We start from the raw sequence: 115,343 nt of genomic DNA, 5'->3' as shown, positions 1-115,343 counted from the left end.
CATTGCGGAAATATTGTGGTTAATTCTCATTGTTTTCTTCCTCCCTGAAGGTAAGTTAATTCCACATCCTTGTGGAAAATTGTTGCTTGATAATAAGGTCGGCCGCCCCAATTATCAGCTATACTATATTTATCGCAATATGTAGACTGATAGTTTAGAGGCTTATATAGCATATTTTTTCCGATTTCTCCTAAGAATCTTACATTATCTCTATTTCTCTTTATAATTCCTCATCATTTCGCTGTTTTTCGAAATTTATTAATACTTTCAAATTATTGATATTAATTTGGTTGCCAATTGCTTCCTTATTCTCCAATAATATAGTTTCGAACAGTTCTTTACGGAGGATACCCACATTTTTGGGAGCCTTAATTCCGAGTTTTACTGCATCTCCCTCTACCCCTAGTACGGTTACCTCTATCTCGTCCCCAAGCATAATGGACTCCCCATTTTTCCTGCTTAATACTAGCATGATATCCCCCCTTATGCGCTACCAATTAAAGAGTGCTTTGTTTCATACTCTGTATTAATCAGAACGACCTGTTTAGCCTGTCTATTTGAAAGATTGATAATAAGAGGAGCCAGTAAGTTTACCGTAGCCGTCTTCAATGTCTCCTTTATAGTTAAAATGGTATAGATAGCAACCTCTTCGGTTTTCTCAATTCTAAGCTGTTCTAGTACATCCTGAGGAATTTCCAACTCATATTCAGGATAAAATACAAACGGATTTGTTATTACAAACGACAATTCGCTAGTATCCACACTCTGCAAATAATAGATAGAGACAGATTCATCAACCTGAAGAATTACATATTGACGATACTCTTTAAAGCCTGGGATCCCTTCGTTGAATGTGATAATATCTTGCTCCTGAACCTCGACTTCTCCGAGATATTTGGTTTCTAGTTTCATCGTAGAGTGTCATCCTCTCTAAATGGATTTGGAATGCAAAAATGGCTATAGAAATGCTCTATAGCCATTATAGCTTATTTATAAATATTTATTTGAGGCGGTGTAATCTCCAATTCAGGATACTGAAGCATATATATGCTCAATTTTCCCGGATGATAAATGAACTCAGGCTTGTTAGCAATGGTTTCAGTGCTGACCTCACCAGGTATGTAATTCATCACAGGCTTGTGCACGGTATATTGAAAATCAACGTTATTAAAGGAAACATCACCAAAGACATTCATATTGTAGTCTTCGAAATAAGTTTCAAAGCCCATATCGGCGATCACATTATTCTTGTGGTGAATAGCAGCCATCCGATTGCCCTTCTCTACAATATGGGCGATACCTTGCAAGGCTAGTTGTTTATTATTGCTATAAATTCGATTATTAAAAATTTCTACAACACCGCCAGTCAGGGCTTCCCAAGCTTTGGACTGGTCAATCTCCAACTCTCCTCGAGGGGACTCTATCTCCACTTCGGAAGGCTGAATATTGAAGTCTTGGACTGCCCTAGGCTGCTTCATTTCCACAAAAGCCCGCTCGGACTCCATTCCAATACGCCCGAACTGCTGTTTCATTTGAATAATAGGCAGCTGCACCTAATCAACCCCTAGCGCAGGAAATCTACTAGAGTTGGCATAATGATTTTAGCTCCGGTGGAAAGGGAAGCTTGATAGACGCTTTCATTCATCTTTTGCTTCATAATCGTTTCCGCCATGTCTGCATCTTCGACCTTGGACTTTAGGTTTTCTAGATTCCCCCCTAAATCCTCCAAGCGGCTACTTAAAAAATCTAGCCTATTTACCTTCGCGCCGACCTCTGAACGAACATTGAGCATCTTCTCAAGGCGCTGGTCCAAGGATGGGATCAAACCGGTTAGACCGGCGCGGTTGGCTGTGCCTAGATAAGTGATCATATTATCGGCAATAGTAAAAATATTATCGGCCGCATTGGCCCCGCCAAATACATCATTACCGGTAATGTTTACCGGAATGCTAATGCCTAACCCCAAATCATAGGATATCTCAGCAGAGTCTGTAGTAACCACTGCCGGATTAGCCGCTGAATAAGGCTCGATGTCCGTCAACTGGCCGTTGAACACATAGTTATCTCTTAATTTACTGTTACCTATACTTACCAGTTGGCCCCGGAGTTCGGAAACTTCGCTTCGAATAGCATCCAAGGCTGACTGAGGATTCGTACCGTTGGCAGCTTGCGTTAATAATTCCTTAAGCCTATGAAATATATCCGTAGTCTGGTCCGTCATCGCATCAGTAAAATCAAGCCATGACTTGGTATGATCCAGGTTGTTCTTATACTCTTCGTTAGCGTTTATATTGCTGCGGTAGCGAAGAGAATACAGAACGCCTACCGGATCGTCTGATGGCTTGTTGATCACTCGTCCAGTTGACAGCTGTTGTTGATAAAGTTCTGTTTTGCGCATATTATGATTTAGATTTCTTGTCAGCTGTGAGCTGATCATGTTTTGCGTAATTCGGATTGACACGTTATCTCACCTCAATAATGTTATCTGCCTACGACTCCCATACCGTTAATTACCTTGTCCAGCATTTCATCGAAAGTAGTCATCACGCGGGCAGCAGCGCTGTAAGCATGTTGAAACTTGACCATGTTGGACATCTCTTCATCCAGAGATACGCCGCTTACAGATTGTTTGCGGGAATCTACCTGTTCTAGAATAGCTGTCTGGTTATCTACCTGACGGTTAGCCTCTTTCGTTTCTACACCCAGCTTACCGACTACAGAGCGGAAGAAATCATCAACAGTCCCCTGAACAGGAGCCCCCCCTCCGCTGTTGAACGTAAACTTCGTATCTTTGAGTTTCGTCATAATAAGGGCAATCGTGTTATTACCGTTAACTACTGTTTCACCGCCCGGACCCGTTACGGTTCGCATAGAGGCCACTATTTTCTCTGGATTCGATATAAGGTAAGCGTTCAACCCGATATTTGCGGCAGCGCCGTTTCCACCTTTAGTAAACGTAAAGAAATCGCTGCCAGGTTCCAACGGATTGGTGGAAGCGTACCCCAACTTATGCAGTCCGTTAATGCCCTCTACTATGACCGTTGTATCGGCAGTCAGTGTCCTTCCGGCTCCGGTATAAACCGTACCGTTAATCACTGTACCTTCCGGCACAACGGAACCTGCAGGAAGCGTTACCTCAATCTTTCCATTAGCGATCGTATCCGCTAGTGAGTTTAACTCTTGGATGTAGGCATTTACAATCCGGTCTCTGGATACAATCATTCCGGTTACTTCACCGCTGTTAAGGTCGCCGGCCACATAAGCTTCTTCGAGCGATTCCTGCGTTACTTGTTGGGAAGTGTCTCGATCCACCAGCGTGGTACCGCCCATTTCAATCAGATAACCGTCCGGTACCACTTCTCGGGAGCGAATATTCACAATCTTGGATAATTCATCCGTAAGGTTGTCCCGTTGGTCTCTTAGATCGTTAGCATCGTCTCCCAATGCCTCAACTTTACGTATTTGAAGATTAAGGTTGGCAATAGATGAGGTAATTGAATTAACTTGATCCGCTTTAATTTGAATATTGTCGGACAAATCATTCTGCAGATCGGAAAGCTGCTTATGCGTTGCATTAAAAGCATCGGCTAATGCAATCGCATTTTCTTTCACAATGACTCTTCCGGATTTGCTTTCCGGGTTCTTGCTCAGGTCGGACCAGGACTTCCAGAAGTTATCCATGAGGGTCCGAATACCGCTGTCCGTTGGTTCATTCATGATCGCTTCCAGTTTCTGAAGCGTATCGCTTTGAATACCCCACTCCCCTAACGATTTGTTCTCATTTCGGAACTGGTCGTCCAAAAAGCTTTCGCGTACTCTACGGATGTAGCTCACTTCCACACCCGTTCCAATTTGACCGGGAGCAGTCGAGTGCTGCATGCCTGGCGCCTCAATGGGTCTGCTGTTCACAAGGTTGGCAATTTGCCGTGAATATCCTGCGGTGTTCGCGTTAGCTATGTTATGCCCGGTTGTACTCAATGACGCTTGATGAGCAAACAAGCTCCTCTTACTGGTCTCGAGTAAATGGAATGTTGATCTCATGACACCCTCCTGATGGTCTATTCAACGGCAGCGTTATGCCTTATGGTCAAAATAGCTGTATCTGCCGCCTTCAATCGTCGTTTGATTTGGTTTCGTATAGGTCATTTGGTCAACCGGGGCGCCGGTTAACAAGTCGATGGATAGCTCAATAAAATCCAGGGACTGCTTGATCAGGTGCTGGTTAGATTCATTGACTTCCTTAAGGTTGCCGATAGTTTCGCTTAATTCGGCATGCAGTCGATGTAAGCGTTCCTTCTCCTCCAAATTAAACACAACCCGAGTCAATTCCATCATCGTAATAGAGGCCGGCAGGCGCAACTTCTTCTCCTGCAGATAGCCGCCGACAGCGTCGAGCCGCTGCTTCTCCAACTCCGCTGACCGCTTCATCAGCCTATTCTCGGCGCTCATCACTTTCGTTAATCCGTCCACGTCATTATGCACAATGAGTTGTCTCTTCTGTCCGCCCAGTTCCAGCATCTCCATGTAGAGAGCATTCAAGGCTTCCATCGCTTCGGTTATTCCCTGCATGGACATACCAGTTCACCTGTCTATTCTTAATTATTTGAGAAACGGAAGGATCCGCTCAGCCAATTTCCCTGCATCTACACGGTAAGTTCCAGCGGAAACGCTTTGTTTCAGCTCCTGCAGCTTAGCCTCTCTTGCCGCATCGTTGCCTTGTGTCTGCTGTGTCAGCAATTCTTTGGCCTCTGCCGAGATTTGTATCTCGTCCTTCTTCTGTTTCTTGTTCATCTGTTCCGGACGCTGCTCGTTGTTACGTCTATAGTTGTTAATTGCGCCTAAACGCTGAGTTTCATTAATTTTCATACGGGTTCACCTCTCTAAAATAAAAATAACCGATAATCATTACTAGTATTATCGGTTCTGTATGTATAAAATTTTATACCCCAAAGGACTATCTTCAATCTCCTAATTATGGATTAATGGTCCCGTTTGTAGGTGAAGCCAGCCTTTTGGTTTAAAATATTGCGACTTTCGGTGGATGGAGCAGCCGAATTAAGCTCCTTTGCCAGCTTTTTGCGGCAGTTTTCACAGATGGTGCCGACTTGAATATTATCCCCGCACATTTCGCACGGAAAAGCTAAATTAGGTGCAAGCACAACAGATATCCGGCCTTCACGGATGAACTTTATAATCTGGCCAGTTGATACCTCGGTAGCATCACTAAGCTCCTGCAGGGTGCATTTGCGGTATTCGCGCAGGTATTTCAGACATTTCTCATACATCAACTCAACTTCTTTGTAACAATTATTACAGACTTCTCTAATGTTTCGAGTATAAATTTTACCGCATTTCGGGCAATTGGCTACATTCAAACTCATTGCAAATCCTCCGTTCAGACAAGCTTACCACTTGATTGTACTTTATCATCGGCATTATTTCACTGATTTTTTAGCAAAAAAAAGCCCGCCCTGGCTGGACAGGCGGCGGACTGTTATGGTGCAAATGCGGGACTGCTCTATGATTTTATTGATTTTGCATAAGAAGATACAACTCTTCTTCAGTTTTGGACAGCTTCTCCCGTTGAAAATCCAGACGGTCGTTGACAGTCTTTATCGCTTCAAGAAGCCTATTGTCAGATTCCATATTTTCTATGTGGTAAGCCATCAAATTTAGTATCCAATCCATGAATATCATGCTTCATTTCAGTCAGTTTAGAGTCCATCTGCTGGACGTAAAAGTTCATCTGATTTAAACTAAACTCCATTTGATCGAACCTATTGTCCCATTTTGTCCAGTCTAGTATCCATCTGGTCTAGTCTAGAGTCCATTTTGTCTAGTCTATTGGTCATTTGGCCAAATTTGGAGTTCATATCCGAAATCGCTACCTTGCCCAAGACAACCCGTACACTTCCGCAGCAGTGCTCTCCTTCAGAACTTTGGCGCATTGATTTAGAGTACTTCCAGTCGTATATACATCATCGATAATTGCGATCTTCAAGCCCGGCCTAGCCACAAAACCCGGTTCCGGCTCAAAATGAAATACCCCTTCCATCGTCTGCAGGCGCTCTTTACGGGTTTTGAAGCTTTGTTTCTCCGTGTGACGCGGGCGGGACAGCAGGGAAACCACCGGGATGCCAAGAGATGAACCGATGCCTCTAGCCAGCTGCTCGGCCTGGTTAAAGCCGCGCTCCGCTAACCGGACCGAGCTTAAGGGGGTGTAGGTCAAAACTTCTGCTTTTAGGTTGGATTTGATGTACAATTCACAAAGCATGCCGATAAAAAGCATTTGTAACCGCTCCTGGCCGCGATACTTATATAAAGCAAGCAAGTCTTTCATAGCAGGATCATATACGACACAGCTCCGGTTCATGACAAAATGCTGGTCTGTCCGCCGGCCGCAGTCATAGCATTTTTCGTAGCGGCCGCAAACGTCGCATAAAACTTCCCGTATCCATGGGATGATTTCCCGGCAAGCAGGGCATAGCTGGAGCTTGTCTAATGCGGCCGACCGGTTGCGGCAGAAGGCGCATTCTGAGGAGGCGGGGGATAAAAGGCCGTGCAAGCCGGTTACACTGGATCGGTACCATGAACGCAACTTGCTGATGCTTTCCGAACTAAACATGGGATCCCTCCAGTAAATAGCCCTTGCGGGCGGCAATGCGGTTCATGCTGCGGATTTGGCGGATGGCGCCCGACTGGGCGGCATTCATGTCGGAGGCCGCGTAATACACGCGGCCGGCGGGATCGTCCTTGGAGCGGCCGGCCCGGCCCGACATTTGGACCAGGGCTGCTTCGTCGAACAGCTCGGAATCGGCATCGAGGATGAACACGTCGGTTTTGGGAACGGTGACACCCCGTTCCAAAATCGTCGTGGTGACCAAGATGCGGATATCGCCGCTGCGGAAGCGCTGGACTTTGACAGCGCGTTCGCTGTCTTTGGATGAGGTGCCTTCGGCCACGAAGCCGGAGAATTGGCCGCGGAGCAAGGCGAGCGTGCCGTCGATGTGCCGGATTTTTGGCACGAAGACGAACAGCTGCGCTCCGCGGGAGAGGGATTGCTCCAGCGCCGCGGTCAGGCGGGCGGGGAGCCGTTGTTTGGAGAGGAGCGCGCGCAGAGGCCGCGCAACAATCCGCTTCGGTACGGGAAGCGGATGCCGGTGGTAGCGCACCGGCACTTTCACGTGCGGCAGCCGGCCGCGCCGCACGAGCTGCTGGAGGTGAGGCGGGGGTGTCGCCGAGAGGAAGATGAATTTCCCTTCCACCTTGCAGACCCGGCGCGCAGCATACTCAAGCATAGGATTATTATGAAAAGGAAAAGCATCCAATTCATCAACTATAACCACATCGAATGCCTCATGGAACCGAAGCAGCTGGTGCGTCGTGGCCAGTACCACATCGCCCTCCTCCCAGCGCTCCTCGCTGCCTCCGTAAAGCGTTACGACCTTTCGGTCGGTGAACGCCTTCGCTAGCCGCGGCTGCAGCTCCAACACCACGTCGCGGCGCGGCGTGGCGACGCACACCTTGCCTCCGGCGGCCAGCGCGTGATCGATCAGCGGGAAGATCATCTCGGTCTTGCCTGCGCCGGTGACGGCCCAGATCAAGAACGCCTCCTTCCCGCTACCGCGCCGCGCCAAAAACCTCACCCCCGCGGCCGACGCCTCCGTCTGCGCGGGGCTCAACCCCCACCGCCCCAGCCGCGCTTCGCCCGCGGCCCCGGCGAACCCCCCGGGCACCGCAGCACGCGCGCGGTGCCCCGCGCCCTGCAGCAGCGGCGTGCACAGCTTTGCTCGGCCCATGGTGAGGCAGGCCTCGCAGTACACGCAGCCGCTGCCGCAGGCTGCACACGGCGCGCCGTACAGCTGCGCGCCTCCAGACCCGCACCGGCTGCACGCGAGCACGCGCTGCGCCGGCAGCCACCCCCGGCGGCGTTCCACGACGCTCACGCCGCCCCCAAACTCCAGCTCGCCCAGCAAATAGGCGAGCTGCGCCAACCCGCGCCACCGGCCTTCAACACTCAGGCCGCGCGAAGCCCACAGCTGCAGCGCCTCTTCCGGCAGCAGCGACCGCCCCCTCAGAAGGCGGCCCATCTCCGCCGCCTCCGCCCTGTCCCTTACCACTATCCCCTCAGCAGGCAATGGGGGAAAATCGACCGCATAGTGTCTACGTTTATTTGCATCAGTCCGAGTTTTCCCCTGCCTGGTTACCAACGCATTAAAGTCCGCAGCACAAGACTCCACCGATTTCCGCCAAGATTCGATTTCTCGGTACCTCTCCTGCCGCCTATCCATCTCCTCCATAACAAACAATGCCTCACCATAAGGCATCTCCTCCCTGACAGCCGCCAACTCCCGCTCCATGACCCCCTTCTCCCGCCAATATCTCATATCAACCTCTGCAGCCATTGTAAGCTTCGTATGCCAGGCACCCTGCAGTTGAACACCATAAAGTTTGACTCTCACTCCGAATTCCCCCTCCGAAAAAACTCCCGAACTCGTGTACAACTCAGGAATAAGCCGCTTCTACTCAGAAACACAACAAAAAACACACCAAACCCATGTCTCCATGAGCCGGTGTGCTTCACTCGGCGATCGCTATTCTACTTAAACTACTTTTAATGCTGCCTCAAAACTCAATACACCAAAGGCAGCTTTCCGACATCTCCAGCTTTGTTCAACTCCACGACGATCCGTTCCTGCAGCGGGTCCGGCTGGTCCATCCAGTTCTGGGAATCGGCTGTACTAACCGTCACAGCACCGTTCTTGGCCGCAGCCAGCCTCTCTGCAATGGGAATCGTGTCATCTGTGGAACCCTCGTCTGCTATCGTAACCTTGATTTCTTCCCCCTTCAAAAAGGAGAATAGAAACAAAGAGCCCATATACCATTCGATTAGCTGTTGATTATTATGCGTTACAATAATGTAGTGCCTTTCCTTGGCAGCCCGCCGCTTCCAAAAGCGGTGGAAACCGTGTACCAAAACGGCACAAAAGCCATAAATACCGATGATCCAGAGTAAGCCCAGAATCATGGAGGCCACCTCCCTTTCCAACATCATATGCTGAAAGGGTTTTCAAGGTTCCTGCATAACTCCAAACTCCACTAGAGCAGTCAATGTAAGCTTATGTTACGCTTGTTAAGAAGATTTTCTCTTTCTTAAGGGAGCTAGCCTACAACGTAACCCAGCCATTCTTAATCGAGTTGATAACCGCTTGGGTACGATCATCCACTTCCATCTTCTGCAAAATGCTGCTCACATGGTTCTTAACTGTTTTCTCACTTATGTACAAGTATTCGCCGATCATCTTGTTGCTCTTGCCTTCGGCCATGAGACGAAGCACTTCCGCTTCCCTGCGGGTCAGCGGGCTGTTGTCGTTCGGCACGTATTTCACGCCCACGCCGTCATCCTTCAGCTGAGCTTCACTGCCGGAAACTACACCTTTTTGATCCAAATAGGTCATTCTGCGAAGCTGATTGATCAGCTTTCCTGTGACCTTCGGATGAATATAGGCATGCCCCATAGCAACGGAACGAATCGCGTTTATCAGCGCCTCCGCTTCCATATCTTTCAGAAGGTAGCCTGTCGCCCCTTTGCGAAGCGTTTCGAACACATAGCTTTCATCATCATGAATGGATAGGATAATCACTTTGATATCAGGAAAAATCTCACGGAGACGCTCAGTTGCAGCCACCCCGTTCTCTACCGGCATGTTAATATCCATGAGGACCACGTCAGGTTTGTTATGGTTGCAGAATTCAATGACTTGAATCCCGTCGCCGCACTCTCCGATAACCTCCAGATCGTCCTCCATATTCAGGATCCGTTTCAATCCTTCCCGGAAAAGCTGATGGTCGTCTGCAATTACAATTTTGACTTTATCATCCGTGTTAGTAGTTCTATAGTCCATCCCTTTACTCCTTTCGATTATCACCGCTGATCGGTATGAGCATGGTAATTTTGGTTCCTGAACCGGGTTCAGAGAAAATCTCCATTCTTCCTTCTAAAAGTTCAACACGCTCCCGCATACCGATTAACCCGTAATGGGTTCCTGCAGCCGTCGGCAGTTCCAGCTTCTCCGCCTTAAATCCGACACCATTGTCCTGAATCGAGATTTTCACCATATGTAACTGAAACGTAATTTCCAAAGAGATAAAAGACGCATTAGCGTGTTTCAACGCATTGGTAAAGGCTTCTTGAACCAATCTGTAGATAGCCACTTCCATAGCGGAGGGCAGTCTTGCTTCCTTGCCGATCATTTCAAAACGGGTACGGATTTTGGTCTTTTCCTCATAATCCTGTACATATTTGCGCAGCGTCGGAATTAAACCAAGGTCATCCAGCGCCATAGGCCGCAGGTTAAAAATAATTTTGCGGATCTCCTCCAGCCCGGTACGCACTTGGGATTTCAAGTCTCCTAATTCGACACGAACCATATCGAATTCCTGCTTACCGATCATCCGTTCTGCAATTTCCGTCCTAAGCACTATGTTGGCCATCGACTGGGCAGGTCCGTCATGAATCTCACGGGCGATACGTTTCCGTTCTTCTTCCTGCGCAAGTATGATTTTAAGCCCTAGAAGCTGTCTATTTTTGGCAGATTCCAAAATACGGGTAACCTGATTGAGGTCCCCGGACAAGTACTCCAGCACTACATTCATTTGGGATCCCAGCACTTCCGCACGTTCAATCGATCTCTCCAAGTTACGGATTCGGAGCTTCAGCTCGTCGCGCCGATTTTTCAACTGTGCTTCTTTCTCCCGCTGAATGGTCAGCTCCAGCTGCATTTTGGTCGCAAGCTCGTAGGCTACTTTGATGTCATTCTCCGTGAAACGCTGAAAGTCGCGGCTTACTTCCGTAAGCCGCACTCTCGCTTTTCTATAGTCAACTTCCAATTGATCTACTTTAAGAATCGTCTGGGTAGTCTGCTCGAGGATCTCTACGAGTTCTTTCTCCAAATTCCCGAATTCCTGCCTTGCCGCGTCGCAGATTTCAAAAATCTGATATTTGCTGCTTTCCATCACTTCAATGGCATTCTTGATGACTTTGTCGATTGCGTTCACCTGAAGATCCACGGCATTTACCCCCATCTACTTTAACCTACTGCCTATCATACCATATTTATTCGATTGTAATGGATTGTGTCTTCGGTTCCCATAGCACTTTCATCCCAAGTTTTTCGGATACTAGACGCAGCGGAATCATGGTCCGGCCTCCGATGGCCTGAGTCGAAGCGGTGCCGGTTCCCCGTACGCCGTTCAGAACATAGCTTTTGTCGTTAAACCACAGTTCCATCAATCGTTCGTTTCTCAAAATGGATACCTGTTTCGTAGCCGGATCATAGGTAGTTCTGCCTCCCAGTGCGTCCGTTACGAATTTAATAGGAATATAGGTTACGCCGCCGATTGCTTTAGGAGCAACGTCCATGGTCATAGCCGTGCCGTTCACGTCTACCTTTTTGCTGCCTAATTTCAATTTCATTGTAGTTGCAGACGGCGCCGTGCCCTTGCTGTCGTATTGGAAACGGATATTATCCATGGAAATGCTGCCGGTGGAAGCCCGCTCGTCCTGGCCCTGCTCTATGTTAGCGATGTATAGCTTTTTCAATTTGATAGGATAGCTCATATTGTAAGATGCGAGGTCCGCCGTGATCGTTTTCCAGCCAGTCCAGTTTACGGTTTTCGCCAAATCAACGCGGTGAATAGTTCCTTTGGCATCTGTAAATTCCGCACGGAGCAGGTTCAGGCTGCTATCGCCCATTACATCCAGTTTGACAGCCTTCGGCTGGCCTTCCACTCCATATCCCGCTGTTCCGCCTAAAATTGCATATGCTGCTTTGGTGCCCGTGCCCAGCGTGTAGTCGTAAGTAAGCTGCAGTGTGTTGGTAGCATTATCTGCGGAAACGCCCGGCACAACGGCCGCCGTGCCTGTTGTTTCAGGATGCGCCCCGGTAAAGCTAACTTCCACATTGCCCGACTCAAAATCATTCCACAGCTTCTCCTCAGCCGATTTGAACGACACTAATGTGCTGTAACCGTCGTATCGCGCAATAGCGTAGCCCGGAGTGTTCTCTTTCACTTGATCCACGTACAGCGTTCCGTCCTGCACTCTGCCTTCGAATCCGACCAGCTCCCATTTTACAGACTCGGCAGGTATCGTACGGGTGTTTCCTTCTGTCGTAGTCAGGCTGACCGGCAGCTGGTAGGATGCTCCCGCCACAAGAACAGGATTGGCAATATTCGCCTTAAGCTGGCTGATCTGATTGCGTCCGATCACATTCACTTCCAGGGTTTCTTTGGCGTTCCCGGAGGTTACTGTCAGAGTAGCTTTTCCCGGCTTGACGGCCACGAAGGTGTTTCCCGCAAAAGAGCCTACCGGAGACGATGCGGACCACTGTGCCGGCATGCTGCTAACGTCAACCGGATTGTAGTACTGGTCATAAGCTTTTAATTTATACTCGGCTTTCTCATTCAGAACCAGATTCTTCTCGCCCTGTACTGCAATGCCTTTCACTGCGCCCTGCGGAGCTGTGGTAAATACGCCCAGACCGTTTACTACTCTGCGTTGAGAGTCGTTCTCCGGCTTATTAGCAAGCACTGTATTGAATTCGCCCAAAGGACGGGATACCAGAGTCGTAGATCCGCCTCCATCCAGATTCATTGCTTTCCAAACGCCGATGGATACCATAAACTTTTGCAGCTCTCCAAGACTCATGCCCTGGCTTTCGCCTTTCAAATCCGCTGTTACGATATACACATAACGCCCGTCTTGGGAATAGCCTACTGCTGTCCTGGAACGGTACCCTCCCAAACTGGAAACATCTCTGGAGAACTGGGAGGGCTTGCCCGAATCTACCAAAATGGTATGCCCGCCGATCATTGTTTTTACGCCGGTCATATCAACCGGGTTGTTGGTGTCGGCATTCTGAATGCTATAAACGGAGCTTACTTTTTGGCCTACCTGCAGATGTTCTTTTATATAAGCCGCACCCGTCCCGCTTGCACGCAAAATATATCCGTTCTCCGGAGGGGTCATCTGCAGCACTTTATCTGCGATTTGCGTTACGATCTCGTTCTCTACCAGCACTTCCACAGGTTTGGTTCCGCCGTCGTTCGCACGGTTTATGCTTGCCCATTCGCTGGTATACATATGGATTGCATTAGCGTGGCTATGTACTTTCGGATTTCCATAGTAATAGGGAGCTTTGTTCACCCCGGATAGTTTGAACGTAGTGCCGTCCTGTGCAAAAATTTTGCCCTGAAAAGCGAACATATCAATGACAGGGCGGTTTCCTTTAGTGATTGCTAAAGCATACATCCCTTCAAGGTTGGTTGGAGAGGACAGGATTTCACCGGATGTTACCTGAGGCCCAATCGGTGCGCCCGGCCCTGAAACATTATAGTAATCGCCGTTTACGGCCGCAACAGCCCCTGTTTCTTTAGCCATATTGGATACGGTCGTGTTCTTCGTAAACTGCTGCCCCGTTCCGGACATGACGTCCAGCTTCACATACGGGTTGCTCAAATCAACTTGAATTACTTTAGGATAAGAGTAAGCCGCTTTTCCGCTGCGGATGGACTTGAACTTATACTGCTTCATCGTTGCCCCGGAGGTTATGGGCTCTTGGGATACAAGGGCCGTGGAAGTCGCTTCCGTAGAAGTCGCTGCGGCCGCTACCCTGCTGTCAAGGACGTTAAATACGGTAGAAATGGGTTGTGCTAACAATAATGCCGATAAAGTAACAACTGCCGTTCTCTTAACTATTGATATAGAAGTTTTGCTGTTTTCAGAATGCATTCTTTTCTCTCTCCCTGCTGCTAATCTAGTATACCCTTCGTATAATAGACTCATTTTGTGCGGAAAAGTTACGTATTCTGATAGAATTCTCATTCTGTTCACGGTTTCATGTCGACTTTTGTCGGTTAAAGGTGATGCGTCTCCATACCTTAAACAACTTTATGTAAAGAGGATATAACGCAAAAAAGCCCCCGTGTAAGGGGGCTTTCGACATTCATTACATTAAGCCAGAGCGTCTTGCTTTAATTTGTCGGACTTGTCAACGCGCTCCCAAGGAAGGTCGATGTCTGTACGTCCGAAATGGCCGTATGCCGCAGTTTGGGCATAGATTGGGCGGCGAAGGTCAAGCATCTTGATGATGCCTGCAGGACGAAGGTCAAAGTTGTTGCGGATCACTTCAACCAGTTTCTCTTCGCTCACTTTGCCTGTTCCGTAAGTATCAACGGAGATCGAAACCGGTTGAGCTACGCCGATAGCATAAGCTAACTGGATTTCGCATTTGTCAGCCAGGCCGGCAGCTACGATGTTCTTAGCTACGTAACGGGCTGCGTATGCTGCGGAACGGTCTACTTTTGTAGGATCCTTACCGGAGAATGCGCCGCCGCCGTGACGAGCGTAACCGCCGTACGTATCAACGATGATCTTACGTCCTGTTAAGCCTGCATCGCCTTGAGGTCCGCCAATAACGAAACGGCCTGTCGGGTTGATGAAGTATTTGGTTTCGCTGTCCAACAGGTTATCTGATACAACCGGTTTGATAACGTGTTCTTTGATGTCGCGTTGGATTTGCTCCAAAGTCGCTTCTTCCGCATGCTGTGTGGAGATAACGATCGTATCTACACGAACAGGCTTATTTCCGTCATATTCAACGGTTACTTGCGTTTTGCCGTCCGGACGAAGGTATTCCAAAGTTCCGTTCTTACGAACTTCAGACAGTCTTCTGGACAGCTTGTGCGCCAGGGAGATTGGAAGCGGCATAAGTTCTTCAGTCTCGTTAGTTGCAAAACCGAACATCAAGCCCTGGTCTCCAGCGCCGATCGCTTCGGATTCCTTCTCGATGTCTTTGCCTTCGCGCTCTTCCAAGGCAGCATTAACGCCCTGGGCGATATCTGCCGATTGCTCGTTCAAGGAAGTCAGTACTGCCATTGTATTAGAATCAAAACCATATTTCGCGCGAGTATAACCGATGTCCTTAACTGTGTTGCGGACAATCGATGGGATGTCCACATATTCCGATTTCGTGCTGATTTCGCCGATAACCAGAACCAGACCCGTTGCTACGGAAACCTCACAGGCTACCCGTGCATGCGGATCATTCGCCAGGAATGCATCCAATACCGCATCCGAAATTTGGTCACAAATTTTATCCGGATGTCCTTCTGTTACGGATTCAGAAGTAAATAAACGTCGACCGCTTTGTAATGCCACAACTATCGACCTCCTATAGATATATTATGTAGAATTACATACGACCCTACACAAAAAAATGAACCTTTCCCGTGTGGAAAAGGTTGTTAACAGCCTTCGTCTAAATATTGTAATCATTTTGTCGAGGATTGTCAATATTTTTACAGGGATTCCAACCCATTTACAGCGTCCCCAAAATCGTGCTTTCCGCTTTACGAATCAATCGTCTGGTGATCTCTCCCCCCACAGCTCCAGTGTCCCTGGAGGCGATATACCCCCAGTAATCTTCCTTCACTGAGTTAGTGGATGGGATTCCCCCAAGTTCAGTTGCAAACTCTACATCTGCAGCCGTCAATGCTTGCTTTCCAACCGGAAGACCCATCTCAGCTGCAATTTCGTATTTCATTAGATCCAGAGCTTTGTGACTTTCCGGAACAATCTTGCGGCGGCTCGTTGAACCTTTAGCCATGGGTAATCAGCTCCTTTAGGTAGTGTACCTATAGCATGCTCGCCCGCGCCCCCGCAAAATCGTATAAAAAGCTGCTAATCCGGTTAAAATATGGTCGAGCCTCTACTTATCAGCCATCTTGATTGTATAATCACCGCGCACCAGAACCACTAAACTCACCTTCGTTTTGGCATCTGCCGTGATCCCGCGTTTCGCTCTCGGAGCTACGATGTAATGATTGCCCGCAAGCACAGTACCGCCGGCAATATCCTTCCCACCGGTGAGGTCGGATAGGCCTCCGCCATCTTCAGTGTAGGCTATCCCTTTCCCGGCGCGGATCACAAACTCTGTCCCCTCAGCCCCTACAATGGTTTCTCCCGGTTTCACGGTCACGAGACCCATGGCTGCCGATCCGGCCCCTGTTGAAGGCTTATCAGGCACTGTAGGCTTCGTCCCGTCCAGCTTAGCGATTTCTTTCTTAACGAGCTCGGCCACCTGCTGATCCACGTAGCTCTTCGTTACGATCGGATCGTTGGAGGATCCGGGTTGGGTGGTTCCGTCGGCGTTGGAAACGTATTGATATCCTGTCAAAAGAAAAGCAACTGCAGCGGTGCTAATGAAAAGTTTTTGCGCTGGTTTGATCATGTTGTCTCCTTAGTAGTTGATTTGATAGAAATTAAAGGTTTGAGTGCCAATCTTCTTCTTATAACCGTTAAACTCATCATATATGTTGACATTAATGATTCTGTTTTGAATGTCAAGCAGTCGGCTGTCTTCAAAATCTAGTGCCTTTTGCACAGAATTCCCAGTAATCAGGCTCTTATCGCTTTCAGCCTTATCCAAATCCAGCGACTGGCTGAATTTATTCTTCCCGTCGTCAATTTCTAACGTGATTTTATGAGAATCTGTAACTTGTTCAAAATCAGTAGTTTTGTTCAGGTCATACTCAAAGTTTAATCTGATTTTGTCCTTATCCATAATGACCGGAAGCACATTTCTTATATTTAGTGTATATGGTTTCAAATTTAATTTTGATAAATCTTGTTTTACGGACGTATCTTCACTAGGTAGCTTGAGAGTGAATCCATTCATGATGCCATCAGGCGTTCCATCTTGTGGAGTAAATGCTGTGTCTGTTATGGCTTCTCCCAAAACTACGCTCAGATGATTCACTTTGTAATTCTTATTCACTTCACCCCAAAGACCAAGCAGTACTTCTCCGTTTGGATTCACTTTAGTTGTTACTTTTGCTAGATTAGCTGTGTAATACAGATTCTCTGATGTTTTGAAATATCCTGTCAACTTAGGCAAATCAGCATTTCGAAGCTCGGAATTCTTCATAATCAATTCTACGTATACTAGATTCTTAGTTGCACCCTCGTAAGTGTGGACATCCCCAACTTTGATTTGAGATCTGCGCCCGATGCTTTCTATTTTCTTTATACTGTCAGTAGAAATCTCAGGAAGAGCAATGGAGTCTATCGGTTTAATTAATTCTACCAGCGGGGATGTCTTACCATCAACTTCTTCCTCCAAGTGTAGTGATACGTTTTTGAAATATGCCGTATAAGGTATCTTTGTTGAAAAGACAATCCGTGCTGTCTCACCACTGGATATGTTCACATTAGGATTGACTTGAATAATTTTAGTTTGTGCTGCATCCAGTTTTATTCCGTCAATCTCAATAGACCCTTTTGCTGGCAGCTGCGGCAAACTCGATGACCCAAGATTTGTTACATCAAGACTCACGTTAAGCTGATCTTTTTCTCCCCATGGTAGTCGTTCTACATTACCTATGCTGAGCTGATAAGTACCTTTTGCACTGTTATAGAGATATTGATTATTGGAACTAGGAAGTCCGTTCATGGACGGTACTTTAAAAACAGCAAGGGGAGTCGCAGATGCAGGCTTTCCTTCCACTAATGGAGCCCTTAGTTGTAAATCTAAGTTACTCATATTTACCGTATTAGGAACAAGTGCTGATAAAGTCAGTGTTTTAGACGCTTGGGGTGCGATCGTAATCGTATTTAACTCTTCGGATGAGGTTAACGGATAGGTTAGCCCATTTTGATTCAAAAGCATAAATTGATATGCGGGCAGTGTTACAGGCGTTTTACCTACATTTTTCAAAGAGAAGTTAAGAACATAATTGTTGTTGGTATCCTTAGGATATTTCCGTACAGTCTTGATAGTTGCTTCAAAACTGCTTTTATTAATTGTAATCACTCTAGTTGCACCTGCAGGTACTTTTGTGATTACATTCGTTGTGTAGGCCAGCTGGTTATAGGCAAGAGGAAGCTCTAGCTTTGATTCCGGTTCTATATAGGAAATCAGCATTTTGGATCCAATTAGGTTGACGTTTTTATCAATGGAAGTGGTCAGTTCTAGTGTAACTTTTGAACGTCCCTTAAGCTTCGTCGCATCGGCAGGCACATCTAGTGGAAATAAAGTTCCACTGACTGTTGTAAGGTAGAGCTTAATGTTGGCTAGTTCCAGCTCCTTATTACTCGTGTTATCTAAATCGTAAGATACAGTTACGGCTTTCTGCTCATCATTTTTTTCAATCACAGCTTTTCGGATAAAAGTGTTTAAAGAAACTCCGGGAGCGGCAACGGAGCGCTTCATGTAGATAGGCGTGGTATTGTTATAAGTTTTTGGAAAAGATACTGTGCCTAAACTACGCTCGTAACCAGGAGCGCTAAAGTCCCACTTGATAAACTTCACAACCAAGTCAGAAATATTCAGACTAGCATCTACTTTAGCGTAAAAGGTGTATTCCTGCTTGGTTTTTGGATTGATTTCATTGTTGTTTTTCGGGGCCGTTACCGTCTTCGTTACATACTTCGTACCGGTTTTGGTTTGAAGACGCAGCCAATAATCCATGAAATCTATAGGCTTCTGCTCTCCGTTGTAGAAGGATACTTTAAAATAGACCAGCTTTCCTTCTTCGGTAGGCATCATGTTAATTTCTTTCAGCTGGATAAAGCTATTTTTGGATAAGTAAATATAATTGGACTGGGGAAGCTGAAATTGTGCTCCATATTTAGCCGTAGATAATGCAGGCGTGGCCGCAAGGGCAGGAACAGACAGTGCTGTTAAACTTACCAGCTGGCAGGTAAGTAAGGCTAGTTTCCATTTCTTCATATATAGCCGTTCCTTTCATCGGATGATCGTAAATTCTTACTCTATTTGACGCAATTGGCTTGGAAAAAGTTTCGTTTCGAGGGAATCTGAAGAATTTCTATTAATATCATGATAAAAAAAAGAGCCCGGGTCTAGGACCAGGCTCTTTTCGTTATGACTGATAATTAAGCAGTTACGATTACTTTGATTACCAGAGTTTTACCGTTGGATGTAACGGCTGTTACTGTGAAGCTGTTACCAGCTTCTACAGCAGTGATGTCTTTGCCATCAGTTACGTTGGAGATAACTGTTGTGTAAACATCACCTGTAATTTCTACACCATACTGGTCTACTGCCTTGATGAAGGAAGTAGCAAGTGCTTTTACTTCAGCTTCAGAGTTTACTGCAGCTTTAGAAGCAGAAATTGTGTTAGCGTCGATTTTCTTAACGCCGCCTTCTTCTACAACTTCAATAGTTGCAAAAGTTGGTGCTTCTTTGGAGATTTGAACTGTTTTAGTTACTGGCTGTTGGTTGTTAGCTTTCACTACAACTACTAGGCTAGCATCAACAGTAGTGTTAGATCCAAAGTTTACAGCATCTTGATCTGCGTGTACTTTGTTTCCAGTAACAGTTACACCGTAAGTTGCACTTGTAACAGTGAACTCAGAAGTTGGAACTGCAACTTTAACGCCGCCAGCAGTTACACCATTCACTTTTACTTCTTTATCGTACTTAGTTACTGCGTTATCTTTAACTGCATAAACTTTAGCAACGTCTGCTACTTCATAAGAAGTAATTTGAGACTTCTCAACTACATTAGAGGTAATTGTGAAAGAGCTGTCCTTCACTTCAGTTGCGCCGTTCATAAGAGTAAGTGTAAGATCTACACTACCTTTTTTAACACCAGCAACTGTGTAACCAGATGCATAGTTACCAGTGATGGAAACTTGATCGTCGGAATCAGCTTTAGTTACTTTAACTGTATATCCAGCTGCATTTTCGTCAATTTCACGACCGTATTGGTCTTGAACAACGATGGAGTCTTTATTCAATGTGAAAGATCCACCAACCAGAAGGTTAGTAACGATATCCTTAGTAGCGGATACTACTACTGGCTTTTTAGCTTCCTTTACATCGATTACAACGTTAGCAAATTTACCGTTAGCAGTGATCGCTGTTACAGTTACTTTACCAGCAGATGTTACACCTTTCAGAACTAGCTTAGCTTTGTTGTTCACATAGTCCTGAACGAAGCCGATGGACGATCCTGTGCCAGCAGTAGAGGAAAGGTTAACACCTTTGCCAGCGCTGCCAGTGTTCAGCTTATCAGCGTTTGTGATTTCTTTTCCGTCTAGGTCAAGAACTGTAGCAGGGATTGTGATGTCTTCACCAGCAACAGCAAGCTCAGGAGCTGTCAGGGTGATAGCATCTGCTTTCACGCCTTCTTTAACAGTAACATCGAACTTAGCGATATCGCCAGTTGCTTTGGAGATGATTTGAACAGTCACTTTACCGCCTTTAGAAATACCTGTCAGGGCAATTGCAGCATATTCAACACCATCAACTTTTTGAGTTGTGAAAGTTGGAGTTGTGTCACTTGCGGAAAGACCAGCAAGAGTCAGTACGGAGTAGTCGGACAAAGAAACGATCAGATCGTCTTTAATGTCTGCTGCTGCTACTTTGTTTCCGTATTGATCTTTAACATCAAGCAGCAATTTGAAATCGGAAGCTGTGCTGTCGGAGCTCAATACCGCAGCAGCGTCGCTGTTGTATAGGGACTTCACTTCAACATCTGCAGTAACAGCTTTAGCGGATACCGTCAGAACTTCGGATTTGAATGCGCCTGTAGCTGCATCAAGAAGGCTTACGTTGATTTTGTCGCCAACTTTCAACTCGCCAGTAGCATCAATTGTAACTTTACCGTTGGATGCAGTTGCACCGTACACGCTAGAAGTAACAGTCAATGTAGTGCTGTTCAGCTCTTCGCCGTACTGGTTAGTTACTTTATAAGTTGCATAGGCTTTAGTGTTGTCAGTTGCATCAAGAACAGCGTTAGTAGTGTTGAACGCGATAGCTGTTACTTTCTCGTCTTCAACAGATACAGTGCTAGTCAGGTCAGTCTTAGCAACGCCGGAGACTGTTACAACATAGTCACCTTTAGTAAGTTTGTTAGTAAGTTCCAGTGTAGCGGACAGTTTGTCGTCAGCAACAGTTGTCTTAGCAACGCTTACGGAGTTAGCGCCTTTCTTAACAGCGAATTTCACAGCAGCTGGATCAACAGCTTTGGAGAAAGTCACTTTCAGTTTCTTAGCGCCAGCAGCTTCAAACTTGGAGATTTTAGCTACTTGGGAAGCGTTCCATGCTGCGTAAGTAGCATCGATGATTAGGCTGCGAAGTGCAAGACCTTTAGGGTTAGCAGAAGCATCGATCAGACCAGCTTTAACTGCTGCTGCCACGTACTCTTTCGCCCAAGGGGAAGCGTTTGTGTCAGGGGAAGCTGGGTGTTCGATTTTAAGAGCTACAACTAGTACACGAGCTACTTGCTCAACTGTTACTTTACCAGCTGGAGCGAAAGTTGTTGCGGAAGTACCAGCCATCAAACCAGCTTTGTTAGCTGCATTGATGTAAGAAACAGCCCAACCGGATTTCACATCTTTAAAAGAAGAAGCTCCGGACACTGGCTCAAGACCAGTCAGGGATACTAGGATTTTCGCCAGTTCAGCGCGAGTAAGGGAATTATTAAGACCTGGGTTTCCAGCAGCGTCAATACCGCTAAGAATACCTTTTTCTTTCAGTGCATTAAATTTGTCAGTAGTAGTAAGTTCGGCACCGGAGACAACGCTAGCGAACATGGAGAACGCCATTGCTGTGGATAGTGCTACGGATACAATTTTCTTCATAACCTTTTTTTCTCCTCCTCTATATACATGCAAGTTTAAATCTGATTCTTTAATTTGAAAGCTCGTATTACTCATAGGTGATTGCACCCCCTTTCCAGAGTTAGAGCATGAATTAATATAAATAATGTCTGCGACTTATGTATGCCACAGAAACTAGTAAACAGGTAAAAAATACTAGTAGACACTGTGAAACTACCTTAAACATTATACAACGGCAGCGCAAGAGCGTAAAGAAATATTTTGAGAAATATATCCAACTTGATTCGCTGATTAGGTGTATGTTTAAGTTTCACATATATAAACGCAGGGTTTCAAGAAAAGTTGCGTCTACTCCAAAAAAAATTTCAGGTTTCTGCAAACATTGCCGAAACTTGTCTTTCATTTGTCTTCTTCTTTATGTATTTCCGTCCTGCAATGCTAATTATATCCTCGCCTGCCATTGCCGTCATGCTGTAAGTTTTACCATATGATGTGCGATTTTCCTCTTATTAATAAACGAAAAAACCGCCACCTAATCAGGTGACGGCTGCGCAGGTTATTTCAATTTCATTGCTAATTGAATAACAGTTGTTCTTGCTTCTGCGTTTCTGTGAAGATTTGCGTACATATTTTCAAAATGGCTTACGTTATCTTTATAAGTCTGCTCTTGCTTAATGGCTTCATGGGACCAATTAATAAGATTAGTCTCAGCCTCTGTAAGCTTCTCAAATGCTTGATGGAACCCTGTCTCTACAACCAGCTTTTCCATTTCAGGCTGTTGGATCTCACGGATGACCGTAATCGTCTGGATTTTCTTCTCCAGCACTTTACTAATCTCCTCAAACGCATTTTTCGCGTTCAAATATTCCTGCTGGGCTGTAGAATAGATCTTCTTCATTATAATCACCTTTGTGTGTATATTTAGTAATTGGTTAAGTATGTATCTATTGTATATTAAAAAGCTTACAAGCACAAAATTAAAATCTACCAGTGGTAGGACGAGCTATCTTAAAAAAGAAACCGCACAGCATCCGCTGTGCGGTTCTTAATGATGTTTTAAGGCGTGTACGGTAAGAAGATACCGAGTTCATTGAGCTTGCTTACTGGGAAATGCAGGAGCACTTCCGAGAAGAGTTTCGGATCCTCCATAAGCTCGTATAGAGTATATGTCTTGCCCAGAGCCTTACTCTCTTTAGGTAGGTAGTCGTTCTTTAAAGGATTGTTACCTTGGACTGATAACTTAATATTTCTTTCTTCAAGTATTTGTCCATACTTGTCATAAGCCTGAATTCTAATTTCATTAATGCCATCTGCTTCTAAACCAGAATATCCAGCAGTAAATACATTGTTAACCTTAGATGTCAAAATTCTTGGTCCACGGTTTGAGTTAATTATAATTTTATCAACATCTGAATCAGCAGTAATATCAATGTTTGTAAGGTTATTGCCTTGAGTTGACGGAACTAGTCCCTGCACGTAATGAAGTGTTTCAATATTTTTAATATAACTTTTTGGAACCACTACTCCAACTCGCCTTGGCGGTTCAATGGATAAAATAGTGTTATTGATATTTTGAACAGTTGCGGTGGCAGGGTTAATTAATGTTTCCTTAAAGTCACGGAAAGTCGAAAAACGGATAGAAATTGGATCGTTTGTTAACGGATATTTATTTGACATAGCTTTTGATTCAGGTGTAAAACCTGTCTCGTTATCGTAAGAGTAACTGGCAATAACTACAGCATCAAATCCCGTAGTAGCAGTTTCAATCGCATCATAAAGCGGTTTGGCATGTGCCGTCTCTAGAGCTGCTGCTGTAGTTGTTGTTGTATCCATCGTGACGTTTCTAAGCGTGTTTGTAGCTAGATTTGCTAACTTCTCTGCTTCAGTTGCTGCATTAAGTGTTATGGTTTTATCCTTCATGAAATATGGATAAATAGCATTAAAAGCATATCGGCGTACTTGTTCAGCATATGCAATTACATCTGATTTATATTGCGCTGTACTTTTAGAAGCTGTAACTTTTACTGCTGCAGAGCTTGGTGTTATTGGCTTTTTGTTAAAGTAGCGCAAAGTATTGGAATCTGCATCTGTAATGTTGTTGCTTATGTTTACTGTATACAAATGATTGGCCTTAAGAGGATTATTCGTATCCATGGTTACTATTAACGTATTTGACGCTTTAGGGTCTTGTTTAGTTACTGTATTAGGATTATGAGGTGTAGCGTTTGAACTTAATTCATTACCTGATATTACCACAGTATTTTCTGGAATATTAGGTTTTACTCCATTCTGAAACTCTAAGACGAGTGTTTTACGATAACCTACTCCTAGGGCACTAACATTATTGGGCAATCCTGTGTTAGTTACTTTAGGGTCGAACCGAAATGTTTGATTGCCAGGTTGAAAACTAAAAACACTTGGTGTTGGTTTACGCTCAACAGTAAAAGTCCATGTAATGGCATCATTGTTATCAAAAGACGTATCCGCAGGCGCTTTATGTACAACGCTGCCTTGAGGGATAATCACCTGATATGTTTCACCTGGCTTTAACCTGTTTTTATTAAATGGATCATCAACTGCCTTTGTCGAGTCAAAAGGATTAACTTTAATAGCAAGCGTGTTACCTTGAATATGTAACTCAGGATCAGCTACTCCATCATCATTAACGTCCGTTCCCGATAATGTTGCATGCACGGGAGTATTGGTCGAGAGTTCAATAACCTGAATTTTTGCCTGTTGCCCCTCTCTACCACCCGGTTGGTCTGCTTTTGAGATTGAAATGGAAGTGGGACTATGGGTGCCTACAATTCTCCCAGGGTTACTGTTAAAACTTAAGCGTACAAACTCTAACTGCGAAGGTACCCCTGTTGCATTATTTTCTGGATACTGACTAGATTCTAATGGAAGCGGTTTGTAAGCACTCGCCGTTGGAGCCCCCAAAAAGGCCGCTGCCGCGAAAGTGATCAGAAAAGCGGAGCCTATGGCCGCTTTTTTGATGGACTGGATTGTTTTTGCTGATATCATCTCTTCTTCTCCCCCTTAATTCCCATTAGTCGTCTGGGTGACGATGTAGTCTTTCTGGTCGATCACTTTGCCGGAGATGTCCATGGCTTTGATGGTGACTTTGTCGCCGAGTTTCAGGCCGGCTGTGGCGATGCTGAAGGTGTTGTTGCCTTCGTAATGCATTTGATTGTTGTTCGCTGTAATGGTGGTTACTTTCTCGTTGCTTCGCACGACGATGGTCGAAAACAGCGAGCTGAAGCTGATTTTTACGTCTCCGAGAGCCGGACCGCCGATATTGATTGGCTGACCGCCATTATTGCCTCCGTTGTTACCGCCGTTGTTGCCTCCATTGTTGCCTGTGCCGTTGTTTCCGTTAATTACAAAGATGGTCAGTACGGGTCTGTAAGTGGAATTGCTCAAAGTACCCTGAACTTTTTGTGTGCCTAACTCGCTGGTGCTGACGGAAGGCCATGTCACGGCCACTTTGCTTACTTTCCCGTTGACTGTAGCATCCACGTAAGAAGGCAAGTACGACGTGATCGAAGTGTTCTGCATGACAGTGATCGGATTTAACGGCCGGTAGGAGACGCCATTGCTGATAATGGATCCTCCGGATCCGGAACCGCCGCCTGCCGAGCCTCCGCCTTTGTACTCGTCCAATACACGCTTTAAAATCGCTGCGACCTGAGCACGCGTGACGGCTTCCGTTGGACGGAACGTCTTATCGGGCATGCCGCTCATCAGGCCGGATTTCACCATAGCGCTGACTGCGGATTTACGCCAAGGCTGGATCTGGGCGTTGTCTTTGTAACTCAGCTTCACGGAAGCATTGTTCTCCAAAGGCAGATCTAATGCTTTGGCCAGCATACTCGCTACTTCCTGCCGGGTGATGGCGATAGTCGGAAGCATTTTGCCCCCGTCCTGATACTCGCCTTGGATATATCCCGCGCCTACTGCCGCTGCTACTTCACTGTAATACCAGCTCTTAGTGCTTACATCCGAAAACATAGGAGTCTTGCGGACATTGTAGCCCATCACTTTATTCAGCATTGTAAAGAATTCCACCCGGCTGATCGCCTGATTTGGCCTAAACGTACCGTCTGCGAAGCCCGACACAACCCCTTGCTGTGCGAGCGCGTTAATCGCCGATTCCGCCCAATTCCCTTTTGTGTCTTTGAATGATGCTGCCGAAGCAGCCTGTGCCAGTGTCAAGCCCAGCAGTAATGTACATGCGGAGATCTTCGCTGCCCTGCTTACTTTCCATTCCCTCAAAATCCTCAACTCCAGTCTCATTAATAAAGCACGATGTTATCTGCATAATCCACTTTCAAGTCTTTCTCTATAAATTCCAGGAACCGCGACAGCATCATCGCTGCATCAGCCCGTGTCATTTCTTTATTTGGCTTAAATGTGCCGTCAGACGTTCCAACAACCAGCCCAACTTCGTTCGCGGCATAGACCGCATCTTTTGCCCAATATGGAATGGAAGCATTATCTGCAAAAGAGGTGCTGTAAGACGTCATGGGAGCCTTAGTTTCAAAACCCAGCGCCCGAATTAAAATCGTAACCGCCTGTGCCCGGGTCAACACTCCACTCGGCTCAAAAATGCTCGGCCTTACGCCGGAAACGACCCCCTTCGCCTCTGCACTTTGCATATATTTTAGATTCGGGTCGGTTGAACGGATATCCCTGAACGGATTTACAACCGGTGCCTTCGTCTTGGATGCAGTTTTCGGGTCGGTTACCCGGTTATCTGCGGCTCTCATGACAGCTACAGTAAAGTCGTATCGGCTGATAGGAATGTTGGGAGCGAAAATCTCTGTTTTTTCCTCAAAAATATCCAGTGAATACAACTTCTCAATGGCTTCCTGCGCCCAATGCCCCTCGGTATCTCTGAACTTAGGAACAATGAGGCGTTCTATCTTCGGAACCTTACTCTGCTTCAGCGCCCGTTCTCCAATATTCCGGTCAACGGATGAAGCATTAACGACACCGTCTTTCAGGACAGGCAGATTATACTCATACCTGGAAACCATCTCTCCGTCCGTCACTCTCATATATCCGCCGTTAAAACTTGTATAGTTGGCCATGTTATCCTGGTAAGTCAGTTTCTTGGCCGTACTGTCCGAAGTAGTTGACTTTACACTGCCTGTCCAGCTTTTGGCCGTAATATCCTGTTGGATCACTTGCGTCTCCGTGTTCCCCCAGAAATTTTTGAAGCCTATGTCGCCCCCGCTGAACGTAACGGTCAATTCTTCCTCATCGGAACGTCCGCGGTTCACGATATATGTTTTTTTGCCGACGATGTTTCCCGAGTAAAAATCACTGACAGGCCGGTTATCCACCACATCCGATTTGGAGAACTGGTAGTCGGCCAGGGAGAACTTTTTGCCGAGAATCTCGATATCCTCTTTATAACCTTTGGCAACTCCTGTCGTTGTGGTCGTCTGCCCTTTATCCGGCCTAACGGTTTCCGTAGTAACGAATGAAAGCTTGCGGCTCAATTTGCCTTTCTTGGCAGGATCAACGGAGGTTAAAGTAAAGTTATAGGATACGGTAGTGATCCCTTTGGCTGTTTTCTCCGTGCGGGTCATTTTGCCTGAAAAAACAACCGGTTCGCCCGTTAGAAACACCATTTCATCATATTTATATTCGTTATTCACACCGCCGGAGAAATCCGGAGGTGCCGCAAACGCCCCTGCAGGAACAGCTAAACTAAGAAGCAAGATGACGATGCATACATATCTGATTCGATGGAACAATGGATTCCCCCCTTCCGAGTGCATGTACGTTACGTGATGAGTACGAAGATGGCCGTTCCGCCGTCCCTGATAACGTAGATATTGCTGTTAGGCTGGATCTCCGAAGCGGCAATTTTGCGTCCGTCTTTCATGATGATGGCCTTGCTGACGTCTAAAGAGTTAAAAGAGGAGGTCATCACCTGCCAATTGCGTTTCGTCAGGCTCCATTCCTTCACTTCTTTCAACGACAACAGGGTGCCGTTACGCGAAACCACTTTCGCTGTTGTTGTTTTATGGTTCAGGAAGTTATCAGGCGTCTGTTTTACGTTAATGGCCACAACCCTGTCGTCGCGGACATACATATATCCGTACCAGTCTTTCCTGCCGGACCAGGTCGATGACGCGTCGTCTACAGCGTAATTTTGGCGGTCAAATTCTTCGGACGGCACAGTCTTGTTTGCTGTCAGATCATAAATACTTGTATCGAGATCGTAGAATAACTCTTTGGATGCCCCGTACTGGTACTGCCATTGATGCATTTCCTGAGTGGCAAAATCCTTAATGAACAAACGCCCGTCCACCAGCGTATCCAACGTCCCCCAATAGATCTGATCGCGTACCCGCTGAGGCTGTTCGAGCCCTTCATTGTAAATATTGATTATGTTCGCAAGCGGCGCATACCCTTGATTGGCATCGGCGGCTGAAACATAGGCAAAGCCTGAATCCGTCAATCCATACTGGTCGACCAGCCTTCCATTGCGGATCAGAATGGAACCCGGATGAACGGTGAAGCTTCCGCTTCCCACAAGCTCGAACAGATCCGTATTAAAATTCGCCTGCGATACCTGCTCCGCATAAGACCTTTCAAAGCTCTGCTGGATCAGGACCCGGGCAGCCTGTTCGTTTCCGGCCTTCACAACGGTTGCAAGGTATACTTGTTTATTCGTAAATTGATTCATATCATTCCAGGCCGTCTTGTTCGGTCCATAGTAGGCCGGCTGATTCACGTCTACCGGCAGTTTCAATAAACTTTTGAAAGGCTTCCAAACGTTATCAGTCAATATTTCAACATTCTTTAGCGTGATCGTGTAAAACATGGTGTCATAAGATTGTAATTGCCCTCTGTACAGCTCCTTCATTTCTATAGAACTGTTCTGGATTTCAAGCAGGGCCAGCTGATTGGATTTCGCTTTGTCCATAAACAGCTTCACCCGGTCTCCAGGATAAAGCGAAGTTAGATCCGTGCGTTTGCCTTCTTTCAAAATGGAAGTGGACGGATAAACGGTGAAATCCTCCATCAGACCGAATACCCTTTCAACCCATACACGATTACCCTCGATATCCCGTACAATCCCTGTGCGGTATTTAGCCAGGTCCGGAATGACTGCGGTCTCCTGCCTTGTAATTCCCTGAATCTGTACAGTGGCTCCATTCTTCTTAGAGACGGTAACTTGAGCCTGCATACCGGGACGGTACACCGCGAATTTCACAGCAACCCCGTTCACAAGCAGCTTAGTGTTGGGCGTAATCCGGAACGTCTGTTTCTTGGAAGCAGAAAGCTGGAGCGTCACTCGCAGGTTTTTGGCATCAACTGAGCTGATTTTCCCTTTATAAACAAGTGTCGAGCCTGCCGCGGCAAAACCGGCAGCAGTATGTAACACCATACTAAGCAGCAGCAAAATGAGAATCGGGAGCGTTCTCTTCATAACATTCCTCCAAGCCATGAGCACACGGATGTAATGGGTAAAAAACGGTTAGTCCTATTTGTTATATCGTCCTGAGGTGTCCAAATGTTTAGGGTTGCTTCCCGAAAAAAGGAAATGCGGCAAAACAACAAAAAAGCCCTTTCCCGAAGGAAAGAGCTTTGGACTATACGTTAAGATAATAGATGAATTATTTCGTACGCGTTTCGGTCTCCGCCTTCATACGAAGCCGCTGCAAAGCGGAGATCAGCGGACGGCGGGTCCGGTCAACAATACCGATGACCTCCGCACCCAGTTGAAGCACGATAATCGTAACTGCGATGACAAGCACCGTAATCCAGTTCGCTACTTGAGATACTTGAGACAGAACAACAGCTGTCGCCCCGAAGAACGCCGCCACCCCGTAGATCACAAGAACGGTTTTGCGGTGGCTGAAGCCGAGCTGCTGCAGGCAGTGATGAAGATGTCCCTTATCAGGCGCAAAAATCGGCTTATTGTTCACCCAGCGTCGAACAATGGCGAAGAACGTATCCGATAGAGGCACCCCGATAATAAACAGCGGGATAATGAACGAAACGAGCGTTGCCTGTTTGAAACCCATGATGGAGAGGGTTGCAAGGCTGAAGCCCAAGAACAGCGATCCCGAATCCCCCATGAAAATCTTGGCAGGGTGGAAGTTGAAGAACAGGAAGCCGATAATGCTGCCTAACAACATGCAGCTGAGCAGTATAACCGTACCGCCGTTCGTCATGAACAGCGCCAGGACCAAAATGGTCGCCGTAGCAATACCGGACACTCCGGCTGCCAGGCCGTCCAGGCCGTCGATCAGGTTAATGGCGTTCGTCACGCCGACAACCCAGAAGATCGTAAGCGGAATGGAGATCCAGTCCTGAATCGGCATCATCGGATCGCCGAACGGTACGTTGTAGAAGTTCACTTTAATTCCGAATCCGAATACAAGCACACATGCCGCAGCAATCTGACCTAGCAGCTTGACCTTGGCGGATAATTCAAATCTATCGTCCAACGCGCCGATGATCACGATGATCGTGCCTCCGGCCAGCAATCCGTGGATTAAATTCATATTTCGGTTGTCCAGATGTAACCATGGAGACAGCAGCAGATAAGTACCGGCAAATGCGGCAAAAATCGCTAATCCTCCAAGACGCGGCATAATGCGCGTATGTACCTTCCGGTGATTCGGCCGGTCGACTGCATTGACTTTAATGGCGAATGTCTTTACTAAGGGCGTTAAGATGAAAGCCAAAGCTAATGCGGCAGCAAAACCAAGCAGGTATAGATAACTCATGGTTTCCCCCAATTGTCCATTTTTATTACCGTCCCAAATTATACTCCCATTAACAAAGAAGTTCCACCTTAATTTTCATTAGATTTTCATAATTTTTCGTCGTATTCGAAAGGAAAGTCAAGGTTTTTGCACATTTTCTTTCTCTCGCATCACTTTCACGGCAAATTTCGGCAAAGCCAGCATCCTTCGGTACCGGGAAGGCTCCTTTAGCAGCCTGTAAAACCATTCCAGCCTTAGCTTCTGAAAAATTTTAGGGGCGCGTTTCGTTTTGCCGGAAATGACATCGAAGCTTCCGCCGACCCCCATCATCAACGGCACATTCAGCTGTTGCTTATAGCGGTCGATCCAAGGCTCCTGTGTATCGGCGCCCCGGGCGACAAAGAGCAGATCCGGCCCGGCTTCGCGGATTTCCCGGATGACTTCCTGATCCTCGGCCGGCCCGAAAAATCCGTCGCGGAATCCGACGAATTGAACGCCGGGATATTGGGCTCGCAGACGGTTATGAGCTTCCTCAATGACCTCCGGCGAGGACCCGAGCATATACACTTTCCAGCCAAACCGTCCTCCCGCCCTCAGAAGCTCATGGAGCAATTCAAAGCCGGTAACCCGTTCGGCTACAGGATTGCCGACATACCCCGCTGCCCAAACTACCCCCGCTCCATCCGGCACAATCAATTCCGCGCGCTTCATCATGGATAGATAGTCCGGATTGTTCACCGCGGTCATTACCATGATCGGATTAGCTGTAATGACTTGCGTAGCCTGCCGGTTGTTCACAGCCGAGGTCAGATATTCTACGGTTTCCTTCATATTCATTTTGGAAAAAGGGACGCCGAAAATTGATACTTTCTCAAATCCAGTGTTCACTGTTACCATCCTTTAACCCGTTTTGCGTAAAAACTAACAATCTCCTGCGCAGGCCGCACCGCCTGCGCTTTCAGTTCTTCGATCACGCTCTCTTTGGAGCGGATCCAGGCCTCCCGGCCGTCGAGCAGCGAGACGGCCTCTGCCCCGAAGGCATGCGTATCAAGCTGCTCCGTCGTAGCCGCGGACTTCATCCCGAGACGGTTCATGAAATGATCGATTTTCGGATCATAGCTGATCCCCATCACCGGCACAGATTGTCCCGCGGCATAGATGAGCGAGTGCAGCCGCATGCCGATCAAGAGCGAGCAGGCGCTGACCTCGGCCAGCATCGCCTGCGGGTCTTCGCTGCCGCCGTAGAGGCTCGTCTCGAGGTCCGAGCCGGCGGCAGCGGTGCGCAGCCGTTCCATCACATACACCGAAGCTTCTTCGTCCGAAGGCAGATGGAACGGGAGAAAATGAAACCGCACCGCCCGCTCCGCGGCAATGCGGGCAAGCCCTTGAACAAGGCGGTCGAGATCCGACCGGTCCTTGTTCCAGAACCGCACCGACACGCCCACCACGGGCCGGTCGGTGCCCGCGCCTGCGGCGGCGTCCCGCGGGAGCGCCTCCGGCAGCGGCATCGCTATCACCGGATCGGGGACGACCCCGATCCGGTCCGGTGCCACGCCGATGCGGCGCAGCAGATCGCGGGACTCCACATCGCGGACGGAAATGTAATCGCATTTCCGGAAGACGCCGCGGATCAGCGGGTAGAACACCCGCCGATGCACAGGACCGATGCCTTGGGAGTAGATGAAGGTCGGCTTCCCGGCCCACTGGGCAAGTTTAATCACGCCCAAGTAATAAGGAATCGACTTCAATCCCGTAGCATCCTGCAGCAGGCTGCCTCCGCCGCTGATCAAGCCGTCGCTCTCGCGGATCGCTTGTCTCACTTCTGACAGCTTCATGCGGTGTACAGCTTTTACGCCATACAATTTCTCCGTCAGCGGCGGATTAATAGACAGCACGACAGGCTCAATCCTCACCCCTTGCCGCTGGCCCTCCGCTTCCAATGCGAGAAGAATCGATTTCAAAACCGCTTCATCCCCGCTGTTATGAAATCCGTAATACCCGGAGATAACTATTTTCTTACTAATGGAGCCCAAAGCTTCCAACCCCTTACAAGGATTTCCCACACAGCTACATATATTACGCTCAGCACGATGCCAAGCCCTATGCCAAGCAAATCGCGGACCAGCGAGATCTTAATCGGCGAATGCAGATGCGCGAACGTGTCGACCATAGACAGCTGTCCGATCACGGCAAAAATCAGCAGATACAGCGCACTTTTATACTTGGTGCCTTTAAGAGCAATATAAACCGCAGTAATGAAAATCGGATGGGCCAGCAAAAACTCTTTTGTCCGCGGCCGGACACCAAACGTATTTTCCAATATCGAACGGAACATGAGCTCGATGGAAGATGCGGAGCCTTCATTCCCTGTACGGGAAAGATAGTATAGACCCGCTGCCCCTAGTATGCCGGCTGCAACCACCATCAGAACGGTGATATTCCTGGAAAGCAGGTTTCTGATTGTGCTGATCACCCCGCCGCTGGTATACAGAAGCACATAAATGCCTACCAGCCCGATCGGTGCCGCATGCAGAAGGCTTACACCCCGGAATTGATCCAGTACCAGCATATATTTCGGTGCGTTCAGCAGCGCGACCATGAACGGTACGGCCACTAAGGAGATGAGACTTGTCCGCAAAAACAGCACAACCGCTTTGCTCCATCTTGCCCCTGCCGCCCCTTGTTCATTCCATTTCTGGATAGTGCGGATTGCGAGGATGACAGCTAACGTAGGCGCGCTGATGGCTGCTCCTAACGCAAGCATTTTGCTGAGAAGATCTGCAGATAGAACCACTAACCCGGCTGCACCTATCGTACCAAGCACAAAAGCCGGAATTGCTAACACCGGGATAAACTGTCCGATCAGCAGCGCTATGAGCGCCACACCGCCTACGACGGCGATCAGCTTAGCGATTTTCTGCCAGCCGGAATGTACATAGTCGAACGGTTCCGCCGTACCGATCGTGTATCCTGCCGCCTCGATTCTGGCCAGGGCCCCGTTTTCTCCCTCCAAGCTTTGAATCAGGTTCTCAAACGGATCTTTAATGACGCCCTTCTCGTAGTTTCTTTGAGCCGAAGCGTTATAATAGAGCATCCGGATGCTGCGGTCTTTTACCGCAAGCTGTTGCCGGTCGGACAATGCCGCCGGAGTCTTCCATGCATCCTTGTCCGATAAAGAATTCAACCGGACCGTGTCATAATCAATCAGGTAAGCAAGTTTGCTGAAGCCTTCGATCGGTTTTTTCAGCAATTCGATGGCTGCTATACCGATCCCGTTCTGTTTCAACGATTCGGCAAGATAACTCATCGTACGTTTGTCGGGTTCGTTGTTAAACCCTGTGACGGAAGAGCCGTCAAACACAATCCATCTTGTACCTTGGGATTTATAAATACCGATAATGCGGTCGATGTCTTCTCGAGTAAGAGTGCTGCGGCGGTCCGATATCCGGGCTACCACTTGAAAGCCCGCTGCTTTAATAGTTTGAAGCGCCTGCGGGTCCGGGTCTAACGCCTGCATCGTCGCTTCTTCGAAAGGAACTTCGATTACCAATCCGGCCTGGCCCTTGTACGTCCAATCCTTTGTTCCTACATTCAATCTCTGAAAAGCGCCTTCAATCAGAGGACGGTACGTATCTGCCGCCTGCTTGTCCGCAAAGAGCACATAAGTATAATTTTTATCCGCCGGCAGCGGTGTCCCGGTCAGTGCCGCATAATCCACAGAACTGAACAGCTGGATATGCCGGGTATTTCTCAGCTCCGATAAACTGCTGTCATAGACAGCCATGGAAGTAAATCCGGCGCCTTTAAGCTGCTCCAGTTTCTCCTTCACAAACTGCTGCGGATTAGGCTTTACAGCAGCAATATCCGTAATGTCCCGGTAGTCGAACACAAGCTCCACTTTCTTGGAGGAACGCTCTGTTTCTACCCTTTGATATGCGATCGGCAGGGAAGCCGCCAACCCTAAAATTACAATGATCCAAAGCACTTTCCCTATCTTTCCGTTCCAGCCAAGTAACGTACGAAGCACTGCGATTCCACTCCCGTCAAAAATTGTGAAACCTCTCCGGGCATCTGAACCGATGTCCGGAGAGGCTGGATCTTTCAACTATAATAGTGATGCTTATCCCCTGAACGGATTAACTGTCTACCCGCGACATCACAGCTTCGGTAAGCTGGCGAAGCGAAACCTCCGCCTGTTCGCCGGAATCCCCTTTGACTGCGAAGTACACTTTGATCTTCGGCTCCGTGCCGGATGGACGAAGACAGAACCAGGAACCGTCCGTTAATTTGAATTTCAGCACGTTTTCCTTAGGCAGCCCTTCCAGACCAAGCGCATAGTCCAGTACTTCCGCAACCTTGATTCCCGCAATGTCGGCAGGCGGGTTATTCCGCCAGTCGGACATGATCGACTGAATTTTCTCCACGCCGTCTTTCCCTTTCAGCGTACGGCTCTCCAGGCTCTCCAGGAAGTAGCCGAACTGCTGATACAATTCCTGCAGCACGTCATACAGCGTCTTGCCGTGCGCCTTATAATAAGCCGCCGCCTCGCAAATCAGCATAGATGCGATAATAGCATCCTTGTCTCTTGCATACGTTCCGGCCAAATATCCGTAGCTTTCCTCGTAGCCGAACAAGAACTGATATTCTTTCGTTGCTTCGAATTCAGTCATTTTCTCGCCGATGTACTTGAAGCCGGTCAGCGTATTCAGGACAGCTGCACCGTAATGGCGTGCAATGGTGGCTCCCATTTCGCTTGTAACGATCGTCTTGATTACCGCGCCGTTGGAAGGCAATTCACCGCGTTCCTTCATACTGCTCAGCAAGTAATGGACCATAATGGCACCGGACTGATTGCCGGATAATACAAAATATCGGCCGTTCGGATCTTTAACAACGGCGCCCATGCGGTCAGCATCCGGGTCCGTTCCGATAATAATATCGGCATCCACCTTCTCTGCCAGCTCAATCGCAAGCGTGAACGCTTCGCGCTCCTCCGGATTCGGAGATTTCACGGTAGAGAACATAGAGTCCGGCTGTTCCTGCTCGGCAACGATATGAACGTTAGTAAAGCCGATTTCCTTCAACGCAGCCCGTACCGGCTTGTTTCCGGTGCCGTGCAGCGGAGAAAATACGATTTGGAACTCTTTATTCATCCGGTCCTGAATCAGCTGCTTGTTACGGCTTAGAGCGGTAATCGTACGGATGTATTTCTCGTCCATCTCCTCGCCGATCCAAACCAGCAGCCCGCGGCTTTCCGCTTCTTCGCGGCTCAGCTTCACAATGCTGCCCAGCGAGTCCACACCCTTGATACGGGAGATGACCTGCTCCGCAAATTCAGGCACGAGCTGGCATCCATCCTCGCCGTAGACTTTGTATCCGTTATATTCCGGAGGGTTATGGCTTGCCGTTACGACAATCCCGGCGGATGCCTTCAATTCCCGTACTGCAAAAGACAATTCCGGCGTAGGACGCAGCGACTCGAAAACATAGGTTTTCACGCCGTTGCCTGCCAGCACAAGCGCAGCTTCCAGCGAGAATTCAGGAGAAAAGTTCCTGGAATCATATGCAATAACTGCGGATGCCCCTTCCGGATGGCGCTGTGTCAAATACTCGGCAAACCCTTGGGTAGCACGTCCGACAGTATAAATGTTCATGCGGTTCGTCCCCGCTCCGACTACACCGCGCAAACCGCCTGTGCCGAATTCGAGGTCTCTATAGAAACGGTCTTCAATTTCTTTCTCTTGCCCTTCAATGGAGCGGAGTTCCTGTTTGGTCGTGTCGTCGATCAGTTCGTCCAGAAGCCATTCTTTATAGATATCTGCAGCTTTTCGAATCAGTTGAGTCATGTAGGTCCCTCTCTTCCATTGGTTGAAATGCTTTTCTCTCTTTAAGCCTTGCTTTATGCCTTGTTCGGATCTACCAGCGCAAACATCAGCTCTCCTTCGGCAACCACCTCGTCGCCGACTTTCGCGACGGCTTGGCCTTTGCCTACAGGTCCTTTCAGACGAGTCATGTTCACTTCCAGAATCAAGGTGTCTCCCGGAGTGACTTGGCCGCGGAAACGGAACCCGTCGATACCCGCGAACATCCCCAGTTTGCCGCGGTTCGAATCGAGTTTCAACATTGCCACTGCGCCGACCTGCGCCAATGCTTCGACGATCAGGACCCCAGGCATTACCGGGTAACCCGGGAAATGCCCTTCGAAAAAGGGTTCGTTCATCGTTACATTTTTCAGGCCGACTGCGCGTTTGCCTTCCTCAACTTCCAGAATACGGTCAATCAGCAAAAAAGGATAGCGGTGCGGGATAATTTCTTGAATCTGTTTAATATCTAACATCTATGTATTACTCCTCTCGAGCGCCGCTTTCCTGCGGTTCGCGTCTTTCCATGCATAAATTTCCACTCTGATAACAACACTATACTTGTCCCTTATGGCCTGCAGCAGTAAGGGTTCACATAAGAGAGTATCTTCATGGGGTTCCCTTGTGAAGATGCTCTTTTTCTGCCTGTATGGAAGGACTGTTTAGTGAAAGCACTTTGATGATGTAGTTGGCTGAAGACAGGAACGAGAATCCGATGACCACCCATAAAAAATGAAGCGAGTAAGGGATCCCTGCAGCCAGCATGGCAATTGCGCAATAGAACAGAACCGTCGTAAGCTTCCCCATAACGTTGGCCGGGACGGTTTGTTTTCCGCGGAAATAGAACAGGGCCGAGCCTGCAATCATTCCTAAATCACGCACAAGAATGGCCATTGCCGCTTCCAGGCTAATGATATCAATATATAATAGCGACAAAAAGACAACCAGCATCATCGATTTATCCGCGAGCGGATCCAGAACACTGCCCAATTTGGTAACAAGTCCCCGGGACCTGGCCAGATGACCGTCCAATATATCCGTTACTATCGCCAGAATTACCGCTATAAAAGCATACACATAGTTTTCGTAAGAGAAGCAAGTTACATAGACGGGGATCATGCCAAACCGGCATAGGGTCAACAGATTCGGCAAATTCATTCCAGACCCTCCCCACTTTCTGTAACATTCCCATTTATTATACATCGACATTCAGTCAAAATAAAACTCCCCTTAGGGAGTCAGTTTAAAAATATGGGATAAGCGGAATTATTCATTCGAAAAAACCAAATCAAACACATGCACCCAGGTGCTCCACTGCAGCGCTTCGGACAGCGGCTGTCCGCCAAGATACACATAACCTGCAATCAGGCCCGCGATAACTGCGAGCACACATAGCACGGGCACAAGCAGAATTCGCGAAGTGCGAAGCAGAATACGGAGCCATCGGGGTCTGCCGGCTGGTCTTGATTCTTGTAGGTTGGACATGAGCTCGATTCCTCTCGTTTCTACAAAATAAGATTACGCGCGCAAATTGTTCGCCAATCCGGCCATGACATCGCTGGAGGCCAACGCCCGGGAATTCAGCTGAAAAGCCCGCTGCACTGTCATCAGCTCGGTCATCTCGTCAGCCAGGTCCACATTGGACTGCTCCAGGAAACCTTGATAAATCTTCGGTTGATTTGCGTCAGGGTTCAGCCTGTTAAACGCTATTGCGCTCATGGCATTAGCCGGAGCCCCTTCTTTCAGCTGATACGTATTGTCCCCAGTCAGTTCGAGCATTTCAGGCTGCTGCGGCTTTACCATTAACAGTCTTCCCGCAGCGACAGGCCGTGCATACGGATTCGTCAGATCCCGCGTAGTAATATTACCATAGGCATCTACTGTAAAGGCGTGATCCTTAGGGATTTTGACCGGCTGCGGATTATTCGGGTTACCGCCATTAGGAATGCCCATTACCAGATACCCGTCCTGCGTTGTTAAATAATTAGACGCAGAATCCCCCAAGCTCGATAGCTGGAAGTTCCCGCCGCGGGTAAACGCCGTTTTAACAGAGGTTTGGCCTCCGGCTCCTGTATTCGCCACGGATAGTTGGAATAAAGCATCGCCCTGCACTGCCAGATCCAACGGATTCCCGGATTCTTTCAAGGCCCCGGAAGTAAAGTTCGTCTGCACATTAGCCAGATACGTGCCGTACCCGTTCTTATATCCAAGCGGACTCAGCCGTCCGGCTTGCTTAAAGGAAGGCTCCTGCTGTGTAACGTTAGTCAGGACATCCTGAAAAGAAGCCTCCTGTTTCTTATAACCTACTGTATTCACATTGGCGATATTATTTGCTAAAATATCAAGCTTCTGCTGCAGGCCGTACATGGAAACGCCTGCTGTTATCATTGAACGGTTCATAAGATCCTCCCGGTCCGCTATGCGTTAGACGCGGCCGATATCGTTGACGGCGCGATCCATGCTTTTGTCGTAGTACTGAATCATCTTCTGGTTAGCTTCGTAAGCCCGTTGAGCTGTCATTAAATCCACCATGGCCGCCGCTGCATCGACATTCGAGCGCTCAATAAATCCTTGGCGCACCGCGACATTATCTCCCGGCGCCACATCCGCCGCCGCTGCCTCGCCGGAAAGCCGGAAATTGCCGTTTCCTTCGCGCACCAGGTCGTACGGGTTCTGAATCTTGGAGATTTTCAGCCCTGAGATCGTCGGATCCAGCTCTCCCGTCTGCGCATCGGCAAATTGTCCTTGCTCCGTTACCCGGTAGTCAGACAAAGGACCACTCAGCGTTATTGGCTGATTGTCAGTTCCCAGCACAAGAGCGCCGTCTGTAGTGAGCAGTTGTCCGGCCGCCCCCACTACAAACTTGCCGTTCCGCGTAAAGCGCTCTTCCCCGTTGGCATCCCGAACGGTAAAATAGGCCTGCGGCTGGTACGTTACCGTTCCATCCGGACTTACATATTTCCCGGAGGCGTCAAACGTCATGCCTGGGACCCGAATATCCGAGGACAGCGCAAAATCTCCTGCATTCTTCGTCTCCTGAAGATCGCCCTGAAGGTGCACAGTTACCGGCTCTTCCGCCAGGACGCCGCTGTTCATCCGGCCAATCTGCTTCGAACCCGGCTTCTGGTCTTCGCCTATTAAGGCGATCAGCATCTCGGGAAACGCCCGGTTCACTGCCTGCTCTTCCTTATATCCGGGGGTATTGATGTTTGCTATATTATTCGTCACCGTATCGTGTTTCCGCTGCTGGGCGATCATGCCCGCAGCCGCGGTGTATAGGCCTCTTAGCACAGGAATTCCTCCTTAAGCACAGCCAAGACCGGGTTTCCCCGATCTTCTGAGCATCTACCTATCATATCGGCTTGTCCGGCTGTAAAGTTTACCCTAATTTACGCTTGCTGATCTTGTCCAGATGTTCCAACATGAGGCCCGTCCCCTTGACCACACAGTGCATCGGATCCTCTGCAATGAGCACCGGAACACGCAGCTCGTCCGACATCAATTGTTCCAGCCCGTGCAGCAGCGCCCCTCCTCCTGTAATAATGACGCCGCGGTCGATAATATCCGCAGACAGTTCCGGAGGCGTCCGCTCCAGCACCGATTTCGCTGCCGTTACAATCATGGATATCGGATCCGTTAATGCCTCGCGGATTTCTTCCGACCGGATGGTAATCGTCAACGGCAGTCCCGTGACCATATCCCTTCCGCGTATATCCATCTCCCCCTGCTTGTCCCCGTATACCGATCCGATACGTATTTTAATTTCCTCAGACGTCCGTTCGCCAATGAGCAATTTATATTTATGCTTAATGTATCTCATGATAGCCGAGTCGAACTTGTCCCCAGCAACTTTAATGGAAGAGGAGGTAACGACGTCGCCCATGGACAGCACGGCTACATCCGTCGTTCCTCCGCCAATATCAACAACCATGTTTCCGCTAGGCTGGAAAATGTCCATGCCGGCGCCGATCGCCGCGGCTTTCGGCTCTTCCTCCATGAACACTTCCCTTGCCCCGCTGCGTTCGGCAGCTTCGCGTATCGCTTTCTGTTCGACCGACGTAATATCCGTCGGCGCGCAGATCAGAATGCGCGGATGGCTGTACCAACGTTTGCCTCCGACCCGGTTAATGAAATGCTTAAGCATCATCTCCGTAATTTCAAAATCCGCAATAACCCCGTCCCTAAGCGGACGGATGGCCACAATGTTACCCGGCGTCCGGCCTACCATCCGGCGCGCTTCGTCGCCCACGGCGAGCACCCGCTTGGAGTCGCTCTCAATGGCGACGACGGAAGGTTCGTCAAGCACGACACCTTTGCCTTTTACATGAATCAATACGTTTGCCGTTCCTAAATCAATACCGATGTCTTTGCTGAACATCCCGCTCAAAATCCTCCTCGGGCTTGCCCTGAAACGGCCCCTTGCCGCCAGGAATGCCCCAATTGCTGGTCATCACCCGTCACCCGGCTGTCACGCCGGCGTAAGTAGAATGAATAATGAATTATCAATTCGCTGCCGAATCCGAAAATCCTTTAATATTCATCGAACTTTTTGGAGCAATCAGGCAAAAGGGGGAAGGCATGAGCAATGGACTTTACGTTCTGGCAAATACAGCTTCCTTCTTCTTGGGGGTGGTTTTCTTATACTTAATTTTTGTCGCTTCGCCGCCGCGCAGATGACGTATGGATTTATGGTATTCCAGGATCGTCTTCACCTGATTGGCCAAATCGGGATTAATCTCCGGCAGCCTCTCGGTCAGGTCTTTATGAACCGTGCTTTTGGAAACCCCAAATTCCTTCGCGATCGTCCGAACCGTGTTCTTCGTTTCCACTATACAACGACCTATCTTGATCGTCCGTTCCTTGATGTAATCGTGCACGCCCCTCGCCTCCCCAACTCGAGATAGTTTGGTACATTATATGAGGGGTGTGTATGTTTATTCTTTGTTTCCAAGCGTGACAAGCCTTTTTGGCTGTAATTATTTTTCGGACAAGCGGAAGGGACTGTTGGGAAAAAGAAAACAGGAGGGCCGGAGCCCCCCTGTCCTAAGCGGTTTTTTCAGAAAAAACTGTTGTTCTTGTTGTTCTTATTGATCTTCTTTTTCGGTTTTGGCTTCCAGCAGCGATTCCGGATTTACGGGCTTGTCGTTATCACGTACTTCGAAGTGAACGTGAACGCCCAGATCCTTCTCCAGCTCGTTGCGGCCGGCTTTGGCGATGACATCGCCTTTTTTCACTTCCTGATCCTGCTTCACAGCTACATCAGACAAGCTTTGGTACACGGTTTTCAAACCGGCTGCATTCGTGACTTCCACCAGGTTCCCGAGAAGAGGATGCTTCAGTTCCACACGGGTTACTTTTCCTGTCATAGCTGCCAGCACGTCAAACTTCTGATCATCTTTCGCCGCATAGTCGATACCCATATGATAGGAATAGGTGTTGTCATACTCTACTACCATGGCCTGTTTTTCCTCGTTGCTAGCTTCCGGGTTATAGAACTCTCTGGAAACTTCCAGCGCCGTAGGATCTGCTACAGGGTAGCCAAGCGGCTCCGCTACTGCGTTAACTGGTACTGCTCCGCCATCTTCCGTTCCTGTTCCCGTTTCCGTTTGCGTGCCCGTTGTTGTGAGTCCCATATCTTTCAGAGGTTTATTGTCAGCCCCCTGATAGACCCACATTAACGTTAAGATAATTGCTGCTGCTGCCATGTACGCCGCCGGGAATACCCATTTCTTGCCGAGAAGCTTTTTCCATCCTGAACCCTTTACTGCCGCTCCTTCTACAGTTTTAGGAGCTTGGTCTTGCAATTTGTCTTGGTTTTTATCATTATTCATTTTCTATCACCTCATCAACCATTGTTGCCACGCAAGTCTCTTTTATACGTGAGGTCGATAGAAAATTTCATATTCTCATAGAGCCGGCTTTTGCGAGGAAACAAACTTCGATCCATCCTCCAGCTTTACTCCACTATAATAGTATTTGAGAATCTGGGAGGCTTTCATGCCTTTCTCCGCCATGCCGTTTGCTCCCCACTGGCTCATCCCGACGCCGTGCCCGTACCCGTAAGTAGTGATCTCGATGCGGCTGCCTTTCAGCTTCCATGTGAATTGGGACGAGTTCAGCCCGAGCCGCTCCCGCATTTCTTTGCCGGTTAACAGTTGGTCTCCTACCCGAATCGCGCCGATGCGGCGACCTTCCGTCCGTTCTGTTACTCTGATAAAAGAAGCCCTGCTGCTGGCTGCCGATACGGCGCCGGCTCCAAGTTCCCTGAGAAAATCTCCATACGGCATGGAGACCGTTTCTTTGTACCGCGGCGAAATTGGAACGTCCCAAGGGCTGGGCACACTGCGAAGATAAGGAACATAAGAGCCCCAGTAGTCTTCCGAATTTTCGGTATATCCATTGCTGGTGGAGAAAAATAGGGCGTTAATCAGCTTCCCCTCATAAGTCAGCACAAGCCCGCGCGTTTCTTCCACGGCTTTGCCGATCTTAATCAGATTCGCCTCAGCCGCCGCACCCCAGTCTTTTCTTAACTGCTCGTCTGTTTTGTAAGCCTGATGTGCCACCGTATCGGTCACCAGCGCACCTTTTACGGGAACGCCTTCCGTTTCTCCGGCAACAAATCTATGCAAAATGTAGGTTCTTGCCGCGATCGCTTGCGCTTTCAGCGCTTCGGGCTCAAAGTAGGCGGGCATTTCAGCCGCCACTACTCCTTTCAAATACGTTTCCAAGGGCAGGGAAATTACTTTCTTCTGCTTCGAGATATACAGCGTTATGTCCGGATTCCATCGCTTTTCTATGCTTTGATCTGAGGGACGTATGACGGCGGATCCGTTTTTTGCATCTAATGAAGACGGGTGATGCCTTACTAAGAGTCCCGGCAAAAGCACGATGACCGTCATGCTGGCCGCCAGCCAAACCGATGCAAGAATTAGCAGCTTGTACTTCTGATACGTGTACCCCGGTCTCTGGGCAAATCTCTTCATAGGTTGTCCTCCGTGGCGCAGTAGCGCGTTCCTAGTTCTCTCTTTTCTCGTACTTCATTTTTATGATAGAGATAGAGCGGTTAGAACTTGGGGAATGGGACACCAAATAACAATGGGAGGATTCGTTACAATTTCCATAAGGCTCATTTTTGCGAGTTTAGCGAGGGTAGGATTCGTTGGTGGCTTTTACTTTATTAGGGAGAGAACTGCACATAAAAAAGACCGGATCCAAAGGACCGGTCTCGTTGATTATACTATGAAAATTTGCGGCAACTTTACGCCAGAGAGCTCTGTACGGAAGCAAATAACGGAGCAGCCTCTTCGATTTCTTCCTGCACCGGCTGCGGATCGATTCTTGTTACATCCGCGCCCAAATTACCGAACTTGGAGGCTATATCCACATAACCGCGGTCGATGTGATGAGTTCCCGTTACCTCGGTTTCCCCGTCCGCTACCAAACCGGCCAGGATCAATGCAGCGCCTGCACGAAGGTCAGTTGCAGCCACCTTGGCTCCGACCAGCTTCGTTCCTCCGCTGACAATCGCCGTTCTGCCGTCGACCTTCACCTGTCCGCGCATGTTCTCAAATTCAGGCACATGCATGTAGCGGTTCTCAAACACAGTTTCGGTCATAATGCTGGTGCCTTCGGAAACCATGAGCAGAGCCATCATCTGGGATTGCATATCCGTAGGGAATCCCGGGTAAGGCAGTGTCTTCACATCCACTGCACGCAATGGACGTTCTGCGACTACGCGAATACCGTTTTCATCCGGAAGGACCGTTACACCCATCTCTTCCATCTTCGAAATGACAGGTGTCAGATGATCCGCGATAGCGCCTTCTACATACACGTCACCGCCGGTAATGGCACCCGCGATCATGTACGTTCCTGCTTCAATGCGGTCAGGGATAACGGTGTGTTTCACGCCGCGGAGTTTCTCCACGCCTTCAATACGGATGACTCCGGTACCCGCACCGCGCACTACCGCGCCCATAGCGTTCAGGTAGTTAGCCAAATCAACGATTTCCGGCTCTTTCGCTGCATTTTCAATGGTTGTAGTCCCTTGCGCAAGTGTGGCAGCCATCATGATATTTTGCGTAGCGCCTACGCTTGCAACGTCTAAGTAAATCTTAGCGCCTTTCAAGCGTCCGTCCACTTTCGCTTCAATGTATCCTTGACCTAATCCGATTTCCGCTCCCAGCGCTTCAAAACCTTTCAAATGCTGGTCGATCGGCCTGGTGCCGATTGCGCAGCCGCCTGGAAGAGCAATTCTCGCATGGCCCAGGCGGGTAAGCAAAGGTCCCATGACCAGGAAAGAAGCTCTCATTTTGCGGACTAGCTCGTAAGGGGTTTCGGTTTTTGTTACTTTCTCCGCATTAACGCGAATCGTTTCGTTCGAATATTGTACAGCTATTCCTAATGTCTCCAATAAGCGGTTAATCGTAAGGACATCGTCTAATGGGGGAGCGTCGTGTATTACGCTCTCGCCTTCTTCTCCCAAGATAGAGGCAGCGATGATCGGAAGAACGGAGTTTTTAGCTCCACTTACTTTGACGGTTCCGGTCAAACGTTTTCCGCCGCGGACGATAATTTTGCTCATGCTCTGGTTCCCTCCGCGCATATTTCTCATGAATATGTCTAATTTTGTTGAATTTCCTCGTTATTGCCACTCTTCAGTCTATCATTGCTGCATATAGGGTACAAGCGTTATTTTATGGATAAATGGTGAATAAAGAGCACTTATACCGTTCGTAACCTGCTATAGTTTTGGGGGGGGCGTTGGTATTCATTGTTAGCATTAACTTCAGTACTTATTCCATAATTTGTCGTCATAAAGCGATATATTTCATCATTCTTGCCCATAGGATATAGTCAAAAATAAACTTCGCCGTCTGATAGCCGATCACTACGGATAAAAATACATGAAGCATCTTTCCTTGCAAGCTTCTAGGTTCCTTCATGAACAGGTCAAACCTGAATTTCTGGAGGCACCACCATGCCAGAACCACACAAACCAAAACAACTGTTAACTGGATTACACCCGTCATTCCCACAGAGGCGAACAACGTTCCTTCATTCGATTCCACAACCTACAGCTCCTACGCCAGAAATGAGTGGCTTTTGTGAATTATGAGATCATCCGTATCGAAGTTTTCCGAAGCGGCCGACCGCCTATAGTATCATTCGGCCGATGAGAAGCCTGTTTTCGAAACCGGTACTCACTTTACTTATGTGGTAAATATATACCAGCCGTCTAAACCGTGCAAATGGGCGCGGGCGCATGCGGGCTTATATCACCATAATATCTCACAATAGGCTCATTGGTGCGAAGGTTCATGATAGTTCTTTAGGGGGACAGGCAGCTCATGGAATAGGTCTCGACCATGTTAAATTAAACCTGTTTAACCCTTCTGAATCATGCTGCAAACTTTGTCGTAGATGAATGTGCCTATTGAGTTATTTCCCAGGGAATAGGTCGAAACATGTCAGTGCGTTTCTTATGTACAGCTGCCGCATAGATACCTTCCGACTCCGGTCAAACAGTCAACAGAATCAGCAGCCCTTCCCTCCATCCGTTATGCCGACATGAATTGGAGCTATCGAAACAGAGAGCTCTGTTCATCCTATGTCAGATTCGAAGTTTGATGACTAGGCTGGCCAAAACAGGCGTCCATACACCAAAATGGCGAACTTTGTCAAACGGTGTATGATCTACATGTCAAATCATAGAATGGTTTGTGACTATTGGAAAGGAGTCTTTAGACCTATTTAATGCTTTGTTCTTTAAAAATCGTCCTTTTTTCCGGGATTTCAGGACCTAATTTGAATTACCTCAGCCTTGCGGATAGCAATTCACTCCATACCTGTGCCAAACCCGGCGATTGAAAAAGGCGCCGGGCAGCTGCCGCATCTTCTTTTTGGTGAAACAAAATATGGTTGGCCTCGGCCACTGTGCAGGCCGCCGGGTCCGTAGAAACCAGCTCAACCGCTGACTGTCCGGTTACGGTTCCTTCCTCAAGAATCCTCATAAAATATCCGGTCCAGCCGGTCTCTTTAAATCGCAGATGCAGATCCGGCATGTTGTTATAGACGGCAAGCGTTCTGCAGGGAACCCGGCCTTGGGTAACTTGAAGCAATGCCGTCCCCATGCGGAACATGTCCCCGATCCTTACCTTGTCCTCAGTCATCCCTTCAGTCAGCACATTCTCTCCTGCTCCCGGTGTCTGCATCGGATGGCCGTACTCTGCCTCCCAGCTCGCATAGTGCTCCAGAGAGTAAAGGCATACTACCCTGTCCGGTCCGCCGTGATGTTTCGTGTTAGCTACGTCGTCGCCTTGGATCCCTTGTTTGGTGATCCGCAGGGAATTTGCGGACGATTTATGGATGGCAGTCCGGAGCTTTTCTTCCGTTGCTGTTTCAAGCAGCCGGGGTTCCCCGGCAAAAAGAGAAATAATTTTCATGAACCGCACACACCTTGTATGAAAAATGGAAACCCCCTTCCAGACTTATAGACCGGCAGAGGGTTATGCTTTATGACACAGCTTGATAGAGCAGATCGTACGAAAGGCTGAAGACCGAATGTATAGCTCTGGTTACCGGTCCGGGCAGGATACCGAGCGCAACGGAAGCTGCCGCACAGAGCCAGATTGTAATCCGGAGGGGCAGCGCCATGGTGAGGCTGCTTTCTATTCCCTGCCTCATAAACATCTGGCGGACGACCGAAAAGTAGTAATAATAAGATATTACACTAGTTACCAACATTACGGTACCCAGCCAATAGACCTGTGATTCCATAGTACCCAGCAAGATGTACAGCTTCCCGATAAATCCCCCTGTAAGCGGGATTCCCGCTAATGACAGCACTAAAAGAACCGCTGCCACGGCTGTGGACGGGGACCTGTAATAGAGACCCGCAAAGCCGCTTACTTCCTCATGGCCTGCGGATCGGCTCACGGCAAGGAAGACGGCAAACGCTCCTATGTTCATAAACGCATAGGCGATAAGATAATAAATCATTTCGGAAAAGATGTCGAAATGTACCGCTGTGAATTGCAGGCTGAGCGGGACCAGCAGATAGCCGCTGTTCGCAATACCCGAGAAGGCCAACATCCGCTTCACATTCCGCTGGCGGAGGGCCATCGTATTGCCGACGATCATCGCCGCTGCCGAAAGCACGCTCACTGCAAGGAATATGTCGTTGTGAATCGGTACGGCCTCATCTCCCAGACCGTAGAAAATATTATAGACGAGTCGGAACAGCAGGGCGAAACCCGCGCCCTTCGATACGACGGAGAGGAAACCGGCCACCGGGACGGGCGCTGCCTGGTACACATCCGCTGCCCAGCTGTGGAACGGTGCGGCCGCGATTTTAAAGCCGATGCCTGTCAGCATCAGAAAGAAACTGACATAGATCAGAGCCGTAAAGCTCCCGCCGCTGGATAGCAATGACTCCCGCATCAGCGCAATATCCGTAGTGCCTGTGATGCCATATAAGAAAGACATGCCGTAAAGAACAAATGCTGACGAAATTCCGCCAAGTACTACGTACTTAAAGGCACCTTCCGTCGAATGGCTGTCGTTCTTTCTCATCCCGACCAGAATAAAGGAAGAGATGCTCAACAACTCAAGCCCGACAAACAAAGTGATCAGTTCTCCCGAGGAAGCCAGCACCATGGCGCCAAGAACCGCCGGCAGATAAAGATAATAGAGTTCTCCCTGATTGGGAACCTCTTCTTTCTTGAGTGAGCCTAAACTCATAAAAATAAGCAGCGCTGCGGATCCAAGAAAAATCAGTTTAAACAAATTGGCATAATCATCGATACGGTAGGCATTGTGTATAAACGCTGCAGCTTGATCGGAACCGAGTTGCTGTGCTGTGAAGAACGCCGCCAGGGCTAACGCGCCGATGGAAAGCGCCCCGATCACCGACCTGCCGCGCGGAGAAGGCAGCAGCAGATCGACAACTATAAGAAGAAGAAAAGCTGCCGCAAGGGTCAATTCCGGAAGCAGGTATTGCCAGTTCGCCAAATCCGTGAATGATAGATTCTGTAATGGTTGCATCTGGTCCACCGGCTAACCCCCTATCTTTGCCGCTGCCGTCTGCAGCAGCTGACCGATACTGTGCTGCATCGGCTCTGTAAGTAATGACGGATAAATGCCAAGCAGCAAAATAAACGCCGTGAGTACCGCCATGGGCACGGCTTCGATCCAGCGTGCGTCCCGCATGACTGCAGCCTGATCATGCTTCTGAGGACCGAAGGTAATACCCAGAACACCCCGCAGCATATACACGGCAGCCAGGATCAACCCGGCGGCACCTACAGCTGTCAGTGCCGGCATGGAGTCAAACAAGCCCAGGAAAGACAGAAACTCACCGACAAACCCGGATAAACCCGGCAGCCCCAAGGACGCCAATCCCGCAATAAGAAGAATGCCGGACATGAAGGGCAGTTGTTTGGCCAGTCCTCCGAGCCGGTCTAATTCCGTAGTCTGCGTACGCTCATAAATACTGCCTACCAGCAGGAAGAGCAAAGCGGAAATCAGCCCGTGGGAAATCATTTGATACATAGCGCCTTGCAGCCCTTCCGTATTCAAAGCGGCTATGCCGAGAAGTACGATCCCCATGTGGCTGATGCTGGAGTAGGCCAGAAGCAATTTAAATTCTTTTTGGATGAGGGCTAGAACGGCTCCGTACAGGATATTGATTACGCCCAGCACAGCGATCACTGCAGCCCATTCTTTGGCTTCATGCGGAAAGAAGCCAAGGGCGAATCGAATCAATCCGTAAGCGCCTAGTTTCAAGAGAATGCCAGAATGAATCATGACAATCGAAGGCGGCGCTTCCGAGTGAACTTTCAGCATCCACGTATGGAACGGAAACACGGGAAGCTTTATGCCAAAGGCAACCAGCAGCAGTGCGAAGATTACCGTTCTCATTCCTTCGGTTAGAAAGAACGGAACTGTCCCTCCGGCCTGGATACCGGGATTTTGATTGACGGCGGCTTGCGGGTCGCTCAAATTGTGGAGAATCGTCGCCATATCGCCAGAATAGACAATGTCGGCCGCTGTACCGGAAGCCTGATGGACGGTAAAACCGGCACTGGTAATCAGCAGTACAAAAGCCAGCAGCATGAAAGCCGAACCTGCACCGTTGTAAATCAGAAATTGGATCGATGCCTTCTCCCGGTTGGCATATCCCCAAATTCCGATCAGGAAGAACATCGGGATCAGGGTTGCCTCGAAAAACAGGAAGAATAACACCAGATCCCTGGCCATAAAAGCGCCCAGCATTCCTGTTTCCAGAATCAGAAAAAAGATATAGAAGCTTTTCCATCTCTTCTTCACGTGAACGGATGCCAACGCAGCCATAAAAGCTACAAGTGACGTCAGCAGCACCAGTGGGAGGGAGAAACCGTCCACAGCCATGGAGTAATTGAACTCATATAAATAAGAAGAATATGAACTTAAAAGTTCCGATTCCTGATTAAGCGCAATCGTTAGAAAGCGGTGTGTTTCCTCGAATTGCATCCCTTCGGTGAAGGCATTGAATTGAACATAAAGCCAGCCGGATAAGAGTAAAGGCAGTGCGGTCGTTACAATCGCGGCGATACGGATCCACCCGCCACGGCGGGAAGGCAGACAGGCCACGACCAGCATTCCGAGCAGCGGCAGAAAGGCGATTAGGGATAAAACCGGCCATGAATGCATGTTACCAAAACCTCCTTCCGGCAATGACGATTACGAAAACGACAAAACCCAGCAGCGTAAGCAGACCATAGGTTTGGATCTGGCCGTTTTGTGCCCGGACTCCGGCTTTTCCGACAACGGTGAATCCTGCAGCCGTGAAACGTACGAGCCCCCCGATTACCCAGTCATCTACGATCTGCAGCACATGCCCTGCTGTACGGAGCGGCCTTACGATCAGCCTGTCGTACATTTCATCAATGTAGTACTTATGGGCAAGCAGCCGAACGAGCCCCGGCCAGCGCCGGGAGACGAAATCCCGGGGGATCCTCTTCTGCGCATAGATCAGATAGCCCAGAACTATTCCTGAAGCACCGGCCAATACGGATAACAGCATGACTATGTAATTCACATGTTCTTCAGGCTCCCCGTCGGTAAGCCAGGTACCGAACCAGCTGTTAAACGGCGTATAGATCAGACCTGCTAACACAGCCGGTACGGCAAGCAGAACCAGCGGCACCGTAATCGAAGGGGGTGATTCCTCCGCTGCTTCGGATTCCTTGCCCGCAGGTTCTCCTGCGAATACCAGGAAAAACAACCGGGCCATATAAAAGGCGGTGAAGAAGGCGGTAATCAAGCCCACTCCAAATAGCAGCTTATTCTGATCATAAGCCGCAGACAAGATGGCATCCTTGGACCAGAACCCGGAGAACGGCGGAATCCCGGAAAGGGCCAGTGCTCCTATCGCGAATGTCCAAGCCGTTATTTTCATCCTTCGGCCCAATCCGCCCATCTCATCGATATGCTGCTTATGCACGGCATGAATGACGCTGCCCGCTCCCAGAAACAACAGCGCTTTGAAGAACGCATGTGTTGTCAGGTGGAACATGCCCGCCGTGACAGAACCCAGTCCCAGGGCCATCATCATGTAACCCAGCTGGCTGACTGTAGAATAGGCCAGGATCCGCTTAATATCGTTCTGCGCCATACCGATCGTGGCAGCGAAAATCGCGGTAAAGCCTCCCACCGCAGCGACAAAGGCCAAAGCATCAGGCGAGGCCTGGAAAATATCATATGTACGGGCAACCAGATAGACTCCCGCCGCAACCATCGTCGCCGCATGAATCAGCGCCGAGATTGGGGTAGGCCCTTCCATTGCATCCGGGAGCCAGGTATGCAGAGGGAATTGTCCCGATTTCCCTATCGCTCCGACAAAAATCAAAACGGCGATCCACGTCAGCAGCCCGCTGCTTAATTCCTGATTCATCACTGCATTTTGAATCGATGTAAAATCAAGTGCATGGCCCGGCATGTTCCAATACAGCAGCAACAAAGCCAGGAAAAGCCCCACATCCCCGATCCGGGTAACAATGAAGGCCTTCTTGGCCGCTGCTTTCGCTTCCGGCTTGGTGTACCAAAAGCCGACCAGCAGAAAGGAACAAACGCCGACCAGTTCCCAAAAGAGATACAACTGGAGGAGATTTTGCGAAAGCACCAGACCGAGCATCGAGAAAGTGAACAGGCATACATAGGAGAAAAAAACATGAATCCGTTCGTCTCCGTGCATATAAGCAGTAGAATACACTTGTACCAGCAGGCTGACGAAGGTAACGATCACGAGCATCAGCGCATTCAGGTTAGTTACCTCGAAACCTATCGTTAAGCTGCTGTCGGCCAGTTGGATCCATCCATAAGACCAGGAATAACCGCCGTCCTGGCCTCCCAGACGTTCGATAAACACCAGCACCGCCCCCAGGAATGAAAAGAGGGCAGACAGAACGCCGATCCATCCTCCCCCATCTCTCCACTGTTTTCCAGCGGCCGTAAGCAGCAGGAAGGAGAGCAGCGGGAACAGCGGGATTAGCCAGGCATATTGCGAGTAAGACATAGGGCATCGCCTCCTAAATTTACAGAACGCCAACCTGCAGCAGCATTGAACCTAAGCCGCACTTACACCCGGCTAGTGTTTCATCTCGTCCATTTGTGTGACGTCCACTGTGGCTTTCCCGCGGTATAACGCAATAAGAATCGCTATTCCCACAGCGGCTTCCGCAGCCGCAACAGCCATAGTGAACAACGCAAAAATCTGTCCGGTTAAAGCCGGTGCAGCACCGTATTTAGAAAAAGCGACTAAGTTCAGATTTACCGCATTCAGCATCAGTTCCACCGAAAGGAGCACGACGACTGCATTTTTCTTCGATAAAGCCCCGTACAATCCGACACAGAATAGAATAGCGGCCAGCATCAGATAGGAAGATAACATCGCGTTCACCCTATTCCTCCTCCCTCTTGGCCAAGACGATCGCCCCAATAAATGCTGCCGTTAACAGCACGGAAACCAGCTCGAAGGGAAATACATGAGTCTGATACAGGAGCTTTCCGATCTCCAGTGTGTTGTGGGACCCGGCTTGCAGCCCTTCCCCTTCAGGGAAAACGGAACTTCGGATGGCGAAAAATAAAATGCCGAACAATCCCGCGCTTCCCAGGAACAAAAGCCATTGATGCAAGGGACGGCGGGGCTGCTCTTCCTCCTGGTTATGGCGTGTCATCATGATTCCGAAAATCATAAGAATCGTCACCGCGCCTGCATAGATCAGCACCTGAACCAATGCGATAAATTCAGCTTGAAGAAGGATATACAGACCGGCCAGGCTTAAAAAGGCAAACGCTAGCGCGACTACAGTGTGGACGACTTTACTCAATGAAATCATCAATACCGCTCCTGTAATCGCACATACGGCAAAGATCATAAAAATGAGGAATTCCCCTGTAATCATGGCGTTTTCGCCCCGCTTTTCGGGAGCGCTGAGTTGTTCTCTTGCCGGATATGAGTTGTATTGCCGCTGAGCCACTCCATATTTTTGAACAGATCGTCCCTGCTGTAGGCACTCAACTCGAAGTTATTCGTCATCACAATCGCTTCGGTCGGACAAACCTCGGTACATAAATCGCACAGAATGCAGATTTCGAAGTTAATGTCATAGGTGTCGATGACTTTTCCCTTTTTGGCTGGATCGGGGTTCGGTTTCCCTGTTAACGTGATACACTCCGTCGGGCAAATCCTTGCGCATTGATTGCAGACAATACATTTCTCCGGGTCAAAATACTGAATCCCCCGAAACCGGTCCGGCATTTTCAGCGGTACGTCAGGATAGTTGTAGGTCACCTTTTTCTGGGTCATCGCTTTGAGCGTAACGCCCATGCCTTTCATCATGCCCTTCATGTTGCAATCCCCCGTCCTCTTATTTCATGAACAATTCCATATATAATGCCGTCACAAAAATATTCAGCAGTGACAAAGGCAGCAGCGCTTTCCAGCCCAGGCTCATCAGCTGATCCACACGGATCCGCGGGAACGTAGCACGCAGCCAGAACAGGAAGAAAACAATAAACAGAAATTTCAACAGGAACCAGACGAGTCCCGGAATGAAGTCCAGGAAAGCCAGCGGAGCATGCCATCCCCCAAGGAACAGCAGCGTGGTGAGCGCTGCAATGGCGAACACATATACATACTCAGCGAGCATGAAAAATGCGAACCGGAAACCGCTGTATTCTACATGATAGCCTGCAACCAGCTCCGATTCCGCCTCCGGCAGGTCGAATGGGGTCCGGTTCAGCTCGGAGACTGCCGCAATGACAAAGACTACGAAGCCAAGGATCTGAGGCAGTACGTTCCACTCCCAGAAATTCGAACCTTGCTGCTGTACTACTGTCATCAAATTCATACTGCCGCTAAGCATGATCACACCTGTAACGGATATAACAAGAGGAACTTCGTAGCTGATCATCTGCGCCGCGGATCTCATGCCGCCAAGCAGGGAGTACTTGTTGTTGGAAGCCCATCCTCCCAGCACGATCCCTATGGTGGAGATCCCCGTCAAAGCGACATAGTAGAGAATCCCTGCATCCAGATTGGCAAAATGGAGTGTCTCCGTGTACGGAATCGTCGCCAGGATTGAGAAAGAAGGGACAAATGTGATAATAGGAGCCAGGATAAACAGCAGCCGGTCCGCCTTCTTCGGAATGGTATCTTCTTTCATCAGCAGCTTGGCGATGTCGGCCACGGACTGGAGGAGCCCCAGCGGCCCGACCCGGTTCGGGCCGATTCTGAACTGCATCCATCCGATGACTTTCCGTTCAAAATAAATGGCATAGGTGACAAAAAAGAGAACAATCCCCAGCATGAGCGCCCCTGCCAAAAACAATAGCGCGAGATGGCTCGGAGTACCCGGATTTTGCAGCAGCTCGTTCATCAGCAGTCGACCTCCCCCACGACAATATCGATCCCGCCGAGAATCGTGATCAGATTGGTCATAGTCTCTCCTACAAGCAGTTTGGGAAGGATCTGAAGATTTACAAAAGATGGACGCCGGAATTTCAACCGGTACGGTTCCTGCTTTCCTTTGGACACGATATAACAGCCGATCTCGCCCCTAGGCGATTCAATCCGGGAGTAAACCTCACCTGCAGGCGGCCGGATAACCCTCGGTACCTTGCCCATCGTTTCGCCCCCGTCAGGCATTTGCTCGACAGCCTGTTCGAGAATCCGCAGACTTTGCGCAATCTCTTCCATCCGGACCCGATACCGGTCGTAGCAATCTCCGTTTATGCCAATCGGCACATCGAACTCAAACCGGTCATAAATGCTGTAGGGCTGGTCTTTGCGAAGATCCCATTTGACACCTGTACTACGCAAATTGGCCCCGCTTAATCCGTAGTCGATGGCGGTACGCGCGTCATACGCCCCTACCCCTTTGATTCGCGCGAGGAAGATTTCATTCCCGCTGACAAGATTGTGGTATTCCTCTAACTTCTCTTTCATATAAGGAATGAAATCCCGTACTTTCCCGATCCAGCCCTCGGGCGCGTCCCACTTCACCCCGCCGACCCGCATGTAGTTATATGTAAGTCTGGCACCGCACAGCTCGTTAAAAAAATCAATAATGGTCTCCCTGTCCCTGAAAGCAAACAGAAAAGGGCTCATGGCCCCGATATCGAGCAGATACGTTCCCCACCAAACCAGATGGCTGGCTATTCGCTGAAGTTCCATGACAATGATCCGGAGATACTCGGCACGCTCCGGAATTTCCAGCCCCATCAACGTTTCTACCGCATGTACGAGCACATAGTTGTTTGTCATAGCCGATACATAATCCATCCGGTCCGTGTAGGGGATGATTTGAGTGTAATTCAAATTTTCCGCCAGCTTTTCCGTTCCACGGTGAAGATAGCCCATCACGGGATCGGCAGCTGTTATGATCTCTCCGTCCAGTTGGATCACGATCCGGAACACTCCATGCGTACTTGGATGCTGCGGACCTACATTCAGAAGCAGTTCTTCCGTTCGTATCAAAGCTCTACACCTCCGGGTCCAGCGGTTCGTAATCCTTGCGCAGCGGATGGCCGACCCAATCGTCGGACATCATAATCCGCCGGAGGTCAGGATGGCCTATAAACTCAATGCCAAGCAAATCGTAAATTTCCCGCTCGTTCCAATTGGCCGTGCTCCACACCCCGGTAACCGATGGGATTTGAGGCAGCTCATGGTCTGCCTTCACCTTAAAGCAATAATCCTGTTTATCGGTTAAAGAAATCAGATGATACACCACTTCCAAATGTGTTTCGTGATCTGTACCCGACACATTGCGCAAGTAGGTAAGTTCCAGCCCCGGAAAGGTCTTGAGCAGGTTAGCCGTTTCCAGCCATCTGAAAGGCGAGATGGTTAATGTGGGCAGATGACGGTCCAGCTCATTGATCACGGCCTCTTCTACAGTACCCGGACCGACTTCTTGCTGAAGAATCTGTACGATCCGATCCAGCATCGGCTGTTTCGGTGAAGGCGGTTTCGGAGCGCTTTCAGCGTTCTCCTGAGACTCAGCCGCTTTCGCTCTAGCCGCGGCACGCGCCGCCCTTGCCTCAGCCGCCGCTTGTGCTTTCGCTTCTTTCTCAGCGGCACTTTCCGCCGTAACATCCTTATCTTCTTCACTCATCGGCTGGTCACCCGCTTTCCGGTCTTCGCCTCGTAGCGGATTTTCTCCTGCAGCTTATTGATTCCGTAGATAAGCGCCGCCGGATTCGGCGGACAGCCGGGAATATACACATCAACAGGTACGATCTGGTCGACACCTTTGATGACTGCATAAGATTTGATATACGGCCCTCCAGCTGTCGCACAGGAACCCATGGCAATAACCCATTTCGGCTCCGGCATCTGGTCATACAGCCTTCGTAGGAGCGGACCCATCTTCTTCGTTACGGTGCCGGCTACGATCATAACGTCCGACTGCCTCGGGGATGTGCGGAACATCACGCCGAAACGGTCCAAATCGTAATGGGAAGCCCCGGTTCCCATCATCTCGATGGCACAGCAGGCCAGTCCGAACGTTAGAGGCCACAGCGAGTTGCTTCTAGCCCATGCTTTCAGTTGTTCCAAGGTTACGAAAAACACATTCCGTTCTAATTCCTGTCGTTCTTCCGGCGTAATCGATTCTAAATTGAATTCCATTTAAGCACCTTCTTCTTCCAGGCGTAGGCGAAACCGATCCCCAGCATCACAACAAAAATGAACATCTCCACCAGCGCAAATAAGCCTAATTGATTGTACGCAACGGCCCACGGGTATAGAAATACAGTTTCCACATCAAAAATAACGAACATCAGCGCGAACAGGTAATACCTGATGTTAAAGCGGATCTGGCTGTCTCCCACAGGTATGTTACCGCTTTCATAAGTGGATTCTTTCCCCTCGCTCGGTTTGTGAGGCCGCAGCAGCTTGCCGACAGTCAATGCGGCGGCAGGCAGGAGAATCGAAAGTACGATAAAAATTGCCACCATTACATACTGGTTCATGTACATTCGTTGCGATCGCCTCCGGTTTGTAGATGATCTCAAATGTGTTCTATAAATGGAAATAAAACCCCTTACATTATAACAAAAGGGTTTGATCTCCGTCTATTGCGAGAATCTTGGCTAACCGTTCTTGGAAAAAGATGAATATTCTAAAATTGCCAATAAAAAAGAAGAGTACAGGAAGCCCCATACTCTTCTTACTTATTTGCTGCTTGCGATATCCAGACGGTTCATCGCTCTTTGCAGAGCCATTTCCGCCCGGCGGTGATCTACATCGTCACGCTTAGCATTCAGGCGCTGTTCAGCGCGTTCCTTGGCAGCTCTAGCGCGTTCGATATCGATATTCGCGGGAAGCTCCGCACTTTCCGCAAGGATCACGACTTTATCCTTACGGATTTCCACAAAGCCTCCGCTGACCGCAATCACTTCCTCGGTATTGCCTTTCTTCACCTTGACAGGCGCAATTTTCAAAGGAGTTACCAGAGGAATATGATTCGGCAGAATACCGAGCTGGCCTTCTACGCCGTTCACAACCACCATATCCACTTCCTGGGCGTACACCTTGCGCTCAGGAGTGACGATTTCCAATAGTAATGTGCTCATACGAATCCTCCTAAAAGTTCCTGCTTACGCAAAAACCTTACTTCGAAAGCACCGGCAAAAACCGGTATCGACCCGGATACAACATATGCCGGCAAAGCACCGGCATAGATGTTATCCATATATTCAGCTTTTACAGCGTTTTTGCTTTTTCAACTGCTTCTTCAATCGTACCCACGTATAGGAATGCGGCTTCCGGCAACTCATCGTGTTTTCCTTCGAGAAGCTCTTTAAAGCTGCGAACTGTTTCCTTAACAGGAACATATTTACCTTTGATACCGGTAAACTGCTCTGCAACGTGGAACGGCTGGGACAAGAAACGCTGTACTTTACGCGCGCGTTGTACAGTAACTTTGTCCTCCTCGGAAAGCTCATCCATACCAAGGATCGCGATGATGTCTTGAAGCTCTTTATAGCGCTGCAGAAGACGTTTTACGCCTTGTGCTACGTTATAGTGCTCTTCGCCAACAACGTTAGGATCCAGAATACGGGAAGAAGATGCGAGCGGATCTACCGCAGGGAAGATACCCAGCTCGGAGATTTTACGCTCAAGGTTCGTAGTTGCATCCAAGTGAGCGAACGTAGTCGCTGGAGCCGGATCCGTGTAGTCATCCGCAGGAACGTAGATCGCCTGGATGGATGTTACGGAACCTTTCTTCGTGGATGTGATACGCTCTTGCAGCTGTCCCATTTCAGTTGCCAGCGTCGGCTGGTAACCTACCGCGGATGGCATACGACCCAGAAGGGCCGATACCTCGGAACCTGCTTGCGTGAAACGGAAGATGTTATCGATGAACAGAAGAACGTCTTTACCTTCTTGATCACGGAAGTATTCCGCCATAGTCAAACCAGTCAGAGCTACGCGAAGACGCGCGCCCGGCGGTTCGTTCATTTGGCCGAAGATCATCGCCGTTTTGTTAATAACGCCGGAATCTCTCATCTCGTGGTACAGGTCATTACCTTCACGAGTTCTTTCGCCAACGCCCGCGAATACGGAAATACCGCCGTGCTCTTGTGCGATGTTGTTGATCAGCTCTTGAATCGTTACCGTCTTACCTACGCCGGCACCGCCGAAGAGACCGATTTTACCGCCCTTGGCATAAGGAGCCAAAAGGTCGATAACTTTGATACCTGTTTCCAGAATTTCCGCTTGCGTGGAAAGCTCGTCGAAAGCAGGCGCCTGTCTGTGGATCGGGTTGCTGATTTCAGCCGTAACTGGGCCGGCGTTATCAATTGGCTCACCCAATACGTTAAATACGCGGCCTAATGTAGCTGTACCAACCGGTACGCTGATTGGGGCTCCAAGGTCAATCGCTTCCGTACCGCGAACCAGACCGTCTGTGGAGGACATGGCTACACAACGAACCAGGTTGTCACCCAAGTGAACGGCTACTTCGGCAGTCAGGCTGATTTCACGCTCGCCTTCCGCTTGCGCTTTGCGTTCGATTTTGATGGCATTATAAATTTCGGGAAGTTGTCCACGCTCGAATTCGATGTCGACTACAGGTCCCGTGACGACTACAACGCGCCCTTTATTCATGAGTTAACCTCCTTAGAAAACTTTCTTGGTAAACACTTATATCGTTCGAATCCGTCCGTTGCGGAACCTTACGCCTGCGCGTTTGCTCCGGCAACGATCTCGGAAATCTCTTGTGTGATCGCTGCTTGACGCGCACGGTTGTACTGCAGCGTGTACTGGTTGATCATCTTCGTTGCATTCTTCGTTGCACTGCCCATAGCGGTCATTTTGGCACCGAATTCAGAAGCTTTAGCATCCAGAAGAGCACTAAAGACGAGTGTTTCCGCATACTTCGGCAGCAGAACTTCCAGTACGCCTTCAGCGGAAGGCTCGTACTCATAAGACGCCGTATTTCCGGAACCGCCTACTTCCTCGAGAGGGAGCAGTTTTTTGGAAACAGGAACTTGAGTGAGCGCGTTTACGAATTCATTGTATACAAGATACAGCTCATCATAAGTCCCGATCTCAAAGTTCTTCACAGCGGAGTAGGCGATAGACTTAATGTCGGAGAATACAGGCGCGTCACTCAGACCTGTAATTTCCTCGATAATAGGCATATCTCTGCGCTTGAAATAGTCGCGTCCCTTACGTCCGATCACGAATAGTGCATACTCGCTGCTGGATTTGTGGTTCGCGCGGATGGTTTGCATCACTTTACGGATGACGTTGGCGTTATAACCGCCTGCCAAACCGCGGTCCGAAGTGATTACAAGGTAACCTGTCTTTTTCACTTCGCGGGTTTCCAGCATTGGATGCTTGACGCCCTTAGTACCAGAGGCAATGCTGGAGACAACTTCCTGCAGCTTCTCAGCGTAGGGACGCGCCGCTTCTGCCGCTTCCTGAGATTTTCTCAGTTTCGCAGCCGCAACCATCTCCATTGCTTTGGTAATCTGCCGGGTGTTCTGGATACTCTTGATTTGACGCTTAATATCGCGCATTCCTTTGGCCATGCTCTTCACCACCTTAGAGTTTGCGTTAGCAAACAAACTAACTTCGTAAGCTTTACTGAGTTTTGACGGAGTCAAAACTTTCTTCGTAAGCGTTGTTTATTTCGTAAGCATTGCCGGGATGCTGGTGCATACCCGGCCTATATCCAAGAGGTTTGGTCAACGCCAAACCTGGTTATTCATGATTAAGCCGTTGTTGCGAAGCCCTTTTTGAACTTCTCGATCGCAGCTACCAGCGCTTTCTCGTTATCTGCAGTCAAATCTTTCGTGTCGCGGATCGATTGCAGTACTTCAGGTACGCTGCTGTCAACGAAGGAAAGGAATTCTCTTTCGAAGCGGCCTACATCGCCAACTGGAATTTCATCCAGGAAGCCTTTGATCGCAGTGTAGATGGAAACTACTTGCTTTTCAACCGGAAGAGGCTGGTTTACGCCTTGCTTCAGGATTTCCATCGTACGGGCACCGCGGTTCAAACGCGCTTGTGTGGATTTATCCAGGTCGGATCCGAACTGTGCGAACGCCGCAAGCTCACGGTATTGGGCAAGGTCCAGACGCAGTGTACCGGCAACCTTCTTCATCGCCTTGATTTGCGCGGAGCCCCCTACACGGGATACGGAGATACCGACGTTAATCGCCGGACGTTGTCCTGCATAGAACAGGTCAGCTTCCAGGAAGATCTGTCCGTCTGTGATCGAGATTACGTTCGTCGGAATGTAAGCAGACACGTCGGATGCTTGCGTTTCGATGAACGGAAGGGCAGTCAGGGAACCGCCGCCGTTCTCGTCGCTCAGCTTCGCTGCGCGCTCAAGCAAACGGGAGTGTAGATAGAATACGTCACCAGGGTATGCCTCACGGCCCGGTGGACGTCTCAGCAGCAAGGAAAGCTCACGGTACGCGGCAGCTTGCTTAGTCAAGTCATCATAGATGATCAGGACATGCTCGCCTTTGTACATGAAGTACTCACCCATCGCGCAGCCTGCATACGGTGCAAGGAATTGCAGCGGAGCAGGATCGGAAGCGGCTGCGGTTACTACGATCGTGTAATCCAAAGCGCCGTTGCGGCGAAGCGTTTCCACTACGTTAGCAACAGTGGATTGCTTCTGGCCGATGGCGACATAGATACATTTCACGCCGTTGCCTTTTTGGTTGATGATCGTGTCGATCGCGATCGCAGTTTTACCTGTTTGGCGGTCGCCGATGATCAGCTCACGCTGTCCGCGGCCGATAGGTACCATTGCGTCAATCGCTTTAATACCGGTCTGCATTGGCTCGTGAACCGATTTACGGTCGATAACGCCCGGAGCCGGAGACTCAACAGGACGGAATTGTGTAGTAGCAACCGGTCCTTTGCCGTCTACAGGCTGACCCAGTGCGTTAACTACGCGGCCAAGAAGAGCTTCCCCAACCGGAACTTCCATGATGCGGCCTGTGCGTTTCACTTGGTCGCCTTCGCGGATTTCAGTGTAAGGGCCGAGGATAACGACACCCACGTTCTCTTCTTCAAGGTTGAGCGCCATACCTACAACGCCGTTAGAAAATTCGAGCAGCTCACCGGACATGGCATTTGCCAGACCGTGAACGCGAGCGATACCGTCACCTACTTGAATAACTGTACCTACGTCAAAAACTTGCAATTCGGATTTATATTGATCAATTTGCTGTTTAATCAAAGAACTGATTTCTTCAGGTCTGATACTCAATTTTCTTCACCCCTATCTACAGTGCTTGTGCTTGCTTCAAAGATTGTTCCAAGCGCGCAAGCTTACCGGACAAGCTTCCGTCGTACAGGCGGTCGCCGATACGGACTTGAATGCCGCCCAGAAGGCTCTTGTCGATTACATTTTCTATACGGATGGTTTTACCGGTAATCTGGCCGAATTTCGCCGCGATCTCTGCGGACTGTTCTGCCGTCAGCGGCTCCATGGAAGAAACTACGGCATCCGCCTGACCCAATGCTTCTCCAGCTACAGTTACGTAACTTTTCAGCAGTTCAGGAAGAACAGTTTCTCTTCCTTTGGAGATCAGGAGTCGAAGCGTATCCATGACAAGTCCGGAAAGTTCGTGTCCAAAAGCGTTCTGCAGTACGCTGAATTTCGCTTTGGAGTCCACCCCCGGATGTTTCAGAAAAGCGTCCAGCTCTTTGTTCGAGTTGATTGTGTCTACGACAATCTTCAAGTGATTCTCTACTTGTGCGATAACGCCTTTATCCCGAGCCAGTTCGAACAGGGCTTTGGCATATCTCTTGGCAACTAGGGCTTCACGACTCATAGTTTGCCTCCAACCTTTTTCAGGTACTGGTCAACCAACTCTTCCTGCTGCTTCTCATCCACTTGCTTCTCAAGGATTTTGGATGCAATTTTGACTGATAAACCGCCGACTTCGCCGCGAAGGGCCGCAATCGCTTTGGTTTTCTCATTCTCAATATCTTTCAGTGCATCCTCTTTCAGCTTGGAAGCCTCTTCCTTCGCCACACGAACGATATCGTCCGCTTGTTTGGCGCTGGTTGCGCGGGATTGTTCGATAATCTCATATGCTTCTTTACGCGCTTCCTGGATTGCAAGCTTCTGCTCTTCCATCAGCTTGGCGCTTTCCGCACGGTTCTTCTCAGCTTCCTGCATTTCACCGAGAACATGCTCTCTGCGCTTTTCCATAATGCTGAACAGCGGACCGAATGCATATTTATTCAAAAGCCAATATAGAACCAAAAACGATAAAATCGCTATTAGTGTAGATTCCCATACGATAGTCAAATCAGGTCACTCCCTTCTGGAAGGCTTCTATTTCATTCATGTAATAGTGTGTGTAAGCAAAAGTATGGCGTGGAAGGCACAGGCCTCCCGCGCCATGTGTTCGTAATTACTCTGCAGCTCCGTAGAACAGGAACGCCATAACTACAGTGATGATTGGAATCGCCTCGACCAAACCTACCCCGATGAACATAGTAGTTTGAAGAGGACCTTTAAGTTCCGGCTGACGAGCGATACCTTCAACTGTTTTGCTTACGATCAAACCGTTACCTACGCCAGCGCCTAGTGCGCCCAAACCGATTGCAATTGCTGCTGCTAGAAATTCCATTAGAGAAAATCCTCCCTTTAAATAAGTATAATTATTTTTTTTGGAAACTTTATTGTCCACTCATTCCTGTTACGGAACAAGGTTGTTACTGCGGCTAGCTGAAAACTGAAAACTTAATGATGATCGTCATGGGACTCGAGCGACTGCGCCAGGTAAACCATTGTCAACATAACGAAGACGAACGCCTGAATCGCACCGACGAAGACGGAGAAGCCTTGCCACACGACCAGTGCCGGGATACCGAAAAATCCCGCTCCAAGCAATGTTGCGATAAGCACTTCACCCGCAAACAGGTTACCGAACAGACGCATTCCGAGCGTAAGCAGGTTGGCCAGTTTCTCTACCAAGTGAATCGGCAGGAACACAGGGAACGGCTCGAGATAGTGCTTAAAATAAGCCTTGGTGTTATATCTCATCCCTAAGAAGTGGACAAGCAGGAATACGATCAGGGATAGTCCCATCGTAACAGATGCATCCGCTGTCGGCGATTTCCACCATGCGAATTCAGGTGCGTGATGAGCGCCCTCGGAGTCCGCACCTTCACCGTGAGACTCAGCTTCATATGCTTCAAACACTTCCGGAGATACCGCCTGGCCGAAAATCTTGAATTCATGTTCATGATGAGTAACGATTGTGAGCGGAAGACCGAGCATATTCGCTACAAAAATGAACATAATCAACGTAAGACCCAGGGAAACGAACACTTTCCCTTTCTTCATATCCATGGTACTGGAAACAATCCCGCGCACGAAATCTACGGTCCATTCCAGGAAATTCTGCATCTTGGAAGGATTCGTTACTGATAGGTTCCGTGTTGCTAGGCGGGCAATGAGGAACACAATCGCACAAGTGACGAAAAGTGTGATGGCGATGGATAAATCCAAACGAAAAAAGCCGCCTAAAGTAATTATCGGAGCTTCATGCATTTCTTTGTTTTCACCCCTTTCCATGGAATATGAGTTGCCTGCTTAGCGCTTGAAGCTATGAAACAGCCCTGCCAGCAGAACAGCCAACTGCCAAAACAGCAGTCCTAGTATGACACCAAACAGCTCCACATCGCTGCCTAATCTCAGCGCAAGCATGACAGCCAGCACACCGACGGCCGCCCGGGTCAGAAACCCCAGGTTAAAGCGCCGCTTCTGGCCGGACTCTGCAATCTCTGCAGCTTGTCTTACTTTCATAGACAGGTAGTACATATTAACTAGGCTGGCAGCGGTGCCGATCAGCAGCCCCGCTGCCATCCCCCGTAGAGGCGGATACAATGCCCAAACCAGAAGGCAAAGAGACAAAAAAAAGAGGGCCGCGCGATACACGGTCTTAAGACGGGCCGATAATTCATCCATTCGGTTCCTCCGTAAAACGCTTTAGGATGTATACGATGCTGAGGATACCTGCGGCAAGGCCAAGTATGACACCGGCAGCAATAAAGATAGGCTGCCCATTCATCAAATCGCTTACATACCTTCCAAGATAAAAGCCAATCAACAGGCAGACAACCAAATCGGCTCCAATGAGGGAGACTAGTGAAATGGCACGCCATGGGGAAGAATTCGAATCCGGCTTCTTCTTCATGTGGATCGCTTCCGTTCCTGTATAATGAAAGGCTAAAGTAAATCGTTTACAAATCCCCATTAATCATATCTAAGTACAGAAGAGTTTGTCAATTCATTTAAATTCAAACATTTAGTGAACGAAATCCTGAAAAGCCTTGCTGTAATTGGATTTTCCGGTTTCAGAAACCTTACAGTAGTACTGTATGCTGTTTCGTTGGCACCGATTCATGAACGTTGTGTGAATGGCTGCGGACGATCTTCCCTCAGGCCGAAATGATGTAAAATCGCCTGAACGATCCGAACCGACGCCTGCCCGTCCCCATATGGATTAGCGGCTTGGCTCATTTCCCGGTAAAGATTGTCGTCAGTCAGCAGCGCTTTGGCTGTAGAGTATACTTCCTCTTCGTTCGTGCCTACCAGTCTCAATGTACCCGCATCGATGCCTTCCGGACGCTCCGTCGTATCTCGCAGAACAAGGACGGGAACGCCGTACGAAGGCGCTTCTTCCTGCAGTCCGCCGGAATCCGTCAGAATCATATGCGTATGAGGGTAGAAGTTATGAAGCTCGACGACATCCATCGGATCAATCAGCTGAATGCGCGGGTGACCGCCCAGAATCTGCATGGCAGGTTCCTTCACAGCCGGACTCGGATGAACCGGATACACGATCGCAATATCCTCAAACTCATCAGCCAGGCGCTTCACAGCACGGAAAATCTGGCGATGGGGCTCACCTTGCGCTTCGCGGCGGTGTGCCGTCATCAGAATCAGGCGCTTGCCTTTGGCCCATTCCAGGACGGGATGGGTAAAGTCCTTTTTGACTGTATATTGGAAGACATCCGTAACGGTATTCCCCGTAACATAGATATGCTCCTCGTTCTTATTCTCTTTGCGCAGGTTATTGGCGGATAAATCCGTCGGCGCAAAATGCAGGTCAGCCAAAACGCCCGTCAGCTGCCGGTTCATTTCTTCCGGATACGGGGACATTTTGTTCCAAGTACGAAGACCTGCTTCTACATGGCCTACCTTGACCTGCTGCAGGAATGAAGCGTAGCTCGCCAGGAACGTTGTCAGCGTATCGCCATGCACCAGCACGATGTCGGGCTTCGCTTCGGCAAGTACAGGCTCCAGCCCTTGAAGCACACGGACTGTAATCTCATTGAGCGTTTGGCGTTCCTTCATTACATCCAGGTCATAGTCCGGTGTAATATTAAACACTTCCAGCACCTGGTCCAACATTTGGCGATGCTGAGCGGTTACGCATACGATCGATTCAATCTGTTCCGGATGCTTTTGGAGCTCCAGAATTAACGGCGCCATCTTGATGGCTTCGGGACGGACCCCGAAAACGGTCATGACTTTAATCTTTTTCAACGGTTTCCCCACCTTTGCTGTCTTGTGTAAATTGGACTCAGTGTCCGTTACTTCGTGCCGAACAACCGGTCTCCCGCGTCTCCCAAACCCGGTATGATATAGCCGTGATCGTTCAGGTAATCGTCAACGGCAGCGACATAGATATCAATGTCAGGGTGTGCTTCCTGCACGGCTTTCACACCTTCAGGTGCAGCGATGAGGCACATGAGCTTAATTTGGGAACAGCCTCTTTTTTTCAGCGCCTCAATCGCCATAATGGCAGAACCGCCCGTCGCCAGCATCGGGTCGATGACAATCAGCTCACGCTGCTGCACATCGGTAGGAAGCTTAACGTAATATTCCACCGGCTGCAGTGTTTCCGGATCGCGGTACAAGCCGACATGGCCTACTTTCGCTGCCGGGAGCAGCTTCAGAATTCCGTCCACCATTCCAAGTCCCGCACGCAGAATCGGAATCAGGCCCAGCATTCGGCCGGAAATCATTTTGCCGTTGGCCTCAGCCACAGGCGTCCTCACTTTCACGCTTTCGAGCGGGATATCCCTCGTAATTTCATAAGCCATCAAGGTCGCCACTTCATCGACCAGTTCACGGAAATCTTTGGTATTCGTATTCTCATCGCGAATGTAAGTCAGCTTATGCTGAATCAGCGGATGGTCGCAAATAAACAATTTGCCCATAACAGATGAAACCTCCTGCGAGAAATATGTACTGTGTTGCAATGCGGCTGCGTCGAAAGCACCCGAAACATCGCTTATGAAATCAAATCCTGTATATTATAACATTGACCCTGACCGGATGCACTCGGCAATGTGGAGGATTTCTGACGGTATTATTTTTGCCAAAAACTCCAAGTTCATCCTCGACGTGTGCCATGACAAAAAAACCGGGAAACGGCTTAGCACGTCATCCCGGAAGTATGTATTGCAAATGATTGTTTCACAGCAATTCGCTTGATAATATAACGCTTTCTCTCCACATCAGCACTCCATATCTCAGGCGTACGGCTCGCTTCGATAAGAGCAAGTTGTGCTGCTTCTAAAGCCAAAACCCGTCATCGAGACTAATTTAGCTTCCTTTGTATCTATAACCCCTACCGTAGGCATTGTGTCATCTTTATATAGTACATATACCCATCCATTGCTATAGTGGGCTTGTTCTATATGATCTGTACCCAGCTCAGCAGCTGTTAACGTAAAGTTCAGAACCATCTTTTTGGTATCCAAGTCATGCCCGCAGGAGCTTGCTTGTTAGTTTAGCTGCTTCCGCAGCCTGACGAACAGCTGGAAGAGGAACTGCCGGAGTGTCCGCCTCCGCCGCTTTGGCCTCCGTCATGGTGGCCGCCGTGGTGGCTGTCGTGATGGTTGTTGTGGTGTTGTTGATTATGGATGTCATGGTGCTGACGGTTATGGTCGTCTTGCGACGAAGTGCAGCCGTAATAGGAGTTGTTTCCGGAGCCCCACTGGTCTTTGTAGCGCTCTTCCTGCATCAGCCGATTCATGTTTGCTCCATACTGATCGGGGTCAGTCATGGACAATAATAGCATAGTGCCCGGCAGCGCAGCCCAATGAACGGATGCCGGAGCCAGCCGTTCTTTCTCAGTAATCTGTCTGTCAGCGTGGAAGATCTGCTCGCGGGCTTGACGAAGCAGGTCCTCCGCGATCGTTCTTACACTCGGCTCTGCTGTCACAGACCGCTTGTTAAACAACACACCCTCCAAGGAGTCCACGGTGCCCTGACGCAGCTGCTCCAGCTTCCCGCTTGCCATAGGCGACCTGTAGAACGGTCCCCAGATCCGCCCGCTATAATTCCCAGGCGTGAACAAAACCCCATATACCCAGTCAAACCAAGCTCTCTCCCCCGGCATGGGGACAGGAGCCGACCCGCTATGCGGGGCATGATGAATCGTGTGCCCAATGAATCGCATGCAGAATGATTCGTATTCCCTTGTAAACATCAGCATTTCATGCCATAAGTCATCGACGCGCGGACTGAACATCGGAACCTTCTCAAGTACCGCGCATAGCAGAAAATACCTTTTGAGTTCAAACCAGGTCCAGGCCAGCTCCTGATCGGTTCTTTCCGGATACCGGGTGCGAAAGCGTTGGTTTATGGACTCGGTAAAGGAGAGCTCCAAAGCATGTTCAAGCTTCTCCACCAAGGGATAGAGCTTATCGCCGGGCTGTACGCCGACATGATCGGGTACCGGGGCATCGTAGCTGCCGGACTGGTTATTTTTGTTGCCGACGATTGCTAGCAATGCAACTAACATCACGATAGGAATGAGCATAAGGAACAGCATCATGAGGGCACCGCCTGTCTGTATGTTTATATAGCCAGTTACCCTGATTATAACATGAGTTGGAAAAATATGGGGGATCGGGTGGCGTGAGAAGCAACGTATGGTGCCGGGGGTATTCTGCTGGTGCTGGGGGCGGGGGCATCTGAATGAACAGTGTAGCAGGCCGTAGTGGTACTTTCAGGCGATGCAGGTTTGGACTCGGGGCTATAGCGGTACTTTTGGACGCTAGAGGTAAGGCCATGGCGCTGTAGAGGTACTTTTGGGCGCTGCAGAGTTGGCCTTGATGCTGCAGCGGTACTGTTGGGCGCTGCAGGGGTGGCCTTGATGCTGCAGCGGTACTTTTGGGCGCTGCAGGGTTGGGCGGGGTGCTGCGGGACGGAGTTACTATCCAGATTTACGAGCCAACTAAAAAGACCGGCCCAAAGGCCGGTCGTTAGTGTGCGATTGAGCACCTTGTATTAGTATTCCAATCCGTCGTAGATCGGGAATTTTGCCGTTAGGGCGCTTACGCGGCCGCGGGCTTGTTCCAGGATCGTTTCGTCTTTAGGGTTTTTCAGGGTCAAGGCGATGATTTCGCCGATTTCCTTCATTGCCCCTTCGTCCATGCCGCGGGAAGTACATGCAGGCGTACCTACACGGATACCGCTGGTTACGAACGGGGACGTCGGATCGAACGGAATCGCGTTCTTATTCGCTGTAATGCCTACCGCGTCCAGAACGTGCTCCGCATCTTTACCTGTGATGTTCAGGTTGCGCGTGTCGATCAGCATCAGGTGATTGTCGGTGCCGCCGGAAACGATGTTCAAGCCTTCGCCGATCAGGGTGTCGGACAGAACTTTGGCGTTCTTCACAACTTGCTCAGCGTAGGTTTTGAATGCAGGCTGCAAAGCTTCGCCGAACGCAACGGCTTTAGAAGCGATCACGTGCATCAAAGGTCCGCCTTGGGAGCCCGGGAATACCGCTTTATCGATTGCTTGCGCCCAAGATTTGCGGCAAAGGATCATGCCTCCGCGAGGTCCGCGAAGCGTTTTGTGCGTGGTAGTAGTTACAAAATGAGCGTAAGGAACCGGGTTAGGGTGAAGTCCCGCAGCAACCAGACCGGCAATGTGAGCCATGTCAACCATGAACAGGGCGCCTACATCGTTAGCAATTTCGCTCAAAGTTTTGAAATCGATCGTACGCGGGTAAGCGGATGCCCCTGCAACGATCATTCTAGGCTTATGCTTGAACGCAAGTTTGCGCACTTCGTCGTAGTTGATCAGGAACGTTTCCGGATCCACGCCATAAGCAACGAAGTTATAAAGGATACCGGAAGCGTTCACCGGGCTGCCGTGCGTCAAGTGTCCGCCGTGAGCCAGGTTCATACCCAGTACCGTATCTCCAGGTTGAAGAGCAGCCAGATAAACCGCCATGTTTGCTTGAGCACCGGAGTGAGGCTGTACGTTGGCATGCTCAGCGCCGAACAATTCTTTGGCGCGGTCGCGGGCGATATCTTCGACGATGTCTACGTGTTCGCAGCCGCCGTAGTATCTTTTGCCAGGGTAGCCTTCCGCGTATTTGTTCGTCAGCACTGTGCCCATCGCTTCCATCACAGCCGGAGAAACGATGTTCTCGGATGCGATCAGCTCGATGTTGTTGCGCTGGCGCTTCAGCTCCAGGTTCATTGCTCTTACGATTTCAGGGTCTGCATTGCGTAGGTGTTCCATGATAAAATTCCTCCCCAAGATAAAATCAAGCTTTTTTGAATGAAAAATAAGTCAACCTATTTGAAAGTGTTATTCACAAGTGTCGGCGGCGCCGGGGATTGAGCCCGGCGCGGCTTCAGGCGGGAGCGCGTAAACCGCCCGCGCGCCCCCGATCAGTTTAGGCCGGGTAACGGCCATGGTCACGTGCGCGTGACCGATCTGCCGGATCCCCGGCCGGACAGGGACCGCGACGCGGCGCAGATGCATGCCGATGAGCGTGTCCCCGATGTCGATGCCCGCATGCGCGGCAATCGACTCCACCAGGCAGGCGTCCTTCAGATGGCGGTAAGCGTAAGCCGCCATGGATCCGCCTGCCTTCGGGACCGGAACCGCGGCGACTTCGTCGAGGCCGGGAACCGAATCCAGCAGCTCGCGCTCCACCACGAGCGCCCGGTTCAGGTGCTCGCAGCACTGGATGGCGGGACGGAAGCCGACAGCTTCCCGCGCCCGCATCATGCCGGCGAATATTTCAGCCGCCGCTTCCGTCGTCCCTGACGTGCCGATGTGCTTCCCAAGCACCTCGCTCGTGCTGGTCCCCAGGACAACGATCTGTCCAGGCCGCAAACTGCCGGCCTTCGCCAGTTCGAGAAACAGCTGTTCTACTTCGTCGGCGACATTTTGCAGAGTAGGTTCGGTCATCATAGTCCTCCCCTCCCCTACGGATGCAGGGTATACTTTTCTTCCAGCTCGGCGATTTTGCGGATCCGGTTGCAGTGCCGCTCGCCTTGGGAGAATTCCGTCTCCAGCCAGATCCGGATGATGTCCTCGGCCAGGCCGGGTCCGATGACGCGCTCGCCGATGGCCAGCACATTTGTGTCGTTATGCTCCCGGGTAGCTTTCGCGGAGAAGGTGTCGTGCACAAGTGCGCAGCGGATGCCCGGCATTTTGTTGGCTGTGATGGACATGCCGATCCCGGTTCCGCAAATCAGGATCCCTTTGTCAGCCTCGCCGGAAACGACACGGTCACACACAGGAATCGCGTAATCCGGATAATCTACAGAGTCCGTCGAGTTATATCCCATATCCGTCACTTCATGCCCCAGCGACTGCAAAAACTCAATAATACCGCCCTTCAGCCGGACGCCGGCGTGATCGGAACCAATTGCTATTTTCATGAAAATGCCTCCTCGCATCCCTCACGGAATTTCATAATAGGTAAGGACTGGCTTCAACAAACTCTCTCTATTATACCCCGTCCGGGAAAGAAAAAAAGAGCAAGACATGCGTTTCCCGCATGCTTTGCTCTTTGCCCAGGCGACCGGCCGTATGTCCCGATGCTCCATTGTGGTTTCATCCACTAGTCGCCAGTTACACCGGGTATCCATTTTCATAACCACATCATACTGCATTTCATCTGTGAACGCAAGTGAAGATCGGCTTGTGCGGCCAGTCTACAAGCGGTCTGCCAGCTTCTCCAGCGCTTCCCTGATTTCTTCGGCGCATCGGCGGTACATCTCCACGGAACCTCCGAACGGATCGATGATATCATAGTCCGGAACGGATTGCTCCATACGGCGAAGGCGGATTTTTTCCTCGCGGGTGATTTCTTGGCCCAGCGCCTTTTTTAACTGCAGATCGGTGTAGAAACCCTCCAGCTCCAAAATGGATTCCAGCCCTTGGCCTCCGTCTTCCACGTACTCTTTGAGGGTATAAGTTTTGTCGACGGCACCGGGATGGATTTGGAGCATCGTTCTTTTGTGGCTGGAGGTCATGGTCAAAATAAGGTCGGCCCACTCCGCAAGCTCCCGTGTCGCGCGGTTTGAAGTAATCGTCTCACTGATCTGGTTCTCCCGGAGCACCGTGGAGGAATGGCGCGACATCGGTATGCCGTCCACGGCGGAGACCCCGGCCGAACGAACCTCTACCTGCAGTCCGCGCTTGCGCGCAATATCCTTGAACAAGGCTTCCGCCATCGGGCTCCGGCAGGTGTTGCCTGTGCATACAAACAGGATTCGTTTCATGTCGATCGGGCTCCTTTCTGGATTAGGGCAGGTTAGTTGGTAAGTTAATAGTTTAGTTAGAAAGCGAGTGGTGTGTCCATTGTTGTATTTTGCGCAACATTTACTTGTAAGAACTCACTCTGTATATCGATTTGTTGTATAAAGTGCAGGATTTCGATCGCGGATCGCGGCCAAAGCACCCAAATTGTTGTATTTTGTGCAACATTTCGCAAAAAAGAGGTCAAATCATTGGGCATTTCTTGCAAAAAGTACAACATTCGGGGGGAAATCAGAGCCAGCGGCAACTTGTGATTGAATACCGTGGAGCCTGTAACAACCTCAAATGGGGATGACTAAAACTGCAACAACTTGCATTTGAGGACAGCCGAGCCTTCAACAACCCGAATTAGGAGAAGCCGAGCCTGTGACTAACCTCGTAGACTGCTTTGTATAATTGCTGTTTCTAATTATAGTATGAACAAAATTCCAAAAACGAGCAAGATCACGCCGCCGCAAGCTTCACCGTAGCCGCCGAGACTTTGGCTGACCCGGCTGCCAAGAAGCAGGCCGAGGACGGACATCAAGCCGCCGAAGAAACCGAAACTGAACACGGTCAATAGAATATCCGTAGCAAACATGCCCAGTGAAACACCAACGGAAAAAGAATCAATGCTCACGCTCAGCGCGAAGACAAAGATGCCCCACAGCGTGCGGTGATCGAAGCCCCGGGCTTCTTCGCCTTTCACCGAGTTATAGATCATATGACCGCCCAGCAGCAAAAGAAGCCCGCCCCCGGCTGATGTGGCCACCTCGCCAAGTATGGAACTCATATATTGACCCATAAACATGCCCATCAGCGGCATGATGATGTGGAAAATCCCGATGACCGTGCTGATTTTGAGAATATCGAGCTTGCGTACGCCCTTCAGCCCGATTCCGATGCCCAGTGAAAAAGCATCCATCCCGAGCGCCATTGCCATAATCAATATGGTCAGCCACTGCCCGAGTTCAACTGTAAATTCCGCTCCCATCGGTACTTCCTCCCTGTCCGCCTTGTTCTCTAAACAAGAATATGCGGACAGGCGGGGAAACAGTACAAGTCCCCGGGAAAAGCAGTCAGGCGGAGGAGCGAGGGTCCCGGCATAGGCCAGGGGCGGCTCAGGTTCAGGGACTGCAGAAGAAAGTCCTGAACTTTGCCCTAATCAACTTTCTGCACCGCACGCAGCTCCAGCGCGTGGTGGGGCGGTATGATGCCAACCACAACCAAAGATCGGTTCACAATCCAGTTCGGCTAATTTAAGTCCGAGGCACGTTTACGGTCCCTCTTGAACAAGACCGACATCATTTCAACGCCAACTCCAGGCGGCGGTGGCCGGCGGCTTTGGAGAGCCGGTTCATCACGGCGAAGCCGATGCCCTCAGCGGGAAGCGGCTCGGCCAGGATGAACGAGGCGCCCTCGTCATCGAAGCGCCGCAGCGCGCTGTACAGCTGCTGCGCGACCGTTTCCGGATGGCGGAGGCTGCCGCAGACAGCGACGACATCCGCCCGGTACCGGGAGGCATGCTCCTCATAGGTGAGCATGCCGGTCTTCTCGCCGCGCGCAGCGGCCGCGTCCAGCTCGGCCTGAATGGCCGCAGCCACGCGCTCCGCCTCCGCGCCGGCGGGAGCCTGCACCAGCTGCATGAACCCCCGGGGCGCATAATGCCGGTATTTCATACCGGGCGATTTAGGCCCCTCCGCGGGGGTCGCTGCAGCTGCAGGGTTTGCGCCGCCGCTAATGCTCGGCGGCGCTTCCAGTGCAGCGGAGCCTTCCTCATAGGATGGCTCCGCATCGCGTACCCCTTCGCCGCCGGACAGCAGCGAAGGGTCCAGCACCACCTCGCCGAGCTCGCTCAGTTCCTCGGCGGTAATGCCGCCGGGGCGCAGCACGTGGATGCGGTCGCCGACCGGCTCCACGACGGTGGACTCGAGGCCGACGCCAGCCGGCCCTCCGTCGAGAACACCGTCGATCAGCCCGTCGAGGTCGTCCCGCACGTGGACGGCCTCGGTCGGGCTCGGGCGCCCGGAGCGGTTCGCGCTCGGGGCGGCTACCGGGCAGCCCGCGGCGGCGATGATCCGCAGGGCGGCCGGGTGGCCCGGCATGCGCACGGCGACCGTGCGCAGTCCCGCGGTCACGCGGGGCGACACCGCGCCTTCGCGCGCGGGGAGGACCAGCGTGAGCGGGCCGGGCCAGAACCGCGACATCAGCCGCTCCGCGAGCGGGCTGATGGAACCGGACAGCGCCGGCAGCTGGGCTCGGTCGGCGATATGCACGATGAGCGGATTGTCCGAAGGCCGTCCTTTGGCCTGGAAAATCCGCTCGACAGCTTCCGTGGACCGGGCGTCTGCGCCCAGGCCGTACACGGTTTCCGTGGGGAAAGCGACCAGCCCGCCGTTCCGCAGCACCTCCGCCGCTTCCCCGAACTGTTTCGCATCCCACGCTTCAGCCGCTTCCTCGACTTGCTTGCCATTCTGCGCCTCCGGAGAAACACTGTAAGATGAATCTCCCGCTGCGTCATGCTGTTGAGTCCCGCCCAACCGGGAATATATGGTCCAATACGTTGTCATTGTCAGGTTACTTCCTTGCTTGCGTTCTAAGCCCATAAAGGCTTCCTCTATTATACCATACACCGTTTTAGCCGAGAATTAAGCAAACCACCCTTGTACCGCCTCAAGAATATTCATCAACAGATCCCAGAGGAAAAAACGGACTTCCGGCTGTTCCGCCGAAATCGCGGTACCGTCTGCATGCGATGCTTGTGCTGTTGCTGCTGCTGTTGCGTCACCCTTGCTCACAGCCGCAGCCCCTTTCGCAGGCTCTGCTGCGGCAGCCGATGCCGTTTTCTCCCCGCTTACCCCGTCGACGAAGCATAATGGAGGGAACAGTACGCACCACCAGTTTTGGCCTTCGCCCTTGCCAAGTGTGATGCGCAATGCTTCATAGCTGCCGGCAGGGTATTGCCGGTTGCCGTACATTTTGGTTGGAAAATTAACGACAGCCAGTTCCGCTTTATAGCTGTAATCAAAACCCAGCTTACGAATTTCCTCGCCGATTACCTGCTCCAGCTCCGGCAAATGGGACTGCACGATTTCACGAGCTTCCGCCAATGTCGTCGGGCCGCTTACCCATTGGGTCATTTGCTTCACTACGGCATCTTTTACCTTGCGTTTTGTCCATTGATCCACCGGAGTGTCGGAGTTTGCGAGAATCCGCAGGCGGATCGACTCTTGCGGGATGGTCCCGCTGACCGCCATAGCGTGAGTTATATCAGACTGCCAATTCATAACCAGCATAATCATCGAAAAAGCAAGAAATATATAATAGCGAACCGAAGCGGCGCTGCGTTTTACCATGAGGATAACTCCCTTTCGTCTTGGCATTGCGTTCCTATCAAAAAGTATGCCCGGATCTGAGAGAGTTAATCCTCGGAATCTATTATTTTTTTATGAATCTAGCAATCCTCCGTCAGACGTGAAATTTAGCGGAAAAGACCTCCCTTGTTTTTCCAAAAACAACTGGTAAAAGTGCTTTAGTGGAGATTTGTTCCCTTGCATGCGGCCAGATCATGAAAACTGCGATATTTTGGAGTATTAGCTAACCTTTTTTCCACTATTCTATTTATAATGAGTACAGTCTCACGAATAAGGGAAAAATGTTTTCCCACTAGTGTGCCACAGTTTTACCCCCGCCTTCCATCCTTGCTGCCACCTGCATCTTCATGCAAAAAAAAGACCGCTCCTCAGCACTTACGCCGGGGAACAGCCTATTTACTTCACCTAAAAACAAATGTTACTCTCAACCGCAGCATCATTTTGCACGTACCGCTAAACTATTTCAAGAAGCCTAGTTACATTCCTACACTTACAACTAAACATCTTCACGTATACATAGTCACACTTCTGCACGTACCGCTAACCCCTTCACGCACCTAGTTACCCCGGCGCACCGCAAGCACATGCCGCTCAATGCCCGCCAAATCCGGGATAATCCAGACGTCGTCCCAAGGCGCGGCGGCGCGCAGCATGGCCGCTACATCGCGGGCTTGGCCCATGCCGACTTCGAAGCCGATGAGCCGGGGCACACCGCCGGCCAGGCGCGGGAGCTGCTCTACCATTCGGCGGTATGGCGTTAAGCCGTCGTCTCCGCCGTCCAGCGCGGACATCGGCTCGAACGCGCGCACCTCGGGCTGCAGATCCGGGATATCCGCCGATGGAATATACGGCGGATTGCTGACCAGGATATCGACCGCCCATCCTGCGTCGATCACCGGCTCCAGCAGGTCGCCCTGCAGGAAAGTCACGCGATCCGCTACGCCGTTCGCACGGGCATTCCGCTTCGCCACTTCGATGGCGGCGGGCGAAATATCCGACGTGGCCACGCGCCACGCCGGGCATTCGGTCGCGATCGCCACAGGAATGGCGCCGCTGCCGGTACCGATGTCGACGAGCTGCGGTGCCCCGTCCGGCCAAACCTGCCGGCCGACACGGATCACCTCCTCGACGAGCAGCTCCGTCTCCGGCCGTGGAATGAGCACGGCCGGGCCAACCTCGAACGGCAGGCCGTAAAACTCCTGCCTGCCGATAATGTACTGCGCCGGCTCACCCGCCGCCTTGCGCGCCAGCACTGCTTCCCATGCCTCGCTTACCTCGGCCGGGAAAGGCTCGCTCCACCGCACGAGCAGCCCCGTGCGGTCCAAGCCCATCACATGCATCAGCAGCAGCTCCGCATTCGAGCGAGCCTCGGCTACCCCATGTTCCTCTAAAAAAAGAGAAGCCTTAACAAAGGCTTCACGAATACTCAAACTCATGTTATTCCCTCTCGTCCATCAAATCCGCTTGGGAAGCGATGGTCAACGTGGATAAAATCTCTTCCATTTCGCCGTTGAGCACAGCATCTAAACGGTGCAGTGTCAGTCCGATCCGGTGGTCGGTCACGCGGCTTTGCGGGAAGTTATAAGTGCGGATCCGCTCAGAACGATCGCCCGTACCCACTTTGCTCTTCCGCTCGCCTGCATATTTCGCCTGCTCTTCCTGCAGCTTCACATCAAAGATCCGGGCACGCAGTACTTGCAGCGCCTTCTCTTTGTTGGAGTTCTGCGATTTGCCGTCCTGGCACGTTGCCACGATCCCCGTAGGTATATGTGTTACGCGAACCGCGGATTTCGTCGTGTTAACGGACTGCCCGCCGGCACCGGAGGAACAGAATGTGTCCACTCGGATATCTTTGTCGTGGATTTCGATCTCGACATCTTCTACTTCCGGCATAACCGCTACCGTGGAAGTGGAAGTATGAATACGTCCGCCCGATTCCGTCGCCGGAATCCGCTGTACGCGGTGCGCGCCGCTTTCGAACTTCATTTTGCTATAGGCGCCTTTCCCGTTAATGCTGAAAATGACCTCTTTGAATCCGCCAAGGTCGTTCATATTAGCTTCCAGCAGCTCGGTTTTCCAGCCTTGAAGATCGGCGTAACGCGTGTACATACGATAAAGGTCCGCCGCAAACAGGGCAGCTTCGTCCCCGCCTGCCGCTCCGCGGATCTCAACGATTACGTTTTTGTCGTCGTTAGGGTCCTTCGGCAGCAGCAGAATCTTAATCTTCTCTTCCAGTTCTGTCCGGCGCTCTGTGAGCTCGTCGATTTCCATCTTGACCATTTCTTTCATCTCATCGTCAAGTTTCTCGGCTTGCATCGCTTTCGCAGCATCTAGCTGTTCCAGCACAGATTTATATTCGGTATAGGCTTCATAAGCCTCTTGCAGATCGGATTGTTCTTTCGATAAATCTCTCAGTTTGGACGTGTCGCTTGCCACGTCCGGGTCGCATAACAGCTCGCTCAATTTCTCATAGCGGTCTGCCAGGGATTGGAGTCGATCCAACATGCGTGCCACCTCCGTAAATATTTTATAGTCAATATATTATTTTATCGCAAAAAGTTGCTGTTCACAACGGGAATTCCCTCCCAAAATGTCAGGTAAACGTGCAACACGCCCCTCGGGAGGGGCGCTGTTAATACACTGGATGATCTAGGAGCGAAACTAACCAAACTCTTCCGAAAGATGTTGTAAAAAGTACAACATTTCAGACCCGTTTCTACCAGGTTTTGATGAATTGTTGCAGGGAGTACAACATTTGGGACCCTTAAGTCCTCATTTCCTTCAAAAATGTTGTACAGCATACAACATTCGTCCATTTCCAAGGTCCTTCAGTTGAAAATGATGTACAAACTACAACATTTTCAAACTGCCCGGTTACACTGGACGAACCGTTCTCGAGCCAAGCTGCCCGGCTACGCGGGCCAAGCTAGGTTCGGTCCAACCTGGACGCAGACCGCGCCGGCCGCTGCTTAACGTGTAAAGCAGCCTACACGTTAAAGCGGAAATGCATAACGTCGCCGTCTTTGACGACGTAGTCCTTGCCTTCCAGGCGGACTTGGCCGCGCTCTTTGGCGCCGTTCATGGAGCCTGCAGCTACCAGGTCATCGTAGGACACGACTTCGGCGCGAATGAAGCCGCGCTCGAAATCCGTGTGGATGACGCCCGCTGCTTGAGGCGCTTTCGTGCCTTTGCGGATCGTCCATGCGCGCACTTCCTGCACGCCTGCGGTGAAGTAAGTGTACAATCCAAGCAAGGAGTAAGCCGCTTTAATCAGGCGGTCCAGACCGGATTCCTTCATGCCGAGCTCTTCCATGAACATGGCTTTGTCTTCGCCTTCCAGCTCGGCGATTTCGGATTCCACTTTCGCTGAGATCGGAACGACTTCCGCACCCTCGGCCGCTGCAAATTCACGCACTTTCTGCACCAGCGGGTTACCGTCGAAATCCGATGCTTCGTCCTCGCTGACATTAGCCGCATACAGAACCGGCTTCATCGTCAACAGGTGAAGATCGCGCACCAATGCTCTCTCGTCCTCGCTCAGCTCCAGGCTGCGCGCAGGTTGGTCGTTATACAGCGCATCCTTCAGGCGCTCCAGCACTTCCACCTCTTGCGTGACTTTCTTGTCTCCGCCTTTGAGGTTTTTGCGCGAACGCTCGATTTTCTTCTCTACCGATTCCAAATCCGCCAGAATCAGCTCCAGGTTGATCGTTTCAATGTCGCTGATCGGGTTAACGCCGCCGGATACGTGCGTGATGTTCTCATCTTCGAAACAACGCACCACGTGAACGATGGCGTCCACCTCACGGATGTTGGCTAAGAATTTGTTCCCCAAGCCCTCGCCTTTACTCGCGCCTTTTACGATCCCTGCAATATCCACAAATTCAAATGCAGTAGGCACGACACTTTTCGGAACGACAAGCTCTACCAGCTTGTTCAAGCGCTCGTCCGGCACTTCTACCACACCCACGTTCGGGTCGATCGTACAGAAAGGATAGTTGGCGGATTCCGCACCCGCTTGCGTTATTGCGTTAAATAAAGTGGACTTCCCGACGTTCGGAAGGCCGACGATGCCTGCTTTCAAAGCCATGGTAAAGGACAACTCCTCGACAATTTATATTATGATTCCATTATATCCAATTTCAGACCCCTACTATTATAGCCGTTCTCAGACAAAAAGCCTAGTCATAACGACGAGGCTCATGTCCGCTTGCACTATTGTTGAATATCCTGCAGTTCTTCTTCGGTCGGAGGCAGCAGCGCGTTCTTGCGGCCTTCCTCCGGCACGGCGATCGGCTTCACTTCGTTGTAACCGGAGTAATCGGCCTTAATATCCTGTTTCAGCCCGATCATCTTGCCGTCTACGGTCAGCACCACATCAGTCAAAATATGAATTTGCTGCGGCAGCTTCGTCGCCGAATCCACCGTTGCGGTATACTGCAGCTTCTGCACCTTGGCCGTCTTCAAGATCGCGTCCGCATCCGGACGATCACCAATCAGCCCTTTGACCAGATCATCGAGAATCGTTTCGTATCCCGTTCCGGTCAGGTTCACGCTGTACACACGCTTGCCGTCCTTTTCTTCCGCCTTCATTTGGCTTAGATAAGGAGTCAGCTTCGTCAGTTCCGCACCCGGATCCGTCTGCATTTTGGAGAAGGTAGCCTTGATTTCCGCAATGGATTCCTTCGGCATTTTGGTCCAGTCTTCCGTGATCAGATCGTGCGCAAAATACTCCGTATCGGTCATATAGGCGTCAAACTTCGTATCTTCCTCGCCGCCTATGTTCATCACCACATTTTGGTACATGGCAAATGGCTGCTTAATAATATCGAGCTTCATCCGGGAATCCATATCGATCAAATCGGCTTCCTGGGTCATACTCTGCTTGATGTTCATGGCAAGGGAGAAGCTTTTTGCTTCCGCGGAAGCTTGTACCGCTTCTTTTATCGAAGCCGGATCGCCCTTCACGGCGCTCTCCGTATTTCCTTGGCCGTTTCCATTCTGGCCTTTATCGGTATTAGTCTGCCCTGCTTCCGGTTTATCGGCGGTTTTTCCATTGTTTCCGCTGTCCGTACATGCGGTCAAGCCTGCAAGCAGTACTGCGGAAACAAGTGCGATCGTCCATTTCTTCACTGCGGAATGCCTCCTCGTTGCATCATGGTGTCTATCTTAGTTGTCTGCACATTTGGGCATTATAGCATTTTTTCTAGAAATTGTCTTGCGCGCTCGCTCTTCGGATTGGTAAAGAACTCTTCAGGAGCAGCGTCTTCGACCAGCCGGCCGCCGTCCAGGAAGCAGATCCGGTCCGCCACCTCGCGGGCAAAGCCCATCTCATGCGTCACGACAACCATTGTGATCCCGGAGAAAGCGAGGTCCTTCATAACTTCCAATACTTCCTTGACCATTTCCGGGTCCAAGGCCGAAGTCGGCTCATCGAACAGCAGCAGTTCCGGTTCCATGGCAAGTGCCCTGGCGATCGCCACACGCTGTTTCTGTCCTCCGGACAACCGGTTCGGGTACACATCCGCTTTATCGGACAAGCCTACTTTTTGCAGCAGCTCCAGCGCTTTGGCCGTCGCCTGTTCTTTGGTTTGCTTTTTCACTTTCATCGGGGCAAACGTCATGTTCTGCAGTACGGTCATATGAGGAAAAAGGTGAAAATGCTGGAATACCATCCCGACATTTTGGCGGATGGCCATAATATCGGATTTCGGGTCGGTAATATCTTTGCCTTGAATATAGACATGCCCTTGCGTAGGCACTTCCAACAGGTTCATGCAGCGCAGAAACGTTGATTTCCCGGATCCCGAAGGGCCGATAACCGCGACTACCTGGCCTTTTTCGATCGTTGTGGAGATGTCTTTAAGCACTTCCAGCTGTCCGTACGATTTATGGAGGTTCTCGATTTTAATCACTGCGGCGCAATCTCCTTTCAAGTAGTTTAGCCAAGCTGGTCAATGCCATAACAAGCAGGTAGTAGATTAACCCGGCGAACAGCAACGGCTCGAAATAGATGAAAATTTTGTTCGCTACCGTCTTCGAACGCCACAACAGGTCCATTACTCCGATGACGGACACTAGCGTGGAATCCTTCAACAGAGCAATAACCTCATTGACGATCGACGGCAAAATGTTCCGCAGCGCCTGCGGCAAAATGATGTAACGCATTCTGGTTGCATATGGGATACCTAAAGAGGAAGCAGCTTCATCCTGGCCTTTATCAACGGCTAAAATCCCTCCGCGCATCGTCTCCGAAAGGTAGGCGGCCGAGTTCATTCCGAAGGTTATGACCCCTGCGGCCAGGGCGGAAATTTCGATTCCTAACAACTGTGGAGTTGCAAAATAAATTAATGTCAACTGAAGCAGCAAAGGCGTTCCCCGGAACACCGACGTGTACGCAATGGCGAACCAGCGCAGCGGCAAAATCTTTGAAATTTTGAAAAGCGTCAAGATTAGTCCGAGCACAAAGCCTACCAAAACGGAGAAGAACGTAAATTGCAGCGTAAACAAGGTACCTTTCAGCATGAAAGGGATATACTCAACTATTTTGCTAAAATCCAGATTCATTCCGTTCTATCCCCCTATTTCTTTATACCACCGGTCAAAAATAGCCTGCAGCATGTCATTTCACGATAAAAACACCTGACTCATTATAGCAAAAACCTCTGTATATTCAAACATAAATACTAATAAACATGCTAAGCAAATTTTGGGCCAACAAGGTGAAAGTGCTTACGGCGTCCTTTAGGCGGAGAGTTCGTTTCATTCCGGAGAAATTTTAGAATCAGGTATACGGTGAAAGCTTATACTTTCTGGAATTTATTAAAATTTTCCTCTGAAGGTTATTCAATCCTGTTTGTCGCGGTTATATGTCAGTAGGACCTTCGTCCCCCCAAGACAACTAAGGAGGAATAACTAATGAAACCATGGAAGAAAGCGCTGTCAACCACTTTACTTTGTGCCGCTGTTGCTATGCCGGGAGCAGTATCCGCCGCCATTCAAACCACGCCTATGGTCACAAAAGATCCCGCCTATCAAGGTGTGCCGATGCATATGATGAACGGTGTCACTTATGTATCCTTGCGGGAAACAGCTATGAAAATGGGTTATACCGTAGTATACAACGCAGGGGACCAAAGTATCACTCTCACTGTTGTATCACAGGGCGCAGAAAATAATGACGCTAATTCCGAGCGCTTGCGCTATACGCTGAAACTGATGGCCGGCAGCAAGAAAATTTGGGCAAACGGCAAGGAAATCATGGTAAATACTCCTCCTGTCGCCCATATGAGCCGTGTACATGTGACAAAACAGTTTGCGGACTACTACCTGAAGCGTCCTATGGAAACTTTGGCGAAACAGGCGGATGCGCAGTATAAGGGGACTTAAGGATAGGGTAACGATGGCATTACACAAGGTGAAACGGCTGTCGCTGTCCTTTAAGGTGCACAGTTCGTTTTATTCCGGAGAAATATCAGAATCGGGGATAAGTAAAAAACTTATATACATTGTGATATTTAAAAGAAAGGGATCCGTCGGATGCCTTTCTTTTTTTGTAATTTATGGGGAATTCGAGGGGTTTTATTTGTATATGATATCGTTTCGTAAGGACTCTACTTTCTCTAATGTCGTAGCGATATCCTCTTCACCCACACCATAATGCTGTAAAGCTGATCCCAGGTGGCGAACAATCGCATCAAAGTGCGCGGGTTGTAAATTCAAGCCTTCGTGCACTTTTGCCATTGCTCCGCCGCTGTACTGGTTTGGTCCGCCTAAAGCATAGCTAATAAATTTGGTTTGGTGCCGCCGCTGCTTTTCCATATCTGTATGTTTGAAAAAATGGTTCACACTATCATCGGCTAAAACTAAATCGTAAAAGTAATCGACCACCTTAGCAATAGTCTCTTCGCCGCCAAACTTTTCGTATAACGTACTCACTTACATCACCTCAGTATTTAATTTTGTATTCATCATTTCCATAGTTTACCTTACTGATTCAAGTTTTTCACTTCCTCGGGAATATGTTTTAAAACACTCGGGATTAACTGTCATCAAGCACAAGTCTAAATAGTTTGGCTCAAATACCGCCAGCCCCGCAAGTGGGTGATGTCTTCCGAAGTGCCGGCAGCAGAGGCGTAAGCTTCACACAGGAAGCCGGGGACTTCCGAGCCGTCCGCGAGCTCGACTTTGCCGATGCCGAGCGGGGCGGGGATGGAGGCTGCAAAAGATCCGAAGCGGTCCAGCGGCATCTCCCACACCTCCAGCTCGATGGAGGCGCCGCCCTCCGGCAGGCGGATCAGGCCGGGCTTAGGCGGAACGGTCGGCAGTTTTACCAGCCGATAATGCGGCGCTGTGGAGGTTGCCTGCAGGAAGACGGCCTCGTGTTCCAGCATCTGTTTCTCCAGCGCCAGCCCGCGCATGTGCAGTCCGCAGACGGCTACGCGTGTTTTGGGGCGCTGGAAGGCGGCTGTGAGCCGTTCGGCAGCTCCGAAAAGGAGGCCTTCCTGATCGGCCGCCGAGAACAGGGTGATGCCGAACGGCAAGCCATCCGCCGCATCATGCGCCGGGATCGCTGCAGCCGCCATGTCCAGCAGGTTGCAGTGGTTCGTGTACCGGCCCATGTCACGGTTGGTGCCGAGCGGCTCCTGCCGCACGTCGTCGCGCCGCCACGTCCCGCCGCAGGTCGGAAGCACCAGCACGGCCCCGTCCAGCTGCTGCTTCGCACGCAGCTTGAACGCCTGCAGCCGGTGCATCGCCTGGAAGACGGACGCGGCGCTGTGCCCTGCCTCGGGGGAACCGGAGCGGAGCACCCGCTCGGTAACCGGGAACGAGGAGCCCGGATGCGATTCGACGAAGGCGCCCAAGGCCGCCCATCGTTCCGCGACCCATGGGCCCTCGTACAGGATGGCCGCCGCTTCGGACAGGTACGCCGTGTCTGCTTGTTCCACAAGCAGGCCGGAGCGCTCGATGTCCGCAAGCGCGGCCTTCCATGCAGCCTCATATTCGGCTGCATAGGGCCCGTAAAAAGCTGGTGCTTCCCTGGGCACCAGCACTTTCGCCGGGAGCTGGGCGACCGGCGCCGGCACTTGGCGGCCCCACGGGTCTTGGGCGTGGGGCCCGCGGGCTGCGGCGTCGACAGCCGCTGCGTCGGCGAGGCTGTGCGCGAAGACGGTCACGCAGTCGAGGCTGGCGCAAGCAGGCACGACGCCGTGCACCGGCCAGGCGCCGAGGCTCGGCTTGTAGCCGACGAGCCGGTTCAGCGCCGCAGGAACGCGGCCGGAACCGGCGGTGTCGGTGCCGAGCGCGAAGGCGGCCTGCCCGCGGGCCACCGCCACGGCCGAGCCGGAGCTGGAGCCGCCGCTGATCAGCTCGGGGCGCAGCGCGTTATGCGTCTCGCCGTAAGGGCTGCGCGTGCCGACCAGGCCCGTGGCGAACTGGTCGAGGTTCGTTTTGCCGAGGGGAACGGCGCCTGCCGCAATCAACCTCTCCACAACCGCCGCATGGGATTCCGGCTTGCACGTGAAATCCTCGCAGCCGGCGGTGGTAGGCATGCCCGCCAGATCGATATTGTCTTTGACCGCGAAAGGGATCCCCCACAGAGGGGCGTCGGCAGGATCCAGCTCCGCCAAGCGCTCCACGTAGGGAGCGACCGCGTTCCAATCCGGAGGAGTGATCCAAATGTTCATCTCCTCGTCCCTTTTTGCCCGCAGCAGAATTTCTTCTACTACCTCCTGAGGGGTGGCCGCCCCTTCCGCATACAGCTGTTTCAGAACCTCAATCGTAAGCGTCTCCGGCAATATGCTTTTGGACATGTGCGTCATCAGACCGCCGCCTCCGTTTCCTCGTCTTCTGTGATGCCTGCGATCAGCTGGCCGCCATGCACGAGATCCCCTGGTTCCACATGGATGGAGGAAACGATGCCGTCGCACGGCGCCACCTGCGGAAATTCCATTTTCATGCTTTCCAAAATAGCCACCTTCTCACCCTTCCTTACCCGCTGCCCCGCTTCCACCAGCACTTTCCACACACTGCCCGGCATAATGCAGCGGATGGCTGCGGTCCCTTCCGGAAGCTCATCTTCCGCCGGCGGAGCCTCCTGCTCCTGCTCGCTCACATACTCGGCAAGGCCCATACGCCGCCAGTTTTCCCTCTCTTCGCGGAACGCCTCCTGCTGTGCAGTACGAAACTCCTGCGCACTGTCTGTAATCGAATCCAGGAATGCCAAATATTCTCCTAGGTCAAACGTAGTCTCGGTAATATCCGCCTCATAGCGTCCCCGCAGAAAGTCCTCCCGCATTTGGAGAAGCTCTTCGCTGCTGACAGGGTAAAACCGGATCTGATCAAAAAATCGCAGCAGCCAAGGCTTTCCGGGCCGGAAGCTGGCCGTGGAGCGCAGTTTGTTCCACATTTGCACCGTACGTCCGACAAACTGGTAGCCTCCCGGTCCCTCCATGCCGTACACGCACATGTATGCGCCGCCGATGCCGACGGCATTTTCCGGGGTCCACGTTCTGGCCGGGTTATATTTGGTCGTAACCAGCCTGTGGCGCGGATCCACAGGAGTAGCTACAGGCGCTCCTAAGTAGACATCGCCAAGCCCCAACACGAGATAGTTCGCTGCAAAAACCGTCCGCTCCACCTCATCCAACGTATCCAGTCCGTTAATCCGCCGGATAAATTCAATGTTGCTCGGGCACCAGGGCGCGTCGGGACGAACATTTTGCTGATATCTTTCGATGGCCAGCCGGGTTGCCGGATCGTCCCAGGACAGGGGCAGACGCACGATCCGGGAAGGCACTTTGAACGACTCCAGCGGCGGCATCCCGCGGTCCAGCTCGAGCACCTGCAGGGCCGCCTCCTTCACGGTAATCCGTGATGGATCGATATGCACCTGCAGAGACCGGATGCCCGGCGTTAAATCCAGTACCGGCAGGCTGCTGTTTTCTTCAATCTCTTTCATAAGCGCATGTACCTGAAACCGGAGCAGCAAATCCAATTCCATCTGTCCGTATTCCACAAGCAGATTCCGGTCGCCGCTGCAGCGGATCGTAATTGGAAACCGGCGGCCTTCCGTCACGCGGTACAGAATCGGATAACCCGGTGTAACGGCCACCGAGGCTGCAGGTTCGGAGATCACCTTCATCCCCCGGTGTCCTTGCGTTCCGGCTGCGGCTATATTCCGCTCCTGCCGCTCCCGCAGCGCCTCCGCCTGCTCTAAAGTAAGGATGCGGAAGCGGATCCGGTCTCCCGGCTTCAGCTGCCCGATCTTCCAGAACTCCGCCGAGGAGGTCGTTACAGGACAAACAAAGCCGCCGAGGCTCGGGCCGTCGGGCCCCAGCAGAATCGGCATATCCCCGGTGAGATCCAATGCCCCGACGGCATACGCATTGTCGTGGATGTTGGAAGGATGCAGCCCTGCATCCCCTCCATCTTCCCTCGCCCAGCAAGGAGCCGGCCCGACGAGGCGAACCCCCGTACGGGAGCTGTTGAAATGCACTTCCCAAACCGTGTCCGTCAGCTGTTTCAAATAGCCCGGGTCCAAAAATTCCGGCGTACAATGCGGACCGGGAATAACGCCGATCTCCCACTCCCCAGTGACCACGGGCCAAAAGGCTCCCGGCAATGCCTCCTTACAAACCGGCGGCCGCCCACCGGGACGGATCCCCAGTACATCCCCTGCACGCAAGGCGCGCCCTCCATGCCCTCCGAAACCACCCAGTGTAAATGTGGCGGAGCTTCCGAGAATATGGGGCATATCCAAGCCGCCTGAGATAAGCAGATAAGCCCGCATGCCAGCTTGTGACTCGCCGAATGACAGCACCTGCCCCCGTTCGGCAAACCTAGGCACATAACGCTCAACCGGCTGATCGTCCAGCTTCGCTTCCATGTCCGCTCCGGTGACACAGAACCATACCGCATCACGGAACCGGTAAGACCCTCCGCGGAGCGTCAGCTCCAGTCCGCTTGCGTCCTCTGCGTTGCCAAGCAGCCTGTTGCCCAGCCGGAAGGCAAGCGGATCCATCGGCCCGCAAGGCGGCACCCCTACGTTCCACAGGCCGGTGCGCCCCGGCCAATCCTGTACAGTCGTCTGTACACCTCCGTCCAGCACCTCGATGGCCAACTCCGCAGGTTCATAGCCGTTCAACAGCTGGGTGTCCACCTTGCCTGCAGCTACCTCGGCCTCCTGCAGCAGCGCCTGCAAATACTGCAGATTCGTAGTGATGCCGTACATCCGCGTCTCGCTTAATGCCTGAATCAGTTTCCCGATAGCCTCTTCCCGGGTGGGCGCATGCACGATGATTTTGGCAAGCATCGGATCGTACAGCGTCGTAATGGACATTCCGTCCCTCACCCAGGACTCCACCCGGGCGTTGGAGGAGAACTTCACCTGATCGAGCTGCCCTGCACTTGGCCGGAAGCCCTGCAGGCAGTCCTCCGCATAGATACGCGCCTGGATGCTGTGCCCTTCCGGTACCCTCAGCCGTTCGGACAGCCCCGTCAGCTCATCCGCCGCCTCCCGCACCATCCATTCCACCAGATCTACGCCCAGCACTTCCTCCGTTACGCCGTGCTCGACCTGCAAACGAGTGTTGACCTCGAGAAAATAAAACCCTTCCGTATCTGGGTCATATAAAAATTCCACCGTACCCGCGCTGCGGTATCCCGCTTCGGCGGCCAGCCGCTGCGCCGCGTCCAGCATAGCCCTGCGCACCTCATCCCGGAAATCCGGCGCCGGGCTTTCCTCGACCACCTTCTGGTTCCGCCTTTGGATCGAGCAGTCCCTTTCCCCGAGCGTTACCGTTTCTCCAAACCGGTTGCCGAAAATCTGGACCTCGACATGGCGTGCCTTGGCGATATATTTCTCCAAGAACACACCGGCATTTTTGAAATTCGCTTCCGCTAAATGCCTCACGCCGTCAAAAGCGGCCCTTAGCGTCTCCTCGTCCTCGCAGACCCGCATCCCTATACCCCCGCCGCCGGCGGTGCTTTTCAGAATTACGGGATACCCGATCTGCCGTGCCTCCGTCAAAGCGTCATCCAGCTCCGTAATCAGCTGCGTACCCGGCAGCAGCGGCACACCGGCGCGTTCCGCCGCTTCCCTGGCGGAGTGCTTCAGGCCGAACAGCTCCATCTGCTCCGGCGAAGGGCCGATAAAAGCGATGCCCTGTTCGCGGCAGGCGCGGGCGAAGACTGCATTTTCGCTCAGAAACCCGTACCCCGGATGAATCGCTTCAGCTCCGGTCTCCTTGGCTATCCGTAGGATCAGCTCCGCGTTCAAGTAGCTTTCTTTGGCCGGGCCGTCCCCGATCAGCACCGCTTCATCCGCCATATCCACGTGCAGACTGTCCTGATCCGCTTTGGTATAGACGGCCACAGAAGCTATGCCCATCTGCTTCAGCGTCCGTTCAATCCGCACCGCTATCGCACCTCGATTGGCAATCAACACTTTAGTAAACATCTCAAGCCCTCCCCCGAAGTATCACGTTCTCCGCCTATTCCTCATTCCAGATCAAAACCCGCACCGGTGTCGGATTGTAAGCATTGCAAGGGTTGTTCAGCTGCGGACAGTTGCTGATCAAGGCCAACGTGCGGCACTCCGACTTCAGTTCCACATAGCACCCCGGTCCCGAAACGCCGTCCGCAAATTGCAGCCCGCCGTCGGGCGTCACCGGCACATTCATGAAAAAGTTAATGTTCGGAGCCAAGTCACGCTTCGTGAAGCTCTGATCCCATTTGGCCAGTTCCAGCATGAACGTGTCTCTGCAGTTGTGCATCGGGGCTTTGTCATGAGCGTACCGTACCGTATTGCTTTGGGAGGAGCAGGAGCCGCCCAGCGTATCGTGCCTGCCGCAAGTATCCGCTACGATGGTGAGCAGCGCTTTGCCCGATTCGGATCGCAGCACCGTCCCTGCCGTCAGGTAAATGTTCTGTTGGCCTTCGATGGTAGCCAGGGCACTGTAGTGATCCTCAGGATGATCTGCGTCATAAAAAAGCGTATCCGCCGCCTGATTACCCTCCACATCCACGATGCGCAGCACCTGCCCCGGCCGCAGCTCATGCATCCATCCGTCTCCCGCGGGGATAATTCTGTCATAGATCGCATCTTCGATCCTGCGGGGGCTTTCTACACGGTTAAAAACGGTCATGACATCAGCTCCTCATAAGTCCATGTATTTTCAAAAGCACGGAAGTTTTCCGGCCTGAAATTCACGCAAAAATCGTTAGCATCCACCGGGTCCGCCTGGGAAACCATCAGTTGAACGGGAACGGACGGATAGTGGGTACGGGGATCATGCGGGTTAGGCGTGCTGGACAGCACCAGCAGCACATCCATTTCCGTTCTAAACGTCACTTCGGCACCTTTGAAACAATGCCCCAGCTCATAATGCATGCCGCCCTGCTCATCGACAAACACTTTGGAGAAAAGATTTACCGCCGGCGTCAAATCCCGGAGTCCCAGTCCGTTCCGCACCAGCTCCACTACGAAGTTCTCCCTGCCGCTGCGCAGCCACTCGTTACGCTGCTGCTGATAGCTGGTGGGGCCATATTTTTGGTCCGTCCCCTCTCTAGTGGTATATCCGCCGACCGGGTCATGCCAACCCAAGCTGTCTTCCACGATGCTGGCCAACACCCGCCCGTTGTCGCTCATCAGAACATGGCCCCGGGTAAGGTGGGACGTATGTTGGGCCTTCAGCGTATCGGGCATATTGTAACGTTCTGTGAGGTCCTTGGCGTTGTAGAGCAGCAGGCCTACATTCGCGCCTTCGCCCAGTGCCGTGAACTTCAGCAGCTTCCCTTTGCCGATCACCCCCGACCACTTGCCTCCGCCTGGTAACGTTGTGCTCCACATGCTCATTAGCTCCAGCTCCTTTTCCTATTTCATTTAGGGAAACAAAAAGGGAGACATCACTTCGACATAGCGTCTCATGATATCTCCCAGGCTTTTATCCTTCCGTGGAGCTCCCCTTGCCGGAGAGCCGTTCACTCTTGGACCAGGCCCGGCGGCCGCCGGCGGAACCCTAGTGAACATTTGATTATTCTTTTGTCAGATAATATAACATCAGGTTTGTGTATGGTCAATAGGCATTCTTGTTTTTCGTCATTGTATGTGAGATAAATTAACATTACATTCTTTAATTTTATAGTAAAATGGTATTTACAGCGTTGCATGCCCATGGTACGATCTTTAAAACTATAATTCCAACCCGAATAGTAGGTATTAAGGGTTGCCAGGAGGAATTGCCATGCCCCGTCGGCCATTTGAAAAGTTCGCTCTCCCTGTAGCACTTTCTGTTTCCCTGCTTACCGCCGCGCCTGCTGTGAGCAGTTTTGCAGCCGGTCCCGCAAAAGGTACCACAACCGTCACAGTTGGATCCGCAGCTGCATCCCATGAGACAGCCGCTGCTTCCAAGCAGGCGCTGGTTCAAGAGTATCAAACCTTTTTGAAAGAGAAGCACCAGGTTTCGTTTAAAGGAAACCTCACTAGAGGGGATTTGATCAGGGCTGTGGCGGCGGTTTTGAACCTCAAGGCGTCGGACAAAACCATCGCTTTTCGTGATCTTGCACCGGACAGCCCTTCTTTTGCGGCGGCTGCGGCATTGAAGCAGGCCGGAATTATTAGCGGCGATAAAGCGGATTTGGAAGGAAAACTCTCCTCCATTCAAGCCGTACAACTGGTGTTCAAGGCTTCCGGCCTGCGTGAGGTAGCGTACACTTATCCGGCGGATAAAGTGAAGCGGACTTTAGCGCCTCTGCACCTGCATGCGGCTCAGCTTGGAACCGGCGGCGCGCAGGTGTTGGCGGCGGCTGTAGATACGGGTATCGTACCGCAAGGGTTTATCGGCTACGTGAAGCCGAACGGAAAAGCAGATCCGGCCTTCACTTCGGTTCTGCTCGGCGAGCTCCTGAAATCCAAAGGGCTCTACAAACGCTATGTAGGATACGTAAGCGATGCGGGGATTTACGAGGAAGTGCGGAACGCCTATTCGACGGCGGGCATCGTGAAAGCGCCCGAGCTTCAGGCGATTGGCGACGGTGCGTTGAAACAGGACATCGTCACGGGCTACACGGTGCGGGACGCAAGATATGCTCCTAATTTTGTTGATGCGCTCTCCCTTACCTACGGGCATTCCGATATCGACCATGCCGTCCAGCTGATCGGCCTGTTGCGGACCGAGGGGCTCGACGCCAAAGTGCAGATCGAACCGCGGACGTCAGCCTTCATTTACCTGAAAGAGTGGGGAGAGCCTGAGCCGTCCGAGAATTACGAAGTAGTCCAAATCGAGAACGGGAACTACATCGAGTACGCCAAAGAATATAACCTTAGCTTTGAGTTCGCCAATGCAGCGGATAAAGCAAAGTTTGAACCGATCATTCTCTCCTATGCCAAAAAGAACGAAGAGAACCAGCCCGGCCTCATCGCCGGTTCCTGGTGGCAGCCGCTTTACACTTCGGAGACTCCGTTGAACGGCTATATCCCCATCACCAACAACAAAGTGTCAGGCGGACGTTACTATATCGTGTCCTTTTCCTTGAACGACAAAGCCGCGGCCGTTCGGGACGGGTTCAAAGCCCTTGATCCGAAGGCCGCCGTCAGTTCTCACGAATTTTATGTGGATGCGCCTTTTTACCGTTATCTGAACGGGGAATCAAAGTAATTTCCTCTGTAATAAGCCAAAAGCTGCCCTTCCGGTCATATGACCTGGAAAGGCAGCTTTTTCATTGTTCCCATGCAGCGGCACGGCTGAACACCGGCGCTAACCGGTCTTCCAGCGCCCGCTCCAAGTAAGGCTTCGCCTGCAGGAAGGAGACGAACTCACGGTAGCTGCGGGCCAGCTTATCTGCGTTCTTGCTGTCTCCTTTGACGGCGCGGATGAGCAGATTTTTCGGGGTGTGCTCCAAATCGATGAACTCCAGAATTTGTGTTCGGTACCCCACAATCTCCAGCAGCTGGGCCCGGATGGAATCCGTCGCCAGCGCGGCGAAGCGCTCTTTGATGATGCCGTGGTCCAGCATGGTGGAGAGCGTCTCATTTTGAATCTGAGAGAACAGCTCGTGCTGGCAGCAGGGCACCGACAAGATGACGGATGCGTTCCAGCGGACTGCTTTTTCCAGTGCGGCATCGGTTGCCGTATCGCAGGCGTGGAGGGTGACCACCATATCCACTTCTGTCAGGCCGTTGTATTTGGAAATGTCGCCTACCAGGAACTTGAGGTCACTGTACCCGAAGGTCGCCGCCAGCGCGCTGCAGTGGGTGATGACATCTTCTTTCAGGTCCAGCCCGATGACGTTCAGATCCAAGCCTTCAATTTCCTTGAGATAATAGTACATCGCGAACGTCAGGTACGATTTGCCGCAGCCGAAATCGACGATGTTCAGCGTTCTGCCTTTCGGCAGGCTCGGAACGACGTCCCGGATCATCTCCAGAAACCGGTTGATCTGGCGGAACTTATCGTATTTCGGGGCAAGCACTTTGCCCTGGGCGTTCATAATGCCGAGCTCGACCAGGAACGGGACCGGGACGCCTTCTTCCAGCACGTAGTTCTTTTTGCGGTTATGGGTCAGGACCGGCTTGGCTGCTGCGGTTTTGACGGTTTTGATATTAACTTTAAACTTTTTGCTGATCAGGATTTGATGCTCTGCTTCCGTCGTGCGGATCAACCCTTGACGGAACAGCGTGCTGAACAGCTCCATGCAGCGCGCTTCCGCCGCCGCCGGTTCCAGGTTTTCGTGCAGCACCTTAGGACCCTGTTGAAAACTGAACTGGTAGATCAGCCTGCCTTTCAGTTCGACCGGCTTCACGGTTGCTTTGGTGATCCCGTTCGGTTCGCTCCGGCGGACCTGGCTGAGTACGGCTTGGACCAGTGCCGGGCCGCCGGAATCGCTGCCGCCGCCGAACAGGCCGGACAACAGCTCCCGGATGGGACGCAATTCTTCTTGTATGTTATGGGTTTCTGTTTCCACTATAGACAGTCTCCTTACTCTAAACTAACTGTAACAGGCTAGAACAACCGTGCTGAGCGGACGCACGGTCAGCTCGCCGCCGCTGAAGGAGGCGATGTCCTCCGCCCCGAACAGCGGCTGCCATTCACCCAGTTCGGGCACCTGCAGCGCGGCATCGCCGCGGCCTCCATGGTGCGCCACGAACAGGTGGCGCGCTTCGTCGCCGTTCGCGTGCTCCCGCAGCGTGAAGGCGACAGTGTGCTCCGGCGCCTCCTCGAAGCGGAGGTGCCGGCGGATTTGCTCGGCCGCCGTCATGCGGAAGGCCGGGTGGGCTTTGCGCAGCGCGATGAGCCGCTTCATGTGCTCCACATCCGCGCGGCGCTCCGCACAGCGGCGCCAATCCAGCCAGTTCACCGCGGTCGGGGAACGGTAGCTGTTGTGGTCGCCGCCTTTCGTGCGCATGAATTCCTGCCCGGCGTGCAGGAAGGGAATGCCCTGCGACATGAGCAGAATTGCGGAAGCGAGGCGGTGCGCCCGCTCCATCATTTCCTGGGGCTCGCCTGGCATGGACTGCTGCAATTTATCCCACAGGGTGAAGTTATCGTGGCATTCCGCGTATGCTACCGACTGCGCCGGCTCGTTTGCGTAAGAATGGATCCCGGCCCAGTACGCGATCCCCCCGACAATGCCCCGCTTCACATCATGCGCTGCATGGGCCTTCCCGTTGACAAAGCCCTGGTCCGGGCCGTAAAACACACTGCCCTTCAGCGCATCGCGGAATCCGTCGTTAAACATTCCGATGCCCGGCAGCATGGCTGCATTGCCCTGATTCGCCTTCCTGTCGTCGGACAGCGCCGTGTCCATATGCCATCCTTCACCGATGATCAGGATAGAGGGATCGATCCCGTCGAGCCCGGTGCGGATCGCGTTCATCGTATCGACATCGTGCAGCCCCATCAGGTCGAAGCGGAAGCCGTCGATATGATATTCCCGGGCCCAGTAAAGCACGGAGTCCACGATGAATTTGCGCATCATCCGCCGCTCGGACGCCGTATCGTTGCCGCAGCCCGAACCGTTGGCCAGTAATCCGTGCTCCGTAATGCGGAAATAATAACCCGGTACCAGCTTCGTAAAATTGACACGATAGACGTCAAACACATGATTATACACGACATCCATAATGACCCTGAGCCCGTTATCGTGGTACGCCTGAATCATCGTCTTCAGCTCGCGAATCCTGCTCAGCGGATCGTAAGGATCGGTCGAATAGGAACCCTCTGGAGCGTTGTAATTTTGGGGATCATATCCCCAGTTATATTGGTCTTCGTGCAGGCGGGATTCGTCGACACTGTCATAGCTGTAATCGAACAGCGGTAAAAACTGCACATGCGTAACCCCGAGGTCGCGAATATGATCTAACCCGGTTGGGATCCCCAGCGGACCGCGTGTCCCGTTCTGGGCCGCCCCTATATACTTCCCCTTGTGCAGCGCCCCGCTTTCCGGATGAATCGTCAGATCCCTGACGTGAACTTCATACACCACTGCATCAGTAGGATGCAGAAATTCAGGCTTAGTCTTCGTCCAGCGTTCAGGATCCGCTTTTGCCGGATCGACAACGACCCCGCGTTCCCCGTTGACACCGACCGCCTTAGCGTATGGATCCGCGGCTTCGTTCCATTTGTCCCCTATTCTTACCTGATACGTATAATAAACCCCGTGCCGATCGCCGGGAAGAACGGTTTTCCAAACGCCTTTGGCCTCTCGCTGCATAGGATGTGCCTCGATTGGTTCCCCTATCCAGTCTGCATACAGCCTTACTTTAACCTCGCTTGCCGTAGGCGCCCAAAGCTTGAAGATCGTCTGTTCCGGGGTATAGCTGCTGCCGAGATCGCTCCCGTCATACCCATAAGCCTCGTCAAATTCCGCCGAACCTATAGCTAATCCCTGAATCATTTTCGGATCACCATACTGAATCGTCTCGCCTGTTTCCCGTTGAACCGCCATATGGATACACCCCTTGGATTTCTTGTCCTTATTCTAACAAAAAAATCCCTCCACACACCATATTCGCGTGAAGAAGGATTTTCCCGGGCATCAGCCCAAATTTGTATAAACGGAGTAGATAAAGACAGCCACCATCATGATAGGTGCCACCCAACGTAGCAGGAACATCCATAGTTTATACCAGTTGGAGGTAAGCCCCGCCTCTTCGCCTGCACGTTTCCAAGCGAAGCCAGTGAACAAGGTAACTACCAAACCGCCGATTGGAACGAGGACATAGGAGCCAAGGAAGTCCATCCAGTCGAACAGGCTTTTGCCGCCCGGCAGGAACGTGGATAATGGACCAGTAACCGACATCGCAGCCGGAATGCCTACAATCAGCAGCAGAATACCAAGAGCAATTGCCGATTTCGCGCGGCTCCATTTCATTTTGTTCATGACATAGGCTACCGGCACCTCTAAAATCGAGACCGCCGAGGTCAGCGCTGCCACCGCCAGTAGAATGAAGAATAATCCGCCGAAGAAATGGCCGAACGGCATAGCCTCAAACGCAGCAGGCAGAGCAATGAATACCAGTCCCGGACCGGATGAGGACGGAATGCCGAACGCGAAAGAGGTAGGGAAAATAATCAGGCCGGCAATTAACGCGTAGATCAAGTCACCGAAACCTACAGCCATAGATGCCGTTCCCAGCGACTGCTCCCGGTTAACGTAAGCACCGTAAGTAATCATAATTCCCATCCCGAGCGATAGAGAGAAAAAGGCATGCCCCAGCGCGACCAGAGCCGATTCAAAGGTAAGCTTGGAGAAATCCGGACTCAGGAAAAATTCCACGCCGGCGCCGCCGCCAGGAAGCGTTAACGCCCGAATCATAAGCATGATCAGTAAAACTACCAATCCTGGGATCAATACTTTATTGAATTTCTCAATCCCGCCCGAAATTCCCCGGGCTACGACCCAGACGCTAAGGATCATAACGACGACTTGCCATACTACAGGCAGGAAGCCTGCGTTAAAATCTGTAAATTGCGCTGCATAATCCTTGTTTTCAAACAGGCTTCCCGTGAATGACTGTACAGCATAATGCAGTGTCCATCCCGCTACAACCGTATAGAATGCCATGATAATAAAAGCTGCCAGAACGCTCAAAAACCCGAAGAACGCCCATGACTTTTTGCCGGAGAGCACCTCGAACGATGATGCCGCATTTCCACGGCCGCCCCGACCGATGGTCAATTCAGCCAAAAGAATGGGAAGTCCGCACAGAACCAGGAAGATGATGAACAGCAAAAAGAATGCCGCTCCGCCATATAATCCGGTAATGTAAGGGAATTTCCACATGTTTCCCAGTCCGACCGAGCTGCCGATCGCCGACAGGATAAAGCCCGCTGAGGAAAACCGTTCGTTCCCCGTTTTGTTTAACTCCAGAGTGTTTTGTTGTTTAATCAAGAAAACCGCCGCTCCTTCTAGTAATCTCTCAAAGTGATTGTATTATATTAGGACATTGTCAGGCATTTTGTCCATGAAAGTTTTTTCAAATGACTCACATTTTTCAGAAAAATGCATTAATATCAAGGTTTCGGCCCCTGCAAAAAAATTCTTGTGCGTCGTGCTGCACCCTCCCCTTGAGCCTGCCCTGGAGCGTCAAGTCCTGGACGAGTGGGTTAAAGCGCCAATAATGTGAGAAGCATCCAATTACCTTCTCATGCATTGGCATTACCTTATTTTTGACCCCATTTCACCATGTCCGTAAAGGTTCGACCGCGTTTTTCCTTGTCGTGCAAACCGGACTACAGAGTAAGGTAAATTTGTGTCATCCAAATAGAATGTGCCGAAAAAAAGCCTTTTTTAGCGTAATTGTGAAGCAGATTAAGGAAATTTGTGTTCGTTCGCTGGTAGTGTGAGTGCGGGAGTAGTGTGCTAATGCAAAGATTCAGGAAGGTAAGTAAATAGATTAGTGTCGGGCCTAGGCTGTGCTGGTCCCATCCATGAGGACTAGTGCGCTTGGAGTATGGAGTTGCCTATATGAAGAAGTGGGAGCGTGGGGGCGTGGAATAGGGAATTGCCTGTATGGAGCATTAGGTGTGCTGGAAGTTGAAGTATGAGGGAATAGAAGTAACTAGAGTTATCTCAAGGGGACTGGATGGTGGTTACACGGGGCAGCGAATCCAAGAACAAACAAGTAGTACCCGCCTGCGGTGAGTAGATTTGCCAAATTACTGTTTTCGCGCAGGTATTACTGCAGGCAAGCGCGGGCGAAGCTCACGCTCCGCCCCCGGGAGCCGGCAGTAACCTTGGCAAACGTACCGTCACCACGGTACCCTCGCCGAGCCGGCTCTGCAGCTCCATGGTGCCGCAGTGCAGCTGCACGATCTCCTGCGAAATCGCGAGGCCCAGCCCGCTCCCGGACCGCTTCTTGTCGCCCTTGTAAAACTTGCGCGTCACGTAGGGCAAATCCTCCGGCGAAATGCCTGCGCCGGAGTCGGATACCTGCAGCCGGACGGTTTCCGCGCCCTCGGCTTCCGCCGTGACGCGGATGAGCCCGTCCTCCGCTGTGAATTTGATCGCATTCTCGATCAAATTCAGCAGCACCTGCCGCAGCCGGTCGGCATCCCCGCTGACGTACAGCGGCTCCTCCGGGCCCGACGTCTCCAGGCGGATCCCCCGGCGGCTGCGCTCCACGGCGTACTGCTCGGCCATTTGGCTGAGCAGTCTGCGCACATCCACAGGCTCGGACTCGATCCGGGCCGCGGGAGACTGCAGCTTGGAGAAGTCCAGCAGGTCTTCGACCAAGCCCGTCAGCCGCTGGCTTTCCCGCGAAATGACCGAAAGCCCCATCAACAACTCGTCCCGCTCCTCCAAGCCGCCGGACATGAGCGTCTCGCTCCATCCTTTGATCGAAGTCAGCGGGGTGCGGAGCTCATGGGACACGGACGAGATGAAATCGCTTTTCAGCTTCTCATTCCGCTCAATCTCCTCCGCCATATAGTTCATCGTATCCGCCAAATGACCGATCTCATCATCATTCCTTTTGACGGCACGGTGATGGAAATCTCCCCGGGCCATGACCCGTGCCGTCTGTGTAAGTTCCTGCACCGGACGGATCATCCGGCGGGCCAGCAGCAGGCTGGTAAACAGCGAAAGAATAATAATGGCCACACACAGGCCGATCGTGACCACCGTAATCGTCCGTACCGCTGCATCGATATCAGCAATGGAGGTAGTATAACGGATGACCCCTACCACCTGTCCCTTGTCCCGCAAAGGATAGGTTACAGCCATGATCCTTTCCATCCCCCCGGCAGGCGTGCCTGTCCAGGTGCCGCGCTTCCCTTCTACGGCAGAGGCTATATCGGATGTAATCGGCAGGTCCTCGCTGCTGAACCCGTTGGAATCGATAATCAGCCTGCCCTGCAGATCGACAACTTCCACTTTCGTGAAATCATCTTCCGTCAAATTCTCGAGTATATAGCGGGACTTATCCACAAGCGACCGGTCCCACAAATATTTGCTGTACAGAGCCGTATACACACTGGCCCGTTCATCCAGCGCCTGTTCGGCACTGCCGTAGTAATACTGGCGCACTGCAGTCACAAACAAGGAACTCAGCACCAGCACAACCGAGACGATAATGACGCCGAAATTAAGGACAATGCGGCTCCGCAGGCTTTTCATGCTAGATCTCTTCCTTTTTCCAAATGTAACCGTACCCCCATACCGTCTGAATGTACTTTGGCTGGGAAGGCTCATCCTCTATTTTTTGACGCAGCCTGCGAATGTTGACATCCACGATTTTCAGATCCCCTACGTAATGCCGGCCCCACACCTCGTTCAAAATATCGTCCCTGCTCACGCTTTTGCCCGCCTGATCCAGCAGCAGCCTTAATATCGAGTACTCTGTAGGCGTCAGCACAATGTCAGTCCCTTTCTTCACTACACGCCGCTGATCCGGATAAAACGTCAGTTCCCCAAACACTTTCCCGTTTCGGCTTGCTCTGTTCCCCGGCTCCGCATGGTTTCCGGCACCGTCCACATTCTCCGTTTTCATCCGCCGGCCCAGCGCCTTAAGCCGGGCCATCAATTCCCCCGGGCTGAAGGGCTTATGCACATAATCATCCGCGCCGAGCTCCAGGCCCCTGATTTTATCCTCTTCCTGAGACCGCGCCGTCAGCATAATAATGCCCATTCGGGGATAAGCGGCCCGCAGTTTCCCGCAAACTTCAAAACCGCTGATTGTCGGCAGCATCACGTCAAGAAGGGCGATATCCACATCGCCTTCCCGTCTAGCCAGCTCTAACGCTTCTTCCCCGGTTTCGGCCTCCAGAACCGTCATGCCTTCCCGTTTCAGATTGATCCGCACGAACCCGCGGATGGATTCCTCATCTTCCAGCAGCAGCACTTTCAAACCTTTCGCCTCCTCTGCGGTACCGCAAACTTAATCTCGTAACAGCCGATATCTCTGGACGATCTCATTATTAGTAAGGAGAACGGCATGATACTGTTCCAGCTCTTCCCCGGAAAGTTTCGGCTCCCCTTCAGGCAGCAGCGCCGCGATCTCTACACCGTCTTGCCCCGGGCCCAATTCCACAACCGTTCGGCCTTCTTCGTCCCAGGTAACTTTTTGCTTTAGCCAGCGTTCTTCCGGTACAGCATATAGAGTTACCAATTCAGCTCTTTCCTCAGGCGTCCGGCCCATATATAGGAAAGTGACCTTGCTGCCGCCCTGCTCGTCCCTTACTTCATCCAGCGTATATTGGCCCTGCCAGCTGAGCGGCGGATCAAAGCGGAACCCGTATTGATAGTCCATGTAGTTCTCGTATACTTTTTGAAGGCCCTGGGCCCCGTCCCATTGATGCCACTCATGAATCCAGGGCATGTCGGAGTACGGTGTAGCTTCGTGCCCCGGCGCTTCCTTCAGCATACCGATTTCAATAATGCCGTCCCCGTTAATATCCTGGCTGTAAACCGGATTCGCCTTGTACGTTTTCCCCGACGGATCGCCCATCACGTTAAACACGTCCTGAAGCCGGCCGTTCTCTACGGTTAACAACGTCGTATAAGCCGAGTGCGCCCCGACACCGATATCCAAAAACACCCCGTTCCGGCCCGCCCGCGCTTTCCCGAGCAGCACCTGGTCATACCCGTTGATTCCTCCGTCCAGCTTTAGCCTATCCGTTTGTAGCAACCCGGTTTTCTTGTATTCATATAAAGAAGCTTCCGAAGACAAGCCTTCCCGGTCAAAATTGATCAACACAAGCTCCGCCTGCGGATCTCCGTCCAAATTTCCAACTGCCGCCTCGTTATAGAACATGCCGCCCGAGCGCTGGATCTTGCCTCCAGTCCAGTGATATACGGCCATTTCCTTGTTCCAGTCCTGCGAACCCTGCCAGCCTACCACCAGATCCGGGGCCCCGTCCCCCGTCACATCCTGAAAATCGGCATAGGCAATTTCATTCCCCGGTTCGGTAATGCGGTACAGTTCCTGCCAGCCCGATGACCCTTGCTTGAGAATCAGGACGCCGAGTTCGAACTGATTTTTGGGAATTTTATAAAAAGCAACCGCTTCCGTCTCCCCGTCTCCATCCATATCCGCTTTGCGGATAGCCCCGGTATTTCCCGCGTTCAATGGGAAGGTCAGCTTGGCTCCCTCAGGCAAAAGAAAGGACACCGCCTGCCGCACTTCCTCCTGATGAGCGGAAAGCGCAGGAGTGCGCAGCAGTTCAATAGGCGAGGTGATGACACTGCAGCCGCTTGCCGGGATCATGGCCAAAACGGCGCACGCTGCCAACAAGATCCTCTTCCATTTCATTTGCCGCACACTCCTTTCTTTTTACTTTTTACCTTAGGGTCCTTATTTCTTCTTGGATGCCAGCAATTCATCCGCCGTTACCAATGTGAAACCGTGATCCTGCAAATAGTTAATGATGAGCGGAAGAGCTTCGAGGGTATTACTGAGATCTCCGTTATGGCCGCCAAAAGAATGCATCAACACGATTCCCCCGGGCTTGATCTCTTTCGTTAGATTCTTAACCATGCCGTCAACGGATGTGCCGGCCCAGTCCCGGGTATCCACGCTCCAGCCTACCACCTGCTTGTCGAGCGAGGCTGCAGTATCAAGGACGGTGTCGTTCACCGCGCCGTAGGGCGCCCGGAACAGGGAGGGTACGTCCCCGGTCACTTTTTCGATCGCGTCATCCGCCGCAACGATCTGTTGTTTCACCTGCTGAGCCGTTTTTTTCGGAAGGTTGGCATGACTGTACGTATGATTTCCAATGGTATGGCCTTCCTTCAAAATCCGTTTCAACATCGCAGGATATTTCTCCGCCTGCTGCCCTACAACAAAGAACGTTGCCTTAACATGATATTCGCCCAGTATATCCAAAACCTGGCCGGTATATTTAGCATCCGGCCCATCATCAAAGGTAAGTGCGACCAGCTTCTGCTTCGTTCCGGCAGGCTTTTCAGGGGTCTGGGGCTTCGGCTGAGGCTTCGGAGCAGGCTTAGCCGGCGGCTTAGTTGCCGGTTTTGGCTCCTGCTCCGGTTTAGGCTTTGGTGCCTGGTCCGGGGCCGGTTTTGGCGGATGATCCTGGTCCGGTTTCGAAACCGGGTCCTGGTCCGGCTTTGGCGCCGGGTCGGGTTGTGCTTCCTGCTCAGGCGCAGGGGTGCCCGGAGTCACCGCGGCTTCCTCCCCAGTTTTGCCGGGTTCCGCTCCGCCATCGGTGTCCGAACCGTCTTCTGCCGGTTGACCTGAAGCCCCTGGCTTCTCCGGGACGTCCGGCTTGTCGGCGTTTCCTCCATGGTCTGCCGGATCTTCTGAAGTGCCCTCAGGAAGCACTGCCGTCTCCGTTCCTCCGCCGCTTCCGACGGGTTTAGCACCCAATCCGCCTGTCAGCACCTCTTCCGGTGCATTACCCGAAAATACTAGACTCTTTTCTGCAAAACTAGCAACCGCCAATATGGACAGCACTGCCAACACAAGCATGCCTATCCGTCTCTTCCGCTTCATCCTCGTCCCAACCTTCTGCTTACTCATGATGTTTCCGGGAAGGTTCGGACACGCTGTGCGCCCGGTTCCCGGCTGATATCCCAATCATAAGGAAACAGGAGTCAAAAGTAGTTACAAAGCGTTAACAGCAGCATAAAACGGGCTTGCCTGAGTTTACGGTTAGTGTTTCTTTTTGTATTTACGATAGCCTTTGCGGATCCAGTTCATCATAAAACCGGGAACTGGCAGAGGCCATTTTTGTAAATAGGGGACATAATACCGGTAATAAGCTTCCTTGAGATCTTCCCACATCGTGCATTGTTCCACTTTCAAAAAATCGGACACGTCCAGCACCGAGCCTCTGCCGTTGTGCAGCATTACGTTTTTGCCGTGTATATCATGAGGGTGCAGCCCTCTGCCTCTGGCATAATCCAGTGCTTTATCGATATCCCTGATGGCCTTATCGGGAATACGAATCCCCTTCATGATGCAATTATACAGCGTCACACCGCGCATTCTCTTGAGCATCAGATAGTTGCCGCCGGCATGGTAGCATTGCGAATAAGCCGGGTGCTCCCCAAGCCTGCGGTACACTTCTACTTCATCCTCCAGACCCGGCCTCCCCGGAGCATATACCTTTACAACCACTTCGGAATTCTCGGGGTGCACTAAAACCGCAGCGTAATTCCCCGCCCCAAGCAGCTTCCACCCCGGCGGGCAATACTTCACTTTCACCGGCTCATGGGGATGTACGCTCTCTATATCCAGCCTCGGCAGCAGTTGTTGTTCCACCGCCTTGATTAAATTGTCCATGCCCGTCCCCTTCACCATGTACATAGTTTCATATCCCCAGTTTATAAAATATGTGAGGGCTTGAAAACCCTGGATTCGGATTCCATGGTACCGTACTGTGCTAAATTAACGGTTTGGACGATGCCATATCCCGAGTTTCCGGAGTCACCCTCCGCCTTATGACAGCTACACTCACGTGCAACGGTACTTTTGGGCGTTACAGCTGCTACCGGGTCCGTGAAACGGTACTTTTGGGCATTACAGCTGCTACCACGTCCTTGTAACGGTACTTTTGGGCATTACAGCTGCTACCACGTCCTTGTAACGGTACTTTTGGGCGCTACAGCTGCTACCGGGTCCGTGTAACGGTACTTTTGGGCATTACAGCTGCTACCACGTCCTTGTAACGGTACTTTTGGGCATTACAGCCCCACATAAAACTGCCACGCGGGTATACAAAAACACCGCTCTGACGAGCGGTGCTAGGTAATTCAGCTTCAACCCTGCTTAGGCCTCTTTCAAAGAAGCCAGGTAACGCCTGCCTTTCTCCTTGTCGTAGGCGCCCTCCCACTTGGAAATGACGACGGCGGCCAAGGAGTTGCCGATCACGTTCACGACGGTACGGGCCATGTCGAGAATCCGGTCGATCCCGGCGATGAACGCCAGCCCTTCCAGCGGCAGCCCGACCGTGCCGAGCGTAGCGAGCAGTACGACGAAGGAAACGCCCGGTACGCCGGCGATTCCTTTGGATGTCACCATGAGCACCAGCACGAGTGTCAGCTGCTCATACCAGGACAGTTGGATGCCGTACAGCTGGGCGATAAAGATCGCGGCCAAAGCTTGATAAAGCGTCGAACCATCCAAGTTAAAAGAGTATCCGGTCGGTACGACAAACGAGGTGATCGCCTTCGGACAGCCGAATTTCTCCATCTTCTCGATAATTTTCGGCAGCACCGTTTCCGAACTGGCCGTTGAATAAGCGAGCAGGATTTCATCGCGAAGGATGCGCATGATATCGAATATCCGGATGCCGACCATCCGGGCAATCAAACCGAGCACCGCCAGAATAAAGAACGCCATGGTCGCGTAAACCAGCAGCGCCAGTTTCCCCAGCGGCACCAGAGAGCTTAGCCCGAACGTAGACACGGTCACCCCAATCAGGGCGAAAACGCCGAACGGCGCAAACTTCATCACCTGGTTCGTGACCCAGAACATCGCTTCCGCTACGCCCTGGAAAAATGCGAGCACCGGTTTTCCCTTTTCCCCGACAGCCGCCACACCCAAACCGAAGATCACGGAGAAAAAGATGATCGCCAGCATATCCCCGCGGGCCAGTGCGTCGAAAATGTTTTTAGGAACAATATTCACGAACGTTTCCGCGAACCCGTGGCTGGCGGTTTCTTTTTCGGTATCCACGTATTTGCTGATGTCCGACTGCGTCAAATCATTCATGTTAATGCCTGTCCCCGGGTGGAACAGGTTCGCTGCCAGCAAGCCCACCAATATCGCAACCGTAGTCACGATTTCAAAGTAAAGAATTGTTTTTCCGCCGATTTTGCCAAGCTTCTTAAAGTCCCCGACACCGGCAACCCCGACCACCAAAGTCGAGATCACGATAGGAACTACAATCATTTTGATCAAACGGATAAAAATATCGCCAATCGGCCCCAGGTATACCGGAAGGTTCGGGTTCCCGAAGAAAATCGCTCCTACAATCACCCCGAGCACCAGACCGATCACAATTTGAATCGCTAAACCATATTTCTTCATAACAAAAGCCCCTTTACGTCTGTATGATCTAAGATGCAAGTCTATTTCCATATTGCCCCGTGCTGCGGCAGTTTACCCCTTACCCTTCCACTTTGATCCGCTCCTGCCGTTTCGAACGGGCGGCCGGCCTGGAAGGCCCCATCATCCACCTGCCGAAAGGCAAAAGCGAAGCCCCGCAGGACAACCCCAGGGACAGCATAACAACTGCAGCATAAAAGAAAGCCGTCAATTCCAGATGCTGCCCTGCAAACCGCTCCGAACGGGTCAGGGGAGCCAGCACCCAGACGGCCAAAGGATGCGCAAGAAACCCGCCGAACGAGTACGTGCCGATCCAATGGAACACCCGGAACAGCCTCGTTTTCAGCTCCGCTATTTTCAGCGCAATCCCGTACATAATCATCTGCTGCGATAAAATCAGCACGAAGGTGGACGGCTTCAGATACGTTGAAACCGCCAGGTTCATTTTATCCATAGAATACGAGAGTACCCCGTAACACATCCCAATGTACACCGCTGCAAACAGGAATAAATTCCAGGCCTGCGACCGGCGGATGAAAGCCCGAAACCGGGTGAGATAAAGGGCCGCAGCCGCTCCCGCCACAAAGTAGAAAGCATGAAAGATGAAATAGAGATTCCGGTAGTTAATGAGTGTCTTCAGCCATGCCCAGTCCGTACGCGCGTATAGACCGGGAAGCACATAGTAGGACAACCACAGTAATCCTGCAAAAAGCAGACCCAGCACCGCCAAGCCCCATCCCAGTGCGGTCCCTTCCCTTTCCGCGTCCAGCCGCTTCAGTCTCTTATGGGCTGCTCCCACCCCGAAATGAAAGACCGGGAACAGAAGGTAGAACTGAAAAATCATCACGATAAACCATAGATGATATCCGCTGGACGGCACAATCAGCTCATGAGCATAGCCCTGCCATGCCTTGAAATCCAAAAACCAGACACCATGCATCAGCGTGTAATATACCCCCGTCCATATGATAAACGGGACCAGGATATCCTGAAACCTTTTGATTAGAAAGGTCCGGTAATTCAGTTTTTCATAGTAGTTATAGAAGAACAGCAGCCCTGATATGAATATAAAAGTAGGAGTGCCGAACCGCGTGAAGTGGAACAGCATGGCCAGCATAACGGAGTCCTTGGGCATTATTTCCGGACGGTAAATGAATTCGGCAATGCAGTGCTGCAGAACGATCGCCAGAAAAGCCATGGCACGGAACAGCGTAAGCTCTTCGATCCTCTCCTTTTTCATGCGGCTCACCCCGTTCCTCTTAAGGTATATAACTGCAGTATTGCAATTAAATTATCTTAATATAGCCGTACTTCCTTAGTCAAACCATGCTGCATCCATCTTCCATTGCATGAAATATTTACTTTTATGCCACAATATAGTCAGGAAAAATAGGGACAAGACTCCATGAAAACGTTTTATATTTTCCTGTTGACGAACCCGTTCCTCCGCGTTATGATGTTACCAAGTTCAACATCATAACGTAATGGCGTGTTACTGAGTCCATCAGGCATGAGCCGTGAAAGAGGATCTTCGTTTAACGAAGTCTTCTTTGCGGCTCTTTTTTGTTTGTCTCAAAGAAGCCGCCGGGCGTTGAGGCACAGCAGCAGGAACTTTACTTCGATAGTAAAGCGGTGATTCAGTCATGGCAAAAGAATTGAGATATAAGGTTGAACGCGTGATGAGCAACAATGCGGTGCTGGTCACCGACCCGGAGAACGGCCGGGAGCTTATTTTGCTCGGCAAGGGTCTCGGATTCGCCAAAAACGAGGGCATGATCGATGCAGCCGACCCCCGGATCGATAAGCGGTTCCGGATGGATGATGAAGCGCAGCGCCGGCAATACCAGTCCCTGCTTGGGGATATTCCCCCTGAAGTATTCGACATCTCGGAGGAAATTATCTCGATGATGGAAAGGGATATATCGGCCGACTTGAACGAGCACGTTCACGTGGCGCTGCCGAGCCATATTCATTTCGCCCTGTACCGGCTGCGCAGCGGGATGGAGATCGATAACCCGTTTCTCTACGAAACGCGTACCCTGTTCCCAAAGGAATACGAAGTCGCATCCAAAGCGGCGGAGCTGCTCGGACGGACATTCGGGATGACCATACCGGAGGACGAGGTCGGATTTTTGGCCTATCATGTGCATTCCGCCATTGCCCACGTCCCGGTAGGCCAGCTGGTCAAATCGACGACTCTCATTACCGACATCGTTGATATCATTGAACAAACGAAGTCCATTCATATTCCGAAAGATAGCTTGGACTACGCCCGGTTGATTACGCACTTACGGTTCGCGATCGAGCGGATCAGACAGAAAAAAACGGTGAAAAACCCTTTCGTTGCGGGCATGAAGCAGCAGTACAAGGAAGAATATGAAATTGCCTCAAGAATCGCGGCCATGCTGGCCGAAAGGCTGCAGATGGAAGTGCCGGAAGATGAAGTCGGCTATATCATGCTGCATATGTACCGCCTGCTTCAGGAGTTCGCACCGAAGGAGACCTAACACCTTAGGAGGAGACCTGCAATGTTGTCCAAACTTTTTAAATCTAAGTCCAATACTGTGAATACCGTTGAGGTGGCCGCACCGTTAACCGGGGAAGCTGTTGAGTTAGGCCGGGTGCCGGATGAGGCGTTCGCCCAGAAGCTGATGGGAGACGGTTTTGCGATCGAGCCTAGCGAAGGCAGGCTTGTGGCGCCGTTTGACGGCAAAGTAGCCCACTTGATCGAGACTCACCATGCCATTGTGGTTGAGCATGCTTCCGGGCTGCAGCTGCTGCTGCACATCGGGGTCAATACAGTGAAGCTGAAAGGCGAAGGATTTACGGCCAAAGTATCCAATGACGAAACGGTTACAGCCGGTCAGACACTCATCGAGTTTGATCCGGATTTCATAAGAAACGCCGGTTACCCGGTTATTACGCCGGTCATTGTGGCCAACGGGGAAATCGTAGAAAGCCTGTCCGCCTCCTTCAAGCCTGTAACAGCCGGGGAAGCGGGCGTTATGAAAGTGAACCTGTCCTCGTAAACCGGGGATGGACGCTGCGGAAGCAGCAGAAACAAGGGGTCATATATCATGAATAGGGGGTAGTTTTCATGTTGGGATTTTTGCAGAAAATCGGGAAAGCGCTGATGCTTCCGGTAGCGACTCTGCCTGCGGCGTCGTTATTGCTGCGCTTCGGCAACATTGATTACGTAAAGGATTTTCACTTGGGTTCCGGCTTCGGCGGGTTCCTTAATCAGTACATTGCACCGTTCTTGGCAGCGGGCGGGGGCGCGATTTTTGACAATCTCCCTCTGATCTTTGCGGTCGGGGTGGCGATTGGCCTGGCTGGCGATGCGGTAGCGGCGCTGGCTGCGGTCATCGCTCATCTGGTCCTGGTCAATGTGCTTACGAAGGTGCCTGTGGCGTTCGCAGATTTCGTAGGAAAAGATGCGAAGCTGAACATGGGTGTGCTTGGCGGGATTATTGCGGGTCTTATTGCAGCTTATTTTTATAAAAAATATCACAAAATTCAGCTGCCTGACTGGCTCGGCTTCTTCTCCGGCAAACGGTTCGTTCCAATTATCACTTCCGTGGTTATGGTTCTCGTCGGACTTGTGTTCGGCTTAATCTGGGGCCCGATTCAAATCGGACTGGATAACTTCGGGAACTGGGTAGTCGGTCTCGGCGGCATCGGATCGGCCATCTTCATGTTCGCCAACCGGCTGCTGATTCCTTTCGGTCTGCATCACATTATTAATGCCATTGCCTGGTTCCAAATCGGCAGCTTCACGGATGCCGCAGGCAATGTAGTCAACGGGGATTTGCACAGGTTCTTCGCGGGAGACAAGACGGCCGGCATGTTTATGACAGGCTTCTTCCCGATCATGATGTTCGCGCTGCCTGCAGGGGCATTCGCGATTATTCACACGGCGAAGCCCGAAAAGCGGAAAGCGATCGCTTCCGTGTTCATCGGTACGGCGCTGGCTTCTTTCCTGACAGGGATTACCGAGCCGCTGGAGTTCGCATTCATGTTTGTAGCGCCGGCTTTATATGTGGTGCATGCGCTGCTGACCGGTCTGTCAGGTTTCATTATGTATGAGCTGGGCGTCCACCACGGCTTCGGCTTCTCGGCCGGCCTGATCGACTATCTGGTCAACTATCCGCTGGCTACCAAGCCGCTGCTGATTATTCCGGTAGGCCTCGCGTTCGCCGTAGTCTACTACTTCCTGTTCCGCTTCATGATCGTGAAGTTTAATCTGAAAACGCCGGGACGCGAGGATGACGATTTGACGGCGAATCCGGGTGCAGCAGCTTCCGGGGGTGCGAAGACGACAGCTTCCGAGAAAGCGGAGAACGTGTTGGCGAATCTTGGAGGGGCTGAAAACATCAAGAGTGTGGATGCCTGCATTACAAGGCTCCGCCTGGAAGTGAAAGACGATAAGCAAGTCAACGACCAAGCCCTGAAAGGGTTGGGCGCAGCCGGTGTCATGAGACTGGGCGGCGGCAGCGTACAGGTCATTTTCGGTACGCAATCCGAGGCGCTGAAGGACGAAATTCAGAAGAAACTGTAAGTACCGTCCGAAAGCCAACCTAGCTGTTGGCTTTCGGTGTTTTCGCTCGATCTCCGGGTCGGGGCAGATAAATAGATAAAATAGTACACCAGGATGGGAGAGATCATCATGCAGCAAACATTTACTATTCAGAATCCGACGGGTATTCACGCGAGACCGGCGCGCAAGCTGGTGCAGGCGGCGATGGCTTACCCTTGTACAGTACAACTGGAGAAGGACGGCAAACGGTTCAGCGCCAAAAGTCTGGTAGGCGTGCTTTCGGTTGGTGCCAAGCAAGGGGACTTGATTACGGTGGTAGCGGAAGGCGAGCGGGAAAACGAAGCGGTACAGGAAATTGGCGCGATCCTTGAGGCGGTTCTGGACGAATCGTTCGATAAGGAATGATAGCCATGATGCTCAAAGGGATTGCGGCTGCACCCGGCATTGCCATGGGTCCAGCCAAACTGCTGACGGCACAGGCGGCTGATGTGAAGCTGACGGAAGTAGCTGCGGACGGGGTTGAAGCGGAGGTTCGCAGATTTGAAGAGGCTGTTGCTCAGGCTTCTCTTGAATTGGAGCAGCTTCGCACCTCGACCTTGGCCAAGCTGGGGGAAGCGGAGGCGGAGATTTTTGAGACGCATCTGTTTCTGCTTCAGGATGAGGAGTTCATCGGAGCCGCGACACTGAAAATCCGCGACGAGCGCATGAATGCCGAGTATGCGTTAAAGCAGACGGAGAGTCAAATTACGGCTGTTCTGGAAAGTTTGGACGACGAATATCTCCGGGAACGCGCAGCGGATATCCGGGATGTGAGCGGACGTCTGCTGCGGAAGCTGACGGGGCAGGCTGAGGGAATGGGATTGGATGGCACCGGGGCGGCGCAAGTGCTGTTTGCATATGACCTAACGCCATCCGAGACCGCGCAGCTGGACCCGGCGGCCGTCGCCGGCTTCGTCACGGAAATCGGCGGGCGGACGTCCCATTCCGCGATTATGGCGCGGTCGATGGATATTCCGGCCGTGGTCGGCGTAAGCGGGTGGCAAGCCGCTGTCCGGGACGGACAGTTCGTGATCGTGGACGGATCGGAAGGCGTGATTCACGTCGATCCCGATGCGGACACCAAGGCGCGCTACGAGCGGCTTAGCGTCGAGATGGCCGCGAAGAAGCAGCTGGAGCGGCAGTTCCGCGGGCTGCCTTCGGTAACGAAGGACGGCCACCGGGTAGAGCTGGCGGCCAACATCGGCACACCGAAGGATGCCGCAGCCGCGAAAGCGGCGGGCGCCGAAGGCGTGGGGCTGTACCGGACCGAGTTCCTGTACATGGACCGGGACGATCTGCCGTCGGAGGACGAACAGTACGAAGCTTACCGGGCGGCGGTGGAGCCGTTCGGTGCGGAGGCGCCTGTCGTCATCCGGACGCTGGATATCGGCGGCGATAAGAAGCTGCCGTATCTGCCTTTGCCCGAGGAAGAGAATCCCTTCCTCGGGGTGCGGGCGATCCGGCTGTGCCTGGATCGCCGGGAACTGTTCCGCACGCAGCTTCGCGCGATCTTGCGTGCGGGGGTTCACGGGAACGTGAAAATCATGTTCCCGATGATCGCCACGCTTGCCGAATGGCGGCAAGCGAAAGCCGAGCTCGCGCTGGCGATGCAGGAGCTGCACGAGCGGAACGTGCCGTTCTCGGAGCACCTCGAAACCGGCATCATGATTGAAGTGCCGGCCGCCGCGTTGATGGCGGACCAATTCGCTGCTGAAGTCGATTTCTTCAGCATCGGAACCAACGACCTGGTGCAGTACACCATGGCGGCGGACCGCATGAATGAGAAGCTCAGCTACTTGACGGATCCGTTGTATCCTGCCGTGCTTCGCCTCATTAGCAGCGTCATCCGCGCCGCGTCCGCCCAGGGTAAATGGGTCGGCATGTGCGGCGAAATGGCCGGCCAGCCGGAAGCTTTGCCGATTCTGCTGGGCCTCGGCCTGCATGAATTCAGCATGAGCGCTTCCGCCGTGCTGCCCGCCCGCGCCCTGCTGTCGCGCATGGACCGCGCCGCCGCCGTCGCCTTCGCCGACGAGGCGCTCAAACTCGGCAGCCCGGACGAAATCCGTGCCGCCGCTTTACAATTTATCAGCAAGCTTCAGGACTAATATATAATTCAAGCGGGCCTTCTGGCCCGCTTTTTCTTTTAACCTCAAATTTCACATCTTTCACATCCAACGGTACTTTTGTCCGCTGCGGCTGCTCTTTCTCCCATCCTGTCCTCCATTACCGTTACGTTTTGGACAATTCCCCCTACCCTCTTCACTTTCCTATGGAAATTGACGAAATATAAGATATGAATTAAGAATAATTAAAGGTGGTTATCCGGTGATTGCAGTTGACGAGCATAGAGCAGCACAGTTAGAGTACATGGGAATTACCGAAGAGCATTTATCCCTGTTGAAGTCGCAACGCGCATTATTTGAACGGATCGCTGACCGCGTGGTGGACGAGTTGTACGATCACATCCAGAAACGGCCCGCCTTGGCACAAATGATCTCTGAGCATAGTTCGATCGAGCGGTTGAAGCAGACGCAGCGGTGGTATTTTATGAGCCTGACCGAAGGCCGGATCGACGAGGAATTTATCAGCAAAAGGCTCTACATTGGACGCGTTCACTCTAGAATAGGCCTCAGAACGGACTGGTATCTGGGAACTTACATGGTGTATTTGGACACGGCGACATCGGCTCTCCAACAGGAGCTTCCCGAGGGCGGCTGGCTTCCCATTGTGCATGCGCTTACCAAACTATTCAACTTCGACTCCCAGCTCGTGCTGGAAGCGTATGAAGAGGACGAAAAACAAATCGTGCAGCGAATGGCCGACCAGAAATCGGAAATGCTGACTACGATTAACAGTGCTGTGGAAGGCCTTGTTTCTATGATGGTCCAGCTAAACGGAAGCAGCCAGACTGTAGCAGCCACTGCTATGCAGACGGCGGAACTTCAAGAGCAGGCCCATCAGAGAGTAGAAGGGCTTCACTCCCAAATCAGCGAGATCGAATCCATGGGTACGGTGATGAAACAAATTTCAGAGCAGACGCATCTGATCGGGCTGAATGCAGCAATTGAAGCGGCGCGTGCGGGCGAAGCGGGACGAGGGTTTGAAGTCGTTGCCAACGAAATCCGGAAGCTTGCGAATCACTCTAAAAACTCGCTTGAAATCATTCAGGAGAAATTAGCCGGCATTACCGAAGTTCTGAACGAGGTTATGAGCGGAAGCCAGGAAACCGTCCGCATTTCCCAGGATCAGGCCGCCAGCTCGGAGGAGTTGTCCTCTTTTGTCCAAATGATCGAATCCCTCACTTCCGACTTGCAAAAAATGAACGATACCCAAGCATCATAACCTGTCGTAGTACAAACAAAAAGGCTTCCCCCCGCACAAATCGCGAGGAGAAGCTCTTTTTATCTAAATAGATTACATCGAAACCGGCGGATTCGAGTCCAATGTCGGCTCGGTATAAGTGAAGTGCTGGTCACGCAGGTTCTGGTAGAAGTTCGCGCGGGATGTTTCATAGTACGGGTACAGCCACAGCAACCCGATACCCAACGTCAGTATGCATAGCAGCAGCCAGCCAAAAAATCCCCAATAGAAACAAAACAGTTTCCACTTGTTGCCCGCCATCATTTCTTTACTGCGGTTCAATGCTTCCGACGCCTTGAGCTCCGGACAATCCACCATGATATAGAACGCCTGAGAATAACGAAGTCCCGCAATGATACCCGGAACGATCAGCAGCAGCAGCCATAACAAAGTAAAAATGGCAGTTAACAGATATAACACAAACGCAGGCACAAACTTACGGAAACCGGCAAACATATCTTCAATCGCGGTTTCTTCCCCACGGATTAATTTCAGGAAGAAGTAAGCTATTCCCAAAGCAAGCGGGCCCCCGATAATATACGGCAAAATATTTCCCGCCACAGGTATAAACCCTATTACCGACATAATCACTGTATACAAAAATCCAAACAATACTGCTCTGCCCACTTGCCCTTGAGCTGTTCTCTAGCGTCTCTGCGCAGCTCGGAGTTGCTCTTTACGGAAGCGTAATTGTCATAAAAAAGTAGTTCCCCCTTAAATAATTTCCAGTTTCTTATTATACAAGGAAATGTTTGAAAGTAAACTATAATTTCTAAAACAAGTAGTCCTATAGTTCTATTTTCCATGTATACGCACGAGACCGAAGTTCATTCCATAAAAAAAACGCCTATTGGCGCTCTTAAATTTAAAATGGGGGAAATAGTCACTTTCATTTTCACCATACTCCCCAAATCAGTCTCCGTCCTGCCCTCCTAGACAGCCGCCGCCCCGGCTCCCGCAACGGCAGGCCCGGTTACCGTAACATAGCCTGCACAGCAGCGAAAGCTCTCTTTCAGCAGCATTTTCAGCTGCACCTGCCTCGAAGCCGCGAAAAAGGAAGGCTCCTGGTACAGGTTTATGAAGACGGACTGCGCTGCCGACTGCGCAAGCTTATCGTCATCCAGCAGGCGGCAGCAGATCTGGTAACATTCCGACTCATACCGCCTGAGCACTTCCGTTCTTGTTACATCCGCCATCAATCCCACCTGCCTTCTGCTATTTCAGCTTGATCACATACATTTCAAAATTTATGCCTCTGCCTTCAATGACCGAAGAAGACACCATCAGCTGTTTGCCCGAAGGGCTCCATTTCACCGGATCTGCGATATACGGAATCTCCAGCGCCAACTGGGTGGCCCTTCCGGTCTCCGCTTCCACAACGAACAGATTACTGCTGGTGGAATTCTCTTTGGTTACCGTATATGCCAGAAACTTCCCGTCCGGGGACCAGCTGGAACCGAAAATTTGCGTTCCTTTGGCTATGGAAGTCGTTGTCTTCCCTTCCGGGTCGGAGAACATCAGCTCAGTTTCGATATCCTTTGTTCTGCGGACAATAGCCAGCCTCCGGCCGTCTTGGGAAGGGGTGGCCCATACCGTATCTTTCATCAGCAGTTTCTTCTCTTTGGTTGCGGCATTATATAATTTCAGTTCTTCCCTGTTGACAATGTAATAATATAAATCCCCTCTGCGGCTTACGCTGTATAAGGACCCCGGGGTCTCTCCCGTTTTTAATACCGTTTCGACATTTCCGCGAACGTCCGCCTGCAGCAGGCTTCCCTCTATGGAGGACATGACCACGTGTTCGGCATCCGCCCATTCCCCAACCATATAGGTCAGTTCTTCCTTACCGGTCTGTACCGGCGTGCCGGTCGCAACGTCCATGATGAACCCGTTGCCCGTTTCCCCTACCGTTTTTTTATAAAAAATATGGGCTTTGTCCGGAGAAACCACAGCAGCCGTCTGGTCCGCCTGTTCCCCATGCAGCAAGCGATCCTGGCCGGTCCCTAGGTCATGAACATACAGATTAAAAAAAGGATGCTCCTTTGTCGATAACTCCCCGTCGTCCGTTTGACGGGTTACGGGCTGCTCCTTAGCCAGCTGGACATTTTTTCTGGCAACCACCAACTGATCCTCGCTCAGCCAATCCATTCCCCGCATGCCCTTCAGTATATCGATTTTATCCAACACAACCTGATTCTGCACTTTCTCCACAGGGTCCGCTTGGTCAATCACCGTCAGACGCTTCCCTTCTTTATCGACGACTTCCCGCTTCTCATTCTGAACCTGCGCCTGCCCGCATCCGCTTAGGAGCAAAGCAAGCCCGGCGGCTGCACAGATAACCCTCCATTGATTTCTCATTGGTGTTTCCTCCATCGTGTAGGTATCCCCAGTATAATGAGTAACTGTTTCCTGATCTTTTCCGAATGTTTCCAAATTGTAAACAATGCTACTCCTGCAGATGGAGCTTGATCCTAAAGGTAGTCCACGGGCCGGCCATATCTCCGCTGTCAGGACCCGGCTCCGTCTGTAGAAGCTCAATCGAACCGTTTTGTTTGCCGATCAGCTGCTTGACGATGGACAGCCCGAGTCCTGTACCTCCCGACTGCCTGGAACGGTCTTTATTTACCGTGTAAAAAGGTTCAAAAATTTTCTCGCGCGACGCAGGCGGAATGCCGG

106 protein-coding genes and 2 riboswitches (2 of these 108 running past the window's edge) are annotated in these 115,343 nt (G+C 51.3%); of the genes, 8 read left to right on the top strand and 98 right to left on the bottom strand.

The genetic code is table 11. The features are described 5' to 3' along the window. The 79 genes from ACFSUF_RS24420 to ACFSUF_RS24030 form a co-directional block, all read right to left on the bottom strand. A protein-coding gene (locus ACFSUF_RS24420) for a flagellin N-terminal helical domain-containing protein (RefSeq protein ID WP_377607539.1) crosses the window boundary here: on the bottom strand, nucleotides 1-30 show its 5' end (the start). The gene continues 798 nt to the left of window position 1, outside the view; 30 of the gene's 828 nt are visible here — the first part of the coding sequence; its start codon is at nucleotides 28-30; the stop codon falls past the left edge of the window. A 190-nt stretch (nucleotides 31-220) separates the two neighbouring features. Next, nucleotides 221-472 (bottom strand): carbon storage regulator CsrA, encoded by a 252-nt coding sequence (gene csrA, locus ACFSUF_RS24415; RefSeq protein ID WP_377607537.1) that lies wholly within the window; start codon nucleotides 470-472, stop codon nucleotides 221-223. Nucleotides 473-483: 11 nt separating this feature from the next. Then, nucleotides 484-912, bottom strand: a complete 429-nt coding sequence (fliW, locus tag ACFSUF_RS24410) for a flagellar assembly protein FliW (protein ID WP_377607535.1) — start codon at nucleotides 910-912, stop codon at nucleotides 484-486. A gap of 74 nt (nucleotides 913-986) precedes the next feature. Then, a complete protein-coding gene (locus tag ACFSUF_RS24405; protein ID WP_377607533.1) occupies nucleotides 987-1,553 on the bottom strand; it encodes a DUF6470 family protein in 567 nt (188 codons plus the stop codon). An 11-nt stretch (nucleotides 1,554-1,564) separates the two neighbouring features. After that, nucleotides 1,565-2,461 carry a flagellar hook-associated protein FlgL gene (flgL, locus tag ACFSUF_RS24400; protein WP_377607532.1) on the bottom strand — a complete coding sequence of 299 codons (897 nt, stop codon included), beginning with the start codon at nucleotides 2,459-2,461 and terminating at the stop codon, nucleotides 1,565-1,567. Nucleotides 2,462-2,481: 20 nt separating this feature from the next. Continuing rightward, nucleotides 2,482-4,041, bottom strand: a complete 1,560-nt coding sequence (gene flgK / locus ACFSUF_RS24395; protein ID WP_377607531.1) for a flagellar hook-associated protein FlgK — start codon at nucleotides 4,039-4,041, stop codon at nucleotides 2,482-2,484. 33 nt (nucleotides 4,042-4,074) lie between these two features. After that, complete coding sequence (locus ACFSUF_RS24390) at nucleotides 4,075-4,575, bottom strand: flagellar protein FlgN (protein WP_377607529.1); 501 nt, start codon at nucleotides 4,573-4,575, stop codon at nucleotides 4,075-4,077. Between the two features lie 24 nt (nucleotides 4,576-4,599). Next, nucleotides 4,600-4,866: a flagellar biosynthesis anti-sigma factor FlgM gene (flgM, locus tag ACFSUF_RS24385; protein WP_377607527.1), complete on the bottom strand. Its 267-nt coding sequence runs from the start codon at nucleotides 4,864-4,866 to the stop codon at nucleotides 4,600-4,602. 113 nt (nucleotides 4,867-4,979) lie between these two features. Further along, nucleotides 4,980-5,381 carry a flagellar protein gene (locus ACFSUF_RS24380; RefSeq protein ID WP_377607525.1) on the bottom strand — a complete coding sequence of 134 codons (402 nt, stop codon included), beginning with the start codon at nucleotides 5,379-5,381 and terminating at the stop codon, nucleotides 4,980-4,982. Between the two features lie 503 nt (nucleotides 5,382-5,884). Then, entirely contained in the window at nucleotides 5,885-6,625 is a 741-nt protein-coding gene (locus ACFSUF_RS24375; RefSeq protein ID WP_377607523.1) for a ComF family protein, read from the bottom strand. Then, the gene (locus tag ACFSUF_RS24370; RefSeq protein WP_377607521.1) at nucleotides 6,618-8,090 is read right to left on the bottom strand and encodes a DEAD/DEAH box helicase; all 1,473 of its coding nucleotides are present in this window, start codon (nucleotides 8,088-8,090) and stop codon (nucleotides 6,618-6,620) included. The genes ACFSUF_RS24375 and ACFSUF_RS24370 overlap by 8 nt, the downstream gene beginning before the upstream one ends. Nucleotides 8,091-8,632: 542 nt before the next feature. Then, the gene (locus tag ACFSUF_RS24365; RefSeq protein ID WP_377607519.1) at nucleotides 8,633-9,028 is read right to left on the bottom strand and encodes a hypothetical protein; all 396 of its coding nucleotides are present in this window, start codon (nucleotides 9,026-9,028) and stop codon (nucleotides 8,633-8,635) included. Between the two features lie 139 nt (nucleotides 9,029-9,167). After that, nucleotides 9,168-9,905 (bottom strand): response regulator, encoded by a 738-nt coding sequence (locus ACFSUF_RS24360; RefSeq protein WP_377607517.1) that lies wholly within the window; start codon nucleotides 9,903-9,905, stop codon nucleotides 9,168-9,170. A 4-nt stretch (nucleotides 9,906-9,909) separates the two neighbouring features. Beyond that, on the bottom strand, nucleotides 9,910-11,085 hold the full coding sequence (locus ACFSUF_RS24355; RefSeq protein WP_377607515.1) for a sensor histidine kinase: 1,176 nt from the start codon (nucleotides 11,083-11,085) through the stop codon (nucleotides 9,910-9,912). 31 nt (nucleotides 11,086-11,116) lie between these two features. Next, nucleotides 11,117-13,792: a stalk domain-containing protein gene (locus tag ACFSUF_RS24350; RefSeq protein WP_377607513.1), complete on the bottom strand. Its 2,676-nt coding sequence runs from the start codon at nucleotides 13,790-13,792 to the stop codon at nucleotides 11,117-11,119. Nucleotides 13,793-14,014: 222 nt separating this feature from the next. After that, nucleotides 14,015-15,220, bottom strand: coding sequence for a methionine adenosyltransferase (gene metK / locus ACFSUF_RS24345; protein ID WP_377607511.1), 1,206 nt, complete (start codon nucleotides 15,218-15,220; stop codon nucleotides 14,015-14,017). 160 nt (nucleotides 15,221-15,380) lie between these two features. Beyond that, the gene (locus ACFSUF_RS24340; RefSeq protein WP_377607509.1) at nucleotides 15,381-15,668 is read right to left on the bottom strand and encodes a small, acid-soluble spore protein, alpha/beta type; all 288 of its coding nucleotides are present in this window, start codon (nucleotides 15,666-15,668) and stop codon (nucleotides 15,381-15,383) included. A 102-nt stretch (nucleotides 15,669-15,770) separates the two neighbouring features. Further along, nucleotides 15,771-16,292, bottom strand: a complete 522-nt coding sequence (locus tag ACFSUF_RS24335; RefSeq protein WP_377607507.1) for a hypothetical protein — start codon at nucleotides 16,290-16,292, stop codon at nucleotides 15,771-15,773. Nucleotides 16,293-16,301: 9 nt separating this feature from the next. Further along, a complete protein-coding gene (locus tag ACFSUF_RS24330; RefSeq protein ID WP_377607505.1) occupies nucleotides 16,302-18,791 on the bottom strand; it encodes a hypothetical protein in 2,490 nt (829 codons plus the stop codon). A gap of 164 nt (nucleotides 18,792-18,955) precedes the next feature. Further along, a complete protein-coding gene (locus ACFSUF_RS24325; protein ID WP_377607503.1) occupies nucleotides 18,956-21,745 on the bottom strand; it encodes an S-layer homology domain-containing protein in 2,790 nt (929 codons plus the stop codon). A 460-nt stretch (nucleotides 21,746-22,205) separates the two neighbouring features. Continuing rightward, nucleotides 22,206-22,547, bottom strand: a complete 342-nt coding sequence (locus ACFSUF_RS24320; RefSeq protein ID WP_377607501.1) for a hypothetical protein — start codon at nucleotides 22,545-22,547, stop codon at nucleotides 22,206-22,208. A gap of 158 nt (nucleotides 22,548-22,705) precedes the next feature. After that, nucleotides 22,706-24,673 (bottom strand): Ig-like domain-containing protein, encoded by a 1,968-nt coding sequence (locus ACFSUF_RS24315; protein ID WP_377607499.1) that lies wholly within the window; start codon nucleotides 24,671-24,673, stop codon nucleotides 22,706-22,708. A gap of 15 nt (nucleotides 24,674-24,688) precedes the next feature. Next, complete coding sequence (locus ACFSUF_RS24310; RefSeq protein ID WP_377607497.1) at nucleotides 24,689-25,924, bottom strand: S-layer homology domain-containing protein; 1,236 nt, start codon at nucleotides 25,922-25,924, stop codon at nucleotides 24,689-24,691. A 20-nt stretch (nucleotides 25,925-25,944) separates the two neighbouring features. Beyond that, on the bottom strand, nucleotides 25,945-27,414 hold the full coding sequence (locus ACFSUF_RS24305) for an S-layer homology domain-containing protein (protein ID WP_377607496.1): 1,470 nt from the start codon (nucleotides 27,412-27,414) through the stop codon (nucleotides 25,945-25,947). A 29-nt stretch (nucleotides 27,415-27,443) separates the two neighbouring features. Next, complete coding sequence (locus tag ACFSUF_RS24300; protein ID WP_377607494.1) at nucleotides 27,444-29,099, bottom strand: hypothetical protein; 1,656 nt, start codon at nucleotides 29,097-29,099, stop codon at nucleotides 27,444-27,446. Nucleotides 29,100-29,286: 187 nt separating this feature from the next. Beyond that, nucleotides 29,287-30,405 (bottom strand): MraY family glycosyltransferase, encoded by a 1,119-nt coding sequence (locus ACFSUF_RS24295; protein ID WP_377607492.1) that lies wholly within the window; start codon nucleotides 30,403-30,405, stop codon nucleotides 29,287-29,289. Between the two features lie 117 nt (nucleotides 30,406-30,522). After that, nucleotides 30,523-31,281, bottom strand: a complete 759-nt coding sequence (locus ACFSUF_RS24290; protein WP_377607490.1) for a WecB/TagA/CpsF family glycosyltransferase — start codon at nucleotides 31,279-31,281, stop codon at nucleotides 30,523-30,525. Next, nucleotides 31,275-32,417, bottom strand: a complete 1,143-nt coding sequence (gene csaB, locus ACFSUF_RS24285; protein WP_377607488.1) for a polysaccharide pyruvyl transferase CsaB — start codon at nucleotides 32,415-32,417, stop codon at nucleotides 31,275-31,277. Before csaB ends, ACFSUF_RS24290 begins: the two co-directional genes overlap by 7 nt. Continuing rightward, complete coding sequence (locus tag ACFSUF_RS24280; RefSeq protein ID WP_377607486.1) at nucleotides 32,393-34,411, bottom strand: DUF5693 family protein; 2,019 nt, start codon at nucleotides 34,409-34,411, stop codon at nucleotides 32,393-32,395. Before ACFSUF_RS24280 ends, csaB begins: the two co-directional genes overlap by 25 nt. 109 nt (nucleotides 34,412-34,520) lie before the next feature. Next, nucleotides 34,521-36,230 (bottom strand): phospho-sugar mutase, encoded by a 1,710-nt coding sequence (locus ACFSUF_RS24275; protein ID WP_377607484.1) that lies wholly within the window; start codon nucleotides 36,228-36,230, stop codon nucleotides 34,521-34,523. A gap of 53 nt (nucleotides 36,231-36,283) precedes the next feature. Further along, complete coding sequence (gene fabZ, locus ACFSUF_RS24270; protein ID WP_377607482.1) at nucleotides 36,284-36,721, bottom strand: 3-hydroxyacyl-ACP dehydratase FabZ; 438 nt, start codon at nucleotides 36,719-36,721, stop codon at nucleotides 36,284-36,286. Between the two features lie 133 nt (nucleotides 36,722-36,854). Beyond that, nucleotides 36,855-37,403: a CDP-alcohol phosphatidyltransferase family protein gene (locus ACFSUF_RS24265; RefSeq protein ID WP_377607480.1), complete on the bottom strand. Its 549-nt coding sequence runs from the start codon at nucleotides 37,401-37,403 to the stop codon at nucleotides 36,855-36,857. 108 nt (nucleotides 37,404-37,511) lie between these two features. Next, complete coding sequence (locus ACFSUF_RS24260; protein ID WP_377607478.1) at nucleotides 37,512-37,730, bottom strand: DNA-directed RNA polymerase subunit beta; 219 nt, start codon at nucleotides 37,728-37,730, stop codon at nucleotides 37,512-37,514. A 33-nt stretch (nucleotides 37,731-37,763) separates the two neighbouring features. Beyond that, a complete protein-coding gene (locus tag ACFSUF_RS24255) occupies nucleotides 37,764-38,645 on the bottom strand; it encodes a flagellar hook-basal body protein (RefSeq protein ID WP_377607476.1) in 882 nt (293 codons plus the stop codon). Nucleotides 38,646-38,669: 24 nt separating this feature from the next. After that, nucleotides 38,670-39,536 (bottom strand): flagellar hook-basal body protein, encoded by an 867-nt coding sequence (locus tag ACFSUF_RS24250; RefSeq protein WP_377607474.1) that lies wholly within the window; start codon nucleotides 39,534-39,536, stop codon nucleotides 38,670-38,672. 88 nt (nucleotides 39,537-39,624) lie between these two features. Then, the gene (gene mreB / locus ACFSUF_RS24245; RefSeq protein WP_377607472.1) at nucleotides 39,625-40,623 is read right to left on the bottom strand and encodes a rod shape-determining protein; all 999 of its coding nucleotides are present in this window, start codon (nucleotides 40,621-40,623) and stop codon (nucleotides 39,625-39,627) included. 214 nt (nucleotides 40,624-40,837) lie between these two features. After that, on the bottom strand, nucleotides 40,838-41,122 hold the full coding sequence (gene spoIIID / locus ACFSUF_RS24240; RefSeq protein WP_068606386.1) for a sporulation transcriptional regulator SpoIIID: 285 nt from the start codon (nucleotides 41,120-41,122) through the stop codon (nucleotides 40,838-40,840). A gap of 207 nt (nucleotides 41,123-41,329) precedes the next feature. Beyond that, nucleotides 41,330-42,076 carry a peptidoglycan DD-metalloendopeptidase family protein gene (locus tag ACFSUF_RS24235; RefSeq protein WP_377607470.1) on the bottom strand — a complete coding sequence of 249 codons (747 nt, stop codon included), beginning with the start codon at nucleotides 42,074-42,076 and terminating at the stop codon, nucleotides 41,330-41,332. A gap of 75 nt (nucleotides 42,077-42,151) precedes the next feature. Further along, complete coding sequence (gene spoIID, locus ACFSUF_RS24230; RefSeq protein ID WP_377607468.1) at nucleotides 42,152-43,228, bottom strand: stage II sporulation protein D; 1,077 nt, start codon at nucleotides 43,226-43,228, stop codon at nucleotides 42,152-42,154. 275 nt (nucleotides 43,229-43,503) lie between these two features. After that, nucleotides 43,504-44,829, bottom strand: coding sequence for a UDP-N-acetylglucosamine 1-carboxyvinyltransferase (murA, locus tag ACFSUF_RS24225; RefSeq protein ID WP_377607466.1), 1,326 nt, complete (start codon nucleotides 44,827-44,829; stop codon nucleotides 43,504-43,506). A gap of 229 nt (nucleotides 44,830-45,058) precedes the next feature. Beyond that, nucleotides 45,059-45,316: a DUF1146 family protein gene (locus ACFSUF_RS24220; protein WP_377607464.1), complete on the bottom strand. Its 258-nt coding sequence runs from the start codon at nucleotides 45,314-45,316 to the stop codon at nucleotides 45,059-45,061. Between the two features lie 741 nt (nucleotides 45,317-46,057). Further along, the gene (locus ACFSUF_RS24215; RefSeq protein ID WP_377607462.1) at nucleotides 46,058-46,690 is read right to left on the bottom strand and encodes an MOSC domain-containing protein; all 633 of its coding nucleotides are present in this window, start codon (nucleotides 46,688-46,690) and stop codon (nucleotides 46,058-46,060) included. A gap of 70 nt (nucleotides 46,691-46,760) precedes the next feature. Continuing rightward, nucleotides 46,761-48,290 (bottom strand): NADH-quinone oxidoreductase subunit N, encoded by a 1,530-nt coding sequence (locus tag ACFSUF_RS24210; protein ID WP_377607628.1) that lies wholly within the window; start codon nucleotides 48,288-48,290, stop codon nucleotides 46,761-46,763. A gap of 12 nt (nucleotides 48,291-48,302) precedes the next feature. Next, nucleotides 48,303-49,937, bottom strand: a complete 1,635-nt coding sequence (locus tag ACFSUF_RS24205) for a complex I subunit 4 family protein (protein ID WP_377607460.1) — start codon at nucleotides 49,935-49,937, stop codon at nucleotides 48,303-48,305. A 1-nt stretch (nucleotide 49,938) separates the two neighbouring features. Next, nucleotides 49,939-51,801: an NADH-quinone oxidoreductase subunit L gene (nuoL, locus tag ACFSUF_RS24200; RefSeq protein ID WP_377607458.1), complete on the bottom strand. Its 1,863-nt coding sequence runs from the start codon at nucleotides 51,799-51,801 to the stop codon at nucleotides 49,939-49,941. A gap of 72 nt (nucleotides 51,802-51,873) precedes the next feature. After that, nucleotides 51,874-52,185, bottom strand: a complete 312-nt coding sequence (nuoK, locus tag ACFSUF_RS24195; protein ID WP_377607456.1) for an NADH-quinone oxidoreductase subunit NuoK — start codon at nucleotides 52,183-52,185, stop codon at nucleotides 51,874-51,876. Nucleotide 52,186: 1 nt separating this feature from the next. Then, entirely contained in the window at nucleotides 52,187-52,690 is a 504-nt protein-coding gene (locus ACFSUF_RS24190) for an NADH-quinone oxidoreductase subunit J (protein ID WP_377607454.1), read from the bottom strand. Then, nucleotides 52,687-53,136 (bottom strand): NADH-quinone oxidoreductase subunit NuoI, encoded by a 450-nt coding sequence (nuoI, locus tag ACFSUF_RS24185; RefSeq protein ID WP_377607452.1) that lies wholly within the window; start codon nucleotides 53,134-53,136, stop codon nucleotides 52,687-52,689. Before nuoI ends, ACFSUF_RS24190 begins: the two co-directional genes overlap by 4 nt. A gap of 19 nt (nucleotides 53,137-53,155) precedes the next feature. Next, nucleotides 53,156-54,166 (bottom strand): NADH-quinone oxidoreductase subunit NuoH, encoded by a 1,011-nt coding sequence (gene nuoH / locus ACFSUF_RS24180; RefSeq protein WP_377607450.1) that lies wholly within the window; start codon nucleotides 54,164-54,166, stop codon nucleotides 53,156-53,158. Next, complete coding sequence (locus tag ACFSUF_RS24175; protein WP_377607448.1) at nucleotides 54,166-55,266, bottom strand: NADH-quinone oxidoreductase subunit D; 1,101 nt, start codon at nucleotides 55,264-55,266, stop codon at nucleotides 54,166-54,168. Before ACFSUF_RS24175 ends, nuoH begins: the two co-directional genes overlap by 1 nt. Before the next feature lie 4 nt (nucleotides 55,267-55,270). Beyond that, on the bottom strand, nucleotides 55,271-55,903 hold the full coding sequence (locus tag ACFSUF_RS24170; RefSeq protein WP_377607446.1) for an NADH-quinone oxidoreductase subunit C: 633 nt from the start codon (nucleotides 55,901-55,903) through the stop codon (nucleotides 55,271-55,273). Beyond that, nucleotides 55,900-56,418 (bottom strand): NuoB/complex I 20 kDa subunit family protein, encoded by a 519-nt coding sequence (locus tag ACFSUF_RS24165; RefSeq protein ID WP_377607444.1) that lies wholly within the window; start codon nucleotides 56,416-56,418, stop codon nucleotides 55,900-55,902. The genes ACFSUF_RS24170 and ACFSUF_RS24165 overlap by 4 nt, the downstream gene beginning before the upstream one ends. After that, on the bottom strand, nucleotides 56,403-56,768 hold the full coding sequence (locus tag ACFSUF_RS24160) for an NADH-quinone oxidoreductase subunit A (protein ID WP_377607442.1): 366 nt from the start codon (nucleotides 56,766-56,768) through the stop codon (nucleotides 56,403-56,405). The genes ACFSUF_RS24165 and ACFSUF_RS24160 overlap by 16 nt, the downstream gene beginning before the upstream one ends. Nucleotides 56,769-56,963: 195 nt before the next feature. Beyond that, nucleotides 56,964-57,365, bottom strand: coding sequence for a F0F1 ATP synthase subunit epsilon (locus tag ACFSUF_RS24155; RefSeq protein ID WP_377607440.1), 402 nt, complete (start codon nucleotides 57,363-57,365; stop codon nucleotides 56,964-56,966). A gap of 130 nt (nucleotides 57,366-57,495) precedes the next feature. Beyond that, complete coding sequence (gene atpD, locus ACFSUF_RS24150) at nucleotides 57,496-58,902, bottom strand: F0F1 ATP synthase subunit beta (RefSeq protein WP_377607438.1); 1,407 nt, start codon at nucleotides 58,900-58,902, stop codon at nucleotides 57,496-57,498. 68 nt (nucleotides 58,903-58,970) lie between these two features. Next, nucleotides 58,971-59,831: an ATP synthase F1 subunit gamma gene (gene atpG, locus ACFSUF_RS24145; RefSeq protein WP_377607436.1), complete on the bottom strand. Its 861-nt coding sequence runs from the start codon at nucleotides 59,829-59,831 to the stop codon at nucleotides 58,971-58,973. A gap of 182 nt (nucleotides 59,832-60,013) precedes the next feature. Next, complete coding sequence (gene atpA, locus ACFSUF_RS24140) at nucleotides 60,014-61,528, bottom strand: F0F1 ATP synthase subunit alpha (RefSeq protein ID WP_377607434.1); 1,515 nt, start codon at nucleotides 61,526-61,528, stop codon at nucleotides 60,014-60,016. A 16-nt stretch (nucleotides 61,529-61,544) separates the two neighbouring features. Next, the gene (locus tag ACFSUF_RS24135) at nucleotides 61,545-62,096 is read right to left on the bottom strand and encodes a F0F1 ATP synthase subunit delta (protein ID WP_377607432.1); all 552 of its coding nucleotides are present in this window, start codon (nucleotides 62,094-62,096) and stop codon (nucleotides 61,545-61,547) included. Then, on the bottom strand, nucleotides 62,093-62,578 hold the full coding sequence (gene atpF, locus ACFSUF_RS24130; RefSeq protein WP_377607430.1) for a F0F1 ATP synthase subunit B: 486 nt from the start codon (nucleotides 62,576-62,578) through the stop codon (nucleotides 62,093-62,095). The genes ACFSUF_RS24135 and atpF overlap by 4 nt, the downstream gene beginning before the upstream one ends. 106 nt (nucleotides 62,579-62,684) lie before the next feature. Then, a complete protein-coding gene (gene atpE / locus ACFSUF_RS24125; RefSeq protein ID WP_377607428.1) occupies nucleotides 62,685-62,903 on the bottom strand; it encodes a F0F1 ATP synthase subunit C in 219 nt (72 codons plus the stop codon). Between the two features lie 113 nt (nucleotides 62,904-63,016). Continuing rightward, on the bottom strand, nucleotides 63,017-63,829 hold the full coding sequence (atpB, locus tag ACFSUF_RS24120) for a F0F1 ATP synthase subunit A (RefSeq protein ID WP_377607426.1): 813 nt from the start codon (nucleotides 63,827-63,829) through the stop codon (nucleotides 63,017-63,019). Between the two features lie 42 nt (nucleotides 63,830-63,871). Further along, nucleotides 63,872-64,246, bottom strand: coding sequence for an ATP synthase subunit I (locus ACFSUF_RS24115; protein ID WP_377607424.1), 375 nt, complete (start codon nucleotides 64,244-64,246; stop codon nucleotides 63,872-63,874). Continuing rightward, entirely contained in the window at nucleotides 64,239-64,475 is a 237-nt protein-coding gene (locus ACFSUF_RS24110) for an AtpZ/AtpI family protein (protein WP_377607422.1), read from the bottom strand. The genes ACFSUF_RS24115 and ACFSUF_RS24110 overlap by 8 nt, the downstream gene beginning before the upstream one ends. 206 nt (nucleotides 64,476-64,681) lie before the next feature. Beyond that, nucleotides 64,682-65,830: a non-hydrolyzing UDP-N-acetylglucosamine 2-epimerase gene (wecB, locus tag ACFSUF_RS24105; protein WP_377607420.1), complete on the bottom strand. Its 1,149-nt coding sequence runs from the start codon at nucleotides 65,828-65,830 to the stop codon at nucleotides 64,682-64,684. A gap of 47 nt (nucleotides 65,831-65,877) precedes the next feature. Then, nucleotides 65,878-66,507: a uracil phosphoribosyltransferase gene (gene upp / locus ACFSUF_RS24100; RefSeq protein ID WP_377607418.1), complete on the bottom strand. Its 630-nt coding sequence runs from the start codon at nucleotides 66,505-66,507 to the stop codon at nucleotides 65,878-65,880. Nucleotides 66,508-67,082: 575 nt separating this feature from the next. After that, nucleotides 67,083-68,132: a hypothetical protein gene (locus tag ACFSUF_RS24095; RefSeq protein WP_377607416.1), complete on the bottom strand. Its 1,050-nt coding sequence runs from the start codon at nucleotides 68,130-68,132 to the stop codon at nucleotides 67,083-67,085. Nucleotides 68,133-68,587: 455 nt separating this feature from the next. Then, on the bottom strand, nucleotides 68,588-69,838 hold the full coding sequence (locus tag ACFSUF_RS24090; protein ID WP_377607626.1) for a serine hydroxymethyltransferase: 1,251 nt from the start codon (nucleotides 69,836-69,838) through the stop codon (nucleotides 68,588-68,590). 66 nt (nucleotides 69,839-69,904) lie between these two features. Further along, nucleotides 69,905-70,513 carry a TIGR01440 family protein gene (locus tag ACFSUF_RS24085; RefSeq protein WP_377607624.1) on the bottom strand — a complete coding sequence of 203 codons (609 nt, stop codon included), beginning with the start codon at nucleotides 70,511-70,513 and terminating at the stop codon, nucleotides 69,905-69,907. Between the two features lie 17 nt (nucleotides 70,514-70,530). Next, nucleotides 70,531-70,989, bottom strand: coding sequence for a ribose 5-phosphate isomerase B (gene rpiB, locus ACFSUF_RS24080; RefSeq protein WP_377607414.1), 459 nt, complete (start codon nucleotides 70,987-70,989; stop codon nucleotides 70,531-70,533). Nucleotides 70,990-71,115: 126 nt separating this feature from the next. Continuing rightward, a riboswitch (ZMP/ZTP riboswitch) is annotated at nucleotides 71,116-71,196 on the bottom strand. Nucleotides 71,197-71,265: 69 nt separating this feature from the next. After that, on the bottom strand, nucleotides 71,266-71,835 hold the full coding sequence (locus tag ACFSUF_RS24075) for a low molecular weight protein arginine phosphatase (RefSeq protein ID WP_377607412.1): 570 nt from the start codon (nucleotides 71,833-71,835) through the stop codon (nucleotides 71,266-71,268). Nucleotides 71,836-72,281: 446 nt separating this feature from the next. Further along, the gene (locus ACFSUF_RS24070; protein ID WP_377607410.1) at nucleotides 72,282-72,845 is read right to left on the bottom strand and encodes a manganese efflux pump MntP; all 564 of its coding nucleotides are present in this window, start codon (nucleotides 72,843-72,845) and stop codon (nucleotides 72,282-72,284) included. Nucleotides 72,846-73,155: 310 nt separating this feature from the next. Next, complete coding sequence (locus ACFSUF_RS24065; protein WP_377607408.1) at nucleotides 73,156-74,421, bottom strand: L-threonylcarbamoyladenylate synthase; 1,266 nt, start codon at nucleotides 74,419-74,421, stop codon at nucleotides 73,156-73,158. A gap of 78 nt (nucleotides 74,422-74,499) precedes the next feature. Next, a complete protein-coding gene (gene spoIIR, locus ACFSUF_RS24060; RefSeq protein ID WP_377607406.1) occupies nucleotides 74,500-75,207 on the bottom strand; it encodes a stage II sporulation protein R in 708 nt (235 codons plus the stop codon). Between the two features lie 575 nt (nucleotides 75,208-75,782). After that, nucleotides 75,783-76,661: a peptide chain release factor N(5)-glutamine methyltransferase gene (gene prmC / locus ACFSUF_RS24055; RefSeq protein WP_377607404.1), complete on the bottom strand. Its 879-nt coding sequence runs from the start codon at nucleotides 76,659-76,661 to the stop codon at nucleotides 75,783-75,785. A 1-nt stretch (nucleotide 76,662) separates the two neighbouring features. Continuing rightward, nucleotides 76,663-77,730, bottom strand: a complete 1,068-nt coding sequence (gene prfA, locus ACFSUF_RS24050) for a peptide chain release factor 1 (RefSeq protein WP_377607402.1) — start codon at nucleotides 77,728-77,730, stop codon at nucleotides 76,663-76,665. Nucleotides 77,731-78,211: 481 nt separating this feature from the next. Continuing rightward, complete coding sequence (gene ychF, locus ACFSUF_RS24045; protein WP_377607400.1) at nucleotides 78,212-79,312, bottom strand: redox-regulated ATPase YchF; 1,101 nt, start codon at nucleotides 79,310-79,312, stop codon at nucleotides 78,212-78,214. Between the two features lie 125 nt (nucleotides 79,313-79,437). Further along, the gene (locus tag ACFSUF_RS24040) at nucleotides 79,438-80,355 is read right to left on the bottom strand and encodes a DUF6612 family protein (protein ID WP_377607398.1); all 918 of its coding nucleotides are present in this window, start codon (nucleotides 80,353-80,355) and stop codon (nucleotides 79,438-79,440) included. A 59-nt stretch (nucleotides 80,356-80,414) separates the two neighbouring features. After that, nucleotides 80,415-81,137 carry an amino acid ABC transporter ATP-binding protein gene (locus ACFSUF_RS24035; RefSeq protein ID WP_377607396.1) on the bottom strand — a complete coding sequence of 241 codons (723 nt, stop codon included), beginning with the start codon at nucleotides 81,135-81,137 and terminating at the stop codon, nucleotides 80,415-80,417. Then, nucleotides 81,130-81,789 (bottom strand): amino acid ABC transporter permease, encoded by a 660-nt coding sequence (locus tag ACFSUF_RS24030; protein WP_377607394.1) that lies wholly within the window; start codon nucleotides 81,787-81,789, stop codon nucleotides 81,130-81,132. The genes ACFSUF_RS24035 and ACFSUF_RS24030 overlap by 8 nt, the downstream gene beginning before the upstream one ends. 351 nt (nucleotides 81,790-82,140) lie before the next feature. Between ACFSUF_RS24030 and ACFSUF_RS24025 the strand changes: the two genes are divergently transcribed. Continuing rightward, entirely contained in the window at nucleotides 82,141-82,611 is a 471-nt protein-coding gene (locus tag ACFSUF_RS24025; RefSeq protein ID WP_377607392.1) for a stalk domain-containing protein, read from the top strand. A 192-nt stretch (nucleotides 82,612-82,803) separates the two neighbouring features. On the opposite strand, the gene ACFSUF_RS24020 is transcribed toward ACFSUF_RS24025, so the two are convergent. The 5 genes from ACFSUF_RS24020 to ACFSUF_RS24000 form a co-directional block, all read right to left on the bottom strand. Next, nucleotides 82,804-83,160, bottom strand: coding sequence for a group I truncated hemoglobin (locus tag ACFSUF_RS24020; RefSeq protein ID WP_377607390.1), 357 nt, complete (start codon nucleotides 83,158-83,160; stop codon nucleotides 82,804-82,806). 125 nt (nucleotides 83,161-83,285) lie between these two features. Next, nucleotides 83,286-85,034: an allophanate hydrolase gene (atzF, locus tag ACFSUF_RS24015; RefSeq protein ID WP_377607622.1), complete on the bottom strand. Its 1,749-nt coding sequence runs from the start codon at nucleotides 85,032-85,034 to the stop codon at nucleotides 83,286-83,288. An 8-nt stretch (nucleotides 85,035-85,042) separates the two neighbouring features. Then, nucleotides 85,043-88,681, bottom strand: coding sequence for an urea carboxylase (uca, locus tag ACFSUF_RS24010; RefSeq protein WP_377607388.1), 3,639 nt, complete (start codon nucleotides 88,679-88,681; stop codon nucleotides 85,043-85,045). A 34-nt stretch (nucleotides 88,682-88,715) separates the two neighbouring features. After that, complete coding sequence (locus tag ACFSUF_RS24005; RefSeq protein WP_377607386.1) at nucleotides 88,716-89,369, bottom strand: urea amidolyase associated protein UAAP2; 654 nt, start codon at nucleotides 89,367-89,369, stop codon at nucleotides 88,716-88,718. Next, entirely contained in the window at nucleotides 89,366-90,079 is a 714-nt protein-coding gene (locus ACFSUF_RS24000) for an urea amidolyase associated protein UAAP1 (protein WP_377607384.1), read from the bottom strand. The genes ACFSUF_RS24005 and ACFSUF_RS24000 overlap by 4 nt, the downstream gene beginning before the upstream one ends. Nucleotides 90,080-90,154: 75 nt before the next feature. Then, nucleotides 90,155-90,257, bottom strand: a riboswitch (guanidine-I (ykkC/yxkD leader). A 210-nt stretch (nucleotides 90,258-90,467) separates the two neighbouring features. Between ACFSUF_RS24000 and ACFSUF_RS23995 the strand changes: the two genes are divergently transcribed. Continuing rightward, entirely contained in the window at nucleotides 90,468-91,880 is a 1,413-nt protein-coding gene (locus ACFSUF_RS23995) for a hypothetical protein (RefSeq protein ID WP_377607382.1), read from the top strand. Between the two features lie 61 nt (nucleotides 91,881-91,941). On the opposite strand, the gene ACFSUF_RS23990 is transcribed toward ACFSUF_RS23995, so the two are convergent. From ACFSUF_RS23990 to ACFSUF_RS23945, 10 genes are all read right to left on the bottom strand, one after another. Further along, entirely contained in the window at nucleotides 91,942-93,186 is a 1,245-nt protein-coding gene (locus ACFSUF_RS23990) for a class I SAM-dependent methyltransferase (protein ID WP_377607380.1), read from the bottom strand. Nucleotides 93,187-93,210: 24 nt separating this feature from the next. Then, nucleotides 93,211-95,169, bottom strand: coding sequence for a type I pullulanase (gene pulA / locus ACFSUF_RS23985; protein WP_377607378.1), 1,959 nt, complete (start codon nucleotides 95,167-95,169; stop codon nucleotides 93,211-93,213). 90 nt (nucleotides 95,170-95,259) lie between these two features. Beyond that, entirely contained in the window at nucleotides 95,260-96,612 is a 1,353-nt protein-coding gene (locus ACFSUF_RS23980; protein WP_377607620.1) for a sodium-dependent transporter, read from the bottom strand. A gap of 816 nt (nucleotides 96,613-97,428) precedes the next feature. Next, on the bottom strand, nucleotides 97,429-98,841 hold the full coding sequence (locus ACFSUF_RS23975) for a HAMP domain-containing sensor histidine kinase (RefSeq protein ID WP_377607376.1): 1,413 nt from the start codon (nucleotides 98,839-98,841) through the stop codon (nucleotides 97,429-97,431). A gap of 1 nt (nucleotide 98,842) precedes the next feature. Further along, nucleotides 98,843-99,571 carry a response regulator transcription factor gene (locus ACFSUF_RS23970; RefSeq protein WP_377607374.1) on the bottom strand — a complete coding sequence of 243 codons (729 nt, stop codon included), beginning with the start codon at nucleotides 99,569-99,571 and terminating at the stop codon, nucleotides 98,843-98,845. 30 nt (nucleotides 99,572-99,601) lie between these two features. Then, nucleotides 99,602-100,975 (bottom strand): hypothetical protein, encoded by a 1,374-nt coding sequence (locus ACFSUF_RS23965; protein WP_377607372.1) that lies wholly within the window; start codon nucleotides 100,973-100,975, stop codon nucleotides 99,602-99,604. Between the two features lie 42 nt (nucleotides 100,976-101,017). After that, nucleotides 101,018-102,172 (bottom strand): polysaccharide deacetylase family protein, encoded by a 1,155-nt coding sequence (locus ACFSUF_RS23960; protein WP_377607370.1) that lies wholly within the window; start codon nucleotides 102,170-102,172, stop codon nucleotides 101,018-101,020. 159 nt (nucleotides 102,173-102,331) lie between these two features. Then, complete coding sequence (locus ACFSUF_RS23955) at nucleotides 102,332-102,988, bottom strand: serine/threonine protein kinase (protein WP_377607368.1); 657 nt, start codon at nucleotides 102,986-102,988, stop codon at nucleotides 102,332-102,334. A 462-nt stretch (nucleotides 102,989-103,450) separates the two neighbouring features. Then, nucleotides 103,451-104,713: a cation:dicarboxylate symporter family transporter gene (locus tag ACFSUF_RS23950; protein WP_377607366.1), complete on the bottom strand. Its 1,263-nt coding sequence runs from the start codon at nucleotides 104,711-104,713 to the stop codon at nucleotides 103,451-103,453. A gap of 79 nt (nucleotides 104,714-104,792) precedes the next feature. Continuing rightward, on the bottom strand, nucleotides 104,793-105,971 hold the full coding sequence (locus ACFSUF_RS23945) for an acyltransferase (protein WP_377607618.1): 1,179 nt from the start codon (nucleotides 105,969-105,971) through the stop codon (nucleotides 104,793-104,795). Nucleotides 105,972-106,374: 403 nt separating this feature from the next. On the opposite strand from ACFSUF_RS23945, the gene ACFSUF_RS23940 reads away from it, so the two are divergent. The 6 genes from ACFSUF_RS23940 to ACFSUF_RS23915 all read left to right on the top strand — a co-directional run bounded on the left by ACFSUF_RS23940 (nucleotide 106,375) and on the right by ACFSUF_RS23915 (nucleotide 112,649). Continuing rightward, entirely contained in the window at nucleotides 106,375-107,238 is an 864-nt protein-coding gene (locus ACFSUF_RS23940; RefSeq protein ID WP_377607364.1) for a PRD domain-containing protein, read from the top strand. A 21-nt stretch (nucleotides 107,239-107,259) separates the two neighbouring features. Further along, complete coding sequence (locus tag ACFSUF_RS23935; RefSeq protein WP_377607362.1) at nucleotides 107,260-107,760, top strand: PTS sugar transporter subunit IIA; 501 nt, start codon at nucleotides 107,260-107,262, stop codon at nucleotides 107,758-107,760. A 68-nt stretch (nucleotides 107,761-107,828) separates the two neighbouring features. Continuing rightward, nucleotides 107,829-109,289 carry an N-acetylglucosamine-specific PTS transporter subunit IIBC gene (gene nagE, locus ACFSUF_RS23930; protein ID WP_377607360.1) on the top strand — a complete coding sequence of 487 codons (1,461 nt, stop codon included), beginning with the start codon at nucleotides 107,829-107,831 and terminating at the stop codon, nucleotides 109,287-109,289. A 108-nt stretch (nucleotides 109,290-109,397) separates the two neighbouring features. Further along, nucleotides 109,398-109,673, top strand: coding sequence for an HPr family phosphocarrier protein (locus ACFSUF_RS23925; RefSeq protein ID WP_377607358.1), 276 nt, complete (start codon nucleotides 109,398-109,400; stop codon nucleotides 109,671-109,673). A gap of 5 nt (nucleotides 109,674-109,678) precedes the next feature. Continuing rightward, nucleotides 109,679-111,412: a phosphoenolpyruvate--protein phosphotransferase gene (gene ptsP / locus ACFSUF_RS23920; protein ID WP_377607356.1), complete on the top strand. Its 1,734-nt coding sequence runs from the start codon at nucleotides 109,679-109,681 to the stop codon at nucleotides 111,410-111,412. A 220-nt stretch (nucleotides 111,413-111,632) separates the two neighbouring features. Beyond that, nucleotides 111,633-112,649 carry a protoglobin domain-containing protein gene (locus ACFSUF_RS23915; RefSeq protein ID WP_377607354.1) on the top strand — a complete coding sequence of 339 codons (1,017 nt, stop codon included), beginning with the start codon at nucleotides 111,633-111,635 and terminating at the stop codon, nucleotides 112,647-112,649. Nucleotides 112,650-112,721: 72 nt separating this feature from the next. On the opposite strand, the gene ACFSUF_RS23910 is transcribed toward ACFSUF_RS23915, so the two are convergent. The 4 genes from ACFSUF_RS23910 to ACFSUF_RS23895 form a co-directional block, all read right to left on the bottom strand. Beyond that, the gene (locus ACFSUF_RS23910) at nucleotides 112,722-113,252 is read right to left on the bottom strand and encodes a DUF975 family protein (RefSeq protein ID WP_377607616.1); all 531 of its coding nucleotides are present in this window, start codon (nucleotides 113,250-113,252) and stop codon (nucleotides 112,722-112,724) included. 347 nt (nucleotides 113,253-113,599) lie between these two features. Beyond that, the gene (locus ACFSUF_RS23905) at nucleotides 113,600-113,863 is read right to left on the bottom strand and encodes a hypothetical protein (protein WP_377607352.1); all 264 of its coding nucleotides are present in this window, start codon (nucleotides 113,861-113,863) and stop codon (nucleotides 113,600-113,602) included. Nucleotides 113,864-113,882: 19 nt separating this feature from the next. Then, nucleotides 113,883-115,025, bottom strand: coding sequence for a TolB family protein (locus ACFSUF_RS23900; RefSeq protein WP_377607350.1), 1,143 nt, complete (start codon nucleotides 115,023-115,025; stop codon nucleotides 113,883-113,885). 88 nt (nucleotides 115,026-115,113) lie between these two features. Then, on the bottom strand, nucleotides 115,114-115,343 hold the 3' portion of the coding sequence (locus ACFSUF_RS23895; RefSeq protein WP_377607348.1) for a sensor histidine kinase. Its footprint extends 1,255 nt past the window's final position; the window shows 230 of its 1,485 coding nt (coding positions 1,256-1,485); its start codon lies off the right edge, out of view; its stop codon occupies nucleotides 115,114-115,116.

The sequence above is a fragment of the Paenibacillus gansuensis genome, assembly GCF_042684925.1.
GTDB lineage: Bacteria > Bacillota > Bacilli > Paenibacillales > DY6 > Paenibacillus_N > Paenibacillus_N gansuensis.
The sequence above is the reverse complement of the archived record's forward strand: the minus strand, read 5'-3'. Positions and strand labels throughout refer to the sequence as shown.

Bases quoted from the DNA above. Each gene is read 5' to 3' on its own strand.
- csrA (WP_377607537.1), bottom strand. From the start codon at position 472: ATGCTAGTATTAAGCAGGAAAAATGGGGAGTCCATTATGCTTGGGGAC.
- fliW (WP_377607535.1), bottom strand. From the start codon at position 912: ATGAAACTAGAAACCAAATATCTCGGAGAAGTCGAGGTTCAGGAGCAA.
- flgK (WP_377607531.1), bottom strand. From the start codon at position 4,041: ATGAGATCAACATTCCATTTACTCGAGACCAGTAAGAGGAGCTTGTTT.
- ACFSUF_RS24390 (WP_377607529.1), bottom strand. From the start codon at position 4,575: ATGTCCATGCAGGGAATAACCGAAGCGATGGAAGCCTTGAATGCTCTC.
- flgM (WP_377607527.1), bottom strand. From the start codon at position 4,866: ATGAAAATTAATGAAACTCAGCGTTTAGGCGCAATTAACAACTATAGA.
- ACFSUF_RS24380 (WP_377607525.1), bottom strand. From the start codon at position 5,381: ATGAGTTTGAATGTAGCCAATTGCCCGAAATGCGGTAAAATTTATACT.
- ACFSUF_RS24375 (WP_377607523.1), bottom strand. From the start codon at position 6,625: ATGTTTAGTTCGGAAAGCATCAGCAAGTTGCGTTCATGGTACCGATCC.
- ACFSUF_RS24370 (WP_377607521.1), bottom strand. From the start codon at position 8,090: ATGGGCCGCCTTCTGAGGGGGCGGTCGCTGCTGCCGGAAGAGGCGCTG.
- ACFSUF_RS24365 (WP_377607519.1), bottom strand. From the start codon at position 9,028: ATGATTCTGGGCTTACTCTGGATCATCGGTATTTATGGCTTTTGTGCC.
- ACFSUF_RS24360 (WP_377607517.1), bottom strand. From the start codon at position 9,905: ATGGACTATAGAACTACTAACACGGATGATAAAGTCAAAATTGTAATT.
- ACFSUF_RS24355 (WP_377607515.1), bottom strand. From the start codon at position 11,085: ATGGGGGTAAATGCCGTGGATCTTCAGGTGAACGCAATCGACAAAGTC.
- ACFSUF_RS24350 (WP_377607513.1), bottom strand. From the start codon at position 13,792: ATGCATTCTGAAAACAGCAAAACTTCTATATCAATAGTTAAGAGAACG.
- ACFSUF_RS24340 (WP_377607509.1), bottom strand. From the start codon at position 15,668: ATGGCTAAAGGTTCAACGAGCCGCCGCAAGATTGTTCCGGAAAGTCAC.
- ACFSUF_RS24335 (WP_377607507.1), bottom strand. From the start codon at position 16,292: ATGATCAAACCAGCGCAAAAACTTTTCATTAGCACCGCTGCAGTTGCT.
- ACFSUF_RS24330 (WP_377607505.1), bottom strand. From the start codon at position 18,791: ATGAAGAAATGGAAACTAGCCTTACTTACCTGCCAGCTGGTAAGTTTA.
- ACFSUF_RS24325 (WP_377607503.1), bottom strand. From the start codon at position 21,745: ATGAGTAATACGAGCTTTCAAATTAAAGAATCAGATTTAAACTTGCAT.
- ACFSUF_RS24320 (WP_377607501.1), bottom strand. From the start codon at position 22,547: ATGAAGAAGATCTATTCTACAGCCCAGCAGGAATATTTGAACGCGAAA.
- ACFSUF_RS24315 (WP_377607499.1), bottom strand. From the start codon at position 24,673: ATGATATCAGCAAAAACAATCCAGTCCATCAAAAAAGCGGCCATAGGC.
- ACFSUF_RS24300 (WP_377607494.1), bottom strand. From the start codon at position 29,099: ATGAAGAGAACGCTCCCGATTCTCATTTTGCTGCTGCTTAGTATGGTG.
- ACFSUF_RS24295 (WP_377607492.1), bottom strand. From the start codon at position 30,405: ATGAGTTATCTATACCTGCTTGGTTTTGCTGCCGCATTAGCTTTGGCT.
- ACFSUF_RS24290 (WP_377607490.1), bottom strand. From the start codon at position 31,281: ATGGTAACAGTGAACACTGGATTTGAGAAAGTATCAATTTTCGGCGTC.
- ACFSUF_RS24275 (WP_377607484.1), bottom strand. From the start codon at position 36,230: ATGACTCAACTGATTCGAAAAGCTGCAGATATCTATAAAGAATGGCTT.
- fabZ (WP_377607482.1), bottom strand. From the start codon at position 36,721: ATGTTAGATATTAAACAGATTCAAGAAATTATCCCGCACCGCTATCCT.
- ACFSUF_RS24265 (WP_377607480.1), bottom strand. From the start codon at position 37,403: ATGAATTTGCCGAATCTGTTGACCCTATGCCGGTTTGGCATGATCCCC.
- ACFSUF_RS24260 (WP_377607478.1), bottom strand. From the start codon at position 37,730: ATGTCCAACCTACAAGAATCAAGACCAGCCGGCAGACCCCGATGGCTC.
- ACFSUF_RS24255 (WP_377607476.1), bottom strand. From the start codon at position 38,645: ATGAACCGTTCAATGATAACAGCAGGCGTTTCCATGTACGGCCTGCAG.
- mreB (WP_377607472.1), bottom strand. From the start codon at position 40,623: ATGTTCAGCAAAGACATCGGTATTGATTTAGGAACGGCAAACGTATTG.
- ACFSUF_RS24235 (WP_377607470.1), bottom strand. From the start codon at position 42,076: ATGAATAATGATAAAAACCAAGACAAATTGCAAGACCAAGCTCCTAAA.
- spoIID (WP_377607468.1), bottom strand. From the start codon at position 43,228: ATGAAGAGATTTGCCCAGAGACCGGGGTACACGTATCAGAAGTACAAG.
- murA (WP_377607466.1), bottom strand. From the start codon at position 44,829: ATGAGCAAAATTATCGTCCGCGGCGGAAAACGTTTGACCGGAACCGTC.
- ACFSUF_RS24215 (WP_377607462.1), bottom strand. From the start codon at position 46,690: ATGAAAATTATTTCTCTTTTTGCCGGGGAACCCCGGCTGCTTGAAACA.
- ACFSUF_RS24210 (WP_377607628.1), bottom strand. From the start codon at position 48,290: ATGCAACCATTACAGAATCTATCATTCACGGATTTGGCGAACTGGCAA.
- ACFSUF_RS24205 (WP_377607460.1), bottom strand. From the start codon at position 49,937: ATGCATTCATGGCCGGTTTTATCCCTAATCGCCTTTCTGCCGCTGCTC.
- nuoL (WP_377607458.1), bottom strand. From the start codon at position 51,801: ATGTCTTACTCGCAATATGCCTGGCTAATCCCGCTGTTCCCGCTGCTC.
- ACFSUF_RS24190 (WP_377607454.1), bottom strand. From the start codon at position 52,690: ATGATTACAGGGGAATTCCTCATTTTTATGATCTTTGCCGTATGTGCG.
- nuoI (WP_377607452.1), bottom strand. From the start codon at position 53,136: ATGAAGGGCATGATGAAAGGCATGGGCGTTACGCTCAAAGCGATGACC.
- nuoH (WP_377607450.1), bottom strand. From the start codon at position 54,166: ATGAACGAGCTGCTGCAAAATCCGGGTACTCCGAGCCATCTCGCGCTA.
- ACFSUF_RS24170 (WP_377607446.1), bottom strand. From the start codon at position 55,903: ATGAGTGAAGAAGATAAGGATGTTACGGCGGAAAGTGCCGCTGAGAAA.
- ACFSUF_RS24165 (WP_377607444.1), bottom strand. From the start codon at position 56,418: ATGGAATTCAATTTAGAATCGATTACGCCGGAAGAACGACAGGAATTA.
- ACFSUF_RS24160 (WP_377607442.1), bottom strand. From the start codon at position 56,768: ATGTACATGAACCAGTATGTAATGGTGGCAATTTTTATCGTACTTTCG.
- ACFSUF_RS24155 (WP_377607440.1), bottom strand. From the start codon at position 57,365: ATGAGCACATTACTATTGGAAATCGTCACTCCTGAGCGCAAGGTGTAC.
- atpD (WP_377607438.1), bottom strand. From the start codon at position 58,902: ATGAATAAAGGGCGCGTTGTAGTCGTCACGGGACCTGTAGTCGACATC.
- atpG (WP_377607436.1), bottom strand. From the start codon at position 59,831: ATGGCCAAAGGAATGCGCGATATTAAGCGTCAAATCAAGAGTATCCAG.
- ACFSUF_RS24135 (WP_377607432.1), bottom strand. From the start codon at position 62,096: ATGAGTCGTGAAGCCCTAGTTGCCAAGAGATATGCCAAAGCCCTGTTC.
- atpE (WP_377607428.1), bottom strand. From the start codon at position 62,903: ATGGAATTTCTAGCAGCAGCAATTGCAATCGGTTTGGGCGCACTAGGC.
- atpB (WP_377607426.1), bottom strand. From the start codon at position 63,829: ATGCATGAAGCTCCGATAATTACTTTAGGCGGCTTTTTTCGTTTGGAT.
- ACFSUF_RS24115 (WP_377607424.1), bottom strand. From the start codon at position 64,246: ATGGATGAATTATCGGCCCGTCTTAAGACCGTGTATCGCGCGGCCCTC.
- ACFSUF_RS24110 (WP_377607422.1), bottom strand. From the start codon at position 64,475: ATGAAGAAGAAGCCGGATTCGAATTCTTCCCCATGGCGTGCCATTTCA.
- upp (WP_377607418.1), bottom strand. From the start codon at position 66,507: ATGGGCAAATTGTTTATTTGCGACCATCCGCTGATTCAGCATAAGCTG.
- ACFSUF_RS24095 (WP_377607416.1), bottom strand. From the start codon at position 68,132: ATGATGCTGTTCCTTATGCTCATTCCTATCGTGATGTTAGTTGCATTG.
- ACFSUF_RS24085 (WP_377607624.1), bottom strand. From the start codon at position 70,513: ATGACCGAACCTACTCTGCAAAATGTCGCCGACGAAGTAGAACAGCTG.
- rpiB (WP_377607414.1), bottom strand. From the start codon at position 70,989: ATGAAAATAGCAATTGGTTCCGATCACGCCGGCGTCCGGCTGAAGGGC.
- ACFSUF_RS24075 (WP_377607412.1), bottom strand. From the start codon at position 71,835: ATGAAACGAATCCTGTTTGTATGCACAGGCAACACCTGCCGGAGCCCG.
- ACFSUF_RS24070 (WP_377607410.1), bottom strand. From the start codon at position 72,845: ATGGGAGCGGAATTTACAGTTGAACTCGGGCAGTGGCTGACCATATTG.
- ACFSUF_RS24065 (WP_377607408.1), bottom strand. From the start codon at position 74,421: ATGACAACGTATTGGACCATATATTCCCGGTTGGGCGGGACTCAACAG.
- spoIIR (WP_377607406.1), bottom strand. From the start codon at position 75,207: ATGGTAAAACGCAGCGCCGCTTCGGTTCGCTATTATATATTTCTTGCT.
- prmC (WP_377607404.1), bottom strand. From the start codon at position 76,661: ATGAGTTTGAGTATTCGTGAAGCCTTTGTTAAGGCTTCTCTTTTTTTA.
- prfA (WP_377607402.1), bottom strand. From the start codon at position 77,730: ATGTTGGATCGACTCCAATCCCTGGCAGACCGCTATGAGAAATTGAGC.
- ychF (WP_377607400.1), bottom strand. From the start codon at position 79,312: ATGGCTTTGAAAGCAGGCATCGTCGGCCTTCCGAACGTCGGGAAGTCC.
- ACFSUF_RS24030 (WP_377607394.1), bottom strand. From the start codon at position 81,789: ATGAATCTGGATTTTAGCAAAATAGTTGAGTATATCCCTTTCATGCTG.
- ACFSUF_RS24025 (WP_377607392.1), top strand. From the start codon at position 82,141: ATGAAACCATGGAAGAAAGCGCTGTCAACCACTTTACTTTGTGCCGCT.
- atzF (WP_377607622.1), bottom strand. From the start codon at position 85,034: ATGTCCAAAAGCATATTGCCGGAGACGCTTACGATTGAGGTTCTGAAA.
- uca (WP_377607388.1), bottom strand. From the start codon at position 88,681: ATGTTTACTAAAGTGTTGATTGCCAATCGAGGTGCGATAGCGGTGCGG.
- ACFSUF_RS24005 (WP_377607386.1), bottom strand. From the start codon at position 89,369: ATGACCGTTTTTAACCGTGTAGAAAGCCCCCGCAGGATCGAAGATGCG.
- ACFSUF_RS24000 (WP_377607384.1), bottom strand. From the start codon at position 90,079: ATGAGCATGTGGAGCACAACGTTACCAGGCGGAGGCAAGTGGTCGGGG.
- ACFSUF_RS23995 (WP_377607382.1), top strand. From the start codon at position 90,468: ATGCCCCGTCGGCCATTTGAAAAGTTCGCTCTCCCTGTAGCACTTTCT.
- pulA (WP_377607378.1), bottom strand. From the start codon at position 95,169: ATGGCGGTTCAACGGGAAACAGGCGAGACGATTCAGTATGGTGATCCG.
- ACFSUF_RS23975 (WP_377607376.1), bottom strand. From the start codon at position 98,841: ATGAAAAGCCTGCGGAGCCGCATTGTCCTTAATTTCGGCGTCATTATC.
- ACFSUF_RS23965 (WP_377607372.1), bottom strand. From the start codon at position 100,975: ATGAAATGGAAGAGGATCTTGTTGGCAGCGTGCGCCGTTTTGGCCATG.
- ACFSUF_RS23960 (WP_377607370.1), bottom strand. From the start codon at position 102,172: ATGAAGCGGAAGAGACGGATAGGCATGCTTGTGTTGGCAGTGCTGTCC.
- ACFSUF_RS23955 (WP_377607368.1), bottom strand. From the start codon at position 102,988: ATGTACATGGTGAAGGGGACGGGCATGGACAATTTAATCAAGGCGGTG.
- ACFSUF_RS23950 (WP_377607366.1), bottom strand. From the start codon at position 104,713: ATGAAGAAATATGGTTTAGCGATTCAAATTGTGATCGGTCTGGTGCTC.
- ACFSUF_RS23945 (WP_377607618.1), bottom strand. From the start codon at position 105,971: ATGAAAAAGGAGAGGATCGAAGAGCTTACGCTGTTCCGTGCCATGGCT.
- ACFSUF_RS23940 (WP_377607364.1), top strand. From the start codon at position 106,375: ATGGCAAAAGAATTGAGATATAAGGTTGAACGCGTGATGAGCAACAAT.
- ACFSUF_RS23935 (WP_377607362.1), top strand. From the start codon at position 107,260: ATGTTGTCCAAACTTTTTAAATCTAAGTCCAATACTGTGAATACCGTT.
- nagE (WP_377607360.1), top strand. From the start codon at position 107,829: ATGTTGGGATTTTTGCAGAAAATCGGGAAAGCGCTGATGCTTCCGGTA.
- ACFSUF_RS23925 (WP_377607358.1), top strand. From the start codon at position 109,398: ATGCAGCAAACATTTACTATTCAGAATCCGACGGGTATTCACGCGAGA.
- ptsP (WP_377607356.1), top strand. From the start codon at position 109,679: ATGATGCTCAAAGGGATTGCGGCTGCACCCGGCATTGCCATGGGTCCA.
- ACFSUF_RS23910 (WP_377607616.1), bottom strand. From the start codon at position 113,252: ATGTCGGTAATAGGGTTTATACCTGTGGCGGGAAATATTTTGCCGTAT.
- ACFSUF_RS23905 (WP_377607352.1), bottom strand. From the start codon at position 113,863: ATGGCGGATGTAACAAGAACGGAAGTGCTCAGGCGGTATGAGTCGGAA.
- ACFSUF_RS23900 (WP_377607350.1), bottom strand. From the start codon at position 115,025: ATGAGAAATCAATGGAGGGTTATCTGTGCAGCCGCCGGGCTTGCTTTG.